Source organism: Rhodococcus marinonascens NBRC 14363 (assembly GCF_001894885.1).
GTDB lineage: Bacteria > Actinomycetota > Actinomycetes > Mycobacteriales > Mycobacteriaceae > Rhodococcus_F > Rhodococcus_F marinonascens.
This window is the reverse complement of record NZ_BCXB01000020.1, coordinates 1-95,636: the sequence shown is the minus strand read 5'-3', so window position 1 is coordinate 95,636 and position 95,636 is coordinate 1. Positions and strand designations below refer to the sequence as shown.

Genomic DNA, 95,636 nt, shown 5'->3' with positions numbered 1-95,636 from the left:
GGAGTGCCCGGCGGGATGTACGAGATTCCGACCCTGCTGGCGCAGAACTGTTGCAGTGCATGGGAAATAAACTCCGGGCCATTGTCCATCCGCAACACCTGCGGTGGACCACCCCACAATACGAAAGCCTTCCCCAACTCCTCCACAAGCCGTTCCGCGGTGATCGAGCGCTCCACGATATTCAGAAGCGACAACCGAGTGTGCTCGTCGACCATCGATGCAATCTTCACCGCCTTCCCATCGATAGTGGAATCGAACTGGAAGTCGATAGCCCACACCACATTCGGTGCATCCGCTTCGACTGTCGGCACCGAACTCACCCCGGCCCGCTTACGGGGGTGATAGATCCGCACCTGCAGGCCTTCCTCCTTCCATAATCGGTGGACCTTCTTCTTGTTCACCTGCAGGCCCTCGTCGTGGCGTAGATGAGCCCACGCACGCGAAGAATCCGTGCAGCGGGTGTTTGAGGGCATAGCGGCGAAGCCAGGCCCGTAGGTCGGCGTCAGGGTCTGACGGGGTCTGCGCTACGGGAAGCCGCCGAAAGGTGGATCGGGCGAGCCCAACAGCTTTGCATGCCAATCGCTGCGAGATACTCAACGTGCAGGTCAGCATCTCGACTGCGCGGCGCTTGGCGGCTGGGCTCAGAATTTTCCCTTGGCCACCTCACGCAGCGCGTCCTTCTCCAACTCGGCCTCGGCGAGCAGCCGTTTGAGTTTGCCGTTCTGTTCTCGGAGTTCTTTGAGTTCCTTCGCCGCATCGGTGTCCATGCCGCGGTATTGGCGTCGCCAGTTGTACAACGTCGCCGCCGACACCTCGAGTTCGGCGGCGATCTCTTCCTGTGTTCTCCCTGCTGCGGTCAACTCGTCCGCCCGCCGCAGCTTCCGAACAATGTCCTCCGCAGAATTGCGTTTCCGTCCAGCCATGATCTTCATTGTCCTTCCAACCCCAGGTCAAGGGGCAACAGGACTCCAAAACACGGTGGACCCATTCACGGGAGACACGCCACTGGGACGTCGCCGTAGCACCGTCCGGTTCGTGCGTCGGATCCGTCCGCCACCAGCACGCAATGGTGGCGCGCCGGTACGGGGACGAGTCGCTTGCGTCACGCGCAGAGGAGATCGCCTCGCGCACATACGAACTGTCTGAACTTCTCGTCGACGTCCTCGGGGTCACCGACGTCGGGGCCTACTATCCGCATCGGGTCACGTACCACCCGACGTGCCACTCGCTGCGGATTCTGCGCGTCGCGGACAAGCCGCTGCAACTACTTCGGGCCGTACGGGGCATGACCCTGATCGAACTTCCCGCAGCCGAATCCTGCTGCGGTTTCGGGGGAACGTTCGCGCTGAAAAACTCCGAGACGTCGACGGCGATGCTCGCAGACAAGATGGGCAACGTCCTGCGCACCGGTGCCGAGGTGTGTACCGCCGGCGACTCGTCGTGCCTCATGCACATCGGCGGCGGCCTGTCCCGGCTGCGTAGCGGGGTGCGGACCGTTCACCTCACGGAGATTCTGGCCGGCACCGAGAAGATCGCGGCCATCTCATCACCACGTTCCTCGGATCACCCGCCTTCCGCGCGGGCACCGTAAACATCCGGGGCACAGAGAGTTTCCCTGACGCTGCGAGGAAGTCGCTCGCCGATACCCAACTGCGCGCCAATCTCGGCGCGGCAACCACCACCATCCGTGACAAGCGCATCGCCGCCGTCGCCGAGGTCGACGACTGGGAGGAACTGCGCCGCGCGGGTAGCGCCCTGAAGGCGGATGTGATGGCGCGACTTCCCGAATTACTCGAACAGTTCGAGGGCAACGTCACTGCCCACGGTGGCACCGTCCACTGGGCGCGGGACTCCGACGAGGCGAACCGGATCATTACCGAGACCATCCGGGCCACCGGTTCCGACGAGGTCCTGAAGGTCAAATCCATGGCGACGCAGGAGACCGGCCTCAACGAACACCTCGAGGAGAACGGCATCGCGGCGATCGAGACCGACCTCGCCGAATTGATCGTCCAACTCGGCGGGGACACACCGAGTCACATCCTGGTTCCGGCCATTCATCGCAACCGCGCGGAGATCCGGGAGATCTTCCTCAGTCGATGCCGGGAATCGACGCCGATATCACCGACGACCCCCGCGCTCTGGCCATGGCGGCGCGTGCACACCTGAGGCGAAAGTTTCTGTCCGCCAAGGTGGCGGTCAGCGGGGCGAACTTCGGCGTCGCCGAGACCGGCACGCTGGCGGTGGTGGAATCGGAAGGCAACGGGCGAATGTGCCTGACGCTCCCCGACACTCTGATCACGCTCATGGGCATCGAGAAACTGGTACCCACGTTCACCGATCTGGAAGTGTTCATGCAACTGCTGCCTCGGTCTTCGACGGCGGAGCGCATGAACCCGTACACATCCATGTGGACCGGCGTGTATCCCGGCGACGGACCGCAGAACTTTCACGTCGTCCTCCTCGACAATGGCCGGACCAACGTCCTCGCCGACGAGGTCGGGCGTTCCGCGCTGCACTGCATCCGGTGCAGTGCGTGCCTGAATGTGTGCCCCGTCTACGAACGGACGGGCGGCCATGCGTACGGGTCTGTGTATCCGGGACCGATCGGGGCGATCCTCAGCCCGCAACTGACCGGTACCACCGACCACGACGACCCGAATGCCTCACTGCCCTTTGCCTCGACGCTGTGCGGCGCCTGTTTCGATGCGTGCCCCGTCCGCATCGACATCCCCGGTATTCTCGTCCATCTCCGTGCGAAGCAGATCGACTCCGAACGGCACGGACTGCCCACTGGCCAGGACCTCGCGATGAAGGCGGCGGGGTGGGCGATGGGATCGGAGCGCCGGTTCGCCGCCGCCGAAAAGGCGTCCAAGATCGGCAGGGTGCTCGGCGGCGCGACGGGTCGTATCAGTTCATTGCCGTACCCGGGGTCCGCCTGGACCTCCAGCCGAGATCTGCCCTCACCCCCTAAGGAAACCTTCCGGCAATGGTGGGCACGCACTCACGCAGGCACCGAACGATGAACGCACGCAGCGAAATTCTGTCGCGGATCCGTTCCGCGATCGTGGACGCGCCCGCCCCCGAACCGATTCCCCGCGACTATCACCGGCAACCCATGACCGGCTCCGGAGACGTCGAGTTCTTCTCTCGCACCGTCGACGACTACCGCGCCCGGGTTCACCGCGCCGACGAGAACACGGTCACCGGGATCGTCACCGAACTGATCGCCGAAGACGCCCGCGTCGTCATCCCGCCGGGACTGCCCGCCGCCTGGCGACCGCGGCGCGACATCGTCGTCGACGGAGAACCCGACGTGCTGTCGATCTCGAACCTGGACACCATCGGCGTCGTCGTCACCGGATGCACCTTGGGGATCGCCTCCACCGGGACCATCGTTCTCGACGGAGGCCCCAGTCAGGGCCGGCGGGCACTGACCCTGGTGCCCGATCATCACATCTGCATCGTGCGCACCGATCAGATCGTCGACACCGTGCCGCAGGCCTTCGCGTCCCTCGACCGGACGCGTCCGCTGACGTTCGTCAGCGGCCCCAGCGCCACCAGCGACATCGAACTCGAGCGAGTCGAAGGCGTCCACGGGCCGCGCAACCTGGATGTTGTCATCTTGGGCTAGGCGGGGTCGGATCCGCCCACACGGCAGTGGGCAGTGTGAGCGGACCGTTCCTCACATCAGAGAGCGGACCCGGGTTGCCACAATCAGGGTTGGCTCAGGGTGTAGAGCGATGTGGGTGTGGCGGCGTAGGCGGTTTCATAGTCCTTCGCGGTCAGGGCCGCAACCTGCCCGACCCGAGCAAGTCTCTGCCAGTCCGCGCCTTCGCGGCTGCGCCAAGCGTATCCGTCGTTGTCGATGCCCCACAGCGCATCCCCGGCGCCGGCGAGCATTACCAAGGCCGGGGCGTCGGTCACGGTGGAGAAGACGCGGGCACCGTCAGTGCTGTGCTGCACACCTTGCCCGGCGATCGCCCAGATTCCGGAGGTGGTGACCGCCAGAGAGGTGGCCGGAAGGGTCGCACCGGGAGTCCAGGTGCTGCCGCCGTCCGTGGAGACGAGCAACCCGTCGGTACCGTCGAAGCCGACCATGGTGCTCTCATCCGCGGCCAACGTGTGGAAGTCGACCTGCCCCGCGAACGATCTTTCCGCCCAAGACTTTCCGCCATCGGTACTGCTGCGCAGACCGAGGGGGTTGGCGGCGGTGCTGGACTGGCCAGGGTGACCGGAGGCGAAAAGGGTATCACTGACCGGGATCCCGGTCAGTCCCATGAAGTCGTCATCGGATGTGCCGACCCGGGCGGGGGTACCGGAGGAGTCGAGAGCGAACAGACCGGTGTGGGTACCGGCCAGGACGGTCCCATCGGCATCTACATACAGTCCGTGCAGATGGCTCAGTTCGGAAGTGAAATCTACTGCCGGGACAGTGTTGTCCAATTCTGTGGCCCCGTCTTGCGACGAGCAGCCGGCAAGTACGAGCGCGGCGGCTGTGAGGGGCAGGACGGTGCGGGCAAAGCGGCGGGCAGACATCATGGGAACCTCGTTTCTGTCGATGTGATTGTGGAGTCGGTGCTGGGCTATTCGACGTAGGAAAGAGTGGTCATCATCCCGGCCTCGCCGTGATAGAGGTTGTGGCAGTGCACCATCCACTGACCTGGGTTGGTCGCGTCGAAGTCCACCTCGACGGTCTGATTGGGCAGTACCAGCGTGGTGTCCTTGCGCGCCCCGGCTCCCTGATCGTCGACAACCTGGAAGGTGTGTCCATGCAGGTGCATGGGATGAAACATCATGGTCCTGTTCACAAAGCGCAGCCGCACCCGTTGCCCCTCGAGAACGTCGAGGGGTGTGTGCTCGTCGTACGTAGCGCCGTTGATCGTCCACCGGTACCCGGACATGTCCATGCCCAGCGTCAGGTCGTGGACCCGGTCGGGCTCGCGGCGCCCGAGCCGGACGTCTTCTCGCGAACGCAGCTGCAGGCCCATGATCGGTTGAGCATCCAGCTCGACAGGTCGGACGGTCGGCTCCGGAGTTTGCCCTGCTCCGGTGCGGATCAGGGCGAATCCCTGCCCCTGCTTGCCCTCTGCGGCAGCAACGATGGGAAAGACTCCGTCGCCGAGGGTGACGATCACGTCGAAGCGCTCGCCCATGCCGATCAGCAACGACGACCCGGTGACCGGCTCGACCGGATAGCCGTCGCTGTGCGTGACGGTCAGCTGGTGTCCACCGACCGAGAAGCGGAAGGCGGTGTCGGCGCCGGCGTTGATTATGCGCATCCGCACTCGCTGGCCAGGGCGAGCTTGCACTCCGAAAGGGTCGGCCGGGAGGGTGCCGTTGATCAGGTAGTGGGGGTACCCGACGTCCCCGGTGTCGGAGCCGAGTGGGGCGTCCGCGTCGGCCGCCGCACCCATTCCCATACCGCCCATCGCGCCATGGTCTATTCCCATACCGCCCATCGGCATGCCGTCGCGGCGCAGGTCATCAAGTTGCTGGTCCGGGGTGCGGCCGGCCACCCCGTCGAGCCAGTCGTCCAGGACCAGGACGGCTTCCAGATCGTAGTCTGCGCCGTCGGCGGGATCTTCGACGATGACCGGCGCATAGAGACCGCGGTCGAACTGCATACCTACATGTGAATGCAGCCAGTGAGTGCCAGCGTCTGGCGCGAGGAACTCGTAGGTGAACGTGTTGTTTGGAGCCACCCCAGGCTGGGTGAGTCCAGGTACCCCGTCCATGTCGTTGCGCATGGCGATGCCGTGCCAGTGGATGGTTGATTCGTCCGGGAGTTCGTTGACGAGGTCGGCGCGGAGAAGATCGCCACGGTTTAGCCGTATTTCGGGTCCGGGAAGTTGGTCGTTGTAGGCCCACGTATCGACCAGGACACCCCCGAGATCGATCGTGGTCGGGCGCGCCCGCAGCGATGCCGCCACTGTTCTCCCGGTCCCCATATTGGCCCGGCGGACCTGCTCGGCCGCATTCACGGCAGCCGAGTCGGGCCTAACGGTGGACCCGGCTGAGGTGGTCGCCCTGTTGCTGAATCCGGCCACTGTCGCGGCCGTCCCCAGGCCGGCCAGCACCAAGAAATTCCGACGGGACAAGCGGGGTCGGGCGGACGGAAATTTTTCGATCATGGAAACACTCCTGTTCGGGCACAGATCGGACTACCGAGACCAACCCATCTACTAGCAATCTGGTAGACGGCGTAGGCAGGATTCCGACCTGCGGTTTGCTATCGGACCGGCCGCTCAGAAGGCAGCCGGTACCCCTTCAGCGCGGGGCGGTGTCAGGTGCCGGCGGCATGCGGAGCCGTCCGGACCGGGTCAGGACATAGAAGGCGAGCACGCGCGAGTCGTGGCAACGAGCCGCCGGCTGGTTGCGTGCACCAGCGGCTCGGACCCCGGAGACATGATGGTTCGCCCAAAGTCCACGGCAGGTGTCGGCGAAGGGTTCCCCGGTCCACAAGACCGGGGTGTTGCCGACCACGGTGCCCTGTTGCGGAATCAGTTGACGGTGGTCGGAAGACGGCGGAAAGCTGGAGGAACTGCATTATTCACTGAGGTAATCCCTGTATCCGACTACGGCTGGGCGCGCACGGTGGTGGGCGACGAAATAGGCCACGAGAAAGGCCCTCTGGTGACCTGCCGACTGCTGATCAGCACCTGGCGATTGATCAGCACCTGTTGATACAAAGTTCGTTCAAGACGGTCCGGCCTTGCCGGATACGAACGGACCGCGGAGGGGACCGCGGACTCAGGGTTGCCAACATCAGCACCATGACGACAGCGAGAGCAGTGGCGGCGACAGTCAGCGGGCGAAGCGGATTGTCCGAGCGCGGCATGGCCACGACGCCGTGCGCCTCGTAGGCCAGGTGCGTCGATCCGTCGTCCATGTGCACTGGGCCAGGAGCCGACTCCTCGGCTTGCGGCAACGTCGTGGAAGAGGAGATGTAGACATCGTCGCCTCGTTGATCGTGCGCCAGAAAGATCCCACATTGGGCGATCGTGTAGGCGAGAAAATACAGGACAGCCGCGGCCGCAATAGCCGTCTGCATACGCAGGGAGGGTATCGCAGGAGCTGTCACAATTTCTCGACTATATAGCATCCGTGATCTGGACATCGGTCCAGTCTGACCGAAGTTTGGGTCCGCACGCCTTTGTGACCTCTGTGGCTCTTGGGATATTTGGTGGAAGATATCATTATCGACACTAGAGTGAAAATAGTTGACTATAGTTACGGTGTGTCGGTTTGACTTGCTCGCGTCGACTCCCCGGTCGACCGACCGTCAATCGTCGAATCCTGTGCGTCGGAAGGGACTGAGATGCGGGGAACACCGGGCAGGTTCAGCGCCCCCAGAAGACTGACCGCGACAGTGGTGGGCGCCTCAGCCGCGGCTGCCGTTCTGCTCATCGGACCTCAGCCCGCATCCGGCGCGCCGCCGACCGCATCCGGCGCGCACACGCAGCCGTCGACTTCGCTCGCGACGACGGTCGCGGACATGTTGACCCTCACCACAGACGCTGCCGAGCCGACTGTGGTGGTGGTAGATCCCAGCGTGTGGCAGACCGTCGCCAACATCACAATCGCTACCGTGGAGAGCGCCGAGGCCAACGGGTCGCTCGGCGACGCCTTTGCCGTGCTCCAGAAGCTGGCGGGTTGCCTGCTCAAATGGGCAGTGTTCGCCGATACCGCCGCGACCAGCGCTCTGAACGCCTGCGGGAACGAGGTCACTGGCATCGACGCCAGCATCGGCCCCCGATTGATCGCCGCCCTTGCATACGGAGTGGCGGACGCCACGGTCCCGGATGAGGCGGGCACCCCCGACGAGACCGACACCGGGACGGGTACACAGACACAAACCCCGAGCACGTGGAATGGGACGGGCACCCGCGAGTTCGTGGCACCGTCCGCAGGGTCTATCACCTCACGGTTCGGAGGTGCGCGCAACCACGGCGGTATCGACATCGCGAACACATTGGGGGCACCGATCGTTGCGGTCGCCGATGGGGAAGTCATCAACGCCGGACCGGCCCAGGGGTATGGAATGTGGGTGCGCATCCGCCACGACGACGGCACGGTGACCACCTACGGCCACAACAATGACAACCTTGTCAAGGTCGGGCAAAGGGTCAAAACCGGTCAGAAGATCGCGACCATCGGCAACCGCGGAAACTCGACCGGACCGCACCTGCACTTCGAGGTCGAAACACCCGCCGGCTACAAGACCGACCCGCTGAAGTGGTTGTCCGACCGCGGCGCGTCGATCGTCGGGATCGACTGACCCGCGTTCCGTGAGTCGCCTACCCTACCGAGGCACAACCTTCAAGTGCGGTCGCCGCGCGAAAGATCTTTCGTGCCACGCCGAGTCGAGCAGAAGTCACACCCCTCCCTGTTTCTGCAATTACTCTAATTCGGACATTCCTGCTGAATCCGCCACTCGGGACAGGACGTGCTCATGGCCGGCTTCCTCTATCGATTGGGCAGATTCTCCTTTCGCCGCAAATGGTTCGTCGCGGGCGGCGCACTCCTGGTCCTCATCGTCATGGGGGTTGCCGCAGCAACCATGGCCAAACCCACCTCCGACGCGTTCTCCATCCCCGGCATCCCGGCAGAGAAAGCCATGGATCTGATGGATGAGCGATTCCCCGGCGCCGGTCGCGGAATGGCACTGGACGCGCCCACCGCCAGATTCGTGTTTGCGGCCCCGAACGGTCAGACACTCGACGACCCGGAGAACCTCGCCGCGGTGGAGTCGGTGATCGACAAGATCAAGACACTTCCTCAACTGTCGGCCTCGGTGGCAGCGACAGTCACCAACCCGGTGACGGCGTCGGCGGCGCAGATGGCCGTAGCTCAGGCCAACGCCGCCCTACCGGCGAATCAACGAAACCCGGAAGTGCCTTCGCCGCAAAACCTCTCCGCGCTACTGCCGTTGAACATCGAAGCGACAGATAGCTTCCCTGCTCACTCCGTCGCATACACAACCGTCACATTCGACGTCGACTCGGCCACCGACATCACCGACGCCACCCGCGAAGCAATCGAAGACGCCGTGCAAGTCGGACGCGATGCCGGCCTCACCGTCTACGCCGGCGGCACCGCCGCAGTGGCACCCCCAGGCGAGAGTCACGCCGAACTTATCGGCATCGCCGTCGCTGCACTGGTACTGGCCCTCACGTTCGGCTCGCTGGTGGCGGCTGGGTTACCGATTCTCACGGCGCTGATCGGTGTGGCCATGGGCAGCCTGGGCATCACCGCAGCCACCGGCATCTGGGAACTGAGTTCCGTTACTCCGATCCTCGCGATGATGATCGGTCTCGCCGTCGCCATCGACTATGCCTTGTTCATCGTCTCGCGATACAAGCAGGAACTCGACCTCACCGACAGCCGAGAGGAAGCGGCAGGACGCGCCGTGGGTACAGCCGGGTCCGCAGTGGTGTTCGCCGGTATGACCGTGTTCATCGCGCTGGTCGCATTGTCGGTAGTCCGCATCCCGTTCCTTACCGCAATGGGCCTGGCCGCCGCATTCGCAGTCATGATGGCCGTGATCATCGCGATTACCCTGCTGCCGGCCATCCTCGGAATCTTCGGCACCAAGGTCTTCGCCCTGAGGATTCCGGGACTGGGGGGTGATCCCGGACCTCCTGAGAAGTCGCCGGCCGTCAAGTACGCCCGGCTCTTGGCCCGGATCCCAGTGGTCGCGCTGATCCTCGGCGTCGCCGTGCTGGCAGTGCTGGCTGTGCCCGCACTGAAACTAGACCTGGCCCTGCCAGGCGACGGCACCGCGGAACCCGGGTCAGCCCAACGCGAGGCGTACAACCTGGTGTCGGAGGGCTTCGGCGGCGGGCAGAACGGGCCGCTGATCGTGGTGGTCGACGCCATCGACGTGGCTGCGACCGAGCGCACCGCCGCGTTCGCCGCGGTGGTTGCGAAGATCGCGTCCGAACCCGACGTGCAAAACGTTCAGGTGGTGAACATCAACCAGACCGGTGACACCGCGATGATCCAGGTGATTCCCGAGTCCGGCCCCAGCGAGCCGGCCACCCAGCAGTTGGTGAACGCCATTCGCGACTCCGAGGGCGCGCTCACCGAGGCAACCGGCATCACGTTGGGCGTCACCGGACAGACCGCGATCGAAGATGACGTGTCGGCCCGGCTGATGGCGTCCCTGCTGCCCTACCTGCTGATCGTGGTGGGTCTCGCGTTCATTCTGCTGATGCTGGTGTTCCGGTCGATCCTGGTGCCGCTCACAGCAGCCCTCGGCTTCCTGCTGAGCATCGCCGCCACGTTCGGTGTGACCGTCGCCCTGTTCCAGGAAGGTGCACTGGGTCTGGTCGGCAACCCGCAACCGATCGTGAGCTTCCTGCCCATCTTCCTGATCGGTGTGGTGTTCGGCCTGGCCATGGACTACCAGGTCTTCCTCGTCACGCGAATGCGCGAGTACCACGTGCACGGGGCGACACCGATAGAGGCCGTGGTCAAGGGCTTTCATCATGGGTCCCGAGTGGTCGTCGCCGCGGCCGTCATCATGATCGCCGTGTTCGCGTCATTCATGACGCAACCAGACTCCCTGGTCAAGTCCATCGGCTTCGCACTCGCCGCGGCAGTGGTGTTCGACGCCTTCATCGTGCGCATGCTCATCATCCCGTCGGTGATGGTGCTGATGGGCGAGGCGGCCTGGTGGCTCCCCAAATGGCTCGACAAGCTATTACCCGACATCGACATCGAAGGCGAAGCGCTGCTCGAGACAAGTCCAGTGAAACTGAAAAAGCCGGAGCCGATTACGAGTGGGCGACCGCCCCTGTGAGTGGACGCCTGCGCAATTGGCCAACAATCCCAGAGCTCGTCAACCCCGCACGGCGCGCGAAGCGCCGGCCCACTCCAGCAACTCCTCGACGGGCAGGGTATTGACGACGTTCGACGGTTCCAACCCGCGCTCTGCTGCCCGCTCACAGGCGTGGCCCTGCCAGGCGAGGTGGCCGGCGGTGTGCGCATCCGTGTCGATGGCGAACATGCAACCGGTGCTCAAGGCGAGCTCGATTAATCGTCCCGGTGGGTCCCGACGCTGGGGACAGGAGTTGATCTCCAGCGCGGTGCCGTTCTCGCGGCACGCGTCGAAAACCCGCTCAGCATCGAATTTGGACTCGGGCCGCTTGCCCCGAGGCCCGTCCACGAGGCGTCCTGTGCAGTGTCCCAGGATGTCGACGTGCGGGGACTTGACCGCCTGCAACATCCGTTTCGTCAGGGTCGCACGGTCGTCGTCGAGGTGGGTGTGGATGCTCGCCACAACGATGTCCAAGTCGGCGAGCAGATCGTCGTCCTGATCGAGGGAACCGTCGTCGAGGATGTTGACCTCCATGCCGGTGAGGATACGGAACGGGGCAAGTTCGGCGTTCAGTTCGGCGATCACGCCCAGCTGAGCGAGCAGTTGCTCCGAGGAGACTCCATTCGAGATCGCGCCGCCAAGCGAGTGGTCGGTCAGCGCGCAGTACTCGTGACCGAGCGACTCCGCGCGACGCATCATCTCCTTGATCGAGCACCTGCCGTCTGACCAGTCGGAATGGGTGTGCAGATCGCCCCGCAGGGCGTCGAGCAGATCCGCTCCGCCGAGCCCGATCGGCTCGGCTGAGCCGCGCAGGTACACCAGGTACCGCGGCACGGCGTCGGCGCACTCGCGAATGATTGCGGCGGGTTCGGAGCCGATGCCCGGCGGAGACAGCCCGTCACTGTTCGTCAGAGTCGCTTGCTGCTCGTCGGTGAGGTCGGTGACGATGTCGGCCGCACGGCGGAACGCCGCGATTCGGTGCGACTCGCCACCCGCACGCTCGAGCCAGAACGCAATTTCTCGTAGCGCTTCCACAGGGTCCACCCCTCCATAGTGCACCCCTTCGGTGCACTCGTTAGGGGTCACTTTCCTGAACTGGGTAGGTGTGCCCGTCGGGTGGCCGAAACGACCTCGGCCGAACCTGTGCGAACACCGTTGATCTCGAGATACTTGTCGATCGAGCTCTGACTCAGGCGCGAGGCGATGCCCACTCTTCTACGAGGAAACAGTTTCCGTCAGTACCCACAGCGGCGGGAGGCCACTCGATACGCGAGCGACGTTGCGAGCCGTCATGTCGCAGATCCGCCGCCTGGAGGTGTCGCTTCCGCCCGCGACGTGTGGGCTCAGGAGGACGCGGTCCAGCGAGCGCAGCGGACTGTCGGGGGCGAGCGGTTCGCTGTCGAACACGTCCAGCGCGGCACCACCGACGCGGCCCGAGCGCAATGCCTCGGTCAGGGCGGTCTCGTCGATGACCGGTCCCCGCGCGACGTTGACGACGACGGAGTCCGGTGGCAGCAAACCGAGTTCACGGCTGCCGACCATTCCCCTCGTCTGCGCGGTCAGCGGCACCGCGACCACAAGGACGTCGGACTCAGCGAGCAAATCGTCCAATGGCAGATAGCGCGCCGAGGCGTCGGGCCGGGCTCGGTGTACGCGACGGCGCACCCGAAGGCCTCGAACAATGCGGCACACCGGCTGCCGACGTCGCCGAAACCGAGGATCCCCACTTGCCGATCTCCAAGATCGCGGGAGCCGCGGTTCAGGACCGCCCACTGCGCCAGCCCCCCTCCCGCATCTTGACGTCGGCCCACACCATCGAGCGGCTCACGCTCGCCGCAGCCACCACTGCCCACTCGGCGACCGATGCGGCATTGACACCCGGGGTGTTGGCCACCGGGACACCGACCCGCGCCCAGGCGTCGACGTCGATCCAGTTGGTTCCGACGCCCGGCTGCTGGACGAGCCGAAGGTGCGGTGTGAGCTCGGCTTCCCCTGCGCCCAAAGTGAGTTCGTCGTTCCAGGCCCCTACTACTACGTCCACACTCGGCAGCAGTTCCCTCAGCTCCGCCCGGGTCCGGGACACGGGCAAGAGCACCTGGTCCTCAGGCACCGCAGCCCGCAAGGCGGGGGTCAGACCGTCCTCCTCATCGCGCGTCAGCAGCAGAATACGCATCTTTCGGACCGTCCTCTCGCCGCGTTCAGGGCGCGACCGACCTTACGGTCTGGTCTCTGATTCGGCAGGTACGGCCAGCCCACGCTCTGCGCGTGCTCCGACGCCTTCGCCAGGAACTCCAGACTCGGCGGATTGTACAGCGCCACCTGCGTGTTGCGGCCGGTGACTGCATTCGCAGTGTAGCTGAAGCTGAGCATTTGGGATGCCCCGGCGAATTACCGAATCGGGCCACTTAGGGTCGCCTCGTTGTCCACCCGTTCACCTGTATGCCCCCTTCCCCTTGCATACGACTTCTATAGTGCCGGAATTGTCCATTTCAGAATCAGGAGCCGATGTGAGCTTGAAACCCCTCGCACTATTCGTCAACCACGAAGGCGCGTCTTCGCGCGCCTCAGTCACCTGCCAGTACAAATGCGGTAACGCCTGCTCACACGAAGTCCCGAACGCGTCCCAAGGGGAGTACTTCCGCGACATCGCCCGCACAGCACTCTCACGTCGCGGGGTCCTGCGCGGCGCCGGAATAGCAGTGCTCGCCGTCGGCGCGGGAAGCGCTCTAGCCGCGTGCTCGGACGATTCCGCCAACGGCAACGTATCGGCGACCGACCCAGGGGGGACCGGCGGAAAGGGGGGAGCGGCACCGACCGGCACCAACTTCGACGTCGTTGCTCCCAACACTCAGGACGCCGTCGTCATCCCGGACGGGTACGAACAGGCAGTGGTAATCCGCTGGGGCGACCCGGTTCTGCCCGGTGCTCCCGTGTTCGACTTCGACAACCAGACCGGGCAGGCGCAGTCGCAACAGTTCGGATTCAACAATGACTTCGCCGGACTTCTCCCGATCGAGGGGCAGCCCGACACCTTCCTCCTGGTGGTGAACCACGAGTACACCTCCGAACCGTTCATGTTCTCCGGGTACGACGCAGAGAATCCGACATTGGAACAGTTTCAGACTGCACTCGCCGCCCACGGTTTGTCGGTGGTGGAGGTGCAGGGTGAATCCGCTTCGGGCAAGCTCATTCCGGTCTTCGGCGCGTACAACCGGCGTATCACGGGAACAACGGAGTTTCTCATCACCGGTCCCGCCGCGGGCAGCGACTTCCTCAAGACGTCTGCCGACCCGGCCGGCACCTCCGTGCTCGGCACGTTCAACAACTGCTCGGGTGGTGTCACTCCGTGGGGGACGGTGCTGTCGGGGGAGGAGAACTTCAACCCATACTTCGCAAACGCCGAAATGATCACCGACCCCATCGCCGCCGCCCGGCTGAAGCGATACGGCGTGGAAGGTGCTGCATCCGAACGTAGGTGGGAGCGGTTCGACAAGCGATTCGATTTGGCGCAGGAACCCAACGAGGTCAACCGCTTCGGCTACGTCGTCGAGGTCAACCCGTGGGATGCGGCGTCGGCACCCGTCAAGCACACCGCGCTGGGACGGTTCAAGCACGAGGCCGCGACGGTCTACGTCACCGACGACGGTACCGTCGTCGCGTACAGCGGCGACGACGAGCGCTTCGACTACATGTACAAGTTCGTCTCGAGCCGAAAGATGATGAGCGGCAACAGCCAGGCGTCGATGCGCCACAACATGACACTGCTCGACGCCGGCACCCTGTACGTCGCGAAGTTCGCCGGGAACTCACCGGACGAGATCGACGGTTCGGGGACCCTGCCGTCCGACGGCGCGTTCGACGGCACCGGCGAGTGGATCGCACTGCTCCGCACGGGCGAGGACGGCAAGGGCGAATCACTCGTCGACGGGATGAGCGCCGAAGAGGTCGCCGTGTTCACCCGACAGGCCGGCGACAAGGTAGGTGCCACCAAGATGGACCGCCCCGAGGACTTCGAGCCGAACCCGAAGACCGGCAAGGTGTACGTAGCACTGACCAACAACAGCAAGCGTGGCGTCGACGGCGCCGCTTCCGCGGACGAGGCCAACCCGCGCAACAACAACAAGAACGGCCAGGTTCTCGAGCTCATCGACGACCACGCCGGCACCGCGTTCACCTGGAACCTGCTGCTCGTGTGCGGCGACCCGCAGGCTGCCGACACCTATTACGGCGGCTTCGACAAGAGCAGCGTCAGCCCCATCTCCTGCCCGGACAATCTGGCCTTCGACCCGCACGGCAACCTATGGGTCTCCACGGACGGCAACGCGTTGAAATCGAACGACGGCCTGTTCAGCGTCGTTCTCGACGGACCGAACCGCGGTGAGACCAAGCAGTTCCTCTCCGTGCCGAAGGGTGCCGAGACCTGCGGGCCGATCATCGGCGAGGAGCGAATCATCGTCTGTGTCCAGCACCCAGGCGAACTAGACGGCGCCGACGCGGACAGCCCGGCGTCGCACTGGCCCGACGGCGGGACAAATCAGCCGCGTCCCGCCGTAGTGGCGGTGTGGAAGCCGAACGGGCGTATCGGCGCCTGACCCAGAGTGAAGGTTTTTTTCTTCCAGGTATGTAGCTATGAAGGTTATTGACGGCACCCGGGACCCGTCCTACATTGGCGATCATGGACAACGTGACCCGGGTGCTGGCTTTCGACGTCGGCAAGTCGGGCTGTCGAGCGGCCCTGTTCGTCGACGGGCTTCGCGTCGACGAAGCCGAGACTTCGGGTGCCCGCGGGCTCGCCGACCCCGGTGGGCTCGAATCCGCGCTGGCCGCGATGCGGTCCGCTGCCGACGCCGTAGACGGCGGACGGGTGGACGCCGTCGCGGCCGGGGTGGCGGGATACGCGCGGGCCGATGATACCGGCGCAGAACTGGTCAACGTGCTTGCCGAACGTCACCACACGTGCCGGGTCGCGGTGGCCAGCGACATGACCACCTCGCATGCCGGTTCCCTTGCCGGGCGCCCCGGGGTGGTGGTTGCGGCGGGGACGGGTTCGGTCGCGTTGGCCGTCGCCGCGACCGGGATGACCGCAGTCGTCGATGGCTGGGGATATCTGCTGGGCGACAACGGAAGTGGATTCGCCATCGGCCGTCGGGGTTTGAGGTCGGCGTTACGAGCCCACGACGGTCGCGGGGGCTCCGAAGTCCTGCGGGCACTGGCGGAGCGCCGATACGGCGACCTCGATCGTTTGCCTCAACTCGTACACGGCGCGAGCAACCCGCCCCGTATTGTCGCCGCGTTCGCACGCGACGTCGTCGGTGCGGCCCGGGACGGGGACGAGTGGTCATCGACCGTGTGCGCAGAGTCGGGCGCCGAACTGGCCCGTACCGCGATTGCTGCGGCGATGCGGGCGATGCCCGACGTCCAGACGCTCGAAATCAGCACCAGCGGCGGACTCTTCGATGCCGGGGATCTCCTTACCGGGCCGTTCGCCACCGAAGCGGCCCGGTTACTACCGGGTAGTCGTCTGGTTCCGAGAGCCGGCGATGCCCGCGACGGCGGCCTGCTGATGGCCACCCGCGACGACCTGCCCCACGAAACCCTGATCCGCCGATACGAAGGAGCCCGCACATGACCGACCTCGACGCCGAGCTGGCACAGCTCGCCACCGAGCGCTCCCGCCCCGAGCTGTCCGATCTCGATACCTGGTCGGCCCGCGATCTGGTCGCCGCGATCGCCGATGACGATGCGGGCGTCCCGGCGGCGGTTGCCTCGGCCGGCGACTCCATCGCCGCCGCGGTTGACGTTGTCGTCGGACGGCTCGAACGCGGTGGCCGGCTGGTGTACGCGGGCGCCGGAACCCCTGGCCGGCTCGGCATCCTGGACGCGGTGGAGTGTGTGCCCACCTTCGGCACCGACCCCGACCAGGTGACGGCGCTCATCGCCGGAGGCACCGACGCGATCACAGCGTCCCGTGAGGGCGCCGAGGACGACCCCGACGCCGCTGCCAAGGCTGTGGCGGCCATTGGGATCGGCCCCGCCGACGTGCTCGTCGCCATCACCGCCTCGGGCCGCACCCCCTACGTGCTCGGCGCCGCGAACGCCGCACGCGAGTCCGGCGCCGCCACCATCGGCATCAGCAACAACGCCGACAGCCGGCTCAGCTCCCTCGTCGACGTGGCAATCGAGGTGTGCACCGGCCCCGAGATCGTCGCCGGATCGACCCGAATGAAGGCCGGAACGGCGCAGAAACTCGTCCTCAACACCCTTACGACCGCCAGCATGGTCCGGCTGGGCAAGACCTACGGCAACCTGATGGTCGACGTCCTCACCACCAACGACAAACTCCGGTCCCGCGCACAGCGGATTGTCATGGAGGCCACCGGCGTTCCGTTGGAGGAGGCCGCCCAGACCCTCGCGGCAGCCGACGGCCAGGTCAAGACGGCGATCGTCGCCCTGCTGACAAGGATTGACGTACCAGAAGCCCGAAACCGGTTGGCCGCCTGCGCCGGTCGGGTCCGCGCTGCGGTACACGACGGTCCCGTTGCACGGGGAACGCCGACATGATTGTTCTCTCCGTCTCCTCGGGGACGTCGGTCGACGCCATCGATGTGGCTGCCGCGGACCTGTCGATGAACGGCGGCGAGATTCGGATGATCCCGCTCGGACACCAGGAGGTCCCCTACTCCGCGGAGCTCCGTGGGCTGATCCTCGGTGCACTCCCACCCGCCGCTGCGACCCTCGAGACGGTGTGCCGCATCGATACCGGGGTGGGGCAGGAGTTCGCGGCGGCAGCCTCCGCCGCCGCACACGACCTGGTTCGCGGCCGGGCCGAGTTGGTTGTTTCGCACGGACAGACACTGTTCCACTGGATCACCGACGGGACAGTCTGCGGCACCCTGCAATTGGGCCAGCCCGCCTGGATTGCCGAGGCGACGGGGCTTCCCGTCATCTCGGACCTGCGGGTCAACGACGTCGCCGCCGGTGGCCACGGCGCACCCCTGGCCAGTCTTCTCGACACACTCCTCCTCGGCGGCGGCGGCGGACAACGATCGGCGGCCCTGAACCTGGGCGGGATCGCGAACGTCACCGTGGTCGGCGCCGACCGCGACCCGGTGGCTTTCGATACCGGCCCGGCGAACGCGCTCCTCGACGCCGCCGTCCGAAGCCTCACCGGCGGCCATGACCACGTCGACCACGACGGGGCGATCGCGGCCCGCGGGCAGGTGCATCCGCACCTGCTCCGGGCCCTGCTCGATCATCCCCACTACCGGCGACTCCCACCCAAGTCCACCGGGAAGGAAGATTTCCACGCCGGGTACCTCGCCGAGGTGATTGACCGCACCGGGAGCCACAATCTCGCGCCGGAAGACCTGCTGGCGACCCTGGTCGAGGCCACCGCCCGGACCGTCGCCGTCGCCCTCGCCCCCTACGCGGTGCGTGACGTGTTCGCTTCCGGTGGCGGAACCCGCAATCCGACGCTCATGCGCCGCCTCGGCGACAACCTCGCTCCGACCCGGCTCACCACCATCGCCGAGCTCGGTCTCGACCCGGATGCCAAGGAGGCCTACCTCTTCGCGCTCGTGGGCTTTCTCAGCTGGCACGGATTGCCCGGCTCGATACCGGCCTGCACCGGTGCCGGGCGGTCCACGGTGGCCGGCCGGATCACGCCGGGCGCCGCCCGGCTGCGCCTACCCACTCCCATCGCCGATCCTCCCCACACGTTGCGCATCGTCCACCCTCCCGCCTGACGGCGGCGCCGCGCGCCTCGTCCCGAGTTTGGAGCCCCCATGCAGCCCCTCGACCTGGTCGTCATCGTGGCCTATATGGCCGGCTCGGCCTGGCTCGGCCTCAAACTGTCCGGGAAACAGAAGAACCTCCGGGGATTCTTCCTCGGCAACCGCGACCTTCCGTGGTGGGCGGTGTGCTTGTCGATCGTGGCCACCGAAACCAGCGCACTGACCGTGATCAGCGTGCCCACCGTCGCCTACCTGGGCAACATCACCTTCATCCAGGTGACCTTGGGATATCTCATCGGCCGAATCGTGGTGGCATTCGTCCTTCTGCCGCGCTATTACCGGGGCGAGATGACAACGGCGTACGCCTATCTCGGGCTTCGCTTCGGGCGCGGGATGCAAAGCACCGCCTCGGTCGCGTTCCTGTTCACCCGATTGCTCGCCGACGGGGTCCGATTGTTCGCGGCGGCCATCCCGATGAAGGTCATCCTCGACGCCTACGGGGTGCAGCTGTCCTTCTTGTCGATCATCGCAATCCTCGGACTGGTCACGATCGGCTACACCTTCATAGGGGGAATCCGGGCGGTGGTCTGGGTCGATGTCCTGCAGATGGCGCTCTACGTGGTCGGCGGCGCCATAGCGTTGGTGTTCATCAGCCCCAACACCGACGTCAACTTCCTCACGGCCGCCGCCGACGCAGGCAAGACTCAAATACTCGACTTCACCTCCAACCCGATCTCCGCGCCGTACTCGTTCGTCACCGCGGTCATCGGCGGCGCCCTGCTCTCGACTGCCTCACATGGCGTCGATCAGATCATCGTGCAACGGTTGCCTGCCTGCCGGACGCTGCGCGATGCACAGCGGGCGGTCATCGGCAGCGCCGTCGTGGTCTTCCTCCAGTTCGCACTGTTCCTGACCGTGGGGCTGGGTCTGTGGAGTTACTACCAGGGCCGCACACCCGAACAGTTGGGGCTGCCCGCCGGCGACGAGATCTTCCCGACCTTCATCGTCGAGGGGCTGCCCGCCGGAATCTCGGGACTGCTACTTGCCGGGATCATGGCCTCTGCAATGAGCACGCTGTCTTCATCGCTGTCGGCGCTGTCGTCCTCGACGATGGCCGACCTATACGAAAAGTTCACCGACCGCACGCTCTCCGACACCGAAGGGCTGCGCCTGGGCCGCATCTTCACCTTGGGCTGGGGATTGGTGTTCATCGGCGCCGCCGCCCTGTTCACCGGAACCGACAATCCGGTAGTCGAACTCGGCCTGTCCGTCGCTGGCCTGACATACGGCGGTCTGCTCGGCGCATTCTTCCTGGGACTGTGGGTCCGAAAGGCTCGTCAACTCGACGCCATCGTCGCCTTCGGGGCCGCCGTCGTCACGATGTCCTATCTGTTCCTGTTCCATCAGACCCTCGTCGGCTTCACCTGGTACACGGCTATCGGAGTCGTGATCACCCTCGGGCTCGGATGCGTGCTGTCCCGGCGGCATCCCACCGACTCACCCCGGGCCGACGTGAACACCGACAACACCGAGTCTTCGCCGGGGACGACATAGCGCCATGACGCACTCATGGGCAGAGACCGGTCGCCTTCTCGTTCCCATCGGCGTCTTCCGTGTGATCAGCCGGGAGGTGCTCTGCCAGGAGCTGTCATGAGGTCGCAGGCGCGTAACGCCGGCCACGACTCGGCGATATGGGCGGCTCGTATGGGTTGCTGCACTCCGCACCAGCAGTCTCACCGATCCCACGTCAGCGTGGCCACACTGGTATCGCCGATTCGGGACGCGTCAGTTCATACCAGCGCGCCGCCTTCAACACTTGTGCGTCGGCGAATCGTCGCCCGGCAATTTGCAGTCCGACCGGTCTTCCGTCTGTGGTGAAACCGCAATTGATCGACGCGGCAGGCTGCTCGGAGATGTTGTACGGCACGGCATATGCGACGTGATGGAGAGCCGTCTCCGGGGTATTTGTCGGCATCGGCCACTCGGCAGGGAATGCGGCGACCGCCGAAACCGGGGACAGTACAAGATCATACGGCGACGTGCGCATAATCGTGTCATGGCGTAGAGACCAGATCGTCTGCAAGTTCCGCACCGCTTCCACTGCACTCGTGTGCTCGGCACCGCGGGCCCATTCCCGAACGAACGGTAGCAACTTCGCCTGATGGTCGTCATCCAGCGCAACTATGCTCGCCAGCGAACGTGCACGCAGGAACATGTCCAAGCCGTCGAGGTAGTCGGGCGTCATGGGCGGGGTGATTTCGGTGACGGCGGCACCAGCTGCCTCGAAATGCGCCACGGCGTCGCCTACCAGGGCTTCGACTTCGGGATCGGTTGGGATTCCAGCCCCGGCATCGAGGTGGAAGGCTACTTTCATCCCTCGAATCATGCTTTCGGGCAACGGTCTCAGCAGGGAATGCCAGTCAACCGGGTCGATCGTCAAGCTGCTGCAGTCGCGCACATCCGGACGCGATATCTCCGAAAGAACAAGAATCGCATCGGCAACGGTTCGGGTGAGCGGCCCTACCACCCGCCCCATGTAGGGGGGGTCGACCGGCACACGTCCGAAGGTCGGTTTGAGCGAGAAGAGTCCGAGCCACGTAGCCGGCAGTCGAACCGACCCAGCGATGTCGGAACCCAAGTGGAGTGGTCCTACTCCCGCGGCCGCGGCGGCACCCGCGCCGCCACTCGAGCCGCCCACGGTCCACTCAGGATTCCACGGACTTCGAGTGACACCGTGGAGGGATGACACCCCGGAGGACAGCATGCCCAGATCCGGCATGACGGACAGTCCGATGATCGGAGCGCCCGCCTCCCTCAGCCTCGCTGTGGCGGGACCGTCCGATGACTCGCGTGGGGCGTCGGCGTAGGCCGCACTGCCGGAAGGCCTACGGAATCCGGCAACAGCGATATTCTCTTTGACAGTGGCCGGTACACCGTCGAGGAGTCCGATTTCTTCATTTGCGAGCCAACGCGTTTCGCTGTCTTTGGCAGATCTCGAGGCCCCCTTGTGGTCGATTTCGTAGAAACAATTGAGGTCTTGTTGCACCTCTTCGGCTCGATCGAGAACCGCTTGCGTGACATCAACAGGCGAGAGTTGTCGCCTTCGATACAGTGCAGGAAGTTCGAGTGCGGGAATAGCGGCGATTTCCGCCGCAGTAGACACGTCCATTCCAGATGCTCCTGTGATGTGTTCGGAAGATTCGTGACTCGCTCACTGCCCAATTTCCATTGACCGAGTTCTGATCGCATGAGTAACAGATACGGTTCTCGGCGTGTCCGGGCTATGCACGTCTGCGAGCACCTCCTTGATCGGTCCGGCCTCGACGATACGCCCTCGGAGACTACGGCGACCGTGTCGAACTGGCGCCCGCTGACGCCGAGGCCGTGCGAGACGAAGACAAGCGTGGGGCCGTACTCCTCGACCAGATCTGCGTGGCGGTTCATGACCTTCGCGCGAACCGAGACGTCGAGCGAGCTGACGCCTTGGCCGGCCATGAGGAGGATTGGCGGCTCAGACCCCGAGGCGACCGTACGGAGTCTGCCACGCTCGTCAACCGCGTTCAGATCAGACGGCCCGATCCTCGATCCTGTTGTCGGGTCAATGCTTTCGCGCCCTGCTGGCGCTGAGGGCGTCGTGGGTCGCGGCGACGGCACGCGTGGTGCTGTCATAGGTTCTTTGGGCGACGGCGACGAAGAGGCAGTCGACCGCCATGAGGTGGCTGATCCGGCTGGACAGGGCGGCGGGGCGGAAGATGTCGTCGCGTCCGGCCGCATACACGACGCGGTCTGCGTAGGTGGTGAGGGTGGAACTGTCGACGCTGGTCAAGGCGACGGTGCTCGCGCCGGTCTTGTGTGCTTGGCGCAGGAAGGCGAGGGTTTCGCTGGTCTCCCCGGAATGCGAGATGGCGATCGCCACGTCATGTGGTGTCAGCAGGACAGCCTCGGTGACAGCGAGATGATTATCGGTGGGAGCATGGCTGATCAGGCCGATGCGCATCAGCTTCTGTTGGAGATCGGCGGCGATCAACGAGGATGCGCCTGCGCCGTAGAGCACGATCTTGCGTGCGGCCACTATGGTGTCGGCGATGCGGCCCAGCGCTTCTGCGTCGAGATGGGCTGCGGTTTCGCGCAGTGCGCGTTGCTCGGCGCCGGCGATCTTGTCGATCACATCACGTACCGAGTCGGTGACCGTGATGTCTCCGGTGATCTGATGCTCTTGGCGTCGCTGCCCCGCTGCGGTGGCCAGCGCGAACCGCATGTCCGGATAACCGCGGAAACCCAATGTCCGCGCGGTGCGGATAATCGTCGCCTCACTCGTTCCCACCACCTGCACCAGGTCCTGCAGTGTGGACCGCGACACGCGCACGGGGTCGTCGAGGATCAGCTGCGCGACCCGCGCCGAGGCCGGCGGGAGGGAGGGGAGAAGTACCCGCACCCGTGCAACGAGCGCATCGGGGTCGGGGGAGTAGTCGGCGGGATGAGCACGCAAGTCACTCAAAACTTCTCCCGTGAAGGCATTTTTCTTCTCGCATAGCTTCGAGGATGGTTCTTGACGTCATCGTGTGCTGCACCCTACATCGTCTACCAGGATCGTGTTGCTCGCCGCGGACAAGGAGCCGGGCGTGGAAGTACTCTGCGGGTGCCTAATCGCAGAAATTGGCGGCTTTAGGAATTGACGCCGCGCATCGCAATAATCTTGAGCGCGAGGGAGAGATCGAGTCGCAACCCGGGGTTCTCGGTGAACGGCCCGAGCATCTTCTCGAGTTTCGTCACCCGGTATCGCAGCGTGTTGTAGTGAAAGTGCAGTTGACGCGCTGTTTCTGCGATATTGATGTTGGTGGCGAGGAGCACTTCGAGGGTGCGCCGCATGTCCTTCGCCTCGACTGTGTCCTCGGTGAGGTTGCGCAGGGTCTCCCGGGCGAACGACTCGAGTTCGCTGTCGTCCTCGACCAGGCTGAGCAACCGGCAGACGCCCAACTCGTCGAAGTGCGTCACCGCCCGGACGCCGGAGAGCTGCCGCCCCACCTTCAGCGCCGTCTTGGCCTGGTTGTACATCGCGGAAATACCGTCGACCGTCGTCGTTGCGCGAGAGACGCCGACCCCGAACGAGCGCCGCCCGCCACCGCCGTCGCCTCGCACGTAGTCGACAAGTTCGCGGACGAGGTTCATGGTTCTCGTGCCGGACCCCATGAGGATTACGGTCTCCGTTGCGAGGCCGGCGACGGCGGCACCGGGATCGTGGGCGGCAACGGCGTCGGCGAACGCCCGTGCCTGCCTGTCGACCAAGGGCATCCGGGTGGGCAGCGGCGAGGTGTCCTCGACCACCGGATCGGGTTCGATCACGACGACGACCACCGGACGGTCGAGGTCCCAGCCGAACGTCTGCGCGTGCGCGACCACGTGCTCCTGCTCGCCGCCGCGGCCGCGCAGCAGGTCACGGAGGAAGTTGGCCCGGTGCTTCTCCTCCACCGACGACACGACCAGTTCCCGTGCGACGACCAGGGCACACACCGTGGCCGCCTGCTCGACGAGGTAGAGATCGTCGCTGCTCAGCGTGCGTTCCGTGCTGTACAGAACCAGCCGGCCGTGATCGATCCCGTTGGCAGAAATAGCCGAGACCACGACGTACTCGCCGTCCAGGCTGCGCAGACCGAGACCGCCGTCGATCGAGTCGGTGCGCCCACGCCCGGCCGAGTCGAGCACCGGACTCGCAGCCAGGCGTCGCAGTTCGGATTCGTCGCCAGCATGGCAGAGTTGGCGTCCGTCGGGCGTCGTGATCAGCACTGCGCCGGACATCTCGCTGGCGACCCAGGCGGCGAGTTCGGCGTGACCACCCCCCGCCATCACGAGGTCTACGAGCATCTTCCGCAGACGGTCGGCCGTGAACAGCGCATCGACTTGTCGGTCCCACAACTCCTCGAGATCGCCGGCGAACGAGTGCCCAGAAGGGAATAGCTCGTCGACCACGACGACGGGGAACCCGAGTTGGGTGGCCGCGTCGATCATTCCGGCCGGCAGTGTGGGCGCGGCGACGTCGAGTCGCACCGCAAGCCCGGCCACTGCGCGGCTGTCGAGGCGCGCGAGAAACGCATCGATCGGCTCGACAAGCCTGCTCAGGACGGACGTCGAGGTGATCAGCAACTGCCCAGGGCGCAACCATGGGCCGATATCGGGTACGGCCATCACAGCAACGGTCGACACGTCACGCGCGGCTTCGATATCGCCTGCGACCACTTCCGGTGAGAGCAACAGGCCGGAGGTCATGATGTCGGCAAACCCTGCCAGCGGAAAGTCGAGGCTCAACTCCGCCTCGGTGGCGGTCAACGACCGACATGCGGCAGTGAATCGACCGATGCTTGCCGCCGTCACCGTCCACCCCACTCATCTGACCCGAATGTTCCCGCGTCGTTGCGTGCGAGTGACCTTAGGTGTCCATACCTATGCGGTCAAACGCCGATGACATCGGGCCCTGCCGATTGTGCAGGATGAACTAACTCCCGAACGGTGACGCACTGTTGGAGTAGCGGGCGAAATCGCCCTGCGCGCCACTGTAGACGTTGAGGTCGACGTTGCCGTTCACACCAGGAATGCGCCCAGTGCTCGTGTACTGCCAGAACGTCCAATTGTTCCAGCCGCCCGGCAGCGGTCCCGGCGCGTTCTGACCGTTGTAATCGGCGATCCACAGGGGGTAATCGGTGAACTCGTTGGTGTTGGCCATCGCTGTTTGCCAGAAGTGCGGATACGTGTAGATGATCGGCTGGCGTCCAGTGAGGGTCCGAACTGTGTTCAAGTACCGGTGTGTCCAATTGATCAGCGCGGCAGGCGACAGACCGTTCGAAACCTCCAGGTCGAGGACGGGTGGCATGTCGCCTGGCCCGTTGATCCCCAGCACCATCGTGGAAAAGAACGCGGCCTGCAACTCCGGCGACAGCGTCGGGTCGGCGTAGTGATAAGCGCCGCGCGAAATTCCGGCCACCCGCATCGCGAGGCTGTCCTGGACGAAATACGGGTTGATATAGTCGAGACCTTCGGTGGCCTTGACCATCGCGAAGTCGTGGCCTGAGTTTCGGACGGCGAACCAGTTGATCGCCGAGCCTCCCGGGTGCTGCCACGACGCCACGTCGGGGCCTTGGACGGGGGCGGCGGATGCGATGCCGGGCGCCGCCGCCAGGACCGTCGCCAAGAGCAGTAGTGGCACGATCCTGAAGAATCTGCGGACCTTCACCTCGATAGACATCAGCCGAGCGTATCGTCTGCGACCGGTGCACAAGGGTCGACGCGCGAGGTAGAGAAGAATTGACCTCTGCAGCGCGGCCACACCAGCCTGGTTCGCGCGGTGAGTGCGCAGTTGTGGTCGTAACGCGCCGGTCAAGGCGACGATTTGTGCGCACTCACGCAGATGCAGGCCATCGCTCGGCCATTCATCAATATGTATGAAGGCCTACCCTTGGCATTGTCGCGATGTCGAATAGTGGTCAGCCGCCCGCGCGAGCATGGTGATTCCCATCACAAGTCTGATCCTGCCCCGCAACAGCCGACCGACGCGGGCACCTGATGAAGGGGAATGCCATGGGTACGGTCCCGAACGGGTCTCATCAACTCAAACCCGGCCTCAAGCAGCGGCACCTGACCATGCTCTCCCTCGGCGGAGTGATCGGTGCCGGACTCTTCGTTGGGTCGAGCGCGATCATCAACCAGGCAGGACCACTGTCGTTCGTCACCTATGGCATCACCGGACTGATCGTGCTGCTGGTGATGCGAATGCTCGGGGAGATGGCTGCGGCCAAACCGTGCTCCGGATCGTTCACCGACTACGCCCGGATGGCGTGGGGTAACTGGGCGGGGTTCTCGACTGGGTGGCTCTACTGGTATTTCTGGGTCATCATCGTCGGCTTCGAAGCCGTCGTCGGCGGCCAGATAATCAACAACTGGATTCCGTCGATACCGGTCTGGGTGATCGCACTCGCGCTGATGCTCATCATGACCGCGATCAACATGCTCTCGGTCGGTACCTTCGGTGAAGCCGAGTACTGGTTCGCGGGCATCAAGATTGTCGCGATCATCGCCTTCATCGTGGTGGCGTCGCTGTTCGTCTTCGGACTCTGGCCCGGGGCCACGATGGACTTCACCAACCTCACCGCACACGGCGGGCTACTGCCGACCGGGCTGGCAACATTGTTCACCGGCGTGGTCGTGGTCATCTTCTCGATGACCGGAGTGGAGGTCGTGACCATCGCCGCCGCCGAATCCGCGGAGCCGGCAAAGGCGATCCGCAGGGCGGTAAATTCGGTCGTCTTCCGCATCCTCGCCTTCTTCGTCGTCTCGACGTTCCTGATTGCCGTGATCGTGCCGTGGAACTCGGTGGTTCCGGGCGAATCCCCATTCGTCGCCGCGATGGATCGGATCGGCATTCCGGGCGGGGCGGACCTGCTTAACCTCGTCATCCTGGTGGCGGTGCTCTCGGTGCTCAACTCCGGCCTCTACACCTCATCCCGACTGCTGTTCGTCATGGGCGGACGCGGCGATGCGCCGGTCTGGATGACCGAGACGAACCGACGCGGTGTGCCAGTCAAGGGCATCCTGTCGTGCACGGTGGTCGGCTACGGCTGCGTTGTTCTAGCGGCACTGTTCCCGGACACGGTGTTCCTGTTCCTGATCAACGCATCCGGTGCGGTCTTCATGTTCGTGTACTTCATGATCTGCATTTCCGAACTGCGTCTGCGGCGGCGTTGGGAGAAAGAGAACCCGGGCATGCTGACGTTCCGGATGTGGCTGTACCCGGGCCTGCCTCTGCTGGTCACCGCGTCCATCGTCACCGTCCTGGTGAGCATGGGATTCCGAGAGGGCAACCGGGTCGAGTTGTTTCAGGGCATCGCCGTGTGGGTGGCCTTGTCGATCATTTACCTGATCCGGAAGAAGATCCGACCCTCAGGGTCTCATTCCACGCCAGCCGACGAGGCGGGACCGGGCGGGTCGGGGCTCGCCCGCGAGAGCATCAACTCCTGAGCCCAACCGTGGTGCGCGAACGCAGCAGGCGAACGCTGGTGAGCTGGTCCATACGACTTGCCCGCCAGCGTTTTCAGTCGATCAGTTCGTCGAGGGTCAGCTTGGAACGCTCGGCGCCGGAAAGAGCGAGCCAGAGCATGGCGGACCCTTCGGTTGAGGTGGGTTTCAACCCGGTGAGTTGTTCGACGCGGCGGAGTCGGTAGACGAGGGTCTGCCGGTGGATCTTCAGCTCCTCGGCGCTCTTCCGCCAGGCGCCATCGTTGCGGAGGAACACCTTGACGGAGTCGACCAAATTTCCCTCATGGGTCCTGTCGTGAACGATCAGTGGTCCGAGGATGTCGCGCACTTGCCGGCGGGTGGCTTCCAGGCTGCGAGGCAAGAATCCGACATCGTCGTAGTCTTCGCCGTAGATGTTCATCGTCCGGGCTTGCTCGTGGGCGCGGGCCACCGCGAGTTGGGCCTGCCGGACGGCTTCGGCGACATTGGAATTCGCGGTCAGGGCGGTGCTCACCCCAACAGCACAGTTCGGGGCTAGTTTGGCGGTCATCGCCTCCATCAGTTCCAGATCGCGGGGAACCAGCCCGATCAACATCGCCGAACGAGGCAGGAGCAAAGGCGCGTACTGCTGCAGGAACACCTGTCGGTGAATCGCCTTGTGGTCCAGCGCGTTGCCGTCAGAGGTACTCCAGCACGCGAGAACCACGGCGTTCGTCATCCCGCGATGTCGCAATTCTGGCCAGACCGCGGCGACGGTGATGGTCTCGTCCAACAAACCGGCCAGCAGATCCTGTCCGGAGTCGCGCAGCCGGTCTCGTTGGGCGGCATCGTGTTCGAGCTCGAGCGCGATCAACCCACCGAGATGTTGGAGCAACGGACGGTCGTTGACCGGTAGTCGGCCCGGGGTGGCCGACAGCACAACTTCGCCGGTACCGGGGATGGCGATTTCCACGCGATCGACAGCAGGGTCGAGGCGATTGCGCCGCTGTTGGAGGGCGAGGCGGCCGCTGAACACGACCTCGCCGCCGGCGTCCTGGTCGCACACCTCAAGTGCCCACCCGGTCGCGCCCTCGAGCGCGGACATCCGGTCGGCGAAGGAACCACGGGCGTGCAGCGCCTGCCAGTACACGTCGTAGAGGCGGGTGATCGTGGCCAAACGCTGGCGTTCGGATTCGACCGCGCTTTCGATCACGGTGCGAGCGAGTGTGACGAATTGCAGGTCGAAGCTCGCCGACAGCACCGGGAATCCACGTCTGTCCGCGACATCGAGCAACTCGGGGGTGACATCCGGTGCGCTGGGGCCGCTGGCGATCACCAGTGCGCTGACCTGGCTGTCGATCAACTGGGCCATCCACCCGGCTTGCTCCTGCGGATTCTCCGGGAGTCCGGCACCGGTCGTCATGACCACGTCTCCGCTTTCACACCACATCCACGGGTCCAACAGATCGCACGCGTGTGCCCACGTGACCAGCCGCCCTCCGCCGCCCTCACCTGCGAGAAACCGCAACCCGAGTGACGGGATCGCGGCTAGCTGATCGACCGAGATCACCGAACTTCACCTCCTCATACAAACGTACAGCCGCCGACCTGTTGGTCTGTGAATCGGGAGTATGTCCGAGCCCGCACCTCGGCCCCAGACTTAATGTCCACGCACGAAACGAACGACGGCTGGAGGCTGTAAATGGTGGCCAGAAACGCCCCCGCGGGGCAAGATGCAGCAGCGCCCGCAATCGCTATGCCCCTGTGGCGCGAGGACCGCGAGCTCACATTTCGGAGGCCGGCGCTGTCGGGCAACACCAGCGCCGACGTCGCGATCGTGGGCGCCGGGTTCACCGGACTGTGGGCGGCCTACTACCTGCTACAGGCCGATCCATCGCTGAAAGTCGTTCTCCTCGAACGTGAATTCGCCGGATTCGGCGCTTCTGGACGCAACGGGGGATGGGCGTCCTCGATCTTCCCCGTATCCCTGGGCCGCGTCGAACAACTATATTCACATCAGTCGGCGCTGGATCTGCAAGCCGCGATGAACGAGACCGTCGCCGAGATCGGCCAAGTCGTCACGGACGAGGGCATCGACTGCGAGTACGCCCGCGACGGGTTCATTTCCCTCGCACGGAGCCAAGCACAGTGGGCGCGGGCGCGGGCCACGGTTGCCGGTGCCGAGAAGTTCGGCACCCCTGGTCAGTGGAAACTACTCGACGCAGGTGCAGCCCGCGAGAAGATCAACGCCGCGAGCGTGCTCGGAGGTATCTACACCGAGCACTGCGCGCTGCTACACCCGGACAAGCTCGTGCGCGGACTCGCGACGTGGGTCGAGGACCACGGCGGAGTCATCTACGAGGACACTGCGGTCGACGAGATCGGCAAGGGCATCGCGAGGACGCAGCGCGGCTCGGTCACCGCCTCGGTTGTGGTCCGCGCGACCGAGGCATTCACGCCCGAATTCCCGGCCTACCGGCGCAGTATCGCCCCGCTCTACTCGCTCGTCGTCGCCACCGCACCACTACCTCGCCAGCTCCGCGCGGAGCTGGGCCTCGGCGGGCGAACCGCGTTCAACGACATGCGTAATCTGCGGATCTACGCACACCCGACCAGCGACGGCCGACTGGTGTTCGGCGGCCGCGGAGCGCCGTACCACTTCCGGTCCAAAGTCGACCCGTCCTTCGATGTCGACGAGAAGATCCACGAGAAGATCATCACCACGATGCACGAGTTCTTCCCCGCGTTGCGGGACGTGCCGATCACCCACCGCTGGGGCGGCCCGCTCGGCGTTCCCCGTGACTGGTTCCCCTCCGTTGGCTACGACAAACGCAACAAGATGGCCTGGGCCGGACCGTACGTCGGTGACGGGGTCGCGACCAGCAACCTCGCAGGCCGCATCCTGCGCAACCTGATCCTCGACAAGCGCGACACCCTGAACTCGCTCCCGGTGGTCAACCACAAATCCCCGAAGTGGGAAGTCGAACCGTTCCGATGGTTTGGGGTCAACGCCGGCCTGCGTGCGGCCGCAACCGCCGATCTCGAAGAGCGCGTGACCAGCAAACCATCCAAGATTTCGGCGCTGATGGAAAAGCTCACCGGCGCCCACTGACCCAACCGACTACCCCGACATTCTTGGGAGAACAATCACCATGGTTTCACTGATCCACCTGCCCAGCAGCACCGTTCACGGAGAGTTGACCCCCGCCGGACAGAGGCCCGGCGCCGACAGCGGCGACCCTCAGCTACGCACCCTGCCCCTCGACGGCGGAACCGACGCCCAGATCGGGATCTGGGAATGCGAGCCGGGCGGCTGGCCGGTGATCCACCGCCCCAACACCGAAACCTGCTACATCATCTCAGGCAAGGCCACGCTGACCGACGACGCAACGGGCACCAAAGTTGACATCGCGGCCGGCGACTTCGTAGTCCTGCCCGTTGGCTGGTCCGGACGCTGGGACGTCACCGAGACCGTGCGCAAGGCCTACAGCATCTTCTAGCACACCTATCGATTGCGAAGACTCACGCGACCCTGATCTGGAACATCGCAACTCTGCTGTGCCGCCCGTACCAGCCGAACCGGCGTGAAAGCTCCAGACTTTAGTAGGCGCGAGCGTGTGGGCGAGGGTGTTACAGGTGCTCGGGGAAGTAGGGGGCGAGGGTGTGGACATATTTCATTGCGTCGTCGCACGCGGCCGCGGGAGTGGTGAAGATTTCGTTGGATCCGTACCCGACCTGAAAGTCGAGGACGCCCGGTGTGATCTCGACCGAGACGAGGCACGAGCGGGTATCAGGGAAGTCCTGAACCAGTGCACGGCGCCATGCAACTCGGACGCCATCGAGGGTAGTGAAGCGGTCGCTGGTCTCGAGGGTTCGTATCGTTCGGTCAGTTGCCGCGATCGTGACGCCGTCTCGGGGTTCGTGGGAAAGGTAGATACAGCCCAACGATTTCGGATTCTCGAGATCATGGGGCAGCGGCGGTCGCACGTCGAGTTTCGCCAAGCGAATCGCCTCGGCGGGGATCCCCTCGCACGGGTGGTAGGTGATCTCGGTGACCGGTGGTGCCTGAACCTCCGTGGGCTCCCCGGAAGCGGGACTGCCGCAGGCAGCCACCGCGCCCACCGTCAGAAGGGCGAGCGCGACACTGATCCTCTGCACCTTGGTGTTCACTGGTCGATTCCTATTCCCTCGAGATTGCCGACATTGGTCGCCTCTTGATGAGACGGGGACAGTCCAGCCGCCGTGTTTGCATCCTCAATGTCGCTGCCGCCAATAGCCTTCGAACGAAAACTCTTGGACGAGTTACTGGTGGGTGACAGCATGTGGGCAAGGGTGTTACAGGTGCTCGGGGAAGTAGGGGGCAAGGGTGTTGACAATCTTCATTGCCTGGTCGCACGCAGCCGCGGGGGTGGTGAAAGTTTCGTTGGATCCGTAGCCGACCTGAAAGTCGAGGACGCCCGGTGTGATCTCGACCGAGACGAGGCACGAGCGGGTATCAGGGAAGTCCTGAACCAGTGCACGGCGCCCTGCAACTCGGACGTCATCGAGGGTAGTGAAGCGGTCGCTGGTCTCGAGGACGTCGAACGTCCTCTCTTTCGCCGTGATGTTGATGCCGTATCGAGGTTCGTGAGAGAGATAACCGCAGCCGAGAGTTTTCGGGGGCTCGACGTCATGGTGCTCCGGCGGTCGCACGTCGAGTTTCGTCAAGCGAATCGCCTCGGCGGGGAGCCCATCGCAAGGGTGATAGGTCACCTCCGTGACCGGTGGTGCCTGAACCTCCGTGGGCTCCCCCACAGCGGGATTGCTGCACGCCGCCGCGGCACCCACCGCCAGAAGTGCGAGCGCGACACTGATCCTTCGCAACGTGGTGTTCACTCGTCGATTCCTATTCCCTCGAGATTGCCGATAGTGGACGCCTCTTGCGCGCGGTAGGCATCGAGCACTCGTTGCAGCATCGCCTTCATTTCCAGTGCGTGGTCTCGATGAGACGTGAATAGTCCAACGGCGGTGTTTTCGCTATCAATCCCGCTGCCGCCGATCGCCTTCGAACGAAACTTCTGGGCGAGCTGCTGAGCCGAATGCAGATTGGGGTGCCTCTCGCCGAGTCCGAACTCATCGACCCCGAGTTCCAGGCGGGCGCGCCTTGCGAGATTTTCCATATCATCCGCCAACTTGTCGCACGCCTTCATCAGACGCTCGATGGCATCCGGCTGAAGTTCCAGGCGTCCACCGGTGGAAAGGATTTGTTCAGTGAATGCCGATCCGCCCGCCAACGCTCCTGCCGGCTCCGTCATATGCTGCCCCTCCTGTCGCGAACTGCTACCTACCCCGCCTTGCGCCTCGGTGAACTTACTCGATCGCTGCTCGCAGCAGATTGTCGACGGCCGCGACGAACTGTTCGGGTTTGCATGCGTGAACAGTTCTCGGATCGTGTGAGCGGACCACATACCGTCCGTCGCCTCCGACGTCGAACCATCGGATGTGGCCGACGTCGCGGCCACGCCCGAATCTTGGACCACGTTGCACCCGAACGGTGCCGTCACCGACCCGGGAACTGGGCGACACTTTCTCGAAGCGTGGCAGTGACGCCACACCGCCTGCGGGTTGCAACACGGATACGCGAAACTCCGATTCTTCGCTACTGCCGAGGAGCTGAAAAGTTCTGCAGCCACCCGAATTCTGCGGTATCTGACCAATGATCTGCGCAGCGAGTCGTCCGGATGGACCACTGCCGACCAGCACATCGCCGCCGACATTGATTCGAGGACCGGGCTGTTGCACCGCGATCACCGCTGACTCTTGACGTTGGCACCCGATAATTCGGATCGACGCCTCGTCCACATTCACTCCGGTGATCTCGGCGTAGACCTCAGGCTCGGCGAGAATCTGCAAAGCTGTTCTCAGCTCAGTGTTCTCGGGTCCGGTGAAGTCGGCACGAATGCGGCTCTGTTCAGCCAGGTAGGCATCATAGGTAGGGATCTGGCTTACGACGTCGAACGGGTAAGGAATTCGATCCTGACCCGTTTCCTCCCATAGCGCGCCGAACTGCTCGGACGCCGAGTCTCCAGTTCCTCATCTCCAGTTCCTCAGGGCTCATCCGCCGATCACAGGCGGCGCGACAGGTGGCAACGTGCCGATCAGTTCATTGCCGTTGTCGATGTTGATGAGGTAGTCGGGCGTCTGGTGCTCTTTGTTGTCGTCGCCCTGCCCGCGTGCCGCGCCCATACCACCCATTCCCATGGCGCCCATCCCGCGGGTGCCGCCTGTTGTGCCTGCGGCGCCACGTCCCGGTGGTGCGCTGCCCGGTGGTGCGCTGCCCGGAGCAGATGGGGCACCTGGGGTGACCGGTGTACCGAATCCGCCGGCGCGTTGCCCGCCACTGGTTCCGTAACCGCTCCCGCCGTATCCGCCGCCACCGAATCCGGGGCTGTAGCCGCCGACGGCGCCCGAACCAGACCCAGCCCGAGAGCCTGCCGTAGCCGAAGTCTCGACGGGGTTCTGCAACCACGACCGAGGCTGACCAAATTCGCTGCCCTGCGCCCCTCCTACCGAGGTCGGCACTGTCGATGCAGGTGTTGCGGATGCCGGTGCGGTGACGGCGGGATCGGTGGGACTCGGGTTCGCGGAGGCGTCGTATGCAGTACCCTCCGGGATGTCGGCAACGTCGTCGGTGGGCGCCGAGGAATTCGCCGTCGAAGCGCCGTCGATCGGTGAAGGGGCGGCGGCGAACTCCGCACGATCCGACACCGCGACCCCGCCCATCGCCGTGATCGCGGCGGGGGCGTCGTCGATCCGACCTGGCTGCGCCGACACGAGGAGCACGTCAACCAGTCCGGTGGTGGTGTGCGCCCGGACTTGCGACGCCGGCAGGGTGACGTCGCCGAAGCCGAGTCCGCGGCTGTACGTCGCGACCACCTTCGGTGCGACGGATGTCCCGTCCCCGAGCCGGAGCGGGACCGTCTCGCCAACGTCGGCGCCCATCGCGAACGCAGCGTCCGTACTGAGCGCGACCGTACCGTCACGTAGTTGCCTGAAGTCGCCGTCACGGACGCCGAGATCCAGGGTCGACTCCGTCGCCGCGGGGTCGACACCCTGCGCCGGGTAAGGATCGGTGTACGGCGACTCTCCGCCAACTTTGTAGAGGACCTGTGTTCGAATGACCGGGTTCGTTGCGCGCACAGCGGGATTGGCTGCTATGGCGTCGACCAGTTCGGGTGCCAGACCCGAACGAGCGGTGACGACGAGGTCGTGATCGTGCCCTTGCGAGACTGCTCGTCCGCCGCGGCGCCAACGGTGTCCTGCGCAAAGATTTGGACCGCACCTATCGCGACGGCGAGCGCGAGTGGGATTATCGCTGCGGCGAGACGCCGCGCCGCGGCGTCCGAGTTGAGGGCAGCGAGGGCGAGGGCCGCCGACGAACTACGGCGCAGGGGACCGCCGAGACGGCGGATCGCGACGGAGACCAGGGGCGGACCCAGAAGCGCCACCGAAATCACCAGCAGCACAGCGGAAGATCCCGCACTCGCGAGCGTTGCCTGCCCCGGCAGCACAGCAGGTGGAAGTGATGTGGCTAGGCCGCCGAGGAGGCCGGTGAGCAGACGTCCCCGTCCGATCGACCCGGGTTCGACGGCAGATTCGCGCAGCGCTTCACTCGATACAACTATCCATAAATCACCGATGACACGGAATGGCTAAACATTTACTATTCATGTCCAAAATATTACGGTCTACAGTGTTGCCTAAATCACGGGAATATCCCTGTTTACTTTCCAGAGGTGAAGTTCTACGCTTCATTCGTCGGGGTGGATGCCAGAACCAGGAAACCTCCAAGTCTCCCTAAACCATTTATGGCAGAACATGATTAGTTGGTGCCATACATCCCGTCTACCACGGCTGTGGACTTGTCCACAGCCGAAACACCGCCGTGCCATTGCATGGCTCGAGGAAGTCCTGGAGCACACGTGAAATCTGTACATCGTTGGGCGGGTATCGCAGCAACAGCCACCACCCTCGCCGCCGGAACACTCCTGTTTCCCGGCGGCGTCGCGTCGGCCCTTCCCAACGTTCCGGGCAACAATTTGAAAACGACCGACATCAACTTTTCACCCAGTTGCCGGGTCGTCACCCAAGATGCAAGAAAGAAAGTACTCAAGAGAACCTCTTTCACCGGTGGTGCGAGTGGGACCGGAGCCAATGAGTGTTGCCCGTGGGCAGGAGTTCACCTACCGGATTCAACCGGATCCCATTACCGTCGTAAAAAACCCTTCCGGCGAGACAATCGCCCGGTGGATCGAGATCATGTATAGGGTCGACATTCCCCCGGGCACCGAATTGGTGAAGGCGGAGGTCGCCTCCGAGCAGACCACGCCCTTCGAGAACACACCGAAGATCACCCGGATCGACCCGAATGGAAAACAGGATGACAACGGGTCCATTCTGCAGATGGGTATCGGTATGAGAGGGGATGGCAACGGGTGGTTCACAAAGAAAAATCCCGGGTTCCTCACTTTCCCGGCCATGGACATCACCCTCGAGCCCGGCGACGCCGGTACAGTGATCGAACCCACGCTCCGCATCTCAACCGATTCGGACCCGGATGCCAGCAAGATCGGTTCGGAGGACAACTTCTTCACCGCGATTTCCCAACCAGAAAGATCTGGCATCGCCGTCGACCTCCGCTGTGCAGCAGCCGCAGATTCGTCGTCTGGTGGAAAGCCGTTGACGTCGATCAAAGTGGTTGATTCGTCTGTCTTCGGCCTCGATGGCCGCGTCTTGGAACCTGTCAATATCCCGGGTAATAGCACCCCGCACATTCAAATGAAGGACTTTCTCGACGGATCGCAGTCCCAGCAATGGGTCTACACGGCCGCTCACGAGTTCCGGAACCCGGCCACGAACAAGTGCATCGACGTCGTCGAGGACGGGTTCGATGCCGGAGGGCAAAAAAACGGATCGCAGGTGATTCTGAGTCCGTGCCAGGGCAATCCCGGTCAGAAGTGGACACTCGACCCGACGGTAACCGATGATAGTGACGCCTTCGGTGCGATCGTCAACCAGGCCGACGGCAAATGCATGGACGTGACGGACAGCGCATCCGCAGACGGTGTACAGGTACAGATCTGGGACTGCACCGGTGCACCCAACCAGCAGTGGAAATACCCGCCGGCATCCACCACTGGCCCGAACAAGCCGGTCTCACCCCCGAGCGCCGCAACCACCACGGTGCTCAGGGGACCCTCGACCGCGCAGACCGGCACCGACGTGATCTTCGGCTCGCAGGTCTCCCCGAACCCCGGGGGCGGCACCGTGCAGTTCAGGGACGGCGACACCGACCTGGGTACCCCGGTACCGGTGGATGCGGACGGCAAAGCCAGCATCACCCATACCTTCGATTCCGCTGGCACCCATGACATCACCGCGGTCTACAGCGGAACACTGGGCCGTACCGGTTCGACGGCCGAGACCGTCACGGTCACTGTCACCGACGACGGTGGTGGCACCGACGACGGCGGTGGCACCGACGAGCCTGTCAGCACAGGATCGTTGGGCAACGCCTTCGGATCCTGACCCGACTACGAAGCACGCATCATCATCGAGGGGAAATTCCTCTCTGGCAGCGATATTCGTCGTGAGGACCCGCTATGAACACGATGGCGGGTTCTTGCGCCCAGGGCCAGGTTCGGGTATCCGGAGGATATGTTTGCGGGCGCGGTGAGATACCCCGAGACTTCACCCCGCGAATCCGCACACTGTGAGGGTGAACCGGGCAGTGCTCATCGGCGGGGTGTCGAAGAGTGTCCGTAGCACTCTCGACCCCCCACAGCCCCCGCCCGAGAGGCAGGGATAATTCACGGGTGAAGGCGATCTCGGGGATCTGGTCGGGCAGTGTCGCCGCCTCGCCCGGCGACATGTGGAAGGGCATCGTCGGAATGGTGTAGTACCTGGTAGTCCGCCTTCATTGTCAGGCGGCTCACCATGCACGATCGAGCGCCGAGATCGCTAGCGGCGTGACGTCCGGCTCGGACGGCAAGAGGCGCTCGCGCAGCGAATATATCTCGACGCCTTCCTGGGCGACGACGGGTCGTGATCATTGACCTGCTGCCTGACACGGTGGCCGAGAACTATCGGGACTCCTCCGTGAGCAGGGTTTCGGATATTGATCCCGACCCGAGCGCTGAGTACGCTCGGCATGGACGACCAGCAGTAGCTCGATTGGCTTGGGCCACGATTGACCCCGGATCCGTGGAAGACGTACATCGGCCGACTCACCCTCAGCGAGGCTGAGGAGGATGCTCGGCGAGCTCTATCGAGTGCACAGGCTGGAATTGTGTCTTCCGTTTCTCGTAGAAGAGGCCGCGACTTCGATCTGATCTGACGACACCCAAGGAGTACACCGTGGAATTTCTGGTCCGAATCAACACCAATCTGCCCACCGACATGGCGGCCGAGGAACTCGAGCAACTGAGCGCGCGCGAGGGCGCCCGAACCAGTGAACTTCGCGCTGAGGGCATCTTGAAGAAGCTGTGGCGGGTACCTGGACGTCGGGAGTTGGTGAGTCTATGGGAGGCGCAGGACCCCACGGTCCTCCACGACGCGCTGGCGTCGCTGCCATTGTTTCCCTGGCTGGACATCGTCGTTGAGGCTCTCGCCACTCACCCATCGGAACGATTACCACGAAGACCTTCGGCGGCATCGACGTCTACTCAAAGCGCATCGGAAGCCACTCGCTGCACCCTCGATCCCTCACCCCGCAAACCCACACAGGTTGAGGGTGAACCGAGCATTGCGCATCGGCGGCACGTCGAAGACTGTCCGTAACGTTCTCGACCCCCACAGCCCACGCCCGAGAGGCAGGGAAACCTCACGGACGAAGGCGATCTCGGGGATCCAATCGGGCAGTCTCGCAGCCTCGCCCGGCGACAGGTGGAAGGGCATCGGAGGAATGGTGTAGTTCCTGGTGATCCGAAATCCTTTCATTGTCAGGCGGCTCAGCCACTTCGGGACCGAATCGAACATCAGCCGGCCGCCGGGGAACCGTCGCGCGCAGTCGGTGATCAACCCCAGCGAGTCCTCCGCCGGAAGGTACATCAGTAGGCCTTCCGCTGTGACGAACACTCCGCGGTCGGGATCCACGTAGTCCATCCACGCGCGATCGAGCGCCGACATCGCCAGCGTCGTGATGTTCGGCTCGGACGGTAGGAGCCGCTCGCGCAGCGCGACCACATCGGGAAGGTCGACCGACAGCCACCGCACATCGGGGTCACCAATGCGCCAGTAGCTGGTCTGGAGTCCTTCACCGAGGGCGACGACGGTCCCGCCCGGGTGCGCCGCGAGGAACAAGCGCACCTCGATGTCGAAGGCACGCGCCCGCAGTGCATGCGACTGATCCGGTCTCCCGAAGTTCTCGTACGGGTGGTCGATCGTCTCATAGAGCTGAACGCTCAGCGGGTCGTCGAGTGTGCCGTCCGGCCTGGATGCCTCGACAGCGCGGTTACGCAACGTCCACATCATCGTTGCGGACACACCGCCGAGGTCTGTTGCATCGACTCGCTTCCCCACGCTCCCCTCCATGAAACGTGGGTAGCCACATTTGACGGCCGTCAAACAAGGTATTTGATGGCCGTAGACGATGGCGGAGCAGGCGCATCGGGGTTACATCGCGTGCGTTTTCAACGATCTAGCGAAATACATTGTGCACATTGCTATTTCGCCGACACAAACTTTCCGCGAGTAGTGTGGGTTCGACCGCTACGCAGACTCGATGACCAGAGAAGGCGGAGGAGCCCAGACATGCCCAAGAAGATCATCCTCGACTGCGACCCAGGACACGATGACGCCGTCGCCCTCCTGCTTGCTCACGGCAACCCCGAGATCGAACTGCTCGCCGTCACCACCGTCGCCGGCAACCAAACCTTGCCGAAGGTCACGCGGAACGCGCTCGCGGTTGCCCGCGTTGCCGGGATCGCGGACGTCCCGTTCGCCGCCGGTGCCGAGCGTCCGCTCATTCGCGAGCTTGTGACTGCGCCGAGCATTCACGGTGAGTCCGGCCTCGATGGCCCGGAACTCCCGGAGCCGACGATCGAGCTCGACAGGCGTCATGCCGTCGACCTCATCATCGACACGGTCATGGCCCACGAGCACCGCACGGTGACGCTGGTGGCGACCGCCTGCCTGACAAACCTCGCACTCGCCGTGCGCAAGGAGCCGAGAATTATCGAGCGGGTCCAGAGGGTTGTGCTGATGGGTGGTGGCGTCCACGTCGGCAACCGAAGCGCGGTCGCCGAGTTCAACATCATCGTCGACCCCGAGGCCGCGCACATCGTGTTCAGCGCGGGATGGCCGGTGGTCATGGTGGGCCTCGACGTCACCCATCAGGCCCGCGCAACCTCGGAGGTGACAAACGCCATCGCGGCTGTCGGCACCAGACCGGCACGGTTCGTCGGTGAGCTCCTCGAGTTCTACGGACGGAGATACAAGGGCGCGCAGGGTTTCGACGCTCCACCTGTGCACGACCCGTGCGCCGTGGCGTACGTCATCGACCCGACGATCGTCCGCGCCGTGCCGGTCCCGATCTCGGTCGAAACCACCGGCACCCTCACCCTCGGCATGACGGTCGCGGATTTCCGCGCACCGGCGCCGGACGGCTGCCTCACATCCGCCGCACTCGAGCTCGACTTCGAACGGTTCTGGGGGTTGGTCGTCGACGCGCTGGAGCGGATCGGCGATCCGGAGCACGGAGCCGGCCTGTCGGATGCGGTAGATAGCGGCGCGGAGCAAACCCCAGCCAGTGATCACGAACACTTGTAAAATACCGTAGGGGGGTATGGTAGTTTTTGTAGTCGAAGCAATCACCGAGAAGAGAGGCACGGTCCCATGAGCACCTCCACCGTCACCACCACCGTCACCGTCACCGGCATGACGTGCGGCCACTGTGTGTCCTCGGTTCGCGAGGAGATCGGCTCCCTCGACGGAGTCGTCTCCGTGGACGTCGACCTCGCCACTGGCAAGGTCGCTATCGACAGCACCGCCCCCCTCGACCCGAGCGCCGTCGCCGGCGCCGTCGAAGAAGCGGGCTACCAGGTCACCGAGCTCGCCGACGCAAAGGAGCTGTAATGAACCCCGATACCGCCACCTCCAAGGCTGACCAGCAGGTCGAGCTCGCTATCACCGGCATGACCTGCGCGTCGTGCGCGAACCGCATCGAGCGAAAGCTGAACAAGCTCGACGGCGTAACGGCTACGGTCAACTACGCCACCGAGAAGGCTCGCGTCTCCTACACCGGCGACGTCTCACCCGACGACCTCGTCACGATCGTCGAGGAGACCGGATACGGCGCACGGCTGCCGCAGACCGAGGAAGCAGCCCCGCAGCAGGAAGAGGACGACCCTGCGGCGGCGCTGCGACAGCGGCTGATCATCTCGGCGGTCCTGACCGTGCCGGTCATCGCAATGGCGATGATTCCCTTCCTGCAGTTCCCCAACTGGCAGTGGCTCTCACTCACCCTCGCGGCTCCGGTTGTGGTGTGGGGGGCGTGGCCCTTCCACAAAGCGGCCTGGGCGAATCTGCGGCACGGCACCGCGACCATGGACACGCTGGTGTCGATGGGCACCCTCGCCGCGCTCGGCTGGTCGCTCTACGCCCTGTTCTGGGGTACGGCCGGGATAACCGGAATGACCCACGCATTCGAGCTCACAATCTCCCGCACCGACGGCAGCAGCAACATCTACTTCGAGGCAGCAGCCGGCATCACCACCTTCATTCTCGCGGGCCGGTACTTCGAAGCCCGCGCGAAGAGGCGCTCCGGCGCGGCGCTCCGCGCACTCCTCAATCTCGGCGCCAAGGACGTGTCGGTGCTGCGGGGCGACGTCGAGCAGCAGATCAGCATCGACGAACTCGTCGTCGGTGACCGGTTCGTCGTGCGGCCCGGCGAGAAGATCGCCACCGACGGCATAGTGGTCGAAGGTACGTCCGCGGTGGACGCCTCGATGCTCACCGGCGAATCCGTTCCTGTCGAGGTGTCACCCGACGCCGAGGTGGCCGGGGCGACGGTCAACGTCGGTGGACGAATCATCGTGCGCGCCAAGCAGATCGGATCAGACACCCAGTTAGCTCAGATGGCACGGATGGTCGAGGACGCCCAGACCGGCAAAGCCGAAGTGCAGCGCCTGGCCGACCGGATCTCGGGCATCTTCGTTCCGATCGTAATCGCGTTGTCGCTCGCGACGCTTGGCGTCTGGATCGCTATCGGCGGTTCTGTCGCCGCCGGATTCACGGCAGCTGTCGCCGTCCTGATCATCGCCTGCCCCTGCGCCCTTGGCCTCGCAACACCCACCGCGCTGATGGTGGGCACCGGCCGAGGCGCACAACTGGGCATCCTCATCAAGGGCCCCGAGGTTCTCGAATCCACCCGGCGCGTCGACACCATCGTCCTCGACAAGACCGGCACCGTCACCACCGGCAAGATGTCGTTGCAGCAGGTAATTCCCGCAGACGGCGAGGACGAGGAACGTGTACTCAGGTTCGCGGGCGCTCTCGAGAACTCCTCCGAGCACCCCATCGCACGGGCGATCGCCCGCGAGGCGAAGGAACGGCTCGGGACACTTCCCGACGTCGACCAGTTCAACAACATCGCCGGCCTCGGTGTCCAGGGTGTGATCGACGGACATGCGGTGGTCGTCGGTCGCCCGAAACTGCTCCGCGACTGGTCGCTGCACCTGTCGCCGGAACTCGAGCAAGAGGTGCGCGGCGCCGAGTCAGCCGGGCGGACCGTAGTCGGAATCGGCTGGGACGGTGCCGCCCGTGGCGTCCTCGTGGTCGCCGATACCGTCAAGCCGACGTCGAGCGAGGCTGTGTCGCAGTTCCGCCGACTCGGACTCACGCCGATCATGCTTACCGGTGACAACGCTTCTGCAGCAAGGACGATTGCCGACCAGGTGGGCATCGACGAGGTGATCGCGGAGGTACTTCCCGCGGACAAACTCGACGTCATCAAGCGGTTGCAAGACGAGGGCAAAGTGGTCGCCATGGTCGGCGACGGAGTCAACGACGCCGCCGCGCTCGCACAGGCCAATCTCGGTCTCGCGATGGGCACCGGCACCGACGTCGCGATCGAGGCCAGCGACCTCACCCTGGTCCGCGGCGATCTGCGCGCCGCAGCCGACGCTATTCGACTGTCCCGCAAGACCCTGGGCACCATCAAGGGCAACCTGTTCTGGGCCTTCGCCTATAACGTCTCCGCGCTGCCCCTGGCTGCCGCAGGCTTGCTCAACCCCATGATCGCCGGGGCCGCCATGGCGTTCTCGTCGGTGTTCGTGGTCAGCAACAGTCTGCGCCTGCGCCGATTCCGATCACTCACCTCACCGGCAGGAGAATAATAGCCATGACCGAAGAACAAGTCGCCGAACAACCGGGTACCGAAGAACCGGTCGCCGAACAACCGGACTACGGATATGTCAGCGCCAAGGACGACTACCTCAAGCGATTGCGCCGCATCGAGGGGCAAGCCCGGGGTCTCCAGCGGATGGTCGAGGACGACAAGTACTGCATCGACATCCTCACCCAGGTTTCCGCGATGACCAAGGCACTACAGGCCGTGGCGCTGGGCCTCCTCGAAGACCACATCGGTAGCTGTGTCGTCAACGCCGCCGTCGCGGGCGGCCCCGAGAAGGACGTGAAGATCAAGGAAGCAACCGACGCGATCGCACGACTCGTGCGTTCCTGAAATCGATTCCGAAGACGACATCCGGGGGAGCGGGCATGTCTCACAATCATCAGCAGCACGCATCACAGCTAGACCACACCGATCACGACCACACCGAACATACGGATCGGCACGCAGGACACGGTGCCCACGGCGAGGTGTTCCGGCGGAAGTTCTGGCTCAGCCTGCTGCTGTCGGTACCGGTGGTCGCGTTCAGTCCCATGGTCGCCGACCTCCTCGGCTACACCATTCCCGACTTCCCCGGGGCGTCGTGGATTCCGCCGGTACTCGGCACCGTCATCTTCTTCTACGGCGGTGCACCGTTTCTCACCGGAGGCTGGAGCGAGCTGAAATCCCGGCAGCCCGGCATGATGCTGCTGATCGGCATGGCCATCTCCGTCGCGTTCCTCGCCTCGTGGGTGACCACTCTCGGGCTCGGCGGATTCAACCTCGACTTCTGGTGGGAGCTAGCGCTTCTCGTCGTCATCATGCTGCTCGGCCACTGGCTGGAGATGCGGGCGCTGGGGTCGGCGTCCGGTGCCCTCGACGCGTTGGCAGCGCTGCTACCGGACACCGCTGACAAGATCACCGACGACGACATCACCGAAGTCCCGATCTCTGAGTTGTCCACCGGCGACCTGGTTCTGGTCCGGGCCGGTGGACGCATCCCGGCCGACGGCACGGTCGAGGACGGACAGGCGGAGGTCGACGAGTCGATGATCACCGGCGAGTCGACACCGGTGAATCGGACCGTCGGCGACACCGTCGTCGCCGGTACCGTCGCGACCGACAGCGCGCTGCGCATCTCGGTCGGCGCGGTCGGGGAGGACACCGCGCTCGCCGGGATCCGACGTCTGGTCGCCGATGCGCAGGCGTCGTCGTCCCGGGCCCAGGCTCTCGCCGACCGCGCGGCGGCATTCCTGTTCTACTTCGCCTCGCTCGCAGGCATTCTCACGTTCATCGTCTGGTCGCTGATCGGCAATGTGGACGAGGCGGTCGTCCGGACGGTGACCGTTCTCGTGATCGCCTGCCCCCACGCGCTCGGCTTGGCGATACCCCTGGTGATCGCTATCTCGACCGAACGTGCGGCGAAAGCCGGAGTGCTGGTAAAAGATCGGATGGCTCTCGAACGCATGCGCAGCGTCGATATCGTCCTGTTCGACAAGACCGGCACGCTCACAAAGGGCAGGCACGTTGTCACCGGAGTGGTCGCGACCGTCGGCCACACCGAGCGGGAACTTCTGGCCCTCGCCAGTGCCGTCGAGGCCGACAGCGAGCACCCAGTCGCGCGCGCCATCGTCGCCGAGGCTGCGGCGAAAGTGCCCGTGGGCGAACGCCGCACCGCCTCCGAGTTCCGGTCGCTACCCGGACGCGGAGTGCGGGCCGTTGTCGACGGCGAGGCGGTGTCGGTCGGCGGACCGGCGATGCTCTCCGACCTCGACGTCACTGTGCCGCAGGATGTCACGGACACAACCGCGACCTGGATCAACCGCGGCGCGTCCGTGCTCCACGTCGTCCGTGGCGGCTCCGTTCTCGGAGCGGTGGCGCTCGAGGACGCCGTGCGCGAGGAGTCCCGTCAGGCCATCGACGCACTCCACGCCCGCGGTGTGAAGGTCGCGATGATCACCGGCGACGCACGACAGGTCGCCGACGCCGTCGCCTCCGACCTGGGCATCGACGAGGCGTTCGCCGATGTGCTGCCGGAGAATAAGGACGCCCAGGTCGCCGCACTCCAGCAGCGAGGACACCGGGTGGCAATGGTCGGCGACGGCGTCAACGACGCACCCGCGCTGGCGCGTGCGGACGTCGGAGTCGCGATCGGGGCAGGCACGGACGTCGCCATCGAATCGGCGGGAGTGGTTCTCGCCGCCGACGACCCTCGCGCCGTGCTCTCGATCATCGACCTCTCCCACGCGAGCTACCGCAAGATGTGGCAGAACCTCGTGTGGGCGACGGGGTACAATATCATCGCCGTCCCCCTGGCGGCCGGCGCTCTCGCCTTCGCCGGCGTCGCCATCTCACCCGCAGTGGCGGCGATCCTGATGTCAATCTCCACCATCGTCGTCGCACTCAACGCGCAACTACTGCGACGACTGGACCTGGATCCGCGTCGGCTGAGCCGCTGAACGCATCGATCACCCGCCGGGGAATGACCCCCGCGCCCCGGCGGGTTTACGCTTGCAGAACCGAACAGCAGGGGAGTCGATGGCGCCGATCCGATCACGCGTGTTCACCACCCTGCGACGGGTGGTCCGAGCCACCCGCCCGGTGGATTCGCGTACGCGGGCGGCGTTGGACCGGCGCTGGAGTGAGCTTCCGGAGGGTGTGAAGACTCCGGCGCAGGCGCTCGGACGGCACGCGGTGGGATGCGAGGGCACCCACGGCGTTTTCCCGAAATGCAACCTGACCTGCACACCGTGCTATCACAGCGTCGACGCGAACAAGGTCCGCGTCGACGGCGAGCACACGCTGCGTGAGGTCGAGTCGCAAATGGCCTTCCTGGCGGCCGAACGAGGTCCGCGCGCGCACGCCCAACTGATCGGCGGCGAAGTCAGTCTGCTCTCACCCGAGGACCACGCCGCGGCCCTGAAAATCATGCGCGATCATGGCCGCGAGCCGATGTCGTTCACGCACGGCGATTTCGACTACGACTACCTCCGGAATGTCGTCGTCGACGCGGCCGGTCGCCGACGGTTCCGAAGAGTGTCCTTCGCCGCGCATTTCGACTCGTTGATGCGCGGGCGTCGCGGCATCCCACGACCCCGCCGCGAGTCGGACCTCAGCGACTACCGCCGTCGTTTCACCGAGATGTTCGCACGGCTACGAGAAGAACACGGCGTCGCAGCGTACCTGGCGCACAACATGACTGTCACACCCGAAAACCTCGACGAGGTGTCCGATGTGGTCCGCGACGTTGTCGGAATGGACTATTCGATGCTCTCGTTCCAGCCGGCCGCGTTCGTCGGCGACAGCAGGCGATGGCATGACGGGTACCGCGACGTCGATATCGACGCGGTATGGCAACAGATCGAGCGCGGACTCGGCCAGCGGGTCGCGTACGGCGCCATCCAGTTTGGCGAACCACGTTGCAACAGAACAGCATTGGGATTCACCTTCGGCGACCACTGGTACCCGTTTGTCGATGCCGACGTCGATGCGGAGGTTCGTGCTCGCGACGACTTCTACGCCCATCTGGGTGGCGTGAATTTCGGTGGCACCCACCCTGCGCTGCTCGCGATCCGGGTGGGACGTGTTCTTCTCGCGTACCCGAGAGGATACGTCGTGGCGGCACGCTGGGCTGGCAGCCTCGTTCGGCGCTGCGGGGGTGTGCGATTGCTGTTCGCGGCGCTGATTCGCCGCGAAGTTCACCCCATGACATTCGTCGTACACCGGTTCATGGATGCCGCGGATGTCGCCCCGGCGTGGGCGATGATGCAGGCGGGCACCCCCGCCGACGATCCGGCGATACGGGCAACGCAGGAGAGACTGGCCGCCTGCACATACACGATGGCGCATCCGGAGACCGGCAAATTGGTGCCGGCATGCGCGCAGCACTCCGTACTCGACCCGGATGAGAATGCCTCGCTCCGAAAGCTTCTGCCGCTGTCCGTTGCAACTGGCCACGATGTCGGTGTCAGAGCCCAGAGTCGGCAAGCGCGATGAGGAAGATGATCCACCCCGCCAGAAAGAAGTAACCGAGCACCAAGCCCGCGACCGCCATGCCGCGACCCTGTTCACCGGTTCGACGAATCTGACTCAACGCGATGTGGCCGAACACGATTCCCAGCAGCCCACCGAGAATGCCGAATACGAGCGTCAGGATCGCGAACACATTCGTGTCGGTATTCCGCGACTCCATGAAGACCGGCGGACCGTAGATCGGCTGCCCCTCCGCAGAGTAGCCAACAATCGGCGAGACCATCTGCCCCCGAGGAACCCCGACCACGGCCGCAGAATCCGACCGTTGTGTGGCTGCAACGACGAGCATGACGATGACCGCGATGAGGCCACCCGCCAGCCCGGTCATCCCAAGGATCCCCGCCAATACCGCAAAGACATCACTGTCGGTCGCCGCATAGAGAAGGCCGAAAACCGCCAGCGCCGACAAGAGCGACCCGCCGCCTGCGAGCATCCAGTGCCATGCTTGGACCCTTCCGGACCGCCGGGCTCGTTCAAGGAAGAACCAGCCGATTCCCCTCGCAGCGAGAGACACCACCACAGTCAGGGGCATTCCGCCCACATGGATCGGAAGTATCCACAGCAGGTCACCGAGGAAGACCCCGAGGACGATCCAGAACGGCGGCTTCAGATCCAACCCTGGCTTGCCCTTCTGCGCGAGGGGAGGTGAGGGATAGGGGATCGGACTACTCGGAGATTCGGGCATTCGCGGCATTCTGCCGTACTACGGTGCAATCTGACTCGGTATCAGCACCAACGGCACCTCGGATCCTGCGTCACCGTGTGACGGCGGTTCGCGCCGTGAGGGGTATCTCGAGTCCGACCTCGGCACCCACACTGGCAGTGGCTCCGGTAGAGAGTTCGGCGCACACCGTCACCGACCCCACCCGTACGTCCGCGATGCAGCGAAGCCCGGTCGGGCGCACATCACTGATCACCCCGCTCGGCAGTCGCGGCGAGTGATCGACGATGCGGATCATTTCGTGCCGGATCAGCAGAACCGCGGGTCCGTCATCGTGCACCGGTCCGGCCTGCGGCAATTCCAGGGCGCCGAGGTCGGAGTGGTGCACGCCATCGTCGAGTCGTCCGTGAATCTCGTTGATTCCTCCCATCAATCGGTTGACCGCCAGCGTCGCCGGTTGGGTATAGGCGGAACTCACATCCGAGTGATGTTCGAGAACGCCGCCGATCAGCACTGCCACCGAGTCCGCCAGCACGGCGGCCTCATGCCGATCGTGGGTGACGAGAACGATGGTCGGCGACAGTTCCTTCCGGATCTCCCGAACCAGTTGATACATGTCTTCGCGCAGAACGGAATCGAGCGCACTGAACGGCTCGTCGAGCAACAACACCTTCGGGGCGCCGGCCAGGGAGCGCGCGAGGGCGACGCGTTGGGCCTGCCCACCCGAGATTGCGCCGACCGGGCGATCGGCGAACTCGGACAGGTGCACCAGGTCTAGGTAGCGGCGGGCACTCGAACGCGAAGCCGAGCGTGACCGCCCGGACGCCCGGGCCGCAAACCCCACGTTGTCGATGACCGACATGTGAGGGAAGAGCAGTGGCCTCTGGAACACCATTCCGATGCCACGCCGTTCCGGGGGCAACGCGGTGACGTCGACGCCGTCGAGGGCCACCGATCCGCTTGTCGGGGCATCGAGTCCGGCGATCAGCCGCAGTGCTGTGCTCTTCCCCGAGCCCGAGGGTCCGAGAATCGCTGTACACGAGCCGGCCGGAACCTCGAGATCTATGTCCGCCAGGGCGGCATGCTGCTGACCGGGGTGATGCCGGGTCAGGCGAGTCAATGACAACGTCGCACTCATGGCAGTATCGCGCTCATGCCAGCGCCCTCCGTCCGGTGCGGGCGAGAATGATCAGCAGAATCAGGGGCGGGATCAGAGCAAACAGCGACAGCGCGGCGATCACGGAATCGTTGCCTGTTCCGGAAGCGAACGACGCCACCAGGATCGGGACCGTGATCAACTGTCCGCCCCCTATCAACAGCGTCACGATGTAGTCGCTCCATCCGACCAGGAACGCGAGGAACGCGGCACGCGATAGCGCGGGCGCGAGCAACGGCACCTGGACTCGGCACAGCACCGTCAACCGGGATGCACCGAGGGTGCGGGCCTCCTCCTCGTACCCACGGTCGTAGGCGCCGAACGCCACCCGCATCACGTATGTCGTATAGGGGATCGCGACGACGACGAGTATCGCAACCACCGCGACGCTGCTGGCAATGCCGGATCGAAGTACCAGCACATCCAAGCCGAGCGCGACGGCGAAGGGCGGCAAACACACCGGCGCGAACAGTATCGCGGCGACCACTCCGGGTAGATGCACCCGCCCGGTGACCAGCGCCCTCGCAGCGAGCGCGCCGAGGGGAGTCGCAATGATGGACACCGACAGCGCCAAGGCCGTCGATGTCGCAAACGCACTCCCCGCACCGGCGTCGGCGGCACTGCGAAGACCGTCGAATCCCCACTGCTGCGGAAGGACGTCGGGAAAGGTCCACCGGTTCGCGAACACCCACAGCACGAGAGGTACGAGGGGTACGACGAACCAGAGCACGAGGAGCCCACGCCCCAACATAGCAACGCTTCGGCCGGCGAGACGTTTCACTGCCACACCGCCGAACGGCGCAACATCGTCAGAGCCACCGCCGCAGTGGCCAGCGCCAAGCCCGTGGTGACGATTGCGACGGCCGCCGCCTCGGGTCGCGCGGCGAGGTCGATCGAGGTGAACAGCCGGACCGCCATGACCGGGAGCGGTTCGGGATACGCGCGGCCCAGGATCCTCGCCACCTCGTAGGAGCCGACCGTGTAGGCGAACGTGATCGCCGACGATGCGATCAGCGCGGGCAGCACCAACGGCAAGGTGACCAGTCGCAGCCGCGCGCGCCGCCCAGCCCCGAGCGTCGCGGCTGTCTCGTCGTAGCCGGCCACGCGGGTGGCGAGCGTCCCCGCGACCACCAAGGCGATGAAGGCTGATTCCTTCCACGCGTACTCCGCGATCACCGCGATCCACCATCGACCTCCGACGAGAGCAGGCCACCCGCCCTCGTCTAGGCCGAGGAGTCGGGGGAGTAGCCCGGAATCGGCCAGTAGCAGCCCCATCGTCGCGGCACCGATCAGGTGTGGCACCGGAACGGTGAGGCTGGCAGCGAACATCGCCGTCCGTCGGCCGGACAGCACCGACAACGCAGCCGACAATCCGACTGCGGCGGCGAGCGCAGTCGAGACGATCGCGATGGCGAGTGTGAGCAGTGCCGAGGTCAGCAGATCCTCGGAGTGAGCGGTGTAAGCCTGGGTGGTCAACTCCGGGTTACCGACCAGCGGCATCAAGCCGAGACTCTGCAACAGCGCGGTGCCGACGCCCGCACCGACCACCGCTACCACGGGAATCAGAGCGGGCAGCACCCACACGGTGCTGCGCCAACTGCTTCGACGGGGCGCGCGGGCCTGCGCGCCGTCCGCCTTCACCGGCGTCTTGCCTTCATCGACCCGCGAGGACGCCCCGGCGCCAACCCTCGTCGAGCGGGCCGACCCACTGCGCCGACAACTCGGGGTGCGCGTTGCGGGAGAGAACATCGTAGGTCGGAACCACAGGAGACGACGGTAGCGCACCGAACGCCTCGCGGTCCGCCGGTGACAACCTCTCTACGTCGAGAACGGTGAACTGGCCCCAGACATCCGGGCGGGCCGCAGCGAGTTGCTGTTCGGGTGAGAGCGCGAGGTTGGCCACCACGCGGGCGCCAGCCGACTGCCCGGAGGTCGAGGGAATGGCCAGGAAGCTGGCATTGCCCACGGTGCCCTCGTCGAGCAGCAGCACCTTGGTCTGCGGTGGATACGTTCCCCGAGCCACCAGATCTGTCAGTGTCGCCGGCCCATAGGTCATCGTCATGTCGACCTGACCGCCTGCGAAGAGGTCGTCGAGTTCGGACGAGGTCTGCGGATAGGTCGTCCCCTCACGCCACAGGGAGGGGGCGATCGCGTGCAAACGGTCGAACAGAGCGGGCGTGAGCTTGTCGTGGTCTCCTTCGCTGAACTGGGTCGGTACGTTCTCCGCGCCACCCGACACGCTGGCCAGCACCTCGCGGACGAACACCGATCCGGTGAAGTCCGGCGGCGCCGGATAGGTGAACCTGCCCGGGTGCGCCTGCGCCCAATCGAGGACGCCGGCGAGGGTCGTCGGCGGGTCGGGGACCGTCGCAGCGTTGTACGCAAGAGTGAACTGCGCCTTGTGCCACGGCGCCTCGCAGCCCTCGACCGGCGTACCGAAATCATCGCTGAGCAGCGGATCGCCGGGGTTCGTGTATTTCATGTTCGGAAGGGTCGAGGTCCACCCGCACAGCCAGGCACCTGCCTGTTTGCCCGTCCCGAAATTGTCGCCGTTGACCCAGACCAGATCGACATCTCCGTCCGTGACACCGGCCTGCCTTTCCGACAGGATCCGGTTGACCGCGTCCGAGGTGGTCGCGACGGGCACCCGGCGCAGTGTCACCCCAGCATCCCGGGCCGCAGGGGTCAGGTACTCGTCGACGTAGGTGTTGCCCTGTTCGTCGCCGCCGTACATCCACAGCGACACCGTCTGCCCCTCTGCCTGCTCCTCGATCTCACTCCACGGGGCATTCTCAGCGCGCGGCGCTTCGGAGCCCGGCGCCGCGCACGCAGTGAGAAGCACCCCGAGAGACAGCCCAGACGCGATCATGGCGCGCACACCGAGACGCGATCGTGCGGGAGACAGTCGAGGGATCAATCGGCCTTTCGGTCGAACGAACTGGTTCACAGACACCTTCCGGACGGTCCACCACTCGGGCTGAATCGGACAAATCATTCGGTTCGGGAACACAACGGGGCCCCCGAAGCCTTCCCGTCATGATGGAACCAGGGCATCGTGGTGTTTGACGGTGCTTCATGCTGACAACAAGAACGAGGGTATGCGGTGGATGTCCAAGAGAAGACGGCGATTGGCGAACGGTCCGGCTGGGACTACCGACTCAAACTGGGGATCCTCGCCGTCATCGTTCTCGGCGGTGCCGTCGTGGCAATCACCGTCGACGTCCCGGACCCGGCATCGCTGCGCGACCAGGTGTCGGCCGCCGGCGTGTGGGGGATGATTCTGTTCGTCCTCCTCTATGCCGTCACGACACTCACCCCATTCCCTGCGAGTGCTCTCACCGTGGCCAGCGGCCTGCTGTTCGGACTGGCGGCGGGAGTTCTCGTCGTGGTCATCGCCGCGACCCTCGGTGCCTGGACGGCCTACTGGGTGGCCCGGTCGCTCGGGCGCGGCGGGGTGGCCCGGATCGAATGGTCAAAGGTCCGTGCGCTCAACTCACTGCTCGAGCGCCGCGGATTGACCTCGGTGCTGATCGTACGACTCGTTCCCCTGTTCCCGTTCGGTCTGGTCAACTATGCCGCCGGGCTGAGTGCCGTGCGCCAACGCGACTACGTCATCGGCACCGCAGTCGGGATCATTCCGGCCACCATCGGTTACACGGCGCTCGGGGCGTACGGTACGTCGCCGCTGTCATGGCCCTTCGCGCTCGCTGTACTCGCGATAATTCTCCTCAGCGTCGGCACCGGATACGTCGCGCGGCGGATGGGGTTCACGCGGGCGGACAACAACGAGGGCACGAACAACGAGGGCACGAACAACGAGGGCACGGAGGCAGGCGGCCAGGATGATCGACCGCTACCTGCGTAAGCACCTGGAGCGGCCGCTCGACCGCTGCGCCGCCGCCATCGACATCCCATCGATCACCCCGGATCGGATCACCGGGGCGGGTCTGGTGCTCGGGCTCGGGAGCGCCGTCACCGCCGGCCTCCAATGGTGGTGGGTGGCGCTGGCCCTGTGGGTGCTCTCCCGGATCGCCGACGGACTCGATGGCCCCCTCGCACGGCGTCGACGGGCCCGCACACCCGCTGCCGGCGATGCCGGTGCGGGAGGATTTTTCGACATCACTGCGGATTTCATCGTCTACGGGAGCACGGTGGTCGGGGTCGCGGTCGGTGCCACCTCCGCATATGGCGCACCGTGGTGGCCCTTCCTTCTGGTTCTCCTCGCCTACTACATCAACGGGACGGCGTTCCTCGCCTTCTCGTCGATCGCCGAACGGAGCGGCCGGAGCCTCGACGACGGTCGATCTCTGTCATTCCTCGGCGGCCTCGCCGAGGGGGCGGAAACCATTGTGGTGCATGCACTGTGGTTGGTGTTCTCAGTGTTCGCCTGGCAGATCGCGGCGATCTGGGCTGCCGTGGTCGCAGTGAGTTCGGTCCAGCGGATCATCGCCGGGTACCGCGCCCTGAAATGACCTCCCGGCCTTGGAATCGCGTCAGCGAGTACGGACGTCCACGCCGTTCCAGAACGCTACCCGCCCCTTGATGCGGCGGGCCAGCGGTGACGGGTGGCGATAGGTGAAGGCTGCGCTACGGAGAGTGATTCCTCCCGCCGCGACGTCGTAATAGCTGGCGACGCCCTTCCAGAAGCACAGACTCTTGGCCCGGTTCGCGACCAACACACCGTCGACGACGTCGCGCTCAGGGAAGTAGACATTTCCCTCGACGATCACGACGTCGTCGGTGGTCGCGATCGGCGTGTCGCCCAAGAAGGCGGTGGCGGTGGTCATGGCGTCCTCGATTCGTCGTCCCCCATGGGGAACCCGGTCACCGCCAACGATCCTTCCAGGCACGTCGGTATGAGAGTAGGCGCGTGGCGAAGGCTTATTCGACCGCCCACTGGTGTGGGCGGCTTTCACCACCGGTGCGTGTTTGGTGGTTCAGAGTGCGTCTTCAACAATCTCCGTGGCGTACGTCGCGGAAATGTCGATCGGAATGCAGATGGTGAACTCCGGGGAGGCCGAGGTGCTGGTTGACAGCTTCAAGGGGTGGCACGACAGGTGTTGATGGCAGTCGCCCACGGCGCAGTCCGAGTTGCCGCGGTGTTCGTTTGGCGTGCCTGGGCAGGGTGAGGTCGCGTCAGTGTCCTTCACGCTGCCCGGCCTCACCCTGCCCAATGAGTCGTCATGCCGAGTGCAGAACCTCTGCGTGTCGCATCTCGTGGACATTGCCGATCTGCGAGAAGAAGCCGGCGGCCCTGGGGTCGCTGGGCATCTCGTGAGCGGCGCGATCTGCGGCTTCCTTCGACCCCCAGACGATTATCTCCAGGTACGACCCGTCATCGCACTTGGCCAGGTGCGCTCCGCAGAAGTCTTCTCCGTAGCTCTCCTTCAACAACCGCACCAGATCATCCCTATGTGCGATCAGATCCACGTCGTTGGCAGATTCGAATCTCACGTATTCGATCGTTCGCATGTAGCAGCGCTCCCATTGGTTGGTAACGGACTCATGTTCAAAGTCCGTTACGGACCGTATCACGCTTTTTCTCTGAGAATGCGTTACTCTGAGCTGGTGCAAAGCGACCTCGCCGAGATGCCTTGGATCGATGGCGACCTTGTGCTCGCAGTGGCCAATACCGTTGTCCTCGACTTCCCGGGCGATCCGACCTCTCCTAGCCTGGACATGCTGGCCCAAGAAGAAACCTTGGCTACCTGGCGCCGCCGAGTGCCCGACGCCGCGGTGGCCGAACTACCGCTCGGGGCGCTCCTAGAGCTACGCAGCGCAATACGCGCCGCTCTGGACGCAATCGACCGGATCTGCCCGGTACCTGATGATGCACGCGACCAACTCAACACCTGGGCCGCAGGCGCGCCGATCACCTTCACGCTCACCGCGACAGGGCGCCTGAGCTTCGTGGAGGTAGCTGATGATGTCATCGGCCGCCTCGCCCGCGAGACGTTGCGGAGTTTCGACGAGAAGTCGGGCGACAGAATCGTTCGCCGCTGCCCAGCGCCCGGTTGTGGCATGTTCTTTCGGCCAGGTAGACGCGATCAGAGTTGGTGCACAGTGCGCTGTGGCACCCGGGCACGCGCGGCTCGTCACCGACAGCAGGGCCAGCGCGGGAAAGAAGGCCGGTGACAACATATCCACAGCGGACGAACTCCTTGGGCGCTGCATGCCCAAGCTTCCACTTCTGAGCCGGACGAGCTCCCATCAGTGACGTGTGCCTACCGTGTCAACGCGTTCGAGGCGAGCCATCCACACGCTCCAGTCGAAGGCACGACCCGGCACCCACAACCCATGTTCATATTGGGAAGGACCGAAACACCCTTAACCCGACGATATTTGCAGATATTTCCGCCAGACGCGCAGGCTCTTACTGATCGGCCACGCAGACATCCTCGTCGAACAAACATCTATCGGCACTCCACCCTCATGTGCCGGACGTCAGAATTGGCAGCTATGCGCCGTCGATGTTCGCGAAGTGGCTGACAGTGGGGAATGGCTCGTAGAAATGATGGAGCAGCGTCCTCCACTGCTGGTAGCCCTCTGATGTGCGGAATCCCTCAGTGTGGTCTTCGACCGTATCCCACTGAACCAACAGTAAATACGTGTCGGGATCTTCGACGCAGCACGACAAATCCAGGCGCCGAAAGCCGGGCGTTGCGGCAAAGATCGTCTTCGCCTCCGAAAACGCCGCACGGAATTCTTCACCGAGACCAGGCTCTACATGCAGAACCGCATGTTCAAGAATCATCGCACCAGCATGACACCCAGAAGTCGCCCACTCCAGACTGCGGCCAAGACTTCAGTCCTTCCGAATACGCTGCCACGTTCTGCGGACGCGGGCTAGTGCGGTGATTGCACCGGACGCGACGGGCCGAGCCAACTGCGACCGAACGTCGGCGATGGACGCGTTCCACGGCGCGTCGTTGTAGGTCGGGTAGGGGTGGGTGGTTCCGGCCAGATCGCGTGTCCGCAGACCCTGCTTGATTGCCAGCACCATCTCGCCGATCGTCTCACCGGCGCGGGGGCCGACGACGGTCGCTCCGACGATGCGATGCTTACCGTCGACGACGAGACGGCTGAAGCCTCGTGTCTCGCCCTCCGCGACGGCGCGATCCGCGTGCTCATGGCCGAGAGTGTGCACGCGGAGACCGGGGATTCGGCGGGCGGCCTCGGTATCGATTCCGGCGACGGCGATCTCGGGGTCGGTGAAGGTCACGCGCGGAGTGCCGGTTCGGTCGACGGCGCGGCGCAACCCCAGGATTGCGTTGGTCGCGGCGATACTGCCGTGCATTCCGGCCGTATGAGTGAACTGGGGGTGACCGGTGAGATCGCCCGCCGCCCAGATCCTCTGATTGGCGGTGCGAAGGTGATCATCGACGGTGACGAAACCTCGGCGATCGACGGTGACGCCGGCCGCGTCCAGTCCGATCGACGCCGTTCGCGGCTTGCGTCCGACGGCAATGAGCAGACTGTCGAACTCGAGGCGGCGACCGTCCGCGAGAACGAGTGCCTGGCCGGTGACGGACTCTGCCGTTGCTCCGGTCAGAACATCGACTCCATCATCGATCAGGCTCTGAGCGACAAGCGCGGCGGCTTCTCGGTCTTCGGCCGGAAGGATCGAATCCGCGGATTCGACGATGGTGACCGCCGAGCCGAGTCTGGCGAAGGCCTGTGCAAGTTCGCATCCGATGCTTCCGCCGCCGAGCACCGTCAGCCGAGGAGGAAGTTCGGTGAGCCCCCAAATTGTCTCGCTGGTGAGGTAATCGACTTGGTCGAGCCCCGGCAGGTTCGGTACCGCAGGGGCGGCCCCCGTCGCGATCACCGCCTGCCCGAAAGTGATGGTGTGCGCCCCGACGGAGAGGGAGCGAGGGCCCGCGAAGCGGGCCGTGCCGCTGACGACATTCACGTTCGCGGCGCGGAGTGTTTCGGGCGAATCGACCGGTGCGATGGTCTCGATCGCTCCCTGCACATGTTTCATCACTCGGGAGAAGTCGACGGTCACGTTCGAGGCGTCGATTCCGAATGCGTGTCCGCGACGCATCGCTGCGGCCACCGATGCCGCGGCGAGCAACGCCTTCGAAGGGACGCATCCGGTCCACAAGCAGTCTCCTCCGGTGCGGTCGCGTTCGACCAACACCACTTTCGCGCCGAAGCCTGCCGCCGTTTTCGCCGCGACAATCCCCGCGGATCCTCCACCGATCACAACGAGATCGGCAGATTCGGGAATTGACTGTTCAACCGGCGGCACCACGGCGGCGAACTCTGCCCGGGTCACTGGAGGTCACCGCGGACGAGGCGATCGATGACCTGCCGCATATGAGTGACGCTGTCTCTCTGAGGCATCCGCCGAGCTGTCCACCGCGAAAGGGCAGTGTTGATCTGGCGGTACTCGTCCGCCGCCGCGTTGCACTTGTCGCATTCGGCCAGATGTGCCTCCAACCGACGGATTTCGTTCGCGTCGAGCAACGCTGCCGGGTCGGAGTCCAGGTAACGCTGAATCCGTCGCGCCGACCAATGGCACGTCAGCATTGTGCGCACAGCCCTGATCATCGCTTCTCCTTCATGCTGGCCGCGAAGCTCGGCCGCAAGTGTTTCCTCACGCGGTCGCGCGCACGGCTGAGCCTCGACATCACGGTCCCCACCGGAACGCCGAGGGCGTCGGCGGCTTCGCTGTAGGTGAGTTGATCGACATCGATCAGGAACAGCACCGTCCGGAACTTCGAGTCCAAGGCCTGCACGGCCCGTTCCAGATCGGCCGGCAAGATAGACGCCATGATCCGATCCTCGGTACTGGGTGGGTCTACCCCGAAGGCTGGTCTGGCACCGGGGTAGACCGCGACGTCCTCAACAGCATCCGGGCGCCGGCGTCGGTGCATGTTCATATTCGTGTTCCTCAGGATCGTCAACAACCACGCCCGCGGGTAGCGGCCGTCGAAACGGTCGACACTCCGCCAGGCCCGCACCAATGTCTCCTGGACGAGATCCTCCGCGTCCGCCGGCCCGGTCAACGTCCTCGCCACCCTCAACAGGACCTCGATCTCGGGTTCGACATGCTGGCGGAACCCGCGGGCACGCTCGTCGTGGTCGTCTGGCTCGGGTGGATGCACACTGGGGTAACCCCCCGACCGTCCCGCCGTGTTCCCGATTCGAAAAGAGATGCTGCGGAACACCGACGAAATGGATTACCCGTGAGACGACCGGCCCGTTACCGTGCCTCGGCCCGCTTCTACGACCTCATCTCTGCCGAATGGCCGGTATACCGCGCCGGCCGTGTCGCGGCGATCGAGTTGCTCGCGCTGAAACCGGGCGAAAACGTCCTCGACATCGGCTGCGGAACGGGCCTAAACTTCTCCCACATCCAGCAACGGATCGGCCCGACGGGGTCGATCACCGCGATCGACGCGAGTGCCCAGATGCTCGACCAGGCGCGACGACGTACCCGTTCGGCGGGATGGAACAACGTGCGCTTCGTCGAGGCCGACGGCACCAGCCTTGATCCGGCGGACCTCGGCGGGGGCGGCACGTTCGATGCCGCCCTCAGTACCTACGTGTTGTCGCTGATGCCGAATTGGCCGCGGGCGCTCGCCACGATGATCGACGTGACCCGCCCCGGTGGTCGGGTGGCGGTCGTCGACATGCAGAAACCGGTCGGGCCTGCCGCGGTGTGGACTCCGCTCGCCCGGTTGGCGTGCCTGATGGGGGGATCGGACATCAACGCGCACCCCTGGAGGATGATCGATTCCTCGCTTACCGACGTTCGGGCCGCGTCCGCCCGCGGCGGGCACATCCAGGTTCGAGTGGGTTCGGTCGACGGGACGTCCAGGCACGGCACCGATCCGTAGACGCGGATTTATCCCGACGTCTGACCTCTAGAACCCCCGAACATCCGCGACCACAGGCTCGGCCGCCCGTCGCCGTGCGCACCCCCGACCATGTCGTGGACGCGCTCGGGAAACTCGCGTTCGATCGCGGCCAGCACTGCGTTGACACTGGGGTTGACCAGGGCCAGATTGCCCACGAACACGGTGGGGACGGTTTCGTCGCCGCCAGTTGCCGCGCGGACCCGTTCCGCTGCACCACTGTCCTCCCAGATGTCGATGTCGGTCGTGCTGACTGCGCGCCGGCGCAGACCACGGCGCAGATTCATACAGAACGGACAGCCCGGACGCCACATCACTTCGACTCCGTCGACGTAGTGGGTAGAATTCATATCGAGCCTCCTTGGTAGGTATGACGAGTCCATGCAGGCTCTTCTCAATACGAAACCCCCTTTACAGCATGATCCCTTCCCTCAGGTTCACAGGATGTGGCACGACCGCGGCGCGTCACGCCCCGGGCCTGCGGCGGGCGGCCAGATATCCCACACTTGCCACGCAAAAGGGCACCAGATAGTTCACGAGCACACGAACCCAGGTGCCGCCGTCAGCGGTTCCGTCGACCACGATGGAACCCTGATTGACCACCGACAACACGGTCCCGACCACTGCCGCGGTCGGGACCGCAGTTCGCGCGGTGGCTCCGCGCACAAACATTCGCAACGCCTCGACCGGCCGAGTCCATCCGTCGGTCGATGCTGCCGCACCCGAACTCCGTGTGGGCGCGTTTTCGTCTCGGTCCTCGGGTTCCATAGTTCGTCTGCCGTTTCGTCGCAATCACAAGGCATCTCTGCGACCGATATCGGTCTACTGTGGGAATAGTGCACGGAGCCAAGGGGTTCCCTACACGAAATGCCAGCACATCGTTAGGAAGATTTTATGCCCCGCATTCCAGTTCACACGATCGACTCCGCCCCCGATGAGACCACAGCAACTCTGCAGGCGCTAGCGAAACGAACCGGCAAAGTCCTCAACATTCACGGCGAGATGGCGCATTCACCGGTCGTGATGGCCGCATACTCCGGGATCGCAGATGCCATCGCCCAGCACGGGAGTTTCGACGCACGTACCCGCGAGGCCATCGCTCTCGCCGTCGGCGCGGTCGACTCCTGCGACTACTGCCAGTCTGCCCACACACTCTCCGCGACCCGCGCAGGGCTCAAAGAAGAGCAAACCATCGCAATCCGGCGTGGCGACGACGACTTCGACAACAAACTCGCGGCGTTGCTGAACGTGGTCCGCGAGGCCACCCGCGACGTCGGCAACGTGGACGACACGACCTGGAAGATCGCGCTCGACGCAGGGTGGACCGAACACGAGCTCACCGAAGCCTTCGCGCACCTCGCCGTGAACCTGTTCACCAACTATTTCAACCACTACGTAGGCACCGAACTCGACGTTCCCGCGGCCCCGGAGTTGATCGCGCCGTGACCAACCGGGTTCGGCCGGAGGTCGTCGTCTTCGACGTCGTCGAAACGCTCGCATCACTCGACCCCGTGCGAGCCCGGCTGAACCAGCTCCAGCAGCCGAACTTGCTGCTGGAGCGGTGGTTCACCCGACTGCTACGTGACGCCATGGCGATCACCGCAGCCGGCGACTACCGAGCCTTTCTCGACGTCGCCGCCTCCGCGCTGCGGGCCGAGACACACGGTGAACTGTCCGACTCCGACGTCAACTTCGCGGTCGCCGGGTTCGGCGAACTCACCGCCCAACCGGAGGCGGCGGCAGCCATCGACGCCGCCAAAGAAGCGGGCTTCCGAATCTTTACTCTCTCCAACGGGTCCGAAGAGTCGACTCGCGGTTTCTTCGACCGCTCGGGCCTTGCACCGAAGATCGACGAGGTGCTCTCGGTCGAGGCGGTCAAAGCGTGGAAACCCGCGCCCGCACCGTACAAGTTGGCCGTCGACCGCGCCCAGGTGCCCGCGGACCGGATGGCACTCGTCGCGGTGCACTCGTGGGACATCCACGGAGCCAACCTGGCCGGCCTGACCACCGGATGGTGCCCACAACTCGAAACCGTTCCCACGCCGGTGTTCACGAGCGCGGATGTCACATCAGACAGTTTGTCGGGAGTCATTCACGCCCTCGCTCGTCTACCTTCCTGATCTACCAACCCCATCGGGCGCTGAGCGCCTGCCGAGGACTCGCTAAGCTGCGCGCCTCGAGCAGTCCCCTGGAAATCATAGCTGCAGGCGTTCCCGGCGAGTAGATTTCGGCTGTACCAGTAGCAGTCGACCGCGGAGTGTGCGATGAACGAGGACAGCAGCCGCGTGGACCGGAGTAGTCCGACCGAACACCCCGGCCGGACTACCGCGCCGCCATGGTTGAAGCAGGCCATCTTCTACGTCCTGCTCGCAGTCGCCGCCTACCAGATGTCCGGTTGGCTGTTCCATAATCTGCGTGGGTTCCTCGGGCTGCTGTTTTTGGCATGGCTGTTCAGTGTCACCATCGAGCCGATCGTCGACTGGATCGAGAACCGCGGCTTGCGCCGCGGCGCCGCGACCGGACTGGTGCTGTTGGCAATGTTCGTCGCCGGTATCGCATTCGTGGCAATGTTCGGAGCGTTGCTGGCCGAGCAACTCGCCGAACTTCTCAAGGCCTTGCCCGGAGCGCTCTCATCCGTTACCGAATGGTCCAACAGGGTCTTCGACACCGACTTCGCCACGGGTGCTGACCTTCTCAATCTCACACCCGAGACCATCCGCGACCTCGCGCAAGAGTTCACACCCGGGATCCTGGGAGTGTTGTCGTCAGTGGTCGGGGTGGTGTTCCAGGCATTCACGATGCTGTTGTTCGTGTTCTACATGTCGGCGCAGGGTCCGGCGTTTCGCCGCACGATCTCGAGTTGGTTCCCGGCCCGCCAACAACAGATCATCTCGGTGGTGTGGGAGATCTCGGTCGAGAAGGCCGGCGGCTACGTGGTGTCGCGTCTGGTACTCGCGGCGGTGAGCACCGTCGCTACCGGCGTCTTCCTCGTGATCATCGACGTGCCCTATTGGCTTCCACTCGCGTTGTGGACGGGGGTCGTGTCGCAATTCGTCCCCACACTGGGCACCTACCTCGCGATCGCGCTCCCCGCGATCATCGCAGCGGCGGCCCAGCCGATGGACGGAGTGTGGGTCGTGGCGTTCGGAACTGTCTACCAGCAGATCGAAAACTACGTGCTACATCCGCGCATCACCTCCAAGACGGTGTCCATCCACCCGGCTGTTGCATTCGGTTCGGTGATCGTGGGCGCGTCCCTGTTCGGCGCTATCGGTGCCCTCGTCTCGGTTCCGGTGGTGGCGGTGATCCAGGCCCTCGTCGAAACCTATGGACGGCGTTACGAACTCGCTGCCGACACGCCCTCTCCGCCGCCGGATACCGTCGCTGACGACGCGCCGGACCTCGGCAGAGGTGACACGCCGAACCTCGGCAGAGGCGACGCGCCGGAGCAGTGACCGCGGCCCTGGTCGACAAAGGACGCCGGCTGCAACTGCGCGGACTCTCGGGAGGAATCAATCATGTCGGCAACCGATATACGCGGCAACGGCGGCAGTTGCCAGCACACAGCAGACGACAACTACCACAGCCACGAACGTGAACGCCGAGGTGGTGAATCCTCTCAGTCATTCGGTGGCGACGCCCGCAGCGATCGCTGCTCCTGCCAGCGCCCCGGCTGGAAGGAGCAGCGCCAAGGATCCCACGGTTTCTTGCCGGCAGGGATCTCCGTGACACTCGACCAGGCTCGATGGGTGAATGGACCCCTGCCTTGCCCGGTCACGGCACGAAACGCGGCGGGCGTGTCGACGAGCACCGCCCGACACGCCCGGACGACTACGAGAACGACGCCGAAGTACTCGTCTGCCACACTCTGGACTCCGACGACGGACTCGTCACCAATCCGCGAACGGAACATCGAATCCGCTACAACAGTCAACTGGAAGGCCCGAACATATGCGCCTGAAACGCATCTCAACCGTCATGGCAGCGGCCGCTGGCATGACGGCCACCCTCGGCACCGGTGTCGCCGACGCCGCTGGCACGTTCAACTACGGCGACACCATCCGCTCGTTCGTCACCTACTCCGGTAGCGACTGCCTCGGCTGGACCGAATGGCAGGACGACGGATCCAGGTACGACGGGTACACCTGCGACGGTTGGATCGAAATTCAGCAGAGCGCCGACCCCGGACGTTGGGTGGGGATCGAACCGAAGCCGACCGCAGAAACGTCGGTGACCTGCCACATGACCAACCTTGCGAACGCGCAAACGCTCCTGTACGAGACGACCTACTGGGACTCACCCGGCACCGGGTCGTTGAGGTCGTTGGGGTCGTTGGGTCCGCCGGCCCCCATGTGCATGATCCAGTTGCCATAACACCCCCCTGCCCGCGCACCGACTGTGGTTCGCGGGCAGGGCAGGCCACTCCGGAGACATCCCTTATTGGGACAATGCACCTAGCCCCAATCGCATAAGCGAAACTGCGACACCTGCCCTAATCGCCCCGTAGGACGCCGCCGCGCTTGCCGGTGTTCCAAGTCAGAGGTCATAGCCCGAGTCGCGGACACGCGACGCCGTAGAAATATCAATCACGTATCTGTCGGTGGCACAGTCTCGACGGTTGCATCGCTTCGTATGCTTCGTACACAGCAGAAAGTGATTCGAGATCCTGGCGTGGAAAGTCACGCAGGTCGAGTCGGCCACCACACATCCAGGGCGCAGCTAGTGTCTTGGCCTCCACCAGTTTCCGCCAGCGAGTTCGGATGGCAGGCTGAAATTCACGGTGTCATTGCCGGCAGAGAGAGGAACTGACTGGTCTCGGGTCGGTCCCGTTGGTTTCTCGGATCTTGATTGGTGTGGACCCTGGTGAACGAGGTGGAGAGTGGAGAGCCAGGATTCTCGAAAGAAGACAAGCGGATAGTGGCTGGCGGAATGCGGCAGCAGGTCGGCCTGACGCTGACTGTCACCTTTCTTCCGATTACTGCCCTGGTTGCGTGGTTCTGCATCGGGTCAAAGCTCTTCTCTACTCCGGACTCAGCACGACCACCGACACCCGAGAGGAACATCTCGAACCCGGCCCCTGGATCACCGACTATCGGATAGTTCCCCGATGCGCTCCTGCCGTCTATTCTCGGTGGGAATGTAGCGGTGCCGGTCGGCGGAAGCGATCGGCCCGTTCGCGAAACCGGCGAATCTGGGTGCGTTCCTCATCCCGGCCATTGGCGCGGACCTGATCAGTCACGTGCTCGTCGGTGCCCATCTTCCGCCGATATTCGGGTCTCAAAGACCGGTTGTGCGGGTAGCACGAAAACGTATGCGCAACAGTGCTTTGTCTCGTTCTTGGATGATGTTGGTGCGAGCGATACCGGCGTGACGATCGTCCGATACCGCTACCGCGCCTACCCGAGTCGATCCCGCCACATCTATAACGTTGACGAGCAGGAGCACCCGCCCGCGGTCGAATTGCTCGACATCGTTGACACGTTCTTGTTGCCAACGGGGAACAGCACCCATAACGTTAGAACTATCCGTGATTCGAGTCACTCCAGCCCGTTGTTCGGCCGGTCCCCGTTACCGGGGGCAACCAGGGGCGCGGCCGACCAGCCGTAACAGGGAGTTGTGCCAGTGCAAAAGCTGAAGGAGTTCGGATTACTCGGTGAATTGGCCGCGGAGTTTCTCGCCACCAGTGTCCTGATCATGATCGGCTGCGGTGCCGTTGCCCAGGTCGTTGCCGGTGGCGACAGTGTCGGCAATTACAACACCATTGCCTGGTCTTGGGGATTGGGCGTGACGCTGGCAATCTACATCGCCTCCCGGACAAGCGGCGCCCACATCAACCCGGCGGTGACCGTGGCTTTCGCAACCTTCGGCGACTTCCCGTGGCGCAAAGTACCGCTATATGTGGTGGCGCAGACGTTCGGTGCATTTGTCGGGGCCCTGGTGGTCCGGGTGGGGTACGCCGATCTGCTCGCCGCGGCCGACCCCGGGCACACCAGCGCAACGCAGGGTGTCTTCTCCACCATGCCCGGTAACGGCACACTCCCGGTGAGCGTCATGGGGGCCTTCACGGATCAGATCATCGGCACGGCGATCCTGGTGCTGCTGATCTTCGCGATCGTCGACCGGCGAAACACCTCCCCGGCGGCCAACCTCGCACCGTTCATGATCGGGTTGATCGTCGTCGCAATCGGCATGGCGTGGGGCGCTAACGCCGGCTACGCCATCAACCCCGCGCGCGACTTCGGTCCCCGACTGGCGTCGTACCTGACGGGCTACGCCACCGCATTCACAGACCCATCCGGCTATCCATACTTCTGGGTTCCCATAGTCGCGCCGGTCATCGGTGGTCTCATCGGCGCCGCGATCTACATACAGCTCATCGCTCGGTTCCTGCCACCGCCGCCGCATCCCGACCTCGATGCGATGACACCACACGGGGAACAGCTGAAGACATGACCCCCGCGCCGGCAGTCAACCGACACATCCACAGCGACCGAAAGGCCAATCCGCATGCCTGATTTCGTCGGTGCCGTAGACCAGGGCACGACCAGCACTCGCTTCATGGTCTTCGACCACGGCGGTCACGAGATCGCCCGCCACCAACTCGAACACGAGCAAATCCTGCCGCGCCCGGGTTGGGTCGAGCACAATCCGGTGGAGATCTGGGAACGCACGTCGGCGGTACTGCAAACCGCCATGAACCGGTTCGGAATCGGTCCCGCCGATCTGGCGGCGCTAGGGATCACGAACCAGCGTGAGACGGCAGTGGTATGGGACCGTCGGACCGGACGGCCGTACTACAACGCGATCGTCTGGCAGGACACCCGCACCGACCGGATCGCCTCCGCCCTCGACGAGACAGAGGCCGGTCAGATCATCCGCCAAAAGGCGGGGCTTCCGCCGGCCACCTACTTCTCCGGCGGCAAAATACAGTGGATCCTCGACAATGTTGACGGTGTGCGGGCCGCAGCCGACCGCGGCGAGGCGATCTTCGGCACGATCGACACCTGGCTGTTGTGGAACCTGACCGGCGGTGTCGACGGCGGCGTCCACATCACCGACGTCACCAACGCCAGTCGCACCATGCTAATGAACCTCGAAACCCTGGACTGGGACGACGAGTTGCTCTCCTTTTTCGGAGTTCCCCGTCGGATGCTGCCGGAGATCCGACCATCCTCCGCCCCGGACCTGCATGGCCACACCACTACTCATGGTCCGCTCGGCGGCGTGGTTCCACTGTCCGGGGACGTCGGCGACCAGCAGGCCGCAATGCTCGGGCAGGTGTGCCTGACGGCAGGGGAGGCCAAGAACACCTACGGCACCGGGAACTTCCTGCTGCTCAACACCGGTGAAAAGCTCGTGCGATCACACAACGGATTGCTCACCACGGTCTGCTACAAGTTCGGCGATCAGAAGCCGGTTTACGCGCTCGAGGGATCCATCGCGGTCACTGGTTCAGCCGTCCAATGGCTACGTGACCAGTTGGGGATCATCCAGGGTGCCTCGCAGAGTGAGTCACTGGCGGCGGAGGTCGAGGACAACGGCGGGGTGTACTTTGTGCCCGCCTTTTCGGGCCTGTTCGCACCGTACTGGCGCTCCGATGCACGCGGCGCCATTGTGGGGCTGTCGCGCTTCAACAACAATGCCCACATCGCCAGGGCCACCCTCGAAGCGATCTGCTACCAGAGCCGCGACGTCGTCGACGCCATGTACAAGGATTCCGGCGTCCCGCTCGAGGTGCTCAAGGTCGACGGTGGGGTTACCGCGAACAATCTGTGCATGCAGATCCAGGCCGACATTCTGGGGGTCCCGGTCAGCCGGCCCGTCGTTGCGGAAACCACCGCCCTCGGGGCTGCATACGCGGCGGGGTTGGCCGTCGGGTTCTGGCAGTCCCTCGACGAACTCCGGGAGAACTGGAACGAAAGCCGACGTTGGCACCCCCAATGGAACGACAGCGAGCGCGAAAGTGGCTACGCAGGATGGCAAAAGGCCGTCAAACGCACACTCGACTGGGTGGAAATCCACTGACCGAGGCGTTTCGTCGTCTGTCCGACACACTGACGGTATCCGGCTGCGGGATGCGGTTCGAATCAGACTCCGGGCAGAAATCCGACGACGGTAACAACGATGGTTGTGATAACCGCCATCGAGACGGTATTGCCGACGAACGGATGGAAGTCCTTCGGCAAGCGCGACGAGATCGGTTTTGCGATGGCGGGCAGAGTAAGGCGCCCGCGACCGAACCGGCAACTATGGATAGGGCGCTTCCGTTGAATGCCAATACCGTCGCTGGAGCTACTGATACCTCTCGACGAGTGCACTACTAGGACTTGGCCCATTCCAGCAGGTCGTCGACGGGCCATGTGTTGACGACCCGGTCGGCCTCGACACCACACCGCATCGCCCGATCACATCCGTAGCCCTGCCACGCGAGCTGCCCGGGGGCGTGAGCGTCGGTGTCGATCGCGAACAGGCACCCGAGATCCACGGCCAGATCGATCAGGCGACTCAGCGGATCGCGGCGCTCGGGACGGCTGTTGATTTCGACGGCGGTGTCGTGGTCCCGGCAGGCCGTGAACACCTTCTCGGCGTCGAACGTCGACTCTGGTCGGGTACCGCGCGCACCCTCAACGAGGCGTCCTGTGCAGTGGCCGAGCACAGCGACCACGGGATTCTGCACGGCCGCGACCATCCGCCGAGTCATGGCCCCGCGTTCCGCTCGCAACTTCGAATGCACGCTTGCGACCACGATGTCGAGTTCACCGAGAAGATCCAGATCCTGGTCGAGGGAACCGTCATCCAAGATGTCGACCTCGATTCCGGTGAGGATGCGCAGCGGCGCCAGTTCTTCATTCAGGCGGGCTATCACGTCGAGTTGGGACCGCAGACGCCGCGCGGACAAACCGTTGGCAACCGCAAGTCGCGGCGAATGGTCTGTGAGAGCACAGTATTCGTGTCCGATGACGGCCGCGCTGCGCATCATTTCGTCGATCGGGCTGCCGCCGTCGGACCAGTTCGAATGAGTGTGCAGATCTCCCCTGAGCGCCGTTCGCAGCGCACCTTCCCCGATGGGCTCGGCGGCCTCGCGTAACTCCGCAAGATACGCGGGCACTCCGCCGTGCGACTCACGGATCACCGTCGCCGTCTTCGGTCCGATACCCGGCAAGTCGTCCCAGCTGTTAGTGCGCCGGCGAAGATCCCGCTGGTCGGCGGACAACCCGGCGACCACGTCCGCCGCCCGCCGATAGGCCTTCACCCGATGAGTCTCCGCCCGCGAACGTTCGAGCCAGAACGCCGTCTCACGCAGGGCCTGCACCGGGTCCATCGGGCTGTCGGCGTCCACCACTCCAGTGTCGCGCCAAGTTGGACGTCACCGCAAAGCTTCGGCCGGCGAAACGGCGAGGGCAGGAAGTTCCCTGCCCTCGCCAGTGGCTCACGCCTCGATGATGCCGGCACCGATCGCGTCGGTGACCATGCCCATCGGCAGCCCGGGAACGGCTGTGTTCTCGTGGAAATCGGTCACAGCCTGGTCGAAGGCAGCAACAGCGCCTTCACCACCTGGCAGCGAGGACACCGAATCGCGGACCTGCTGGTCGACGACTGGGGCGGAGGCGACCATGTCGCGGACCGCGGTCGCGGCTGCGGCGCCGACCGGGTTCGCCTCCCACTCTTCGAGGGTCGCCTCGGTCTGGGCGGTGATGGCAGCCTGGTCGATGTCCGGGATCTCGGTCTCGATCGGATCGCTGAGATCGCCAGTGCCGTACGCGGTCGCCGTGGTGACACCGGCCGCGCCGCCCGCGAGAGCCCCGCCCACCACCGCCGGGATGCCGGCGACCGCTGCGCCGATAGCGCCGCCCGCAAGCGTGCCGAACATACCGACCGAAACGCCAACGATCGGCACCGTAGAGATCAAGGGGATAGCACTCGTGCCGCCGATCGTCCCGCCCACCAGGGCGCCGCCGACCGCCGAGGGCAGTCCAACGGCCGTTGCCCCGGCCAGTGCACCGGCTGTAGCGCCGCCGAGCTGCGCGGCCGCCAGACGTTCCGCCTCATCGGCTTCAAGGCCGGTCGAGCGCCAGAAGTCGGTGACCTGCGCCTCGACCACGGCTGTCTGATTGTTGGTGCGGTCCGCGGTGTCCTCGGTGATCCAGTTCGGGCGTTCAGCGACGTACCGGCCGATGCGGATCTTGTCTTCCGGAGCCTGAATCGGCGCCGTGAATTCCTCGATCTGCGTAGGCAGGTGAAGCCGCGAGTAGTCGACGGGAGCGACGTAGTTGCCCTCCTCGTAGGTGGGAGCGACGTACTGGTTCGAGTCGTAGTTCCAGTTGGCGAGCGGCTTCGCCTCCTGCTGGTATTCGACCGGAACCGGGACCCAGGTCTTTGTCGACTTGGAAGGCGCGATGCCGGGCTGCGACGGAGCGGGCGCGACGCCGGGCTGCGACGGAGCGGGCGCGACGCCGGCCTGTGACGGATCAGCGAACGCGACACCGCCGCACGCAGCAACGATGACCGCCGTGGTCATTGCAGTGGTTCCCGCATTCCTGGCGGCCTTGGACTGCTTGCGGTGCTTGGCCATATATGTTTTCCCCTTCGATGGACGAATTCTCTGATCAGGCCGTTCTTTGTGAGAACGTCGGGTCCGTCGGTCTGACGGCGGAAGCGGAGGGCGCCGGCGTGGCAGACTGGGAGTTGGTGGGGTAGACCGTCCGAGTCGTGCTCGCGATTAAGCTTGGCGGCGACGAGGCTCCGGCGAGGCCTCCGGGATCGACAACGCCGCGGAATCGAGAACGCCGCAGTCGCCTCGCCTGGCAACGCGCGCATGATCGCCCACGGTCCCCCTCGGCGACAAGGTCGCCAGTGTCACGAAATCCCCCCGCCCAACTGCTTGTGAGACCGCTATCGTAATAGTCCGCGTGGACACGCCGGTTTCGGGGTCCCATCGGTTCGTTTCGAGGGACTCTCGGGTCAGGTGGAGCCGAGAATCGAAGGGGCATCGAGTGCCGCACGAGACCTGGAACCAGAAAACACCCGGGGTGCTGCGCCTACCGTCTGGGCGGCTGATTCGCGGCCGGGGCCTACGAAACCCCTTCCCCACAGGCGAAAAACCCCACTTCGGGGTGTACCTGCTGGGCAACGAGCCCGCACCGGTCGAGTGGGAGACCCGATGGGTGAAGTGGCGAGACTTCTGGCTGCCGTCCGACCGCGAAGCTTTCATTTCGGCGCTGCGTGAATCGCTTGAGCGTTCCGAGAGACAGCGCGTAGAGATCGCCTGCAGAGGCGGTTTCGGACGTACCGGGACAGCGATGTCCTGCCTCGCAGTACTCGACGGAGTACCGGCCGACAAAGCTGTCGACTACGTCCGCGAGAACTACTCGCGCAGAGCCGTCGAGACACCGTGGCAGAAACGGTTCGTCTCCCGGTTCGGCTAGAGCCGACGGGCTGACCGCATCGGAGCCGGGAGCCGGGAACTACACCAGCAAAATCACTTCCCTTGGTGAGAGAATCGATCTTCTCCGCTCATGATCGTCGCTCCGCCCGCAGGGCAGGCTTGTCGAGTTTGCCGACGGCATTCTTCGGCAGAGTCTCACGTGTAATGATGTCCACGGGAAGTTTGAACTTCGACAACGACTTTCGGCATACGTCGAAGAGGTCGCCGACGGTCCGTGCGGATCCCGATCGCAGGGCCACGTAGGCGACCGGGACTTCACCGTAGACCGGATCGGGCAGGCCGATCACCGCCGCCTCCAGGACGTCCTCGTGGCGGTAGAGCGCTGTCTCGATCTCCTTCGGGTAGAGGTTTTCTCCGCCGCGGATGATCATGTCTTTGATGCGGTCGACCAGCATCAGGTAACCGTCCTCGTCGAAGTATCCGACGTCTCCGGTGTGCAGCCACCCATCGACCAGAGTCTTCGCAGTCTCTTCAGGCTTCCCGAGATATCCGGCCATCACGTTGGGCCCGCTGATGACGACCTCACCGGTCTCGCCCTGCGGTAGAACTGCCCCGACCTTTCCGACGATCCGCACCTGCTGGCCCGGTAGCGGAATCCCGACGCTGCCGGGTTTGCGGGGACCTTCCGGCGGGTTGATGGTCGTGGCGCAGGTGCCCTCGGACAAGCCGTAGCCCTCGATGAGCGGAAATCCGTACCGGGTCTCGATGCGTTCGATCAACTCTGCCGGCATCGGCGCGGCGCCACCGATCGCCAGGCGTATCGAAGATGTGTCCGACTGGGCGTCCTTGTCCACTGCGTCGAGCATTGCATACACCGTGGGAACTCCGGAAAAATATGTCGGACGGTGTTTTTCGACCAGGTCGAAGAAGGTGTCGACGGAGAACTTGACGGCGATGGTGGTGCTGGCGCCGACCGAAAGTGGAGTGAGCGTGCTCAAGATGATGGCGTTGGCGTGGAACAGTGGCAGAACCAACAGGCAATGATCGTCGGCGGTGATCTCGAGTGCAGTGACGACGCTTTCACACATGGCGGTCAGATTGGCGTGAGTGAGCATGACGCCCTTGGGGGAGCCTGTGGTGCCACTGGTGTAGATCAGCAGGGCCAGCTCATTCGGGTCCGGGTTGTGCACGGCGTCCTCGAAGTCGGTGTCGACATCGGTGGCCGTCGCCAAGTTGCCGACACTGAGGTATCGGCCATCGAAATCGGGTGCCGGCCGATCGTCGCTCACCAGCACCACGGCGCCGGCGTCGCGCAACTGGTGCGCGGTCTCGAAGTCCGTCAGATTTGGGTTGACCGGAGTGACAGCCGCACCGAATCTCCAAGCGGCGAATAGAAGAACGACTAGCTCCACCCGATTCACTAGCTGGACCGCCACTACGGAGCCCTGTCCCACCCCGAGTCCGCTCAGTTGTGCAGCCGCGGCCCGGACGTGATCGGCGAAGTCGCCGTTGGACAGGCTGATCCTCTCGTCGGCGATACACGCACCATCCCGATCGGTGAGTGCGCGATTGTCCGGCAAATCTGGCCAACTCATGGTGACGACCCTCAATTGATTCGGGCTCCCGATGGAGCAATTTCCGCGAAAAGTACAAGGAATAAGGGTGATCCACACCGTCTGCGTGGAGTTCAGGCCGGATGACCCGCAGGCGTGGCGACATGATTCCGGGCCGCGCCCGCGGGGCGTATTGGCGACGGGTCAGGAGTGCACGGTGACGACGGGCTCGAGGACGAGGCCGAAGCTGCGCAGAACACCGAGCAGTTCACGGTGGCCGAACGCCTGGCATGCGGACGCAAAACCCGCGCGTCGCGGCGGCTGCTGCAGCAAGGAGTAGGCCGTGTACGCCTGAAGCAGGCCCGTCTGCTTGTAGTTGCAGTTGCCGTGGATGACGACGTGCGCCCGCGCGAGCGGGCCCGAGGCATGGACCGAGTCGATGGATTTGTTGATTCGCGGATTCTCCCGCGGAGGCATTCCCGCCTGCACCGATGCCGCAATCTCCGACAATGCTGCGTCTTGCTCTTCGACGGGCAGCGATTTGATCTTCTCGTCGATCATGGTGCGTGCCGCGATGGCACCTTCCATCACGGACTGGTCAGACACCCCGCCGGTCGCCCGGCAGTTCGCGATCCGCGGATCGTCCTTGAACTACACCGGATGTGACATCCCGCCCCACGGCAGGGCTATGGCGGTGTGGTGCTGGCCGGGCAGGCTGACCTCGAAGCGCGCGTTGCGGTCCCATTCGACGTACTGATTCTGCTGCAGCTGATACCAGTCGGCGTTCAAGGTGTGAAAGATCGTCTGCGTCGAGGCGAAGGTCGGGAAGCCGTTGAACATCGACACAATGTCCAGCGAGTCCAGCCCGGGAGTCTCGAGGCAGATGTTCGCGGCGATCTCGCTCGTGGTGTACATGTGGGCGATGCCGGGGGACAAGAGCTGGTATTGCGCCGCACAATTCGCCTGAGCGTGCATGACCCAGTTCTGCTCGCCAGTCGTGTCGGTGTAGTGGCAACCGGCGGCGAGCGATGCCTCGACCACCGTGGGTCCGTATTTGATGAATGGGCCGACCATGTTGCAGACAACCTGGGCTCCGGTGAACAGCTCGGTCAGCGCCGAGGCCGTGTGCTCGACCTCGACGATGTCATGGTCGACGGTGTCGACGCCGGGTACCTGGGTGAGTGCTTCTTCGATGCGCTTGGCGTCACGGCCGGCGGCGACGAAGGGAATGTTGTACTCGCGCAGGTACTCGCATACGAGGCGGCCTGTGTACCCGGAAGCGCCGTATACGACGACGGGTTTCGTGGTCATGTCGATCCTTTTCGAAGTTGAAGCTGAAGAATTGGCTGGGAGGGGAAGTCGGGTTTCGTTACATGCCCATGCCGCCGTCGACAGGAATGCCTGCCCCGTTGATGAACTGAGCGGCATCCGAGGCGAGGAACACCACTGCACTGGCCATGTCGGCGACCTCACCGAGGCGACCGGACGGAGTTTGCTCGACCACGCCGCGAACGGCCAGTTCGACGGTTTCGGCCAGGCCGACAGTGACTATGTCTCCCGCCAGCCGGGTGCCCATCTCGGTCGGCACGAGGCCGGGGTAGATGCAGTTCACGCGCACGCCGTAGCCGAAAATGCCGGATTCTCGAGCCGCGACGCGGGTAAGGCGATCGACTGCGGACTTCGACGCCGAGTAGCCGGCGAGTGCGGGATGCGCGATGGTCGCGGCCACCGAGGAGACGTTGATTACGACACCGCCGGAACCCGCAGGTCCGCTGGGCGACATCGCGGCGAAGGCGTGTTTGACGCCCAAGCCCATGCCAACGACGTTGATGTCGAACATCCGCCGCCAGTCGTCAGGGTCGAAGGCGGTCAGCAGACCGGTAATTTCGATGCCCGCATTGTTGACGAGGACATCGAAGCCGCCCAGCAGGTCGATCGTGGTAGCGACTGCGTTCCGCCAGTCGTCTTCCACAGTCACGTCGTGGTGTACGAATCCGGTCCGCTGTCCCACCTTCGCGAGCCGATTGGCGGTCTGCTTGCCGAGATCGTCCTGGATGTCGCTGATGACAACATCGGCGCCCGCCTCGGCCAAGGCGAAAGCGAAGCCCTCGCCCAATCCTTGCGCGCCTCCGGTGACCAGCGCGCTCTTTCCCGATAGATCGAATCGACTCACTTCGATGCTCCTGAAGGATTGAATGTGACGTCGCGATTACCACGTCACGATTGCGACGTAGATCACTCTACGTAGATCCAACCGACTGTCAAGAGAAATTAGGACACCTGTCAAGACAAACAGATATGACTGTCCAGTAGTTTCGAGACGACCGTCAAGATCGTCGGATAGGGTGTACCTGCAGCTGCAGTCCGCTTTCGGATCCCGACCTGCGGCACTCCTGGTCATCGTATGGATACGAATCAGATGGGTACGAATCAAAGGTAGGTTCGATGAGGAAGACATTGGAGGGGTCGCCTGCCCGCGTGCGCAAGCGACCGGTCGACAAGTTCGAGGATCGCCGCATGCAACTCGCCGACGCCGCGCTCGAGACCTTGGCCGAGCAGGGATATGCTCGGACGGGTCTGCGCGACATCGCGGAAAGGTCGGACTTCACCCACGGCGCCCTGCACTACTACTTTCACAACAAAGCAGAACTGATCACCTACTGTGTGAGGCGCTACAAGGACCGTTGCATCGCCCAGTACGACGGGCTCGGCCTGGGAAGCGAAACCGCGCAGGAGGTTCTGGAGTCCTTCAGCGGCGCCGTCGTTTCGACGATGATCGAAGAAGCTCATATGCAGCGGCTGTGGTACGACATTCGATCCCAGGCAATGTTCGAGAGCGCCCTAGCCATGGACGTGGCCGAACTCGACCAGAACATCCAAGACGTGATTTTTCGAGTCGTGGTCCGCTACTCCGAACTGAGCGAACGGGAGCCCACGTTGAACTCCGCACTCACGTATGCGCTGTTCGACGGACTCTTCATGCACGCGGTGATGAACCACCTTGCCGGCAAATCCAGCGAGTCGGACGTTCGGCTGGGAATCGAACACCTGCTGGACAGCGTGACGCGTCCGATCTGATTGTTTTGGCGCCTGGACCAAAATACCCACTGCGGTAGTGAGCCCTCAGACCACCCTGCTGTCACGAAGCGCGGCGATGGCGTCGCTGCTGCAACCAAGCTCGGCAAGCACGTCGTCGGTATCTTGTCCGAACGCACGCCCGGTGTGTCGAATGTTCCCGGGAGTCTCCGCCATTCGCCACATCACGTTCTGCATACGCACCGGCCCAAGGTTTTCGTCGTCGACGGTGGTTACCATTCCGACTGCATTGACCTGTGGGTCCTCGAGTAGTTCGCTCGGCTTGTAGACGGGAGCCACAGCGGCGCCTGCCTCCTCGAACGTGTCGACAACCTCCTGTCGCGTGCGCTCACCAATCCAATCACCGACATACTTGTCGAGCAGGTCGGCGTGCGCGGCTCGTTGACCTCCCGTCGCGAACCACGGCTCGTCGATCACCTCGGGATGGCCGACCAACGTCAGCACCCGTTCGGCAATCGAATTCGCGCTCGTCGAGATCGCCAACCAGTGATCGTCTGCCGTTCTGTACAGGTTGCGTGGCGAGTTGTTACTCGACCTGTTACCCGTACGCTCCTGATCGATACCCAGTTGGTCCGCATAAATGATCCCCGGTCCCACCGCGGTCATGATCGGGCTCAACAGGTCCAAGTCGATCACCTGCCCCTTGCCACCATTTTTCGTGCGGTGCAGCAGTGCCATCGACACAGCGGAGGATCCAGCGATACCCGCCAACGAATCTGCCAGACCGAAGGCGGGCAGCGTGGGTGGGCCGTCAGCAGGCCCGGTCAGAGAGGCGAAACCACTCATCGATTCGACAAGTGTGCCGAACGCCGGACGCCGCGAATACGGTCCGGTTTGACCGAACCCTGTGACTCGCAACAAAATCAGACCAGGGTTCGACTCGGACAGCGTGTCGTAGCCGAGACCCCACCGCTCGAGCGTGCCGGGCCTGAAGTTCTCCACCACGACATCTGACTCGGCCGCGAGACGCCGAAACAGCTCGGCACCCTCCTTTTTCCCTAGATCGAGTGTCATCGTGCGCTTGTTGCGGCTCAACATGGTCCACCAGAGCGGGTGCCCGTCCTTCTCCAACCCGTGCCCGCGCATACCGTCGGGCCGGGTAGGGTGCTCGATCTTGATGACGTCTGCACCGAAGTCTCCGAGGATCTGCGCCACCAAAGGGCCGGCGAGAATGGTCGAGATGTCGAGCACCCTCACTCCGCGCAGTGGACCAGTGGCCGCCTGTTCGGTGGTCATTTGTACGGACGGTGCAGGTAGCGGCCGGTGGGCTCCCCGGTGACCGAACCCTCGGTCAGCACACGCCGGCCTCGAACGAAGGTATCGGTCACTTTGGCACCCAGTTCAAATCCCTCGAAGGGCGTGTACTCCTGGGTGGATTCCGAATCTTCGCTTCGTACCGTCCAGTTGCGGTTCGGGTCGACGAGTGCAATATCCGCATCCATACCGACGGCGATGTCTCCCTTGCCCGGAAGACCGTAGCGGCGGGCAGGATTGAGCGACGTCAGCTGCGCTATCCGTCGCCAGCTCAGACCACGCTTGCGGCCTTCGCTCACCAACCCGGGGAGCAGGTATTCTGCGCCACCGAATCCGGACTTGGCCGCGAAGATGTCACCACGATCCTCGGCGAACTTCTTCTCGTCCTTGCAGCAAGCATGGTCGCTGACGACCCAGTCGAGATCACCTGCAAGCAGGTGCTCCCACAGTGCTTCTACGTCGTCGCGGGGACGCAGCGGTGGGTTCACCTTTCCGCCCAGTCCGTGTGCAGTGTCGATGTCGGCCAGCAGATGGCCAATAGTCACCTCACGGCGGAAGTTGACGTGCGGAAAGGCTTTGGCCATCCGCATCGCAGCAGTCATGGCCTTACGCGAAGACAGATGCAACAGGTTGATGTTCGGTAGTGCAGTCTCGTCCGCAAGGAAAGATGCGATGGTGATGGCGAGACCCTCCGAGTGCGGCGGACGCGACGCACTGTATGCAGCGAGACCCGACAGCGAGCCTTCCTCTTCTACGATCTTGGTGTAAGCACTCATGATCTCGGCCGTCTCGCAGTGCAGAGACAATGAGATGTGATCAGCCTTGTCGCCCAACTGTTCACGCGCCGCCTGAATACCGCGCATGACGAACTCGAAGTGCGCGAGATCGTAGCGCTCCCCCTCGGGAGTCATGAGGAATTCGCTCTGATCGGTCGAGCGCCCGTGCAACCCATGGCTGCCGTAGAACATGAAGATCTTGAAGGACGTCACACCATGATCCGTGATGAGCGAAGGAATCTCGTCGATGTGCTGCCTGGACATCGGTGCGAGATGGTATGCGTAATCGATGTACGGGCGGCCCTCCGTGGCAGCAAGGACCTGGGGGAATACGTCGGCATATGCGCCACCGGTGTTCATGTAGTACTGCCCGGTCCGCATGTACGACAATGACGTCGTGACGCCGCCCTGCGCACACGCCCGAGACTCCGTCTCGGCATCCTCGCCGAGTGGGTTGTAAATTCCCCAGTGTTGGTGCGCATCCACCACCCCCGGAAATGCGACCTTCCCAGAGGCATCGACAACGGCATCGGCTGCATCAGCGGTGATGTTCGGTCCGATGCGGCTGAACTTGCCGTCTTCGATCAACAGATCGACGAACTCACCCTCCTCGGGCGCATCGGAACCGGGGCGAACGACTCTCGCATTGGTGATCAGCAACGACTTCGACATGATGGTCCTTTCGAATATGGGTATGAATGTCAGACAGAATCAGCAGCGGCATCGGCCGCCAGGTATGCGAGACCGAGAGCCGAGAGCAGGCCGTTGCCGGCGAGATATCCGGCGGCCCCGTGGCCGGAGATTCCCATTGCGGCACCGCCCGAGGCATACACTCCGTCGATCGGCTGGCCGTTCGGCTTCAGCACCCTCGCGCTCTGGTCGACGACGAGTCCACCTTGGGTGTGGAACAGCGCGGGAACGATCCTGACGGCCGCATACGGGGCCACCAACTCGTGTTCGAACGACGTACGCCCGTATGGATCAGTGGCGCTACGGCGCGCGTAGCTTTCCAGAGCGGCAAGCTCTTCCAACACTGCAGACTCTGGGAGTCCGGTCACCCGTGCTAGTCCTTCCGCGCTATCCGCCCAAGCTGCGGCGCCCGAATCGACAGTTTGACGGAAGTCGTTGAACGCCAGGCACTTGTCGTAGATGTGCCGGTCGATGACTATCCAGCCCTCGGACTGTGGGCGCGCCGCCAGGAGTGCCGCGTATTCCGAGTACCCGGTGGTCTCGTCACCGAACCGCCGTCCTTCCAGATCAAGATTTACGCCGCCGTGCATTACCGTCGCCCAGCCGACGAGCGTTGTGGCCTTCTTCGACAGTGCCGCGTGACCCTGGTAGGCGTCGAGGAACGCAGAGTCGGCACCCAGACGCACACCAATAATCAGTGCGTCTCCTGTCGAGTACTCGCTGCCGTGATATCGAGCGGAGGCGATCTCGGGAACGTAGTCCGACACAAACTCGACGTTGGCGCCGTAACCGTTGGTGGCCAATAGAACAGCCCGCGTCGGAATGAACTCCATGCTGCCGTCCTGCATCGTGACGCTCACGCCGATCACTGCGCCGTCTTCGTCGACCGAGACGTCGGTTAGTCGCGCGGGGATCAACATGTCGATCTTGGGTTCGTCGGCGACGGAGCGGACCAGGTGATCGAGTAGGGCGCCGCCCTGTCGGCCCTCCACGGTGTGACATCTCGACCGCGAGTGACCGGGATAGGAGAAATCGGTCATCAGATCCAGTCGCACTCGCAGATGGTCGGACAACCATTCCACCAGCGGTGCACTGACATTCGACAGAGCCAGGGCGAGACGTTGATCAGCCGTTCCCTTGGTCTTGCGCATCACGTCGTCGACAAACTGCTGGGGCGAGTCCTCGATTCCCGCCTCCCGCTGCCATCGAGACCCGGCTCCGGGGATCATCGCCGTCGACATCGCGGTATTGTTCCCACGCTTGAAGTGCTCGCTCGCTTCGACGACCAACACGTCGAGTCCCCGCTCCGCGGCGCGCAGGGCCGCGACCAGACCGCCACCTGCACCCACAACGACGAGATCGGGCCCGTCCTCGCTCATGCTGTGACCTCGAGGTCCGCACTCCGACCGAGCTGTCGCAGTGCCGTCGGTATCGCCATGAGGTGCATGTGGGTAGATATCTCCTTGGATTTGGATGCCGGGAAATCAGATGCCTGGGTCCGCTTCGATGCCGAGGTAGGCGGCCTTCACGCGATCGTCGCTTCCGAGTTCGGCTCCGGTGCCGGACAACACGATCGAACCGCTCTCGATCACATACGCGCGGTCGGAGATGCTGAGCGCCTGGGCAGCGTTCTGCTCGACGATGAGCACGGTTACGCCGGTGTCCCGAATCTGCACGATGGCTTCGAGAACCTCGGCAGCCAGCTTCGGTGCCAATCCCACCGATGGTTCGTCGAGAGTGAGCAAACGAGGTCGGGCCATCAGGGCCCGGCCGATGGCGAGCATCTGCTGCTGCCCCCCGGACATGGTGTCGGCGCGCTGCTCGCGGCGCTCGGCGAGGATCGGGAACAGATCGAAGACCTGCTCGAACGATTCATGCAAGGTGCTTCTCTTCTGCGTGTACGCCCCCATTTCGAGGTTCTCGGAAACGGGGAGGCTGCCGAACAGCGCCCGGTCCTGTGCTACGTGAATCAGACCAGCTTTGACGATGCGGTCGGCACGCATTCCACGGATATCCGTTCCGTCCAACATGATCCGCCCGCCGGTCGCGACGACGAGTCCGGACAGCGCACGAAGAGTCGTCGTTTTGCCTGCTCCATTGGCGCCGATGAGCGAGACGATCTCGTTTCGGGCGATCGTCAGGTCGAGTCCATGCAGAATCTCCAGCCGTCGGTAGCCGGCGTGGAGGTCGTCTATCTCGAGCATCATGGCGTCTCCTCACCGAGATATGCCTCCACGACGCGCCTGTCCTCGACCACAGTGCGTGGATCTCCCATTGTCAGTACCGCGCCTTCATGCATGACGACCAGCCGTTCGGACAAAGCCATGATCGCGGCCATGATGTGTTCGACGAACAGAACCGTCAGTCCTTGTTCGGGCAGCGTGCGTAGCAGGTCGATCATCGGTGCGCGCTCGACCGGTACCAATCCTGCGAGCACCTCGTCGAGCAGGAGAACTCGCGGTTCCATCGCCAACGCACGGGCTAGCTCGAGTCGCTTCAGGCTCGCCGTCGACATGGTCGAGACATTGCCGCCGACCTGATCGGAGAGTTGCACGCGGTCGAGTACCTCGAGCGCATGGCGTCGCGCATCCTCGCGTGAGTGACGCCTGGAGAGCGCGGCGACGGTGACGTTCTCGAGCACCGACATCGACTCGAACGGCCGCATGAGTTGAAACGTTCGGACCAGGCCCGCTTTGGCGATCTTGTGGGCAGGCCACCCTGTGATGTCGGTGCCGTCGAAGGTTACGCGGCCCTCGGTAGGTAGCTGTTCGCCGGACAGCAGGGAGAAGAGCGTGGTCTTGCCTGCCCCGTTCGGTCCGATGATGCCGAGGAACTCGCGCTCCGAGACCTCGAGGTTGACCTCACGTACCGCATGCAATCCCGAGAACGATTTGCTCAGACCCTCGATGCACAACAGGCTCATCGACGCCACCTCTCGCGGATAGTGCCGAAGATTCCCTTCGGCAGGAAGATGACGATCAAAATCAGGATCAACGAGTAGACGACAACATCGAGACCGATATTCCCTTGGAGGAATTCGAGGAATGCGGGTGGGTTGCGCAGTAATTCGTTGATCAGCTCGGACAGCGGTCCGATCACGGCCGCACCGATGACCGGGCCCCAGATTGTGCCGATGCCGCCGATAACGGCGGGAACGAGGGCCTCGACCGAGACCGCCGAGCCGAACGCCTGTTCCGGTCCCACGTAGAAGTAGTACTGCACGTAATACACACCGGCGACGGCGGTGAGCGCGCAACTAGCTGCCACTGCGATGAGCCGGTACTTCATCGTATCGATGCCGAGAGATGCTGCGGCTGTCGCATCGTCACGCGTCGCCTGAACGAACTGGCCGGCGCGAGATCGCACGTAGAAGATGGTGCCGAGTACCGCAAGGGCGAGGATGATCAACGGTATCCAGATATAGATCGGGCTACCCTGCTTGAACTGCAGCATTGCCCACGAGTCACGGGGCAGGATAGGCACATTGAAGCCCTCCGTCTTGTTGAACACCTCGAGGTTCTGCACCAGCAACAAGAACATTTGCGCGAACGCGAAGGTGGCCAAAGCGAAGTACGCACCGGCGAGCCGGTACCGCAGGCACAGGTAGGCGATCAGCGTTCCGACAACGGCGGCGATGACGGCCGCGGCCACCATCGATATCCATGGTGAAATACCGTGATCAACCAATAGATACGCACCGGTGTAGGCACCGATGCCAAAAAATGCTGCATGCCCGAAACTGAACATGCCGCCGAACCCGCTCATGATGTTCCAGCCGACCGCCATGATCGCGAAGATCAGGGTTCGAACGGCAACGGTCTGTGCTTGCTCTCCGAGAACCAGCGGAAGCGCGGCGACCACCACGAAGCCGACTAGGAGGGTGATGAGTTGACGCCGTAGCCACGTATCTTTCAGTCGATCGTCCTGAGGCACCGGAGTCGATGCTTCTACGGTGGCGGTCATCGGCGTACTCCGTACAATCCTTCGGGTTTGAGAAACAGGACGAGGATGAACACCGCGAAGACCAGGACGAGTGATCCAGTGCCGGGCAGGTAGATGGCACCGACAGTTTGCACGAGCCCGATCACGAGGCCGCCCACCATGGCGCCGAACACGCTTCCTAGCCCGCCGAGCACTACGATCACGAATGCCAGGATGGTGAACTGCTCACCGACTGTCGGTGTGAGACTAGTGAAGGGTGTCATCAGTCCACCGGCGACAGCAACGCAGGCGGCACCGATACCGAACGTGAGGGCGTACACCCTGCCGATGTCGACCCCGACCAGTTTGGCACCCTCCGAGTTCGACGCCACCGCCCGGATCGACAGTCCGAGCGGGGTGCGTTCGAGGACTAGTTTGAGTGCCACCGCAACGATTGCCGCTCCGATGAACGCCAGTACGCGCGGCCACGACGCGACGGCTCCGAGAATAGACACCGTACCGTCGAGCGGTGCCTGAACCGACTTGGGACGGCCCCCGAAGATCATCAGAAGCACGTTGATGATCAACAACGACAATCCAAGCGTGACAAGAAGTGGGCCCTCGTGACTACCGCTGATCGTGAGTTTGGTGAGCAACAGCGACTGCACGATCATGCCGAACACGAACATCAAGGGCACGGCAACGATCGTTGCCACGTAGACGGGCAGGCCTGCCGTCGAGAGCGCGTACACGATGTACATCGCCATCGTCAGCATGGCGCCCTGCGCGAAGTTGACGATGCCGAGGACACCGAAGATCAGTGTCAGCCCCACCGAGATGAGCGCGTAGACACCGCCGAGTAGAAGTCCGGAGACCACCGCCTGAGTGACGAGTCCGTGGTCCTTGCCTCCGACGAGATAGATGACCGCTAGGAGCACGACACACGAGGCACCCACTGCCAGTCCTGGACTCGTACCCGCTCTGCTACGCCGCGCCGCCGAAGATGCAGTGGTGGAGGCCCTTGCGACGCTCACTGCCCTGTTCCTACGGGGAAGTCGATGGCATCGGTGGCGAATTGTTCGGGGAACACCTGCGCGACCGCGCCGTCGCGCACCTGCATCACAATGGCCGTGGCGTTCTTGTTCTGACCGGTCTCGTCGAACTCTATCGGCCCGTCGAACGCGAGCAGAGGATCCTGCATGGAAACACCGGCGATCGAATTGCGCAGTGCCTCTGGGTTTGCATCGGCGCCGTCTTCGAGTCCAGCTGCGATGACCTCGACCGCCTGGTAGGAGAGCATGGCCGCGGTCTCCATCGGCCGTCCGTACTGCTCCAGGAAGCGCGCGCGAATGTCGTTGACGCGCTCGCTCGTTGCATCGAAGTGGTAGTTGGCGCTGAGCACGCCTTCCCCAGCGGCACCAGCGTCGGAGGGGAAGGAACTGTCGTCGAAGGCGCCGCTGGCGATGCCATACACGCCCATGACGTCCACGTTCAACTGCTCGACGGCGCGAGCGATGAGAAGGCCATCCGGGTAGTAGCCGGTGGAGGCGATGATGTCCGGGTTAGACACGGCAGCCTCACGCACCAGCGTAGTGGCGTCGGAGAAGTTCGTTGCGGGATAGATGAGTTCCTGCACGGAAATGCCCTGCTTTCCGGCTTCCGCCTCGAACGCCTCGAATACGCTGTCGCCGAAGGATCCCTCGATGTGCAGATACGACACCCTGTCGATAGCCTGCCCCGTCTGCCTCGCGATGGCGGCCAACGCCTGTGCCCCGTCGGTGCCCACGCGGGATGCGTCGGGTTGTACACGGAACGTGTACTGGTAACCCTGATCGAGAATCTGATCGTCGACGGCCACATCGATCACGAAGGGCACCCGCGACCGTTCCGCGACCGATGTGACGTTCTGAGTCACATCGCTCTGGTAGGTCCCTACGAGTGCCACTGCCCCATCGGAGATGAGTCGCTGCGCCTCGCTTTGCCCGACCTCGGCTCTGCCCTGACTGTCGCCCGAGACGAGTTCGAGCTGACGGCCCCCGAGCGACGAGATGCCACCGGCGGCGTTGATATCGGCGACCGCCATCGCGGCGCCGTCGTTCATCAAACCGCCGACACCTGCGAGAGCGCCGGTTGTCGGGTGTACCGAACCGATCTTGATGGCGCCCGAGTCATCGGCCCCCGTCGAAGATCCGCACGCTGCAACACCCATCACCGCGACGGCTGTCAGCGCGCCTACAAGCTTTTTCATGGCGATTCTGCTTTCCGCGCCCTCTTGCCAGGCACCGAGTTGAACTCCTTGGCCAACACCCCAAGCGTTCCGCTCAGCGCGCCGACAAACCGACGACAGTTCCCCACGTGGACGAGTATGACACGCATCACCCACTTGCACCAGGGTCTTTTATGATTATCCGGTTCCGGGTATGGTTCGCTGAGCGGAACATAAACACACTGAAAGGCTGAACTACATGGCTGCTACCCCTAAAACCAGGGACTCTGCAGAAACATCCAGCGGCACCGAATCAGCGGATCGCGTGGCCGATGTACTCATGGCCTTCGCCCAATCAGATCGTGCGCTCGGCGTCTCCGAGATTGCAAGAAGTCTCCAACTGAGCAAGTCGGTGGTACACCGGATTCTGCAATCGTTGGCGTCGCGGGCGCTTGTGCAGCCGGTAGCGGGTGAGTCGACCTACTCCCTGGGTCCTGCAGCGATCGGTTTCGGCCCCAAGGCATGGAGTCAGCTCGACATACGGTCCCTAGCTTCGCCCGTCCTGCGGTCGCTGCGCGCACAGACACGCGAGACAGCAACGCTGTCGCTGCTCGTCGGGAACAGGCGCATCTACCTAGATCAGTACGAGAGCCCACAGGAGGTGAAGATGGTGGTCGAGATCGGGCCGCAATATCCCTTGCACTCAGGGGCATCGAGCCGTGCGATCCTCGCTTTCCTCCCGCATCATTTTGCTGTCGAGTCCCTCCAGGATCTGCGCGATACCACGCCCGATGTACCCGACGTAGATGTGTATGCCGACGCATTCTTCGCGCGCCTCGACGAGATTCGCGAGAACGGATACGCGACGTCGATCAACGAACGAAACACGGGTGCAGCCTCCATCGCGGCTCCGTTCTTCGACTCCGCTGATCAAGTTCTCGGTTCGGTCAGTTCGTCCGGTCCGGCCTTCCGCTACTCGTCGACAGCAGACGACGAGCACGCGATCCACATCCATCAGGTGGTCTCCGCAGCGCGGTCGATTACCCGTATTCTGGAAGACCTTGCCGCACGATGACACTCACTGCCCCTCGCTCGTTTCTCTACGTCCCCGCGGTCAAACCCGAGCTGTTCACCAAGGCGGCTGCCGGTGACGCCGACGCCATCATCATCGATCTCGAAGACTCGGTGCCACTGCAGACAAAGGCTCGTGCACGCGATGACGTCCGCGCATGGCTCGAAACTCGCACCGACACCGACACCGACACCGACACCGACACCGACACCGACACCGACACCGACACCGAGATCTGGGTTCGGGTCACACCGGAATTCCTGGCCGAGGATCTCGAGGCGGTCGCGCGACCCGGCGTCGACGGAATCGTGGTCGCCAAGTGTTCGGTCGACGCGCTGACCCAGGCAGATGAGTTACTCACGCGCTGGGAGGAGGCGCGTGCTCTTCGACCAAGCGATCTTATCGGCCTCATCGAATCCGCGCGGTCGCTGCGCTCACTGCCGGAAATGGCCGAATGCAACCGGGTTCGCACGTTCGGTATCGGCGAGGTCGACCTGCTCGCCGACCTGCGGATCCGAGCCACACCCCAGACCGCGACGATGATCGACTCACTGCGCACCGAGGTCGTCGTTGTGTGCGCTGCCGCCGGCGTGGCCGCTCCCATCGCGCCGACGTCGACCGACTTCCGCAACCTCGACGCCTTCGTTGCCAGCACCGCGCGCTTTGTGAACATGGGGTTCCGCGGCCGAACAGCCTTGCATCCCAGCCAGATTCCCATCATCAATGCGGCGCTGACACCCTCCGACGACGACGTGATCCGTGCGCGCCGCCTGCTCGAGTTGTACGACCTGGCGCAAGGCGGACCGACCGTCGACGATCGCGGGCACTTCGTCGACGAAGCGGTGGTACGCGGGGCGAGGGAGATCCTTGCTCGCGCGTGATCACCGGTCGCTTCGCAGTCCGATCGAGGTCAAAGGCTCGAGAAGGACTCCGATATCTTCGAGTCCAGACAGTGCGTGACAGCGGGCGGCGAGGTCGGCAATGTCTCGGTCCGGAAGGAACGGCCCGGCGTTGGCAGTGAACTTTGCCGACACCTCCTCGAACGACAGCGGGCGCTCCGGACCTCCACGCGTGGTCAGGACCTCCTCGACCAAAGTCGTTCCGTCGGTCAACATCGCCGTCAGGACCGCCGGGAACTGATGCGGGAAGATCTCGTCGCACCGGGAATCCGGTACTACGTCGACCTTGGCCATCAAGGCTCGGCGCTCCGCAGATGTCGCCAACTCGTCCGAATAGTCTTCGAGCGCGGCGCCGAGGCCACCCCCACCGAACATGCCGACCACCACCGCGTACGGCCCACTGAACTGGGCCATGTATCCGGTGGCGGGGGTTCGCTTGACCTCGATGGGCTCGCCGATGGTACGGAGATTCGCGGCCGGCACACCGAGTACCAGGCGCTCTACATCGTCGGGTGATACGCCACGACGGCGAAGCGCGGCCCCGGCGTCGATTGCCGCGTGCGTGAAGTGATTGGCCGGATACGGCTTGAAGAAGATGCTCGGCACCGCCCAGTCGGTCCCCAGACCGTCGATGATCTCGGCTTCACGAGCGGCCTCATGAAGCCATGCCTGGAAGAAACCGAACCTACCTTCGAGTACCGTCGGTGGCCCCGTGATGCCGTGCCGGGCAAGCCCTGCTGCAGCGAGTGCCGAGTGCGCAGCCCATCCACAGTGCATCCGCTTGACGGTTCCCCCTGTTCGATTGGCTTCGATGATGCCTGCTGCCATCGACGCTGCGATACCCAACGTGTCAACGATGCGCTCTTCGGCGCCGCCGCCGATCACGGCGGCGGCGACCGCACTACCCATTGCGCCGCAGATCGACGTCGCGTGTTGTCCGTGCTCGAAGAACACCGAGTTCTTGGCAACCGGATCGAAACCGGCCATTCCAAGGCGAACACACACTTCCAACCCAATCGCTATACCGCGCACCAAGGTTCGTCCGTCGACCTGATGTTGCTGAGCGGCCGCCAACGCCGCCGGGACGACGCTCGCGCTGGGATGCAGGATCGACGGTAGGTGCGTATCGTCGAAATCGAGGGAATGCGCCAGGACACCGTTGACGAATGCCGCCAATGGCGCGGGGAGTGCAACATCGAGTCCGATTGCGGACGCCGTTGCCGCTCCACCCTGCTCACACGCCCATGCCGTTGCGGCGCGACTGGTCTCGAGATCGGTGGCAGCGATGGCGATTCCCAAGGTGTCCAAAACTCGCATGCCGACGCTGCCGACGACCGCCTCAGGAAGATCTTCGAAGTGAGTCTTCGACGCGAACCGGGCCAACTGCTGGGCAAGAGTCAGATCCGTCATACCGAGGCCACCGCCAACGGACGCACCGGGGATCCCGTCGCGCCGAAGAAATTCATTGGCACCAGCACGAATGTAAATTCGTACTGCTGTTTTGCCGACAATTCTTCGAGGTCGAGCGCCTCGATGATGTAGATTCCGCTCTCCACGAGCAGAACTCGATGTGCGGGCAGCAGAGCGTGACCGCCGCCCGGTGCGAGGCGCTCGAACGCGATGGTGTCCGCGCCCACGGCGTGCAGATTCTTTTCGGCGAGCCAGCGCGCGCCGGCCTCACCGACGCCCGGAACTCCCGACAGACCACCGACATACGGCTGGCCTTCGTCGAACAACTGCCCCCACCCGCTACGAATCAGGACGACATCACCCTGCGTCACCTCGACATCCTGCTCCCTGCAGGCTGCTTCGAGGTCGTCGACCGTGATCTCATATCCTCCTTCGCAGCAGTCGATTCGGAGAGTCCGGGGGATGTCCAGCAGCACTCCCCGGCGCATCATCGGCGCAATGGTATGGACACCGAGTTCGATGTATTTCCCGCCGATCCCAGCTTCGGCGGCGTCGATTCCACCGTGCATCTTGCCGTCGTGCGACACGTGCGCAAGGGCATCGATGTGAGTGCCCACGTGAGTACCCATCGTGATCAGGTCGTTGGCGGCACTGCCGCCGTCCGACCGAGTCATGTCTCCGTGGCGTCGAGGCAGGGTGTGCCAGAACTGTGGATGATTCGGCGACTGCGGCATACCGACGCGCAGTTGCCGGCCCAGGTCGGTAATCGTCACCCCGGCCTGGACGGCGCGGAGGAGTTGATCGGACATCAGTTGTCTCCTTCGTTGTGCTCCACATCAGTTCCGCCGATAGCCGGTGTGCATATACGTGATGGGAAACAGAACCCAAAGTGTTCCGTGTATCGGAACGCGCATTTAGGTTTTGAAGCAATATGCACAGCATCTCACGACACACTGACTGATGACAAACAGTGAAACATCCTTTTCAGAGTCAAAACTTCTATTTCCATCGCTTGTACAATCAACAGATGGATTCTCGATCATCGTTCCGCTTAACGGAACACATGATGGCCGTCGATGCGCTTTCGGAATCTGTCACCGCGCTTCGCCAACATCCGCTTCCCGAATCACTCGACGCGCGAGCCGGCCTGTTGCTCTTGGACCTGTTCGGCGTAACGGCCGCGGGCTCGCGAACACCAGAACTGAGGGAACTCACTCGACACTGGGCTGCCGACAAAGGGGAGACGGCTCCACTGGGCAGCGACGTGCACACCAGTGCCGAAACGGCAGCCGTACTCGATTCGATCGCATCGTGTTGCCTGGAGTTGGACGAGGGCAACAAGTACGCGTCCGGTCACCCAGCCGCACACGTCGTCCCAGCAGCGGTGGCAGCCACCCGCCTGACCGACGCGCCCGTGAGCGGACAAACATTCGTCAGTGCGGTGGTCGGCGGATACGAGGTGGCTGCGCGGTTCGGGTACGCGCTCAGCCGTGACGACCGATGGCACACTCACGGACATTGGGGCGCGACGGGGGCAGCCGCTGCGACCGCATTCATCTGGAATGCGGACACCGACGGGATTGCCGCCGCCATCGATGCATCCACTGCGCTCATCCATGTTGCGCCTTGGGCGCTCGTGCTGGACGGGAGCTTCGCACGGAATCTGTGGATTTCCGGTGCGGTTCGTGCCGGGCTGGATGCGGCTCGGCTGTCTGCCGCCGGCCTCGTCCGCAACACCGGCGCTGTCGAGCACACTCTGGGCGATATCGTCGGGCATCTCGACCTCGAACGGCTGACCGAGGATCTCGGCGAACGTTGGCTGACCCTCGAGGGGTACACCAAGCGTCACGCGAGTTGCTCCTACACCCACACGGCCGTCGATACCGTTCAGAGCCTGCGCTCCCATGCAACATGGACCGCCGACGATATCGAGCAGGTTCACGTGAGAACACACTCGTTGGCAAAACCACTCTTCGGCCGACACCCCACCACACGACTCGGCGCGATGTTCTCGCTGCCGTTCGTCGTATCCGCCGCATTGATAGCGGACTCGATCGACAGCGATACCCTCGACCCCAACGGTCCCACCTTCGTGGCAGCCGAGAGGTTCAGCGATCGAGTCGAGGTCAATGTGTCTGCCGGACTCGATGCGCTACTGCCACACCGACGTGCCGCGGAGGTAAGTATCGAGTTCCAAAACGGGGAGCGCATATCGGCCGCAACGCCGAACCCGATCGGCGATGTCGATCATTTCCCACTGGATTACGGCGCGATCCACAGGAAGCTCGTTCGTCTAATCGGTGAGCGTGACACGACTGCCCTCGCAGACATGGTCGAGCAGCTGCCGTCCTGCGACGATGTCGCGGAACTGTTGGCATCTTCGCCGATCGTGAGTGCGAATACCGCGTGATTGACACCGCCCATTTCGACGACGAATACTTGACACATGTTGGACCGCAGCGCGCTTACCCGAGTGATGTCGGACGCGAACCGGTGAGCGTCGAGTATCTGATGGAGCGGTGATGGACCCGGTCGAGCGATTTGCCTCTGCCCGCGTCGCGCGGCTCGCCACGGTCGGTCCCGGCGGCGTGCCACACCTCGTACCGCTTGTCTTCGCGCTCGACTCCGACACGATCTATTCGTGCGTCGACCACAAGCCCAAGCGCACCACAGCATTACGACGACTGCAGAACATCGCCGCCAATCCGGCCGTCACACTTCTCGTGGACCACTACGACGAGAACTGGGACCAACTGTGGTGGGTGCGCGTCGACGGCGGGGCCGAGGTACTCGACGCCGGCAGTCCCGAAGGCACTGCGGCGATTGACATCCTGGCCACCAAATATCGGCAGTACGCCGAGCGCCGCCCGGACGGGCCAGTGATCGCCGTCCGCAGTCTTCGATGGCATCACTGGTCCGCACTCTGACAACCACAAGCCGCGAGTCTCTGACGACCACAAGCCGCGAGGGCGCCGTAGCCTCGACGACATGCCTACAGCCCTGATCACCGGAGCGAGCCGCGGCCTCGGAGCCTCCATCGCTCGAGAACTCGCACCCACACACGACCTCATTCTCGGCGCACGGTCTGCCGGATCACTGACCGACATCTGCGGCGAACTCCCCGACGCCACCCCCTGGCCCGTCGAACTCACCGATTACGATGCGCTCGCGACCGTCTGCGCCCCGATCGAGCGACTGGACGCACTCGTCCACAACGCCGGTGTCGCCGACCTTGCGACCATCGCCGAGTCGAGCGTCGAGCAGTGGAAGCGTACTTTCGACGCGAACGTGATCGCGGTGGCAGAACTGACGCGACTACTGCTTCCTGCCCTCCGGTCCGCCGGCGGTCACGTGATCCTGATCAACTCGGGTGCCGGCTTCCGCGCCAACGCCGGCTGGGCCTCTTACGCGGCGAGCAAGTTCGCGCTGCGGGCCTTCGGGGACGCGTTGCGGCTCGAGGAGCCGTCGCTGCGGGTCACCTCGATCCACCCGGGGCGGATCGACACCGACATGCAGCGAGCCATCGTCGCAGGCGAGGGTGACGAGTACCGACCCGAGAAATATCTACTGCCCTCGACGGTCGCGGGAGCGGTGAGAGTCGCTCTCGACACACCCGTGGACGCGCACTGTACAGAAGTGGTCCTGAGGGTACGCTGAGTCCGCAGATAGCAAGTAAATAGGAGTGGGATATGTCACACCCAATTGGGGAAGAAAAGCCTTAAGCTGCTCATCATCAGCTGCCAATCGAGTCCAACTCGTTATCTAAAGGTCGCAATCGTGAGTCGGATCTTCGAACTGGCTCTTCAGGAGGAATTTGCATCATGAATACTGCAGAGCGTCCACTCGGAGGCATCGGCACCGAAGCTGGCGACGATATGTTCGCCGCGATGTTCACGCTCGATCTCGGCAACGGTGAGGTCGACTTCGGGGCAATCGAGCGCATCTACGCCGGCAACTTCGACGAGTGGATCGAGGCCGCCGCGCGGTCCGGTCTGTTCACCCGCCTTAACGTCGAGGCATTGGCGCAGTCGTGGGAGAACAACCCTAAATCTCTCTTCGACGCTCTGCTCACCGATGTCGACGAGATGACTCACCGGCGTTACGCAGCCATCTGGAATGCCCTGAACAACATCGTCTCGTTCGAGTCGGTCGAATACGCCTGACGGTCAGAACGGCCACGCGGGCACCGGCGGCAAGCCGTCCCGCGTGGGACGTCCGACCAGCCACGCCAACAGCTCGGCGCGCGGAAGATCTGGAACCGGGACCTGCGGATGGAACAGACGCAGCTCGGGCAACTCCGTCCGCAGCGTATGTTCCACAAAGACGTCCGGCCAGTCGACCGCCGTGTAGTCCAGCCCGAGGTCGACGCGGTGAATCTCGAGTTCCCGCCAGCGCAGTACCGGAATATCTCGGGCGGTGACGGGTTTACGGTAGTTCACCGGCGTCTCGAACCGGTCCTCGCTAATCTGCCGCAGCGAATCGAGCATCCTTCGGCCCGCGAAGCGGAAATCGGCCGCGAGTAACTCCGCCGGTCGTCCCGCACCTTCCTCGATCGCCGCGGCGCGTGCGACAGGACCACCTGGGTACATTTCCGGTACGGCTTCATCGGTCAGGACCCCGATGGCGAACCGATTAAGCCCATCCGAGTTCCTCGCGAGATGCGTGATGACATGCCCGCGGCTCCATCCGGGCATCAGTGAGGGTTCCACTGTCTGACCGTCGGTCAGAGCTTCCAAACTCGCTTCCATCGCCCCCTGCGATTCCGCGACGGCATCGAGCACCTTGAGATACGACAATTCAGCGCGCGGCGAGGTCACGCACACAATCGTAGCCGCGTGGGTATGACGCCGGGTGACGAATACCGGGCAAACAACCCAGGTCCGGCATCAATCGCCGGCGTTCCGTTGCCCGCGAATCAATTCGGGAGCGGGATGATGATGGGCGGCAGGCCAGGTATCTCCAGTTGGATCTCCGGTGGTCGCACAGGTGCAGGAGGGGGTGGCGGGGGCTCCGCAGGCTGCTGCGAGCCCGAGCCGATCGGCACCGGCGACAGTCCACCGGTTGCCAAGTCCACTACGGTGACCTCGGTCATTGCCAGGTTCGCAGACTGAACCACGAGCAGTCGATCCTCCTCGAACCCCGGCCACGGGTCGCCCCGCACTTCGGCCATCTCGTTCGAGCCTGACAATCAGTCAGCGCGCGTGATCATGTCGTCCTGCCCCCAGTACGCCTTCATGGAGGTGATCTTGCCGTCGTCGTCAAAGGTCATGACGTCGATCGGCGCGATCTCGAACTTCTGCTCACCGAGGTCGGTGACCAAGGAAAAGTGGAACGCCGCGGAGTTGCCAGCGATTCTCAACGTCAGGAGTTCACCCGTCTGCTTCATCGGTTCGAGCACGCTGTAGAACTCGCGCAACGAGTCCACCGAGGTCCGCGGTTCGGTTCCCACCGGGTCCTCCACGGTAGCGCCCTCGGCGTACAAACTGAGAACGTCGTCGGCCGTCCCGGTTGCCACCGCTGCGACATACCTTTCGACAATTTTCCGGATGTCTGCTGCGGACGGTGCCATGATGTGAACCCCTCAGTCGAATAGAACGTGTTCTAGCCGACTGAGGGTAGCGCAACGTGGCGGCGCCGCACTAGAGGACGATATTGACCATCTTGCCGGGGACGACGATGACCTTGCGAGGCTCCCCGCCGTCGAGGAAGGCGACTATCTTCTCGTCAGCAAGTGCCCGCTTCTCGATCTCTTCGCGAGGGGCGTCTGCGGCAACGGTCACGCGACCGCGGACCTTGCCGTTGACCTGGATCGGGTATTCGACGTTGTCTTCCACCAGCCACTTCTCTTCGACCACCGGAAAGGGTCCGTGCGCCAGTGACCTCTCGTGACCGAGCCGTGACCACAACTCCTCGGCGAGGTGAGGGGCCAGCGGCGCCAGCATCAGCATCAGCGGTTCCACCGCGGAACGCGGGGCGCCGGCGGGGTACGCCTTTGTGAGGTGGTTGGTGTACTCGATCAGCTTGGCCGCAGCCGTGTTGTCCCGCAGCGCCCTGTAGTCCTCGCTCACTCCGGCGATCGCCTTGTTCAGCGCGCGCAGCGTGTCCTCTGCCGGGGCGTCATCCGTGACGCGCAGTGCACCGGACTCCTCGTCGATCACCGCCCGCCAGGCACGCTGCAGGAAGCGCTGCGCACCGACGACGTCCTTGGTCGCCCACGGACGCGAAGTGTCCAGCGGGCCCATCGACATCTCGTACACGCGGAGCGTGTCGGCGCCGTACTCTTCGCATATCTCGTCCGGCGACACGGAGTTCTTGAGGCTCTTGCCCATCTTCCCGTACTCGCGATTAACCTCCGCGCCCTGATAGAAGAACTTCCCGCCCTCGTCAATCACCTCTTCGGCCGGGACGTACACGCCGCGCGCGTCGGTATAGGCGTAGGCCTGAATGTAGCCCTGGTTGTACAGGCGGCGGTACGGCTCGCTGGAGCTGACGTAGCCGAGGTCGAACAACACCTTGTGCCAGAACCGCGAGTACAGCAGGTGCAACACCGCGTGCTCGACACCGCCGACGTACAGGTCGACACCGCCGGGATCGTTCGGTCCGTGAGTCTCCGGACGCGGACCGGTCCAGTACTGCTCGTTCTCCTTGTCGCAGAACACGTCCGGGTTGGTGGGGTCGATGTAGCGCAGCTGATACCACGAGCTACCCGCCCACTGCGGCATCACGTTGGTGTCGCGGCGGTAGGTCTGCAGTCCGTCGCCGAGGTCCAGTTCGACGTTCACCCAGTCGACCGCCTTCGCCAGCGGGGGAGAAGGCTCCGAGGCCGCGTCATCCGGGTCGAAGGAAACCGGCGCGTAGTCCTCGACCTCTGGAAGTTCCACGGGCAGAGCCGATTCTGGCAGCGCGTGGGCTATACCGTCGGCGTCGTACACGATCGGGAACGGCTCGCCCCAGTATCGCTGGCGCGCGAACAGCCAATCGCGCAGCTTGTATTGGATGGCGCCTGTGCCGTTGCCGTCCGCCTCGAGACGATCGGTGACAGCCTTCTTCGCATCAGCGACGGTCATGCCGTTCAGGAAGTCTGAGTTGACCAACGTGCCGTCGCCGACGTACGCGTCCTTCGTGACGTCCCCGCCAGAAATGACCTCGACGATGTCCAGACCGAATGCCGTCGCGAATTCCCAGTCGCGATGATCATGCCCCGGCACAGCCATGATCGCGCCGGTTCCGTATCCGGTGAGGACGTAGTCGGCGATGAACACCGGCAACTTGTACCCGTTGACCGGGTTCACGGCATAGGTGCCGAGGAAGACGCCCGTCTTCTCCTTGTACTCTTGCCGCTCGAGATCAGACTTGGCGGAAATCGACTTACGATAGGTCGCAACGGCTTCCGCAGGGGTCGCCGCGCCGCCGGTCCAGCGAGGGTCGACACCTTCGGGCCATTCGGCCGCGACGAGTTCGTCGACCAACTCGTGCTCGGGCGCCAGCGTCACGTAGGTCGCACCGAACAGGGTGTCGGGCCGCGTGGTGAAGACCTCCACGTCATGGCCGTCGGCGTCGAACCGGACCTGAGCGCCGTGCGAGCGTCCGATCCAGTTGCGCTGCATGGTTTTGACCTTCTCGGGCCAGTCCAGGTAATCCAGGTCGTCCACTAGACGGTCCGAGTAGGCGGTGATCCGCATCATCCACTGCTGCAGGTGCTTACGGAACACGGGGAAGTTTCCGCGGTCGCTGCGGCCATCCGCGGTGACCTCTTCGTTGGCCAGCACGGTTCCCAGACCCGGGCACCAGTTGACCATCGAATCGGAGTGGTAGACAAGACGGTGCGAGTCTAGAACTGCTTCCTTCTCCGCAGCGGACAACAACTCCCAGTCCCGCCCGTCCTCCAACGCACGCTCACCCGAGGCGAATTCCGCCTCCAGCTCAGAGATCCGCCGGGCCTTGCCCGCCGCCTTGTCGAACCACGCATCGTGGATCTGCAGGAAGATCCACTGCGTCCAGTGGTAGTAGTCGACGTCGGTGGTCGCGAACGTGCGACGCTCGTCGTGGCCGAGTCCGAGGCGACGCAACTGTCGTTTCATGTTGCCGACGTTGGCCTCGGTGGTGTTCCGCGGGTGCGTGCCCGTCTGCACCGCATACTGCTCGGCTGGCAGACCGAACGCGTCGTATCCGAGCGTGTGCAGCACGTTGTGGCCCTGCATGCGGTGATAGCGGGCAAACACGTCGGTGGCGATGTAGCCGAGCGGGTGACCAACATGCAGTCCCGTCCCGGACGGGTACGGGAACATGTCCTGGACGAAGAGTTTGTCGGCGGGCACCTCACCCGCCAGTGGACCGACCGGGTTCGGCGCGTTGAACGTGCCCTCGGCACTCCACCGGTCCTGCCAGCGCTGCTCGATCTGGCCGGCGAGTTCCGCGGTGTAGCGGTGCTGCGGGGTCGCGTCGGACGGGTTGACGGGCTGCACGTGCTCGGTCACTGTGGTCGCTATCTACTTGGCTGATCGTTCTTGGACTAGGGGATACCCGTTACCCAGGGTAGTGGCTCACTCCACCCGGGCTCACTCGCGCATCCGGGTGCGCCGTATCCTGGTCGGGTGTTGATTGCCTCCGTCGTGCTGTTCGTGTTCGCCGTCGCGGTCTCCGGTGTCGCCGTGGCAGGTCTGACGGAGCGCCTCCCGCGCAACCGTTGGGCGGGTGTCCGCACCTCCGAGACGATGCGCGACGACCAATCCTTTGCGCTGGCCAACAAGG

Annotated in this window: 89 protein-coding genes and 4 pseudogenes; 41 read left to right on the top strand and 52 right to left on the bottom strand. The window is 64.1% G+C overall.

The window, feature by feature from the left end; all coding sequences use genetic code 11:
* Both RM2_RS15245 and RM2_RS15240 read right to left on the bottom strand, forming a co-directional pair.
* On the bottom strand, nt 1-473 hold a 473-nt coding region (locus tag RM2_RS15245; RefSeq protein ID WP_139277793.1), incomplete at its 3' end, for a DDE-type integrase/transposase/recombinase.
* A 168-nt stretch (nt 474-641) separates the two neighbouring features.
* Nucleotides 642-923, bottom strand: coding sequence for a transposase (locus RM2_RS15240; protein ID WP_169846742.1), 282 nt, complete (start codon nt 921-923; stop codon nt 642-644).
* An 83-nt stretch (nt 924-1,006) separates the two neighbouring features.
* On the opposite strand from RM2_RS15240, the pseudogene RM2_RS15235 reads away from it, so the two are divergent.
* The 3 genes and pseudogenes from RM2_RS15235 to RM2_RS15225 all read left to right on the top strand — a co-directional run.
* Nucleotides 1,007-1,591, top strand: a pseudogene (locus tag RM2_RS15235) ((Fe-S)-binding protein); the annotation flags it as partial.
* Nucleotides 1,546-3,026, top strand: a pseudogene (locus RM2_RS15230) (lactate utilization protein B). The pseudogenes RM2_RS15235 and RM2_RS15230, both read left to right, overlap by 46 nt.
* Entirely contained in the window at nt 3,023-3,634 is a 612-nt protein-coding gene (locus RM2_RS15225) for a LutC/YkgG family protein (RefSeq protein WP_072690408.1), read from the top strand. Before RM2_RS15230 ends, RM2_RS15225 begins: the two are co-directional and overlap by 4 nt.
* Nucleotides 3,635-3,717: 83 nt before the next feature.
* Here the strand turns inward: RM2_RS15225 and RM2_RS15220 are convergent, their stop codons facing one another.
* The 3 genes from RM2_RS15220 to lpqS form a co-directional block, all read right to left on the bottom strand.
* On the bottom strand, nt 3,718-4,539 hold the full coding sequence (locus RM2_RS15220; RefSeq protein WP_072690420.1) for a F510_1955 family glycosylhydrolase: 822 nt from the start codon (nt 4,537-4,539) through the stop codon (nt 3,718-3,720).
* A gap of 47 nt (nt 4,540-4,586) precedes the next feature.
* Nucleotides 4,587-6,134 (bottom strand): multicopper oxidase family protein, encoded by a 1,548-nt coding sequence (locus RM2_RS15215; RefSeq protein ID WP_072690407.1) that lies wholly within the window; start codon nt 6,132-6,134, stop codon nt 4,587-4,589.
* 539 nt (nt 6,135-6,673) lie between these two features.
* Nucleotides 6,674-7,054, bottom strand: coding sequence for a putative copper homeostasis (lipo)protein LpqS (lpqS, locus tag RM2_RS15210; RefSeq protein ID WP_072690406.1), 381 nt, complete (start codon nt 7,052-7,054; stop codon nt 6,674-6,676).
* A gap of 267 nt (nt 7,055-7,321) precedes the next feature.
* On the opposite strand from lpqS, the gene RM2_RS15205 reads away from it, so the two are divergent.
* On the top strand, nt 7,322-8,281 hold the full coding sequence (locus RM2_RS15205; protein ID WP_072690405.1) for a M23 family metallopeptidase: 960 nt from the start codon (nt 7,322-7,324) through the stop codon (nt 8,279-8,281).
* Nucleotides 8,282-8,455: 174 nt separating this feature from the next.
* The gene (locus tag RM2_RS15200; RefSeq protein WP_072690404.1) at nt 8,456-10,807 is read left to right on the top strand and encodes an MMPL family transporter; all 2,352 of its coding nucleotides are present in this window, start codon (nt 8,456-8,458) and stop codon (nt 10,805-10,807) included.
* A 39-nt stretch (nt 10,808-10,846) separates the two neighbouring features.
* On the opposite strand, the gene RM2_RS15195 is transcribed toward RM2_RS15200, so the two are convergent.
* The 3 genes and pseudogenes from RM2_RS15195 to RM2_RS25285 form a co-directional block, all read right to left on the bottom strand.
* Entirely contained in the window at nt 10,847-11,869 is a 1,023-nt protein-coding gene (locus tag RM2_RS15195) for a PHP domain-containing protein (RefSeq protein WP_072690403.1), read from the bottom strand.
* A 171-nt stretch (nt 11,870-12,040) separates the two neighbouring features.
* Nucleotides 12,041-12,552, bottom strand: a pseudogene (locus RM2_RS25290) (NAD(P)-dependent oxidoreductase).
* 32 nt (nt 12,553-12,584) lie between these two features.
* Nucleotides 12,585-12,998: a Rossmann-fold NAD(P)-binding domain-containing protein gene (locus RM2_RS25285; RefSeq protein WP_245813970.1), complete on the bottom strand. Its 414-nt coding sequence runs from the start codon at nt 12,996-12,998 to the stop codon at nt 12,585-12,587.
* A 334-nt stretch (nt 12,999-13,332) separates the two neighbouring features.
* Here RM2_RS25285 and RM2_RS15180 point away from each other — a divergent pair, with 334 nt between their 5' ends.
* The 5 genes from RM2_RS15180 (at nt 13,333) to RM2_RS15160 (ending at nt 20,112) form a co-directional block, all read left to right on the top strand.
* The gene (locus RM2_RS15180; RefSeq protein ID WP_072690401.1) at nt 13,333-15,417 is read left to right on the top strand and encodes a PhoX family protein; all 2,085 of its coding nucleotides are present in this window, start codon (nt 13,333-13,335) and stop codon (nt 15,415-15,417) included.
* An 83-nt stretch (nt 15,418-15,500) separates the two neighbouring features.
* Complete coding sequence (locus tag RM2_RS15175; RefSeq protein ID WP_084721815.1) at nt 15,501-16,454, top strand: N-acetylglucosamine kinase; 954 nt, start codon at nt 15,501-15,503, stop codon at nt 16,452-16,454.
* A complete protein-coding gene (gene murQ / locus RM2_RS15170) occupies nt 16,451-17,386 on the top strand; it encodes an N-acetylmuramic acid 6-phosphate etherase (RefSeq protein WP_072690400.1) in 936 nt (311 codons plus the stop codon). The genes RM2_RS15175 and murQ overlap by 4 nt, the downstream gene beginning before the upstream one ends.
* Nucleotides 17,383-18,570 (top strand): anhydro-N-acetylmuramic acid kinase, encoded by a 1,188-nt coding sequence (locus tag RM2_RS15165; protein WP_072690399.1) that lies wholly within the window; start codon nt 17,383-17,385, stop codon nt 18,568-18,570. Before murQ ends, RM2_RS15165 begins: the two co-directional genes overlap by 4 nt.
* Before the next feature lie 39 nt (nt 18,571-18,609).
* Nucleotides 18,610-20,112 (top strand): sodium:solute symporter, encoded by a 1,503-nt coding sequence (locus tag RM2_RS15160; RefSeq protein ID WP_072690398.1) that lies wholly within the window; start codon nt 18,610-18,612, stop codon nt 20,110-20,112.
* Nucleotides 20,113-20,305: 193 nt separating this feature from the next.
* On the opposite strand, the gene RM2_RS15155 is transcribed toward RM2_RS15160, so the two are convergent.
* From RM2_RS15155 to RM2_RS15140, 4 genes are all read right to left on the bottom strand, one after another.
* The gene (locus tag RM2_RS15155; protein ID WP_072690397.1) at nt 20,306-21,727 is read right to left on the bottom strand and encodes an amidase; all 1,422 of its coding nucleotides are present in this window, start codon (nt 21,725-21,727) and stop codon (nt 20,306-20,308) included.
* A gap of 429 nt (nt 21,728-22,156) precedes the next feature.
* A complete protein-coding gene (locus tag RM2_RS15150; protein WP_072690396.1) occupies nt 22,157-23,056 on the bottom strand; it encodes a MurR/RpiR family transcriptional regulator in 900 nt (299 codons plus the stop codon).
* Nucleotides 23,057-23,223: 167 nt separating this feature from the next.
* Entirely contained in the window at nt 23,224-24,822 is a 1,599-nt protein-coding gene (locus RM2_RS15145; RefSeq protein ID WP_084721822.1) for a PucR family transcriptional regulator, read from the bottom strand.
* Nucleotides 24,823-25,048: 226 nt separating this feature from the next.
* The gene (locus RM2_RS15140; RefSeq protein WP_072690395.1) at nt 25,049-25,795 is read right to left on the bottom strand and encodes a glycoside hydrolase family 25 protein; all 747 of its coding nucleotides are present in this window, start codon (nt 25,793-25,795) and stop codon (nt 25,049-25,051) included.
* Between the two features lie 332 nt (nt 25,796-26,127).
* Here RM2_RS15140 and RM2_RS15135 point away from each other — a divergent pair, with 332 nt between their 5' ends.
* Nucleotides 26,128-27,564, top strand: coding sequence for an amino acid permease (locus RM2_RS15135; protein ID WP_072690394.1), 1,437 nt, complete (start codon nt 26,128-26,130; stop codon nt 27,562-27,564).
* 73 nt (nt 27,565-27,637) lie between these two features.
* Here the strand turns inward: RM2_RS15135 and RM2_RS15130 are convergent, their stop codons facing one another.
* Nucleotides 27,638-29,110, bottom strand: coding sequence for a PucR family transcriptional regulator (locus RM2_RS15130; RefSeq protein WP_072690393.1), 1,473 nt, complete (start codon nt 29,108-29,110; stop codon nt 27,638-27,640).
* Nucleotides 29,111-29,242: 132 nt separating this feature from the next.
* Here RM2_RS15130 and RM2_RS15125 point away from each other — a divergent pair, with 132 nt between their 5' ends.
* Complete coding sequence (locus RM2_RS15125; RefSeq protein ID WP_072690392.1) at nt 29,243-30,652, top strand: NAD(P)/FAD-dependent oxidoreductase; 1,410 nt, start codon at nt 29,243-29,245, stop codon at nt 30,650-30,652.
* 40 nt (nt 30,653-30,692) lie between these two features.
* On the top strand, nt 30,693-31,040 hold the full coding sequence (locus RM2_RS15120; protein ID WP_072690391.1) for a cupin domain-containing protein: 348 nt from the start codon (nt 30,693-30,695) through the stop codon (nt 31,038-31,040).
* Between the two features lie 130 nt (nt 31,041-31,170).
* On the opposite strand, the gene RM2_RS15115 is transcribed toward RM2_RS15120, so the two are convergent.
* The 6 genes from RM2_RS15115 to RM2_RS25275 form a co-directional block, all read right to left on the bottom strand.
* Entirely contained in the window at nt 31,171-31,710 is a 540-nt protein-coding gene (locus tag RM2_RS15115; RefSeq protein ID WP_072690390.1) for a DUF3558 family protein, read from the bottom strand.
* Nucleotides 31,711-31,875: 165 nt separating this feature from the next.
* Nucleotides 31,876-32,415, bottom strand: a complete 540-nt coding sequence (locus tag RM2_RS15110; RefSeq protein ID WP_072690389.1) for a DUF3558 family protein — start codon at nt 32,413-32,415, stop codon at nt 31,876-31,878.
* Nucleotides 32,412-32,813 (bottom strand): hypothetical protein, encoded by a 402-nt coding sequence (locus tag RM2_RS15105; protein WP_245813969.1) that lies wholly within the window; start codon nt 32,811-32,813, stop codon nt 32,412-32,414. Before RM2_RS15105 ends, RM2_RS15110 begins: the two co-directional genes overlap by 4 nt.
* A gap of 76 nt (nt 32,814-32,889) precedes the next feature.
* Complete coding sequence (locus tag RM2_RS15100; RefSeq protein ID WP_245813973.1) at nt 32,890-33,549, bottom strand: ESX secretion-associated protein EspG; 660 nt, start codon at nt 33,547-33,549, stop codon at nt 32,890-32,892.
* A gap of 84 nt (nt 33,550-33,633) precedes the next feature.
* Nucleotides 33,634-34,719: a hypothetical protein gene (locus RM2_RS25280; RefSeq protein WP_245813967.1), complete on the bottom strand. Its 1,086-nt coding sequence runs from the start codon at nt 34,717-34,719 to the stop codon at nt 33,634-33,636.
* A 14-nt stretch (nt 34,720-34,733) separates the two neighbouring features.
* Nucleotides 34,734-35,045, bottom strand: a complete 312-nt coding sequence (locus tag RM2_RS25275) for a hypothetical protein (RefSeq protein ID WP_245813965.1) — start codon at nt 35,043-35,045, stop codon at nt 34,734-34,736.
* A gap of 688 nt (nt 35,046-35,733) precedes the next feature.
* Between RM2_RS25275 and RM2_RS15090 the strand changes: the two genes are divergently transcribed.
* Both RM2_RS15090 and RM2_RS25945 read left to right on the top strand, forming a co-directional pair.
* Nucleotides 35,734-37,107: a ricin-type beta-trefoil lectin domain protein gene (locus tag RM2_RS15090; protein ID WP_072690387.1), complete on the top strand. Its 1,374-nt coding sequence runs from the start codon at nt 35,734-35,736 to the stop codon at nt 37,105-37,107.
* Between the two features lie 828 nt (nt 37,108-37,935).
* Nucleotides 37,936-38,358, top strand: coding sequence for a muconolactone Delta-isomerase (locus tag RM2_RS25945; RefSeq protein ID WP_072690386.1), 423 nt, complete (start codon nt 37,936-37,938; stop codon nt 38,356-38,358).
* Here RM2_RS25945 and RM2_RS15080 read toward each other — a convergent pair.
* Nucleotides 38,284-39,111 (bottom strand): class I SAM-dependent methyltransferase, encoded by an 828-nt coding sequence (locus RM2_RS15080; protein WP_072690385.1) that lies wholly within the window; start codon nt 39,109-39,111, stop codon nt 38,284-38,286. The two genes, RM2_RS25945 and RM2_RS15080, sit on opposite strands and share 75 nt — an antisense overlap.
* A gap of 219 nt (nt 39,112-39,330) precedes the next feature.
* Between RM2_RS15080 and uriH the strand changes: the two genes are divergently transcribed.
* The 6 genes from uriH to RM2_RS15050 all read left to right on the top strand — a co-directional run bounded on the left by uriH (nt 39,331) and on the right by RM2_RS15050 (nt 46,903).
* Nucleotides 39,331-40,347 carry a uridine-preferring nucleoside hydrolase UriH gene (gene uriH / locus RM2_RS15075; RefSeq protein WP_072690384.1) on the top strand — a complete coding sequence of 339 codons (1,017 nt, stop codon included), beginning with the start codon at nt 39,331-39,333 and terminating at the stop codon, nt 40,345-40,347.
* 66 nt (nt 40,348-40,413) lie between these two features.
* Nucleotides 40,414-40,653, top strand: a complete 240-nt coding sequence (locus tag RM2_RS15070) for a heavy-metal-associated domain-containing protein (protein ID WP_072690383.1) — start codon at nt 40,414-40,416, stop codon at nt 40,651-40,653.
* Nucleotides 40,653-42,914 (top strand): heavy metal translocating P-type ATPase, encoded by a 2,262-nt coding sequence (locus tag RM2_RS15065; protein ID WP_072690382.1) that lies wholly within the window; start codon nt 40,653-40,655, stop codon nt 42,912-42,914. The genes RM2_RS15070 and RM2_RS15065 overlap by 1 nt, the downstream gene beginning before the upstream one ends.
* Before the next feature lie 5 nt (nt 42,915-42,919).
* Nucleotides 42,920-43,261 (top strand): metal-sensitive transcriptional regulator, encoded by a 342-nt coding sequence (locus RM2_RS15060; RefSeq protein WP_072690381.1) that lies wholly within the window; start codon nt 42,920-42,922, stop codon nt 43,259-43,261.
* 35 nt (nt 43,262-43,296) lie between these two features.
* Entirely contained in the window at nt 43,297-45,366 is a 2,070-nt protein-coding gene (locus RM2_RS15055; RefSeq protein ID WP_072690380.1) for a heavy metal translocating P-type ATPase, read from the top strand.
* Nucleotides 45,367-45,445: 79 nt separating this feature from the next.
* Nucleotides 45,446-46,903, top strand: coding sequence for a radical SAM domain-containing protein (locus tag RM2_RS15050; protein ID WP_072690379.1), 1,458 nt, complete (start codon nt 45,446-45,448; stop codon nt 46,901-46,903).
* Here RM2_RS15050 and RM2_RS25270 read toward each other — a convergent pair.
* The 5 genes from RM2_RS25270 to RM2_RS15025 all read right to left on the bottom strand — a co-directional run bounded on the left by RM2_RS25270 (nt 46,875) and on the right by RM2_RS15025 (nt 51,703).
* Nucleotides 46,875-47,624, bottom strand: a complete 750-nt coding sequence (locus tag RM2_RS25270; protein ID WP_245813962.1) for a DUF4190 domain-containing protein — start codon at nt 47,622-47,624, stop codon at nt 46,875-46,877. The genes RM2_RS15050 and RM2_RS25270 overlap by 29 nt on opposite strands.
* Before the next feature lie 70 nt (nt 47,625-47,694).
* Nucleotides 47,695-48,738, bottom strand: a complete 1,044-nt coding sequence (locus tag RM2_RS15040) for an ABC transporter ATP-binding protein (protein ID WP_072690378.1) — start codon at nt 48,736-48,738, stop codon at nt 47,695-47,697.
* Nucleotides 48,739-48,751: 13 nt separating this feature from the next.
* Nucleotides 48,752-49,537 (bottom strand): ABC transporter permease, encoded by a 786-nt coding sequence (locus RM2_RS15035; protein WP_245813960.1) that lies wholly within the window; start codon nt 49,535-49,537, stop codon nt 48,752-48,754.
* The gene (locus RM2_RS15030) at nt 49,534-50,397 is read right to left on the bottom strand and encodes an ABC transporter permease (RefSeq protein WP_072690376.1); all 864 of its coding nucleotides are present in this window, start codon (nt 50,395-50,397) and stop codon (nt 49,534-49,536) included. The genes RM2_RS15035 and RM2_RS15030 overlap by 4 nt, the downstream gene beginning before the upstream one ends.
* 13 nt (nt 50,398-50,410) lie before the next feature.
* Complete coding sequence (locus RM2_RS15025) at nt 50,411-51,703, bottom strand: ABC transporter substrate-binding protein (protein WP_245813958.1); 1,293 nt, start codon at nt 51,701-51,703, stop codon at nt 50,411-50,413.
* Nucleotides 51,704-51,859: 156 nt separating this feature from the next.
* On the opposite strand from RM2_RS15025, the gene RM2_RS15020 reads away from it, so the two are divergent.
* Both RM2_RS15020 and RM2_RS15015 read left to right on the top strand, forming a co-directional pair.
* Nucleotides 51,860-52,621 (top strand): TVP38/TMEM64 family protein, encoded by a 762-nt coding sequence (locus RM2_RS15020; RefSeq protein WP_072690375.1) that lies wholly within the window; start codon nt 51,860-51,862, stop codon nt 52,619-52,621.
* Entirely contained in the window at nt 52,599-53,228 is a 630-nt protein-coding gene (locus RM2_RS15015) for a CDP-alcohol phosphatidyltransferase family protein (protein ID WP_072690374.1), read from the top strand. The genes RM2_RS15020 and RM2_RS15015 overlap by 23 nt, the downstream gene beginning before the upstream one ends.
* Before the next feature lie 21 nt (nt 53,229-53,249).
* On the opposite strand, the gene RM2_RS15010 is transcribed toward RM2_RS15015, so the two are convergent.
* Nucleotides 53,250-53,543 (bottom strand): DUF427 domain-containing protein, encoded by a 294-nt coding sequence (locus RM2_RS15010; protein WP_072690373.1) that lies wholly within the window; start codon nt 53,541-53,543, stop codon nt 53,250-53,252.
* A 394-nt stretch (nt 53,544-53,937) separates the two neighbouring features.
* The gene (locus RM2_RS15005) at nt 53,938-54,210 is read right to left on the bottom strand and encodes a DUF1428 domain-containing protein (RefSeq protein ID WP_218017227.1); all 273 of its coding nucleotides are present in this window, start codon (nt 54,208-54,210) and stop codon (nt 53,938-53,940) included.
* A gap of 114 nt (nt 54,211-54,324) precedes the next feature.
* On the opposite strand from RM2_RS15005, the gene RM2_RS25265 reads away from it, so the two are divergent.
* Nucleotides 54,325-54,891, top strand: a complete 567-nt coding sequence (locus RM2_RS25265) for a CGNR zinc finger domain-containing protein (RefSeq protein ID WP_245813956.1) — start codon at nt 54,325-54,327, stop codon at nt 54,889-54,891.
* 322 nt (nt 54,892-55,213) lie between these two features.
* Here the strand turns inward: RM2_RS25265 and RM2_RS14995 are convergent, their stop codons facing one another.
* Genes RM2_RS14995 through RM2_RS14980 form a run of 4 tightly spaced genes read right to left on the bottom strand, consistent with a single transcriptional unit; the run spans nt 55,214 to nt 57,869 of the window.
* Entirely contained in the window at nt 55,214-55,510 is a 297-nt protein-coding gene (locus RM2_RS14995; RefSeq protein WP_072690371.1) for an antibiotic biosynthesis monooxygenase family protein, read from the bottom strand.
* Between the two features lie 51 nt (nt 55,511-55,561).
* Complete coding sequence (locus tag RM2_RS14990) at nt 55,562-57,037, bottom strand: dihydrolipoyl dehydrogenase family protein (RefSeq protein WP_245813955.1); 1,476 nt, start codon at nt 57,035-57,037, stop codon at nt 55,562-55,564.
* Nucleotides 57,034-57,312 (bottom strand): zf-HC2 domain-containing protein, encoded by a 279-nt coding sequence (locus tag RM2_RS14985; protein ID WP_072690370.1) that lies wholly within the window; start codon nt 57,310-57,312, stop codon nt 57,034-57,036. The genes RM2_RS14990 and RM2_RS14985 overlap by 4 nt, the downstream gene beginning before the upstream one ends.
* Complete coding sequence (locus tag RM2_RS14980) at nt 57,309-57,869, bottom strand: RNA polymerase sigma factor (protein ID WP_072690369.1); 561 nt, start codon at nt 57,867-57,869, stop codon at nt 57,309-57,311. Before RM2_RS14980 ends, RM2_RS14985 begins: the two co-directional genes overlap by 4 nt.
* A gap of 81 nt (nt 57,870-57,950) precedes the next feature.
* Between RM2_RS14980 and RM2_RS14975 the strand changes: the two genes are divergently transcribed.
* Nucleotides 57,951-58,604 carry a class I SAM-dependent methyltransferase gene (locus RM2_RS14975; RefSeq protein ID WP_072690368.1) on the top strand — a complete coding sequence of 218 codons (654 nt, stop codon included), beginning with the start codon at nt 57,951-57,953 and terminating at the stop codon, nt 58,602-58,604.
* An 8-nt stretch (nt 58,605-58,612) separates the two neighbouring features.
* Here the strand turns inward: RM2_RS14975 and RM2_RS14970 are convergent, their stop codons facing one another.
* Both RM2_RS14970 and nrtS read right to left on the bottom strand, forming a co-directional pair.
* A complete protein-coding gene (locus RM2_RS14970; protein ID WP_072690367.1) occupies nt 58,613-58,972 on the bottom strand; it encodes a glutaredoxin domain-containing protein in 360 nt (119 codons plus the stop codon).
* 115 nt (nt 58,973-59,087) lie between these two features.
* Nucleotides 59,088-59,294 carry a nitrate/nitrite transporter NrtS gene (gene nrtS / locus RM2_RS14965; protein WP_072690413.1) on the bottom strand — a complete coding sequence of 69 codons (207 nt, stop codon included), beginning with the start codon at nt 59,292-59,294 and terminating at the stop codon, nt 59,088-59,090.
* Between the two features lie 222 nt (nt 59,295-59,516).
* On the opposite strand from nrtS, the gene RM2_RS14960 reads away from it, so the two are divergent.
* The 7 genes from RM2_RS14960 to glpK all read left to right on the top strand — a co-directional run bounded on the left by RM2_RS14960 (nt 59,517) and on the right by glpK (nt 66,647).
* Nucleotides 59,517-60,068 (top strand): carboxymuconolactone decarboxylase family protein, encoded by a 552-nt coding sequence (locus RM2_RS14960; RefSeq protein ID WP_072690366.1) that lies wholly within the window; start codon nt 59,517-59,519, stop codon nt 60,066-60,068.
* Nucleotides 60,065-60,742: an HAD-IA family hydrolase gene (locus RM2_RS14955; protein ID WP_072690365.1), complete on the top strand. Its 678-nt coding sequence runs from the start codon at nt 60,065-60,067 to the stop codon at nt 60,740-60,742. Before RM2_RS14960 ends, RM2_RS14955 begins: the two co-directional genes overlap by 4 nt.
* Nucleotides 60,743-60,886: 144 nt before the next feature.
* Entirely contained in the window at nt 60,887-62,077 is a 1,191-nt protein-coding gene (locus RM2_RS14950; RefSeq protein ID WP_072690364.1) for an AI-2E family transporter, read from the top strand.
* Nucleotides 62,078-62,367: 290 nt separating this feature from the next.
* Nucleotides 62,368-62,583, top strand: coding sequence for a hypothetical protein (locus tag RM2_RS14945; RefSeq protein ID WP_072690363.1), 216 nt, complete (start codon nt 62,368-62,370; stop codon nt 62,581-62,583).
* A gap of 17 nt (nt 62,584-62,600) precedes the next feature.
* Complete coding sequence (locus RM2_RS14940; RefSeq protein WP_169846740.1) at nt 62,601-62,996, top strand: hypothetical protein; 396 nt, start codon at nt 62,601-62,603, stop codon at nt 62,994-62,996.
* Nucleotides 62,997-64,244: 1,248 nt separating this feature from the next.
* On the top strand, nt 64,245-65,075 hold the full coding sequence (locus RM2_RS14930; protein ID WP_072690360.1) for an MIP/aquaporin family protein: 831 nt from the start codon (nt 64,245-64,247) through the stop codon (nt 65,073-65,075).
* Between the two features lie 54 nt (nt 65,076-65,129).
* Nucleotides 65,130-66,647: a glycerol kinase GlpK gene (gene glpK / locus RM2_RS14925; protein WP_072690359.1), complete on the top strand. Its 1,518-nt coding sequence runs from the start codon at nt 65,130-65,132 to the stop codon at nt 66,645-66,647.
* A 295-nt stretch (nt 66,648-66,942) separates the two neighbouring features.
* Here glpK and RM2_RS14920 read toward each other — a convergent pair whose 3' ends face one another.
* A complete protein-coding gene (locus tag RM2_RS14920; protein ID WP_072690412.1) occupies nt 66,943-67,944 on the bottom strand; it encodes a PHP domain-containing protein in 1,002 nt (333 codons plus the stop codon).
* Nucleotides 67,945-68,052: 108 nt separating this feature from the next.
* Nucleotides 68,053-69,195 (bottom strand): insoluble domain protein, encoded by a 1,143-nt coding sequence (locus RM2_RS14915; RefSeq protein WP_072690358.1) that lies wholly within the window; start codon nt 69,193-69,195, stop codon nt 68,053-68,055.
* 421 nt (nt 69,196-69,616) lie between these two features.
* On the opposite strand from RM2_RS14915, the gene RM2_RS14910 reads away from it, so the two are divergent.
* Nucleotides 69,617-70,048 carry a protein-tyrosine phosphatase family protein gene (locus RM2_RS14910; RefSeq protein WP_072690357.1) on the top strand — a complete coding sequence of 144 codons (432 nt, stop codon included), beginning with the start codon at nt 69,617-69,619 and terminating at the stop codon, nt 70,046-70,048.
* 88 nt (nt 70,049-70,136) lie between these two features.
* Here RM2_RS14910 and RM2_RS14905 read toward each other — a convergent pair whose 3' ends face one another.
* The 3 genes and pseudogenes from RM2_RS14905 to RM2_RS14895 form a co-directional block, all read right to left on the bottom strand.
* Nucleotides 70,137-71,603: a class I adenylate-forming enzyme family protein gene (locus RM2_RS14905; RefSeq protein WP_072690356.1), complete on the bottom strand. Its 1,467-nt coding sequence runs from the start codon at nt 71,601-71,603 to the stop codon at nt 70,137-70,139.
* A gap of 162 nt (nt 71,604-71,765) precedes the next feature.
* Nucleotides 71,766-72,872 (bottom strand): annotated as a pseudogene (locus RM2_RS14900) (DUF5938 domain-containing protein).
* Nucleotides 72,873-72,930: 58 nt separating this feature from the next.
* The gene (locus tag RM2_RS14895; RefSeq protein ID WP_072690355.1) at nt 72,931-73,734 is read right to left on the bottom strand and encodes an SDR family NAD(P)-dependent oxidoreductase; all 804 of its coding nucleotides are present in this window, start codon (nt 73,732-73,734) and stop codon (nt 72,931-72,933) included.
* Nucleotides 73,735-74,006: 272 nt separating this feature from the next.
* Here RM2_RS14895 and RM2_RS14890 point away from each other — a divergent pair, with 272 nt between their 5' ends.
* Nucleotides 74,007-74,639 carry a TetR/AcrR family transcriptional regulator gene (locus RM2_RS14890; protein ID WP_072690354.1) on the top strand — a complete coding sequence of 211 codons (633 nt, stop codon included), beginning with the start codon at nt 74,007-74,009 and terminating at the stop codon, nt 74,637-74,639.
* A gap of 45 nt (nt 74,640-74,684) precedes the next feature.
* On the opposite strand, the gene RM2_RS14885 is transcribed toward RM2_RS14890, so the two are convergent.
* The 8 genes from RM2_RS14885 to RM2_RS14850 all read right to left on the bottom strand — a co-directional run bounded on the left by RM2_RS14885 (nt 74,685) and on the right by RM2_RS14850 (nt 83,546).
* Nucleotides 74,685-75,893 (bottom strand): CaiB/BaiF CoA transferase family protein, encoded by a 1,209-nt coding sequence (locus tag RM2_RS14885; RefSeq protein WP_072690353.1) that lies wholly within the window; start codon nt 75,891-75,893, stop codon nt 74,685-74,687.
* Entirely contained in the window at nt 75,890-77,359 is a 1,470-nt protein-coding gene (locus RM2_RS14880) for a dihydroorotase (protein ID WP_245813954.1), read from the bottom strand. Before RM2_RS14880 ends, RM2_RS14885 begins: the two co-directional genes overlap by 4 nt.
* A 29-nt stretch (nt 77,360-77,388) precedes the next feature.
* A complete protein-coding gene (locus tag RM2_RS14875; RefSeq protein ID WP_072690351.1) occupies nt 77,389-78,756 on the bottom strand; it encodes an FAD-dependent oxidoreductase in 1,368 nt (455 codons plus the stop codon).
* A gap of 105 nt (nt 78,757-78,861) precedes the next feature.
* Nucleotides 78,862-79,584 (bottom strand): ABC transporter ATP-binding protein, encoded by a 723-nt coding sequence (locus RM2_RS14870; protein WP_218017226.1) that lies wholly within the window; start codon nt 79,582-79,584, stop codon nt 78,862-78,864.
* Nucleotides 79,581-80,300, bottom strand: a complete 720-nt coding sequence (locus tag RM2_RS14865) for an ABC transporter ATP-binding protein (RefSeq protein WP_174553862.1) — start codon at nt 80,298-80,300, stop codon at nt 79,581-79,583. Before RM2_RS14865 ends, RM2_RS14870 begins: the two co-directional genes overlap by 4 nt.
* Nucleotides 80,297-81,340, bottom strand: a complete 1,044-nt coding sequence (locus RM2_RS14860) for a branched-chain amino acid ABC transporter permease (RefSeq protein ID WP_072690349.1) — start codon at nt 81,338-81,340, stop codon at nt 80,297-80,299. The genes RM2_RS14865 and RM2_RS14860 overlap by 4 nt, the downstream gene beginning before the upstream one ends.
* Nucleotides 81,337-82,254, bottom strand: a complete 918-nt coding sequence (locus tag RM2_RS14855; RefSeq protein WP_245813952.1) for a branched-chain amino acid ABC transporter permease — start codon at nt 82,252-82,254, stop codon at nt 81,337-81,339. Before RM2_RS14855 ends, RM2_RS14860 begins: the two co-directional genes overlap by 4 nt.
* A gap of 74 nt (nt 82,255-82,328) precedes the next feature.
* Nucleotides 82,329-83,546 carry an ABC transporter substrate-binding protein gene (locus RM2_RS14850; protein WP_072690348.1) on the bottom strand — a complete coding sequence of 406 codons (1,218 nt, stop codon included), beginning with the start codon at nt 83,544-83,546 and terminating at the stop codon, nt 82,329-82,331.
* A gap of 217 nt (nt 83,547-83,763) precedes the next feature.
* On the opposite strand from RM2_RS14850, the gene RM2_RS14845 reads away from it, so the two are divergent.
* A complete protein-coding gene (locus tag RM2_RS14845) occupies nt 83,764-84,579 on the top strand; it encodes an IclR family transcriptional regulator (RefSeq protein WP_072690347.1) in 816 nt (271 codons plus the stop codon).
* Entirely contained in the window at nt 84,576-85,457 is an 882-nt protein-coding gene (locus RM2_RS14840) for an HpcH/HpaI aldolase/citrate lyase family protein (RefSeq protein WP_072690346.1), read from the top strand. Before RM2_RS14845 ends, RM2_RS14840 begins: the two co-directional genes overlap by 4 nt.
* Here RM2_RS14840 and RM2_RS14835 read toward each other — a convergent pair whose 3' ends face one another.
* Both RM2_RS14835 and RM2_RS14830 read right to left on the bottom strand, forming a co-directional pair.
* The gene (locus RM2_RS14835) at nt 85,458-86,885 is read right to left on the bottom strand and encodes an MmgE/PrpD family protein (protein ID WP_072690345.1); all 1,428 of its coding nucleotides are present in this window, start codon (nt 86,883-86,885) and stop codon (nt 85,458-85,460) included.
* The gene (locus tag RM2_RS14830; protein WP_072690344.1) at nt 86,882-87,694 is read right to left on the bottom strand and encodes a cyclase family protein; all 813 of its coding nucleotides are present in this window, start codon (nt 87,692-87,694) and stop codon (nt 86,882-86,884) included. The genes RM2_RS14835 and RM2_RS14830 overlap by 4 nt, the downstream gene beginning before the upstream one ends.
* A gap of 218 nt (nt 87,695-87,912) precedes the next feature.
* Here RM2_RS14830 and RM2_RS14825 point away from each other — a divergent pair, with 218 nt between their 5' ends.
* The 4 genes from RM2_RS14825 (at nt 87,913) to RM2_RS14810 (ending at nt 91,048) form a co-directional block, all read left to right on the top strand.
* Nucleotides 87,913-89,295 carry an MmgE/PrpD family protein gene (locus RM2_RS14825; protein WP_084721808.1) on the top strand — a complete coding sequence of 461 codons (1,383 nt, stop codon included), beginning with the start codon at nt 87,913-87,915 and terminating at the stop codon, nt 89,293-89,295.
* Nucleotides 89,296-89,407: 112 nt separating this feature from the next.
* On the top strand, nt 89,408-89,812 hold the full coding sequence (locus RM2_RS14820) for a TIGR03668 family PPOX class F420-dependent oxidoreductase (RefSeq protein WP_072690342.1): 405 nt from the start codon (nt 89,408-89,410) through the stop codon (nt 89,810-89,812).
* A gap of 61 nt (nt 89,813-89,873) precedes the next feature.
* Nucleotides 89,874-90,542, top strand: a complete 669-nt coding sequence (locus RM2_RS14815; protein ID WP_072690341.1) for an SDR family oxidoreductase — start codon at nt 89,874-89,876, stop codon at nt 90,540-90,542.
* A gap of 164 nt (nt 90,543-90,706) precedes the next feature.
* Nucleotides 90,707-91,048 (top strand): hypothetical protein, encoded by a 342-nt coding sequence (locus RM2_RS14810; RefSeq protein ID WP_072690340.1) that lies wholly within the window; start codon nt 90,707-90,709, stop codon nt 91,046-91,048.
* 3 nt (nt 91,049-91,051) lie between these two features.
* On the opposite strand, the gene RM2_RS14805 is transcribed toward RM2_RS14810, so the two are convergent.
* The 4 genes from RM2_RS14805 to leuS all read right to left on the bottom strand — a co-directional run bounded on the left by RM2_RS14805 (nt 91,052) and on the right by leuS (nt 95,362).
* Nucleotides 91,052-91,702, bottom strand: a complete 651-nt coding sequence (locus RM2_RS14805; RefSeq protein WP_072690339.1) for a maleylpyruvate isomerase family mycothiol-dependent enzyme — start codon at nt 91,700-91,702, stop codon at nt 91,052-91,054.
* Between the two features lie 98 nt (nt 91,703-91,800).
* On the bottom strand, nt 91,801-92,055 hold the full coding sequence (locus RM2_RS14800) for a hypothetical protein (RefSeq protein ID WP_072690338.1): 255 nt from the start codon (nt 92,053-92,055) through the stop codon (nt 91,801-91,803).
* Between the two features lie 18 nt (nt 92,056-92,073).
* Nucleotides 92,074-92,454, bottom strand: coding sequence for a nuclear transport factor 2 family protein (locus tag RM2_RS14795; protein ID WP_072690337.1), 381 nt, complete (start codon nt 92,452-92,454; stop codon nt 92,074-92,076).
* Between the two features lie 70 nt (nt 92,455-92,524).
* Nucleotides 92,525-95,362, bottom strand: coding sequence for a leucine--tRNA ligase (gene leuS, locus RM2_RS14790; RefSeq protein ID WP_072690336.1), 2,838 nt, complete (start codon nt 95,360-95,362; stop codon nt 92,525-92,527).
* A gap of 117 nt (nt 95,363-95,479) precedes the next feature.
* Between leuS and RM2_RS25260 the strand changes: the two genes are divergently transcribed.
* The coding region (locus tag RM2_RS25260) for an SdpI family protein (RefSeq protein WP_139277788.1) at nt 95,480-95,636 on the top strand (157 nt) is incomplete at its 3' end.

What these genes read in the sequence shown, in the direction of transcription:
- RM2_RS15240 (WP_169846742.1), bottom strand. Translation starts at nt 923, where the DNA reads ATGGCTGGACGGAAACGCAATTCTGCGGAGGACATTGTTCGGAAGCTG.
- RM2_RS15225 (WP_072690408.1), top strand. Translation starts at nt 3,023, where the DNA reads ATGAACGCACGCAGCGAAATTCTGTCGCGGATCCGTTCCGCGATCGTG.
- RM2_RS15220 (WP_072690420.1), bottom strand. Translation starts at nt 4,539, where the DNA reads ATGTCTGCCCGCCGCTTTGCCCGCACCGTCCTGCCCCTCACAGCCGCC.
- RM2_RS15215 (WP_072690407.1), bottom strand. Translation starts at nt 6,134, where the DNA reads ATGATCGAAAAATTTCCGTCCGCCCGACCCCGCTTGTCCCGTCGGAAT.
- lpqS (WP_072690406.1), bottom strand. Translation starts at nt 7,054, where the DNA reads ATGCAGACGGCTATTGCGGCCGCGGCTGTCCTGTATTTTCTCGCCTAC.
- RM2_RS15205 (WP_072690405.1), top strand. Translation starts at nt 7,322, where the DNA reads ATGCGGGGAACACCGGGCAGGTTCAGCGCCCCCAGAAGACTGACCGCG.
- RM2_RS15200 (WP_072690404.1), top strand. Translation starts at nt 8,456, where the DNA reads ATGGCCGGCTTCCTCTATCGATTGGGCAGATTCTCCTTTCGCCGCAAA.
- RM2_RS25285 (WP_245813970.1), bottom strand. Translation starts at nt 12,998, where the DNA reads ATGCGTATTCTGCTGCTGACGCGCGATGAGGAGGACGGTCTGACCCCC.
- RM2_RS15175 (WP_084721815.1), top strand. Translation starts at nt 15,501, where the DNA reads ATGGACAACGTGACCCGGGTGCTGGCTTTCGACGTCGGCAAGTCGGGC.
- murQ (WP_072690400.1), top strand. Translation starts at nt 16,451, where the DNA reads ATGACCGACCTCGACGCCGAGCTGGCACAGCTCGCCACCGAGCGCTCC.
- RM2_RS15165 (WP_072690399.1), top strand. Translation starts at nt 17,383, where the DNA reads ATGATTGTTCTCTCCGTCTCCTCGGGGACGTCGGTCGACGCCATCGAT.
- RM2_RS15160 (WP_072690398.1), top strand. Translation starts at nt 18,610, where the DNA reads ATGCAGCCCCTCGACCTGGTCGTCATCGTGGCCTATATGGCCGGCTCG.
- RM2_RS15155 (WP_072690397.1), bottom strand. Translation starts at nt 21,727, where the DNA reads ATGGACGTGTCTACTGCGGCGGAAATCGCCGCTATTCCCGCACTCGAA.
- RM2_RS15145 (WP_084721822.1), bottom strand. Translation starts at nt 24,822, where the DNA reads ATGACCTCCGGCCTGTTGCTCTCACCGGAAGTGGTCGCAGGCGATATC.
- RM2_RS15140 (WP_072690395.1), bottom strand. Translation starts at nt 25,795, where the DNA reads ATGTCTATCGAGGTGAAGGTCCGCAGATTCTTCAGGATCGTGCCACTA.
- RM2_RS15135 (WP_072690394.1), top strand. Translation starts at nt 26,128, where the DNA reads ATGGGTACGGTCCCGAACGGGTCTCATCAACTCAAACCCGGCCTCAAG.
- RM2_RS15125 (WP_072690392.1), top strand. Translation starts at nt 29,243, where the DNA reads ATGGTGGCCAGAAACGCCCCCGCGGGGCAAGATGCAGCAGCGCCCGCA.
- RM2_RS15120 (WP_072690391.1), top strand. Translation starts at nt 30,693, where the DNA reads ATGGTTTCACTGATCCACCTGCCCAGCAGCACCGTTCACGGAGAGTTG.
- RM2_RS15090 (WP_072690387.1), top strand. Translation starts at nt 35,734, where the DNA reads ATGAGTGTTGCCCGTGGGCAGGAGTTCACCTACCGGATTCAACCGGAT.
- RM2_RS15080 (WP_072690385.1), bottom strand. Translation starts at nt 39,111, where the DNA reads ATGGAGGGGAGCGTGGGGAAGCGAGTCGATGCAACAGACCTCGGCGGT.
- uriH (WP_072690384.1), top strand. Translation starts at nt 39,331, where the DNA reads ATGCCCAAGAAGATCATCCTCGACTGCGACCCAGGACACGATGACGCC.
- RM2_RS15070 (WP_072690383.1), top strand. Translation starts at nt 40,414, where the DNA reads ATGAGCACCTCCACCGTCACCACCACCGTCACCGTCACCGGCATGACG.
- RM2_RS15065 (WP_072690382.1), top strand. Translation starts at nt 40,653, where the DNA reads ATGAACCCCGATACCGCCACCTCCAAGGCTGACCAGCAGGTCGAGCTC.
- RM2_RS15060 (WP_072690381.1), top strand. Translation starts at nt 42,920, where the DNA reads ATGACCGAAGAACAAGTCGCCGAACAACCGGGTACCGAAGAACCGGTC.
- RM2_RS15055 (WP_072690380.1), top strand. Translation starts at nt 43,297, where the DNA reads ATGTCTCACAATCATCAGCAGCACGCATCACAGCTAGACCACACCGAT.
- RM2_RS15050 (WP_072690379.1), top strand. Translation starts at nt 45,446, where the DNA reads ATGGCGCCGATCCGATCACGCGTGTTCACCACCCTGCGACGGGTGGTC.
- RM2_RS25270 (WP_245813962.1), bottom strand. Translation starts at nt 47,624, where the DNA reads ATGCCCGAATCTCCGAGTAGTCCGATCCCCTATCCCTCACCTCCCCTC.
- RM2_RS15040 (WP_072690378.1), bottom strand. Translation starts at nt 48,738, where the DNA reads ATGAGTGCGACGTTGTCATTGACTCGCCTGACCCGGCATCACCCCGGT.
- RM2_RS15015 (WP_072690374.1), top strand. Translation starts at nt 52,599, where the DNA reads ATGATCGACCGCTACCTGCGTAAGCACCTGGAGCGGCCGCTCGACCGC.
- RM2_RS15010 (WP_072690373.1), bottom strand. Translation starts at nt 53,543, where the DNA reads ATGACCACCGCCACCGCCTTCTTGGGCGACACGCCGATCGCGACCACC.
- RM2_RS14995 (WP_072690371.1), bottom strand. Translation starts at nt 55,510, where the DNA reads ATGATTCTTGAACATGCGGTTCTGCATGTAGAGCCTGGTCTCGGTGAA.
- RM2_RS14985 (WP_072690370.1), bottom strand. Translation starts at nt 57,312, where the DNA reads ATGATCAGGGCTGTGCGCACAATGCTGACGTGCCATTGGTCGGCGCGA.
- RM2_RS14970 (WP_072690367.1), bottom strand. Translation starts at nt 58,972, where the DNA reads ATGAATTCTACCCACTACGTCGACGGAGTCGAAGTGATGTGGCGTCCG.
- nrtS (WP_072690413.1), bottom strand. Translation starts at nt 59,294, where the DNA reads ATGTTTGTGCGCGGAGCCACCGCGCGAACTGCGGTCCCGACCGCGGCA.
- RM2_RS14960 (WP_072690366.1), top strand. Translation starts at nt 59,517, where the DNA reads ATGCCCCGCATTCCAGTTCACACGATCGACTCCGCCCCCGATGAGACC.
- RM2_RS14950 (WP_072690364.1), top strand. Translation starts at nt 60,887, where the DNA reads ATGAACGAGGACAGCAGCCGCGTGGACCGGAGTAGTCCGACCGAACAC.
- RM2_RS14945 (WP_072690363.1), top strand. Translation starts at nt 62,368, where the DNA reads ATGGGTGAATGGACCCCTGCCTTGCCCGGTCACGGCACGAAACGCGGC.
- RM2_RS14940 (WP_169846740.1), top strand. Translation starts at nt 62,601, where the DNA reads ATGGCAGCGGCCGCTGGCATGACGGCCACCCTCGGCACCGGTGTCGCC.
- glpK (WP_072690359.1), top strand. Translation starts at nt 65,130, where the DNA reads ATGCCTGATTTCGTCGGTGCCGTAGACCAGGGCACGACCAGCACTCGC.
- RM2_RS14920 (WP_072690412.1), bottom strand. Translation starts at nt 67,944, where the DNA reads ATGGACCCGGTGCAGGCCCTGCGTGAGACGGCGTTCTGGCTCGAACGT.
- RM2_RS14915 (WP_072690358.1), bottom strand. Translation starts at nt 69,195, where the DNA reads ATGGCCAAGCACCGCAAGCAGTCCAAGGCCGCCAGGAATGCGGGAACC.
- RM2_RS14905 (WP_072690356.1), bottom strand. Translation starts at nt 71,603, where the DNA reads ATGAGTTGGCCAGATTTGCCGGACAATCGCGCACTCACCGATCGGGAT.
- RM2_RS14890 (WP_072690354.1), top strand. Translation starts at nt 74,007, where the DNA reads ATGAGGAAGACATTGGAGGGGTCGCCTGCCCGCGTGCGCAAGCGACCG.
- RM2_RS14885 (WP_072690353.1), bottom strand. Translation starts at nt 75,893, where the DNA reads ATGACCACCGAACAGGCGGCCACTGGTCCACTGCGCGGAGTGAGGGTG.
- RM2_RS14880 (WP_245813954.1), bottom strand. Translation starts at nt 77,359, where the DNA reads ATGTCGAAGTCGTTGCTGATCACCAATGCGAGAGTCGTTCGCCCCGGT.
- RM2_RS14875 (WP_072690351.1), bottom strand. Translation starts at nt 78,756, where the DNA reads ATGAGCGAGGACGGGCCCGATCTCGTCGTTGTGGGTGCAGGTGGCGGT.
- RM2_RS14870 (WP_218017226.1), bottom strand. Translation starts at nt 79,584, where the DNA reads ATGATGCTCGAGATAGACGACCTCCACGCCGGCTACCGACGGCTGGAG.
- RM2_RS14865 (WP_174553862.1), bottom strand. Translation starts at nt 80,300, where the DNA reads ATGAGCCTGTTGTGCATCGAGGGTCTGAGCAAATCGTTCTCGGGATTG.
- RM2_RS14860 (WP_072690349.1), bottom strand. Translation starts at nt 81,340, where the DNA reads ATGACCGCCACCGTAGAAGCATCGACTCCGGTGCCTCAGGACGATCGA.
- RM2_RS14850 (WP_072690348.1), bottom strand. Translation starts at nt 83,546, where the DNA reads ATGAAAAAGCTTGTAGGCGCGCTGACAGCCGTCGCGGTGATGGGTGTT.
- RM2_RS14845 (WP_072690347.1), top strand. Translation starts at nt 83,764, where the DNA reads ATGGCTGCTACCCCTAAAACCAGGGACTCTGCAGAAACATCCAGCGGC.
- RM2_RS14840 (WP_072690346.1), top strand. Translation starts at nt 84,576, where the DNA reads ATGACACTCACTGCCCCTCGCTCGTTTCTCTACGTCCCCGCGGTCAAA.
- RM2_RS14835 (WP_072690345.1), bottom strand. Translation starts at nt 86,885, where the DNA reads ATGACGGATCTGACTCTTGCCCAGCAGTTGGCCCGGTTCGCGTCGAAG.
- RM2_RS14830 (WP_072690344.1), bottom strand. Translation starts at nt 87,694, where the DNA reads ATGTCCGATCAACTCCTCCGCGCCGTCCAGGCCGGGGTGACGATTACC.
- RM2_RS14825 (WP_084721808.1), top strand. Translation starts at nt 87,913, where the DNA reads ATGGATTCTCGATCATCGTTCCGCTTAACGGAACACATGATGGCCGTC.
- RM2_RS14820 (WP_072690342.1), top strand. Translation starts at nt 89,408, where the DNA reads ATGGACCCGGTCGAGCGATTTGCCTCTGCCCGCGTCGCGCGGCTCGCC.
- RM2_RS14815 (WP_072690341.1), top strand. Translation starts at nt 89,874, where the DNA reads ATGCCTACAGCCCTGATCACCGGAGCGAGCCGCGGCCTCGGAGCCTCC.
- RM2_RS14810 (WP_072690340.1), top strand. Translation starts at nt 90,707, where the DNA reads ATGAATACTGCAGAGCGTCCACTCGGAGGCATCGGCACCGAAGCTGGC.
- RM2_RS14800 (WP_072690338.1), bottom strand. Translation starts at nt 92,055, where the DNA reads ATGGCCGAAGTGCGGGGCGACCCGTGGCCGGGGTTCGAGGAGGATCGA.
- RM2_RS14795 (WP_072690337.1), bottom strand. Translation starts at nt 92,454, where the DNA reads ATGGCACCGTCCGCAGCAGACATCCGGAAAATTGTCGAAAGGTATGTC.